We start from the raw sequence: 84,945 nt of genomic DNA, 5'->3' as shown, positions 1-84,945 counted from the left end.
CCTCCTGGGACGCCATACATAACAATTCAAAAAGGCAGTCTGTCACGTAATGGTGCGGGCTGCCTTTTTTCTGTTCTTTCCACAAATCCCATGCTACACTTCAATTATTACAAGATGAGCGGGTGACAAATGATGAAAAAGAAGAAGCGGATCAAACAGGGCAATGTGATTCAATTCCCGGGCACGGTGGATCATTTGGATAAAAAAGGCCAAAGAGCACTTGAAGAAAAACGGTTTGATGATGCGATCCTCCACTATACAGAAGCTCTGCGGTTTGAGACGGATCGTACAGAAGAACTGAAAATGGCCCTGCTCATTGCTTATCACGAAAGCGGCAGTTACGACGAAGGGATTGAACTTTCACGTGATATGCTCCATGCTGGTGAAGGTCACTATTTTGATGTGCTCGACATGCATGTGCTGATGCTTATTCAAAAAAAACGCTATAAAGAAGTGGCAGATACTTTATCGGCGTTGCTTGAAGAAGGGCTCCCGCCGGACCGGTACGAACACTTTGCCCATTTAAAAGCGCTTGCAGACCGGATGAGCGCAAAGCAGCAAGAGCCCGCTGCCGCTCTATTTTCTAAAGATGATACAATGCAAAATAAAATGATGAAGCTCGCTGAACTTGCCGCCCACGATGCAGCACCTTACGAAACAGAACTCATTCATCTGCTGGACGATGGATCCGAACATCCATTTATACAGTCAATGGCACTTGGTCTGCTGCGTGAGATAGGCACCGTTCAAAAAGTGACTGTCCGAAAATTTCATTTTGAAAAAGAGGTCATTCCGGTTATGATGGATGAAGCATTCAGCCGTCCTTTTTTCAAGGAAGCTGCTGATCACCTTGAAAAAACGGTTGGACAGGAGAACCCGGCCTTATTCGCGCAGGTTCTGGACCTTGTCAAGCAGCAGCTGTTTTTGCTGCATCCATTTGACCCGGAGCAGGAGCCGGCTGTCTGGGCGGAGGCTGCGGTTTTCCGCATTGAAACGCTTTATCGGTCTGTGAACGCTCTTTCCGACATGAATCCAGAGGTGGAAAAAGCTTTGCTTTTCATGAAGGAACTCGATGAAATTTCAGCCTTTTAGTTGAAAGAAAACGGCTGTATGGTATAATGTAAAAGTCGTATTGTGTCCTTTTTGTATCAGAAAGAATATACATAGGACGAACGTTCATATTTATTAATAGATTGTTGGAGGGAATTTTTTATGTCTGCAAAGTGGGAAAAATTAGAAGGTAACCAAGGCGTACTGACTGTTGAAGTAGACGCTGAAACAGTAAAACAGGGACTCGATACTGCCTTCAAAAAAGTCGTTAAAACCATTAATGTACCGGGCTTCCGTAAAGGAAAAATGCCTCGTCCATTGTTCGAGCAGCGTTTCGGCGTTGAAGCTCTTTATCAAGATGCGATCGATGCGATTCTTCCGGAAGCGTACAGCAATGCCATTGATGAAACCGGTATCGAACCGGTTGACCGTCCGGAAATCGATGTAGAGCAATTTGAAAAAGGCAAACCATTCATCTTCAAAGCTACTGTTACAGTGAAGCCTGAAGTAAAACTTGGCGAATATAAAGGTCTTGAAGTAGAAAAAGAAAGCATAGACGTAACAGATGAAGATGTTGAAAACGAACTGAAAGATCTACAAAAACGCCACGCTGAGCTTGTTGTGAAAGAAGACGGCGCTGTTGAGAATGACGATACTGTTGTCATCGATTTTGAAGGCTTCGTTAACGGTGAAGCATTTGAAGGCGGACAAGCTGAAAACTACTCAATCGTCATCGGTTCCGGCACATTCATTCCAGGTTTTGAAGAGCAGCTTATTGGCATGAAAACCGGCGAAGAAAAAGACGTTGAAGTGACTTTCCCTGAAGAATATCATGCGGAAGAGCTTGCAGGTCAACCGGCTGTATTCAAAGTGAAACTTCATGAAATTAAAGCGCAGGAACTTCCTGAGTTGAACGATGAGTTTGCACAGGAAACAGACGAAGAAGTGGAAACGCTGGATGCATTGAAAGCGAAAATTAAAGAGCGTCTTGCTGAGCAAAAGAAAAACGCTTCTGAACAAAAATTGCGTGACGATCTTGTCGATCAGGCCGTAGCGAACGCTGAAACGGATGTTCCTGATGTCATGATCGACAGTGAAGTTGACCGCATGCTCCAAGAGTTTACTCAAAACCTTTCGATGCAAGGAATGAACCTTGACCTTTACTACCAATTCTCAGGTCAATCGGAAGAAGACCTTCGCGGACAAATGAAAGAAAATGCAGAAACACGTGTGCGTACAAGCTTGACCCTTGAAGCGATCGCTGAAGCTGAAAACCTTGAGCCAACGGACGAAGATGTGGATGCGGAAGTAAGCAAAATGGCTGAGCAATTCGGTCTTTCAAAAGAAGATATTCAAAAAGCACTTGGCAGCCTTGACGGTATGAAAGCGGACTTGAAAATTCGCAAAGCAGTCGAATTTCTTGTCGAAAACAGTAAAACTAGTGCATAATAAAAGAACAAACTGACAAGGCGCGACTTGATCGTGCCTTGTTTTCTACCCTAAAATATGCGAAAAACGCTTTTTCGTTTTTGTTTTCCGGCAAATATGCTACAATGCGATACATAACTTACTTAAGGGGTAGTCAAAAAAGTCGGTCCACTGAATTTTTCCGGCTGCACCAACATAGCATAAGGGGTGAACCAGATGTTTAAATTCAATGAAGAAAAAGGACAGTTAAAATGCTCGTTTTGCGGAAAGTCGCAGGACCAGGTGCGTAAACTCGTAGCAGGGCCGGGCGTATATATTTGCGACGAATGTATTGAACTGTGCACAGAAATCGTGGAAGAAGAGCTGGGTACAGAAGAAGAAGTTGAGTTTAAAGATGTACCGAAGCCGGCACAAATCCGCGAAATTTTAGGTGAATATGTCATCGGGCAGGAACGGGCGAAAAAATCACTCGCGGTTGCCGTTTACAATCACTATAAACGCATCAATTCCAACAGCAAAGTGGATGATGTGGAATTATCCAAATCAAACATTTGCTTAATCGGGCCGACAGGAAGCGGTAAAACGCTTCTTGCTCAAACGCTTGCCCGTATTTTGAACGTGCCGTTTGCCATTGCGGATGCGACGTCATTGACAGAAGCCGGGTATGTTGGTGAGGACGTTGAAAATATATTATTAAAACTCATTCAGGCTGCTGATTACGATGTGGAAAAAGCGGAAAAAGGCATTATTTACATCGACGAAATCGATAAAGTGGCCCGTAAATCGGAAAACCCGTCCATTACACGTGATGTTTCCGGTGAAGGAGTGCAGCAGGCTCTTTTGAAAATTTTGGAGGGTACTGTTGCGAGCGTGCCGCCACAAGGTGGGCGGAAGCATCCTCACCAGGAGTTTATCCAAATTGATACAACCAACATCCTCTTTATTTGCGGCGGAGCGTTTGATGGGGTGGAGCAAATTATTAAACGCCGCCTCGGTCAAAAAGTGATCGGTTTCGGTTCAGAAACGAAAAAAGAAGAAGTGGAAGATAAATCCCTTCTTTCTCAGCTCGTTCCGGAAGATTTGCTTCGCTTCGGATTAATTCCGGAATTTATCGGCCGTCTGCCTGTTATTGCAAGCCTTGAGCAGCTTGATGAAGAAGCGCTTGTTGAAATATTGACGAAGCCGAAAAATGCCCTTGTGAAGCAATACCAAAAAATGCTTGAGCTGGATGATGTTGATCTTGAATTTGAGGATGCGGCTCTAAGCGAAATTGCCAAAAAAGCGATTGAACGTAAAACAGGTGCGCGCGGACTGCGTTCGATCATTGAAAGCATTATGCTTGAAGTGATGTATGAATTGCCGTCACGTGATGATATTCAAACTTGTGTCATTACGAGTGAAACCGTAACAAATCAGGCGCCGCCAAGGCTGCTTGATGAACATGGCAAGGAAGTCGGTTCAGCTGATAAAACGTCTGCATAATGATGTGGTGGAAAAAGGGGACAGCGCCTGGATGGGCGCTGTCCCCTCTTTTTCATCGACATCATCCGGCATTTTACGATAAGATAGGAGAAAAGAAAGAGAAGCGCCCGGTGAAACATACCGGGATGGTTTTTGCAGGGAGGGATTTGGATGAACGCAGAAACAATTTTTACTGTACCGCTTTTGCCATTGAGAGGTATGCATGTCTACCCAACGATGGTGCTGCACCTGGATGTCGGACGAGACCGCTCGATTGAAGCGCTTGAGAAAGCAATGATGAACGACCAGCTCGTATTTTTATCGGCACAAAAAGATCCGGAATTGGATGATCCGGCTGGCGACGATGTATATGAAGTGGGAACGCTGACGAAAGTGAAACAAATGCTGAAGCTTCCAAATGGAACAATCCGTGTCCTTGTCGAAGGGCTTGACCGGGCAAAACTAATTTCCGTTATTGACCAGGAAACTTATTATGAAGCGGTCGTGGAAGTACATGAAGAAGAAACAGGAAAAGACGCGGAAACAGAAGCGCTCATGAGAATGCTGTTCAAACAATTCGAACAATACGTAAAGCTGTCGAAAAAAGGTTCTTCTGATACATTGAGCTCCGTTTCCGATATTGAGGAACCGGGCCGCCTGGCGGATATTGCCGCATCGCATATTGCGCTGAAAGTAAAAGAAAAGCAGGAAATTCTCGCTACGTTTCCGGTGAAACAACGTCTTGAACGGTTAATTTCGCTTTTGCAAAATGAGCGGGAAGTATTAAATTTAGAGAAAAAGATCGGCCAGCGTGTCAAAACATCAATGGAAAAAACACAAAAAGAGTATTATTTGCGTGAACAAATGAAAGCGATCCAGCAGGAGCTCGGCGATAAAGAAGGCAAAACGGGGGAAGTAGAAGAGCTGACAGAGCGCATTTTATCCGCTGCCATGCCGGAACATGTTGAAAAAACAGCTTTAAAAGAATTGGATCGCTATGAAAAAATACCGCAAAGTGCCGCGGAAAGTTCGGTCATCCGCAATTATTTGGAATGGCTTGTCACATTGCCCTGGTCAAACGCGACAGAAGATGACCTTGATGTCTTGAAAGCAGAAGACGTGTTAAACCGTGATCATTATGGGCTTGAAAAAGTGAAAGAGCGTGTGCTAGAATTTTTGGCTGTCCGTCAATTGACACAGTCGCTGCGCGGACCGATTTTATGTCTTGGTGGACCTCCAGGCGTAGGGAAAACAAGTTTAGTCCGTTCCATTGCTGAGTCACTCGGACGTAACTTTGTCCGCATTTCACTTGGCGGCGTCCGGGATGAATCCGAAATTCGCGGTCATCGCCGTACGTATGTCGGCGCCATGCCGGGCCGGATTATTCAAGGGATGAAAAAAGCGGGAACAGTGAATCCGGTCTTTTTATTGGATGAAATTGATAAAATGTCAAGCGATTTCCGGGGTGATCCATCGTCTGCACTGCTTGAAGTGCTTGATCCGGAGCAAAATCATAATTTCAGCGATCATTATATTGAAGAAACGTACGATTTATCGAATGTCATGTTTATCGCCACGGCAAATGATTTAAGTGCCATTCCAGGACCTTTGCGCGACCGGATGGAAATTATTTCGATTGCCGGTTATACGGAAGTAGAGAAAATTCATATTGCGAAAGATCATTTATTTCCGAAGCAAGTAAAAGAAAATGGTTTGACACGCAATCAAATTCGTCTCAAGGAAGAAGCAATCCGCGATATCATCCGGTATTACACGCGTGAAGCGGGTGTGCGCAGCCTTGAGCGCCAGCTGGCAGCCATCTGCCGGAAAGCAGCGAAGAAAATTGTGTCCGGCGAGAAAAAACGCGTAACCGTGACTGATAAAAATTTGCAGGAATTTCTGGGCAAGCGCATTTTCCGCTACGGTCAGACAGATACAGAAGACCAGGTCGGTGTTGTGAACGGTCTTGCCTATACCGCAGCCGGCGGCGATACGTTACAAATTGAGGTATCACTTTCACCGGGAAAAGGCAAACTTCTTTTAACCGGTAAACTTGGCGATGTGATGAAAGAATCGGCACAGGCCGCGTTCAGCTATGTCCGTTCAAAAGCGAATGAACTTGGGATTGAAGCGAATTTCCATGAACATCACGACATTCACATTCATGTCCCGGAAGGCGCTGTGCCGAAAGACGGTCCTTCAGCAGGGATTACAATGGCGGTTGCGCTCATTTCTGCACTTACAGGACGTCCTGTGCGGCGGGATGTCGGGATGACCGGTGAAATTACACTGCGAGGACGTGTCTTGCCGATCGGCGGTGTGAAAGAGAAATCACTCGGTGCACATCGTGCTGGACTGAAAACGATCATTTTACCAAAAGATAACGAAAAAGATATCGATGATGTGCCGGAAAGCATCCGCGAAGGGCTGACATTTTTGCCAGTGTCAACGATGGATGAAGTGCTGGACATCGCGATCGGAGGAAGCAGTACATGAAAGTAAACAATGTAGAACTGGTCATCAGTGCAGCGAAGCCCCATCAATATCCGAATATCGGATTGCCGGAGTTTGCACTGGCGGGCCGTTCCAATGTCGGAAAATCATCGTTTATTAACAAGATGATCGGCCGTAAAAGTATGGCTCGCATTTCGTCGAAGCCGGGTAAAACACAGACCCTGAATTTTTATAAAATTGAAGACACCCTGTTTTTTGTGGACGTGCCTGGTTACGGCTACGCAAAAGTGTCCAAAACGGAGCGCGAGGCATGGGGACAAATGATTGAAACCTATATGACGGACCGGCCGCAGCTGTCGGCTTGTATTCATATTGTCGATTTGCGCCACGCCCCGTCTGCAGATGATGTGGCGATGTACGAGTTTTTAAAATACCATGAAATCCCAGCTATTGTGATTGCGACAAAAGCCGATAAAATTCCAAAAGGAAAATGGCAGAAATATTTAAAAGTCGTAAAAGAAACGCTTGATTTTGATCCTGTGGATGACATTATTATTTTTTCATCGGAAACAGGACTAGGAAAAGATGAAGTGTGGAAAGCTGTGAAAAAACGGATGTATGAAGATAAAATGTATAAAGCCGAGCTGGAGTTGGATGGAGAAGAATAAGAAAAACGGGGATGTCTCAAAAGTTCATTGAGACATCCCCTTCCTTATTTCTATAGCCGGATTTTCTGAGTTTGGGCCGGTTTGTCGATGAATTCGGCCTTGATATATTCCGGCTGTACGATCGAAAAATCGGCCTAAATGGTACGAAATCCGGCCGTCCCTCTGCACTTATTAGACAACTCCGTTTTTTGAAGCGGCGATTATCGCTTCCCGGGCTTTCCGCCATTTTTCTTGACAAACAGTAAATATCCGCCTGCCGCAATTAAAATGAGCGGCCAGAACTGCCAGATGGTTTCAAGAGAGCCGAACCAGCTTTTTACGGTACTGTAAAAGAGCGTCACGGCCGCAAGGATTAAAAATAAAATGCCGTGAACCAGTCCGCTTCCCGTTTTTTGGTGCTGGAGCAAAAAGCCGAGTGCAATAATTAAAATAAACACGCCGGTATCGTTTGCCCACCAGCCGAGGTAATCAATGACGTAAAAATGAATGCCGAATCCCGTCAGCACAACGCCAGGCAAAATGCCATTTCCGTCACTTTTGTATCCTTGTGCTAAAAAGGCAATACCGGTAATCAATAAAAGAGCGGGCCAGCCGAGATATGGCTTCACCCAAAGAAAAGCTGATTGCTGTAAAAAGAAATATAAGCCGAATCCAATCAAAATGATGCCAGGAAACACACGCTGTCCATTCATTTTTCAACGTCCCCGCTTTCCAATTCATTCTGTTGCAAAAATAATTTCTTTTTGATAATATTTATAAAATAGAGGCCCGCAGGACGTGGGTCACAAAGACGCTGCGAGGGCACGGACGGCCTAGTCGGGCGAGCGCCACAGGACGTGGCGGTTCCGAGCGTGGCCACAGGACGTCGCGCTTTTCGTCTTTGATCGTAAAAAAGTGCTGCCTTATATGTTAGCATATGTTCACAAATTGTGAATAATAAAAACTTCTCATTATGGTATAATGGGTAGCACAATGATTCGTTTTCGGGGGTGCAGCAACGTGCATATTATAACGGTTGGATTAAATTATAAAACAGCCCCGGTAGAAATTCGTGAGCGTCTTTCTTTTCAAGAGAATACGCTTGCAACAGCCATGACAGAGCTTCAAAAACAAAAAAGTGTGCTCGAAAATGTCATTATTTCGACATGTAACCGTACAGAGATATACGCGGTTGTCGATCAGCTGCATACCGGTCGATATTATATTAAAGAATTTTTATCAAAATGGTTCAATATTGCGCAGGAGGAATTCACGCCATTCTTGTTCATTTATGAACAGGAAGCGGCAGTGGAGCACCTTTTCCGCGTCGCATCCGGTTTAAATTCAATGGTGCTTGGCGAAACGCAAATTCTTGGACAGGTACGTCAAAGCTTTTTGCAATCGCAGGAGATGGGCACGACAGGCACTGTATTTAACCATTTATTTAAGCAGGCGATTACGCTTGCGAAAAGAGCGCATGCAGAAACGGATATTGGTGCGAATGCCGTATCGGTCAGCTATGCGGCAGTTGAACTCGCGAAGAAAATTTTTGGAAGCCTAAACGGGCGTCACGTGCTCGTTCTTGGTGCCGGAAAGATGGGCGAACTCGCGATTAAAAACCTGCACGGAAGCGGCGCAACGAAAGTGACCGTGATGAACCGGACATTTGAAAAGGCAGAAACGCTTGCAGGCCGTTTTGACGGACAGGCAAAGTCAATGGACGAGCTTCAATCTGCACTTGTTGAAGCGGATATTTTAATCAGCTCCACCGGTTCAAAAGAATATGTCATTACGAAGGGCTTAATGGCAAATGTGCAAAAAATGCGCAAAGGTCGTCCGCTGTTCATGGTTGATATTGCGGTTCCGCGTGATATTGAACCGGAAATTGCGAATCTCGACAGCGTCTTTTTATATGACATCGACGATCTGGAAGGGATTGTGCAGGCGAACCTGGCTGAACGTGAAAAAGCGGCAGCGAATATCGGTCTCATGATTGAAGAAGAGATTGTCGCATTTAATGAGTGGCTGAACCTGCTTGGCGTTGTGCCTGTCATTTCTGCGCTGCGGCAAAAAGCGCTGGCGATTCAGGCGGAAACGATGGAAAGCCTTGACCGGAAACTGCCTCATTTAAGCGAGCGCGACCGTAAAGTGTTAAGCAAGCATACAAAAAGCATCGTAAATCAAATGCTGAAGGACCCTGTTTTACAGGCAAAAGAACTGGCAGGAGATAAGCATGCTGAAGAAAAGCTGGATCTGTTCATGCGAATTTTCAATATTGAAGAAGAAGTAAAAGGATTGAAACAGGCGCAGGCGGAAGAAAAACGCGCACAGGCGGTTCAGGCAAAGCCTTTACTCCAGTTTTAAGCGAGGTTATGCGATGTTTGAACAGGGAATGACACGGCTTCATGAACTTATGATTATTTTATATGCAGTAAGCGTATTGCTCTATTTCCTTGATTTTGTACAGCGCAACCAGAGGGCGAACAAAATCGCCTTCTGGATTTTAACGATTGTTTGGGGTCTTCAAACAATTTTTTTATGTCTATACATGTATAACACTGGAAGGTTTCCGGTTCTCACCTTATTTGAGGGACTGTATTTTTACGCCTGGGTGCTATTGACACTCTCTCTCGTTTTGAATAAACTGCTGCGGATGGATTTCACGGTCTTTTTCACGAATGTAATCGGCTTTTTAATTATGACCGTTCATACATTTGCGCCGATACAGGTTGAATCGCAGGCTGCAGCGGAAAAGCTTGTGTCTGAACTCTTGCTCATCCATATTACAATGGCGATCTTATCCTATGGAGCCTTTTCCCTGTCTTTTATTTTCTCGGCTCTTTACTTGCTGCAATATCGGCTTTTGAAAATGAAGAAATGGAATGAGCGTCTCTGGCGGCTTGGCGATCTCGGACAGCTGGAAAAGATGTCCGTCGTTTTAAACGCGATGGGCGTGCCGCTGTTACTATTGAGCCTCATCCTCGGCCTCGTCTGGAAAACGATAAAATTGCCGGATGTCAGCTGGTTTGATTTGAAAATTATCGCATCATTTGTTTTACTATTCGTATACAGTGCGTTTTTATATGTGAAAGTACGAAAAGGATTGTCAGGAAAAACGCTTGCATTGATTAATACAGCGGCGTTTCTCATTATTTTAATTAACTTTTTCCTCGGAAGCCGGCTGTCCACATTCCATTTCTGGTATTCGTGACACCGGCTTTCGGTTTACATGGAGGGTACGATTGTGCGGAAAATTATTGTCGGGTCAAGAAGAAGCCGTCTGGCGTTAACACAGACGAATCAAGTCATCGATCAATTGAAAAAATTATCACCTGAAACAGAATTTGAAGTGAAAGAAATTGTCACAAAAGGAGATCGTATTTTAGATGTGACATTGTCGAAAGTCGGCGGGAAAGGCCTTTTCGTAAAAGAAATCGAACAGGCGATGTTTGATAATGAAATTGACATGGCAGTCCACAGCATGAAAGATATGCCGGCTGTCTTGCCGGAAGGGCTGGTCATTGGCGCGGTGCCGGAGCGGGAAGACCACCGCGATGCGTTTATCTCAAAAGGCCATGTAAAGTTTCTTGATTTACCAGCAGGGGCGATTATTGGCACAAGCAGTCTTCGCCGCGGCGCTCAGCTGCTGGCGGTTCGTCCTGATATCGAGATTAAGTGGATTCGGGGCAATATCGATACGCGTCTTCAAAAGCTTGAAAATGAAGAATTTGATGCAATTATTTTGGCGGCGGCGGGTCTTGCGCGTATGGGCTGGTCGTCAGACATTGTCACGGAATTTTTAGATGATGAGTTGTCCGTATCTGCCGTAGGACAGGGAGCACTTGCGATTGAATGCCGCGAAAATGATGCGGAATTGCTTGAGCTTCTCGCAAAATTCACCTGCGATCAGACGAAGCGTGCGACGACAGCGGAGCGTGCTTTCTTAAAAGCAGTGGATGGAGGATGCCAGGTGCCTGTGGCTGGTTTTGCGCAAGTAAAAGGCGAAGACGTTTCATTGACAGCTCTCGTTGCGTCACCGGATGGAAAAACAGTGTTAAAAGAAACGGTAACTGGCAGTGATGCGGAACAGGCAGGACTGGAAGCGGCTCGTTTACTAAAAGAACGCGGTGCTTTACAATTGATCGAAGCGGCGAGAGCGGAATCAGAGTGAACGCGGAACAGCCGTTAGCAGGAAAACACATTGTCGTAACACGTCCCGCGGGACAGGCGGCGCCGTTTATTGGTAAAATAGAAGAAGCGGGCGGCACAGCATACGCGGTGCCGCTTATCGCGTTTCGAATGTGTGAAGATATTCGGGATGAGGCTGTGTTGAATCAGCTGTTTACATATGATTGGGTCATTATTACAAGTAAAAATGGCGCGGATTTTTTTATGAAAAAAGTAGGGCAGGCGGGGGTCGATGTGAGGACGCTGCCGGCTAAATTTGCGGCGATCGGTTCGAAAACGGCAGCTGTCCTGGAGCAGTATGGCGTGGAGGTTTCGCATATTCCAAAACGGTTTTCCGCTGATGATCTCGTCAAGGAGATCAATAATGGACGATACATGCCGAAAAAAGCGCTCATTCCAAAGGGAAGCCTGGCCCGTGATATAATCGGTGAGACAATTCGCCGCTCTGGTGCTCAAGCCCACGACTGGATTGTGTACGAAACGTATTTTCCGGAAGATAAAAAAGCAGAACTGCTCGACCTGATCCGGCATAAAGCGATCGATATGTACACATTTACAAGCCCATCCGCTGTCAGACATTTTGTTCAAATCGTCAATGAAGGAAATGAACCGATTCCAGCGGCGGATTTTGCCTGCATTGGACCAGTGACAAAAAAAGAAGCTGAGAAATATGGACTGGCCGTTTCGGTCTGCCCGGAAGAGTACACAATGGAAGCGCTCGTTCAAGAAATGAGCGACTATTACAGGGAGTGAAGAAAAGTGACAAACCATTTTGCAAGGCACCGCCGTCTGCGCCAGAGCGCAAACATGCGCGCACTCGTGCGTGAAACAACATTAAGTGTAAACGATTTTATTTATCCGCTGTTTATTACAGAAGGAAACGGCGTTCGAAATGAAGTCTCTTCCATGCCGGGTGTATTCCAGTTATCGATGGACAATTTGAAAGAAGAACTCGATGAAATAGTTGGACTCGGCATCAAATCGGTTATTTTATTCGGTGTGCCGGATGAAAAAGATGCGGTTGGAACAGGTGCTTACCATAATCACGGTATCGTCCAGCAGGCGACCCGTTTTATTAAAGGGCAGTACCCGGACCTTTTGGTTATCGCTGATACTTGCCTGTGTGAATATACAGACCACGGCCACTGCGGCGTTGTGGAAGGCGGAAAAGTATTAAATGATCCCTCGCTTGATCTGCTGGCGAAAACGGCTGTGAGCCAGGCAGAAGCAGGTGCGGATATTATCGCGCCGTCGAATATGATGGACGGTTTTGTGGCAGCGATCCGCCAAGGTCTGGACGCTGCCGGCTATACAGAAGTGCCGATTATGTCTTACGCTGTCAAATACTCATCCGCCTTTTACGGGCCATTCCGCGATGCAGCGGATTCAACACCTCAGTTTGGTGACCGGAAAACGTATCAAATGGACCCGGCAAACCGGCGTGAAGCGATGAGGGAAGCGGCAGCTGATATTGAGCAGGGAGCGGACTTTCTAATTGTCAAGCCTGCGCTTTCCTATCTTGATATTATCCGAAAAGTGAGAAACGAATTTGACGCACCGGTTGTCGCGTACAACGTAAGCGGCGAATATTCAATGGTCAAAGCGGCGGCATTGAACGGATGGATCGATGAAAAAGCCATCGTGCTGGAAAAATTAATAAGTATGAAACGGGCAGGCGCTGACTTGATTATGACGTATCACGCCAAAGATGCGGCGCGCTGGTTAAGCGGACAATAATCGGAAGGGGATTTATTCATGCATTCATTTGAAAAATCAAAAGCAGCATTTCAAGAAGCGGTAAAAATGATGCCGGGCGGCGTAAACAGCCCGGTTCGTGCGTTTAAATCGGTCAGCATCGATCCGATCTTTATGGAGCGGGGCAAAGGCTCAAAAATTTATGATATTGACGGCAATGAATACATTGATTATGTTTTATCGTGGGGGCCTCTTATCTTAGGTCATTCCAATGATGACGTAGTGGAAGCACTGAAAAAGACGGCTGAAACGGGAACGAGCTTCGGTGCATCGACATTATTGGAAAATGAGATGGCCAAGCTTGTGATTGAACGTGTTCCATCGATTGAAGTGGTACGAATGGTATCAAGCGGCACGGAAGCGACAATGAGTGCGCTTCGTCTTGCGCGCGGTTATACGGGCCGAAATAAAATCCTGAAATTTGAAGGCTGCTACCATGGCCACGGTGATTCGCTGTTAATTAAAGCTGGTTCCGGTGTCGCCACACTTGGTCTGCCGGACAGCCCGGGCGTACCGGAAAGCGTCGCGAAAAACACCATTACGGTTCCTTACAATGATTTAGAGAGCGTTCGTTATGCGTTTGAACAATTCGGAGACGATATTGCCTGCATCATTGTGGAGCCGGTTGCTGGGAATATGGGGGTTGTACCGCCTCAGCCCGGTTTCTTAGAGGGATTGCGTGAGATTACGGAACAAAACGGATCACTTTTAATTTTCGATGAAGTCATGACCGGCTTCCGCGTCGGCTACAACTGTGCACAAGGTCATTTTGGCATTACACCGGATCTTACGTGCCTAGGAAAAGTGATCGGCGGCGGGCTTCCAGTCGGCGCATACGGCGGAAAAGCGGAAATTATGAACAACATCGCGCCGGCCGGTTCGATTTATCAAGCCGGTACGTTATCCGGCAACCCGATGGCGATGACAGCCGGGCTTGAAACACTTCGTCAGCTGACACCGTCATCATACGAAGAATTTACGCGAAAAGCGGATCTGCTTGAAGAAGGCTTGACGAAAGCAGCGGAGAAACACGGCATTCCGATTACATTTAACCGCGCCGGTTCGATGATCGGCTTTTTCTTCCATGAAGGACCGGTTCACAACTACGACGATGCAAAAAATTCGGACCTTGCCTTGTTTGCGGACTATTTCCGCGAAATGGCGCTGGAAGGTGTTTTCCTCCCGCCGTCTCAGTTTGAAGGACTTTTCTTGTCAACGGCGCATTCAGATGAAGATATTGCGAAAACAATTGAAGCCGCTGAAAAAGCATTCAGCCGCTTAAAAAAATAATACGGTTAAAAAGCGGCGGGTGTTCCTGCTGCTTTTTGCCGTTCGACTTGTGGTGTAAACAGTGAAAAAAAGAACAATAAAAACCATCGGGGTCGGTGCTGCAGCAGGCGGACTCTTTGACGCATTAGATATTATTTTACCGTGGATGCTCGGACCGCTGCTTGTCATTATGGTGTTAAATCAGTGGACGCCAGTCAAGCTGACACTGCCTTCCTTTTGGAGAAATGCCGGGCTCCTGTTCCTTGGAATCAGCCTTGGTACGTCATTTACGACAGAATCAATTGAACCGGCTGTCCGCTTTTTTCCATATTTAGCCGTTTTGACGATAGCTATTACAGCTCTGACTATCGGCATGGCGCACTTGTTCAGTCAAAAAACCGGTGTGGATACCGGTACCGCAGTGCTCGGCAGTCTGCCGGGCGGTCTGTCCCAAATGGTGCTGATTGCCGATGAACATCCAAATGTGGACGCATCCGTTGTAACGGTCATGCAAACATTACGGTTATTTATGGTCGTCACGACCGTCCCGTTTCTCGTTAGTGCGATTCATCGGGATCACGCGGCATCAGTCATTCCAGCCAATGCATTGCCGGCTCATCATCTCTCTTTCGGGGAATGGATCTTCATTGCCGGTATCGTTGCAGCAGGCATATTCTTGTTTAAACAAGGAAAACTGCCGACACCGTATTTACTCGGTCCCATGTGTGCCGTTATCGTTTGGAATTTAACGGGCGGCTCACCGTTTCATTTGCCGTATTGGATAATCGCCGCTTCACAGGTGGTACTCGGCGTATATATCGGCTTAAAAATGAACATAACAGGAAAAACCGTTCCACTACGGCAATTAGGCTTATTATTTGCGATGAATGGTATTCTTGTCGCCTTCTGTCTTGCTGCAGCTGTTGTCATCCATCATTGGACGGGCTTCCCGTATCTGGACTTATTTATCGGCCTCGCTCCGGGCGGTGTTGCCGAGATGGCGGTAACAGCCATGTCCACAGGAGCGGATATTGCGGCCGTGACAAGCTTTCATCTGTTCCGCGTCTTTTTTATCTTATTTATTGCCGCGCCTTTGACCGCGCGCTGGCTGAAAAAACGCCGGAATGATACCAATCTCGGGGTCAGTCCCCCATCCGGCTAAAGAGAAGAATGACAGGACAGAAAACCGGACTTAGAAGGGCTGTTGATGATCTAATATACACTTTTGTCAAAAGGGAATCTGTTACACATTTTCGTTTCATAGAGAAAAGGGCATAAAATTATGAAGAAAGACCGTCTGGCGAATCAGTCCCGGACTGTCTTTTGCAAATGCTGCAGTAAAGACGAATTGGACAACCCATACAGCTTGCTTTCCGAGCCTCCTTTTTAAAAACACTTCTTTTTCAACATATTGCTGCATACAATAGCGCGAAAAGGAGTGGTGTAGATGGAAGATTTATTTTTGGTGTCCATTCGTGAAGATGTTGTGTTTCCGGACGGGGAAGAAGTGGAGGAGCTATTGTCTATTTCACTCGATCCGCAGGTGGTGATCGAACCCAAAATGGAAGGGACTTCGCTTACCGGTACGATTGAAATAACAGGTGAATACAGCATCGCTGAAGAAGAGGAGGAAAACATCCGTCAATTTTTCCGGCACATTCCCGTTCAGGCTTTTATTCCACCGAATCGGCAAACAGCTGAAGATACGGATATTCAAATTCATTCTTTTGATTACGACGTACAAAAGCCCGGCCGTCTTATGCTTGCAGCCGAGCTTGCCGTAGCGCTTGTTGATCAAGAAGAAATGACTGATGAATTTGCGCAGGATTCACATATTGAGCTTCCTGTTATGGAAATGGAAGAAGAAGAGGAAGTGGTTGAGACAAATTTACATGAAGATTCCCCTGTCATGGAAGAAGAGGCATCTGTACAGGTTCAAAAAGGAAATGCAGATGCCCCTTCTATTTTCAGCTGGCTTGAGGAACAATCTGAAAAGCAGGCGCAATGGCGTTTTTCGATTGAAAAATCAGGTGATGTGGAGCTTATATCCACTCAAGGTGAAGCGCAGCCGCAAGAAGAATAAGGATCGACAGCAAAATGACGTCCATTGTTGTCGGGAAAAACAAGGTGCGGATGCCCTGGAAGCAGCAAAACGGAACAGCCAGCCCGTATGTAATACGGCGGCAATGACGGAGCCACGGCGGCCACCGGTCATAATGGCGCATCAATTTAACCACCTGCCTTTTTTTCATATTGTATGAAAACACATTTAAAAACGTGTACGCGAGGTTGACGGACTTTATCTTTTTCGGATAAGATAATGGTATTCAAAAGAAAAATGTGGACCTGGAAAAGGTGGTACCGCGAACAATCCTCTTCGTCCTTTTCAGACGACGGGGCTTTTTTTCGTTAAGGAGGAAATAAATAACATGTCACAAAATGAAACAACGATGCCGACAAAATATGATCCACAGACGATTGAAAAAGGACGCTATGACTGGTGGACAGCCGGCAAATTTTTCGAGGCGAAAAACGATGAAACAAAGGAACCATATACGATTGTCATCCCGCCGCCAAACGTGACGGGGAAACTTCATCTCGGACATGCATGGGATACAACGCTGCAGGATATTTTAACGCGTATGAAACGCATGCAGGGCTATGATGTACTCTGGCTGCCGGGCATGGACCACGCTGGTATTGCGACGCAGGCGAAAGTCGAGCAAAAGCTGAAAGAAGAAGGGACAACACGCTACGACCTCGGGCGTGAGAAATTTTTAGAAGAATCGTGGAAATGGAAAGAAGAATATGCCGGCCATATCCGCGCGCAGTGGGCTAAACTCGGTCTCGGTCTTGATTACAGCCGTGAGCGTTTTACCCTTGATGAAGGCCTGTCTAAAGCGGTGCGTGAAGTATTCGTTAAGCTGTATGAAAAAGATTTAATTTACCGCGGCGAATACATTATTAACTGGGACCCGTCCACAAAAACAGCGCTTTCTGATATTGAAGTTATTTATAAAGACGTACAGGGTGCGTTTTATCATATGAAATATCCGCTTGAAGACGGTTCAGGCCATATTGAAGTGGCGACAACCCGTCCAGAAACAATGCTTGGCGATACAGCGGTTGCGGTTCATCCGGAAGACGATCGCTATAAGCATTTGATCGGTAAAAATGTCGTGCTGCCGATTACAGGCCGCGTCATTCCGATTGTAGGCGATGATTATGTCGATCAGGAATTCGGAAGCGGTGCGGTAAAAATTACACCGGCGCACGACCCGAATGACTTTGAAATCGGCAACCGTCATGATTTGCCGCGCATTCTTGTCATGAATGAAGACGGTACAATGAATGAGGAAGCGGGCAAATATAACGGCATGGACCGTTTTGACTGCCGGAAGCAAATTGTAAAGGATCTACAGGAAGAAGGTGTGCTGTTTAAAATTGAGGAGCACCTCCATTCCGTTGGTCACTCAGAGAGAAGCGGCGCCGTTGTGGAACCGTATTTATCAACGCAATGGTTTGTGAAAATGGAGCCGCTTGCGAAAGCAGCGGTTGATTTGCAAAAATCGGATGAAAAAGTAAACTTTGTGCCGGATCGTTTTGAAAAAACGTATTTGCACTGGATGGACAACATCCGCGATTGGTGTATTTCACGTCAATTATGGTGGGGGCACCGTATTCCGGCCTGGTACCATAAAGAAACAGGAGAAGTGTATGTCGGCCATGAAGAACCGGCTGATGCGGAAAACTGGGAGCAGGATAACGACGTATTGGATACATGGTTCTCATCTGCCTTATGGCCGTTTTCAACGATGGGCTGGCCGGATGAAGCGTCTGCTGAATTTAAACGCTATTACCCGACTGCCGCACTCGTTACGGGGTACGATATCATTTTCTTCTGGGTATCCCGCATGATCTTCCAGGGGCTTGAATTTACAGGGAACCGTCCATTTGACGACGTCCTCATTCACGGACTCGTCCGCGATGCAGAAGGCCGTAAAATGTCAAAATCACTCGGCAACGGTGTCGATCCGATGGAAGTGATCGATCAGTACGGTGCGGATTCCCTTCGTTATTTCCTGGCAACAGGAAGCTCGCCGGGACAGGATTTGCGCTACTCAACAGAAAAAGTAGAGGCTGTTTGGAACTTTGCCAATAAAATCTGGAATGCCTCCCGTTTTGCCTTAATGAACATGGATGGCATGACGTATGACCAAATTGATTTGTCCGGCAAAAAATCGGTGGCAGACGAGTGGATTTTAACACGACTGAATGAAACGATTGAAAACGTAACGAACTTGTCCTCGAAATATGAATTCGGGGAAGTCGGCCGTACACTATACAACTTCATCTGGGATGATTTCTGCGACTGGTATATTGAAATGGCGAAATTGCCGTTGTACGGCGAAGACGAACAGGCGAAACAAATGACGCGTTCTGTACTCGCTTATGTTCTCGACAATACAATGCGTCTCTTGCATCCATTTATGCCATTTATTACTGAAGAAATCTGGCAAAACCTGCCGCATGAAGGCGAAACGATTGTGGAAGCAAAGTGGCCTGCTGCTGATGGATCACTCACAAATAAAGAAGCGGCGTCTGATATGAAGCTGCTTGTGGATATTATCCGTGCAGTCCGAAACATCCGGGCAGAAGTAAACACACCGATGAGTAAGAAAGTGCCTCTCGTTATTAAAGCAAAAGATGAGCAGGTCTTATCAACATTGACAGAAAACCGTTACTACATTGAGCGCTTCTGTAATCCGGAAGAGCTTATCATCGAATTGGCTCCGGAAACACCGGCAAAATCCATGACGGCGGTTGTAACTGGTGCGGAACTGTTTATGCCGCTTGCAGGTCTTTTAAATATAGACGAAGAAATTGCCCGTCTGGAAAAAGAAAAAGCAAAATGGCAGTCGGAAGTAGACCGTGTATTAAAGAAACTTTCGAATGAGCGGTTTATGGCGAAAGCGCCGCAAAAAGTGGTCGATGAAGAGCGTGCGAAGGAAACAGATTACCGCGCAAAACTCGCAGCGGTTGAAGCGCGCATTGAAGATTTAAAGAATTAATTCATTGAAAAAGGCGGATCGGCTCAAGCGGGCGGATTCGTCTTTTTCGTACATAAAAGGGGAAAATAAAAATGGAAACATATGAAGAAGCTTTATCATGGATACATGGCCGCCTCCGGACAGGCATGAAGCCGGGGCTTGCACGCATGGAGTGGATGATGGAAAAACTTAATCACCCGGAACGCCGTCTGAAAGCGGTGCATATTGGCGGGACGAATGGAAAAGGATCGACCACATCGATGCTGCGTTCGATTTTACAAGAAGCAGGCTATGAGGTGGGAACGTTCACTTCGCCATATATTGAACAATTCAACGAGCGGATCAGCGTAAACGGCCAGTCCATTTCAGATGATGACATTACAGTGCTGGCGAATAAAATCCGGATACTCGCCGATGAAATGGAAGACATGCCGTTCGGTGGACCGAGCGAATTTGAAATTATTACAGCGATGGCCTTTTATTATTTTGCTTTTGTGCGCCCGGTTGATATTGTGCTTTTTGAAGTCGGTCTTGGCGGCCGTTTGGACTCCACGAATATTGTTCACCCGGTTCTTTCAATTATAACGACCATCGGCATGGACCATATTCAATTTCTTGGTGACTCACTCGCTGACATTGCGTTCGAAAAAGCGGGTATTGTGAAAAGCGGCATACCAGTTATAACAGCCGTTCATCAGCCGGAAGCACTGGACGTCATTAAACGGACAGTGCAAGAAAAAAAGGCGGCTCTTTATTTAGAAGGCCGTGATTTTAACGGAACATGGACCGCTTCAACGACAGGAGGAGAACAGTTCCAGTTTGATTCTCCATTCAGCAAACATGATCGGCTTGAAACGGGGCTAGCCGGCCTTCATCAAGTAAAGAACGCAGCGCTCGCGGTCATGGCGGCGGATTATTTACGTGTTTTTTATTCGTTTTTAATAGAAAAAGAGCATGTGGAATTCGGCTTGAAGAACACACGATGGCCCGGCCGGTTTGAAACGCTTTCGGAAAATCCGCTTATCATCGCGGACGGTGCCCATAACGAAGAAGGCATCAAAGCCTTGACCGACACGATCAAGTCCCGTTTTCCGGACAAAAAGATCACGATTTTATTTGCGGCAATGAAAGACAAACCATTGGGAAACATGATCGATGAATTGAAAAGTGCGGCCGATTTATTATATTTTGCGCCGTTTTCATTTCCGCGCGCGGCTCAAAAAGAAGATTATGAGCCATTTGCTTCAGAGAAAGCGTCCGTCGTTGAATCGTATGCGGCATGGATTCGCAATTTTAAAGAAAGGGTATTAAAGGACGAGGTGCTTGTCATTACCGGTTCGCTTTATTTTATATCAGATGTAAAAAATCAGTTAATCTGAAATTTTTTCCAAATAAGGCAGAGTGTAGTATACTAGATAGAAAGAATTGTTTGATGAGTCAGGAGGAAGGAATCGATGTTACACAGGATAGAAGGCACTCCATCAGAAGTGAACATACTAAAGAGTGAAACAGCCTCAGCTGGAACTGGACCAGCCGTACAAATATGATGCATGTGCTTATGTTCCTGTATGGTCTCGTCTTGGGCTCATTTTATAATGTTGTAGGTCTCCGGGTTCCGTCCGGTCATTCGATTGTGAAGCCGCGCAGCGCATGCCCGCTGTGCGGCCGGCAATTGACAGCTCCGGATTTGATTCCGGTCGTTTCCTATTTGATGCTGAAAGGGAAATGCCGCAAATGCGGGGCTCCTATCCCTCCTATTTACCCGTTAATAGAGCTGTTGACGGGGCTGTTATTTATGTATGCGTTCCTTTCTTTCGGTTTCACGGTGGAATTGTTTATCGCTTTGATCCTGATTTCAATGCTTGTCATTATTGTCGTGTCCGATCTTGCGTATATGCTGATCCCGGATAAAATTTTATGTGTTTTTTTCGTTTTGTTTGTGATCGCTCGCTTCATACAGCCGCTCACACCGTGGTGGGATTCGCTTGCAGGCGCAGCGGCCGCATTTATGCTGCTTTTGCTTGTTGCTGTCCTATCAAAAGGCGGCATGGGCGGAGGAGATATTAAATTGTTTGCCGTTCTTGGATTTGCAATGGGGACAAAGCTTGTACTGCTGACATTCTTTTTGTCATGTCTTATTGGCGCTGCAGCGGGACTTGTTTTCATGATGTTTGGTATCGTCAAGCCGGGTAAACCAATGCCGTTCGGACCTTCAATTGCCTTGGCGGCGATGGCCGCTTATTTTCACGGCGTCGGAATCATCAACTGGTATCTCACATTTTTTTAACGGCGTCTATTTAGAGAAAGCAAAGACGCTTTTCCTCTATGGCTATGAACATCTTATTCGTACACAGATAATAAAACAGGACGCTCCGTTCTGTTCTTTTTTATGGACGAAAATCGTATACATAATAAAAAAACGGGAGGGATGAATATGGACGAGCCGGACTGGTCAAACCATAACAGCGATGTTCTTGTCTGGCAGCTGCCCGGTGAAGAAACGCCTGCTCCTTTGCCGAAAAAAAAATCGCTGATTCGGCCGGCTGCAGGAGCGGCTATTATCGTGTCGGCACTTATTACCGGGACAATATTTGGCGTGACGATGATCCGCGCTGTGAATGTTCCGGATGAAAAGCCGGCTGAGGCTGCTGTCAGCGAGGCACCTGTACAGGAAACGAAAAAGGCAGACGTGAGCGTGTCGGTCATACAAGGAGGTCTTTTCTCAACAGAGGAATCGGCGCTGAAAGGCATGGAAGCTGCAAAAGCAAAGCAGATGACAGCTTCCGTTATCCCGGTTGGCGGACAGTACATGCTTTTATATGGTGCTTTTGGTTCTAAAAGTGAAGCGGAGCAGGCGTCACAACGTATAGAGGAAAAAGGAACAAACGTATATGTGAAAGAAGTGACCGCTTCGATGACAGATAGTGACGAAAAGAAGTTTAAGGAAGAATCGGATCCGGAAAAGCGGCTCGATCAATTAAAAGAAGCGATGTCCCCATAACCTGCCTGCTTCCGGCAGGTTTTTATTGTTGCACTTTCTGAAATTTGGTATGATGGTTTCGTATTCTCCCTATCCCTATACAGAAAGGTGATCCTCTTTGACCAGCATTATACTTGCTTCATCATCACCCCGCAGAAAAGAATTGCTTTCTCAAGTGTTGATTCCGTTTACCGTACACGCTGCAGATGCAGACGAAACCATTTCACCGGGAACGGAGCCTTCTGATGCTGTTGAACAGCTTGCGCTCCGTAAAGCAGAAGCTGTTTTTGCCCATTATCCGGATGCTGCTGTCATCGGTGCAGACACCGTTGTCGTTCAGGACGGGCGCATTCTTGGCAAACCGGCTGATGCGTCAGAAGCAGCGGCGATGATTGCGTCGCTCTCCGGAACTGTTCACTCCGTTTACACAGGTGTTGCCATTATCACAGCGAACGAAACCGTGATGTTTCATGAAAAAACCGATGTTGAATTTTGGAAATTGACCGGGGAAGAAATCGCCGCCTACATCCAGACGGGAGAACCGTTTGATAAAGCGGGCGGCTACGGCATTCAATCCGCCGGCGCGCTGTTTGTAAAAGCGGTGCATGGCGACTATTTTACGGTTGTCGGTCTCCCGCTTTCCTCGCTGTACCGTCATCTAAAACGTCTCGGAATCCTAACAGGCGGCCTCTCTTCCCCTGCAAAATGAAAGGGGACTCCTATTTTGACAAATGATTCAATTTTACCCGCCCAGCCCATGATGATTCGAGATGTACCCCCGCATGACCGCCCGCGCGAGCGAATGATTGCTTCCGGGCCTCACAGTCTTTCAAATCATGAACTTCTAGCCATTTTACTCCGCACCGGAACGAAACAGGAATCGGTCCTTCAGCTATCCAACCGCATATTACATGAATTTGAAGGGCTGCGTTTGCTGAAAGATGCGTCCCTTGAAGAAATTACTTCTATTAAAGGAGTGGGCAGTGCAAAAGCGGTCCAGATCATGGCGGCCATTGAACTTGGCCGCCGTCTCGGCCGGCTGAAATATGAAGACCGCTTTATGATTCGTTCCCCGGAAGATGCCGCCAATTATATGATGGAAGAAATGCGGTTTCTCAGCCAGGAGCATTTCGTTTGTTTATACTTGAATACAAAAAACCAGGTGATGCATAAGCAGACGCTGTTTATTGGCAGTTTGAACGCCAGCATCGTGCATCCGCGTGAAGTTTTCAAAGAGGCATTCAGACGATCTGCCGCCTCCATCGTCTGCCTGCATAATCACCCGTCCGGCGATCCCGCCCCGAGCCGCGAAGACATCGATGTGACGAAACGGCTTGTCGAATGCGGAAAAATTCTTGGAATTGACGTGCTTGACCACCTTATTATTGGTGAGAAAAAATTTGTCAGTTTGAAAGAAAAAGGTTATTTATAACGCTATGATTTTTTTTTTCGTTCCGCTATAATATAAGTTATGGTTTTTGAGAAACGATTCACACTATTTTAACGACCATTAATAGGGAAATGATCACGATAAAAAGGATCGATTGAGGAAAGGGAGATACACTACATGTTTGGAATTGGGAGCCGTGATTTAGGCATTGACCTTGGAACAGCGAATACACTTGTTTATGCGAAAGGGAAAGGGATCATCGTTCGTGAACCTTCCGTTGTCGCATTACAGACCGATACAAAGCAGATTGTTGCAGTTGGAAACGATGCAAGAAACATGATCGGAAGAACACCAGGCAATATAATTGCGACGCGTCCGATGAAAGACGGCGTTATTGCCGACTACGAAACAACGGCCACAATGATTAAATATTATATTAAACAGGCAACAAAAGGCTCTACTGGCTTTCTATCAAGCAAGCCGTATGTTATGGTATGCGTACCATCCGGTATTACAGCTGTTGAAAGACGCGCCGTTATTGATGCGACACGTCAAGCCGGTGCCCGCGACGCCTATCCGATTGAAGAGCCGTTTGCAGCGGCAATTGGGGCAAATTTACCTGTCTGGGAACCGACAGGCAGCATGGTGGTGGATATCGGCGGCGGTACGACAGAAGTGGCGATTATTTCACTCGGCGGCATTGTGACAAGTGAATCACTCCGCGTCGCCGGTGATGAAATGGATGATGCGATTATCGCTTACATCCGCAAGCAGTATAATTTGTTAATCGGTGACCGTACCGCGGAAATGATTAAAATGGAAATTGGTTCAGCGGGTGAAGTGGAGGATATTCCGAACATGGAAATCCGCGGACGTGATTTGTTGACAGGCCTTCCGAAAACGATTGAAATTACAGCGCAGGAAATTGCCGATGCATTGAGAGATACAGTTTATGCAATTGTGGATACGGTGAAAGGCACGCTTGAAAAAACCCCGCCGGAACTTGCTGCGGATATTATGGATCGGGGCATTGTGTTAACAGGCGGCGGTGCACTCCTTCGCAACCTTGATAAAGTGATCAGCAAAGAAACGAATATGCCGGTTATTATTGCGGAAAACCCGCTTGACTGTGTGGCTGTCGGTACAGGCCTTGCACTGGATCACATTCATTTGTTTAAAAATAAATAAATTTCGTCAATGAGGCCGGTTCTCCGCGCTCTAATCGGCTGTGCCGGTGCGCACTGAACCTGCCTCACCGTTTTGAATGCTTAGAAAACTGAGGTGGATTTCATGCCGCAATTTTTTACAAACAAGCGATTAATCATTTTACTTGGCAGCATCATTATTCTTGTGGCATTGATTGGCTTTTCCCTTCGCGACCGCGCTAACATTACTTGGCCTGAAAAATTTGTAAAAGATGTGACCGGCTTTGGACAAAATATCGTATCAAAACCGGCCGGTGCAGTGGAACAGTTTTTTGATGATATCCGCCGGCTGCGGAATACATATGAAGAAAATGAAAAACTGCGAACCCATTTAGATGAACTGGCCCAGCTTGAAAGTGATGTCACCCGGCTGAAAAAAGACAATGCGGAGCTGCGGAAAGTGCTGGAAAAGGAAGAAAGTTTAGCAGATTACGAGCCGGTGCAGGCAACAGTTATTGCCCGAAATCCCGATCGCTGGTATGAATTAATTACGATCGATCAAGGGGAATCATCCGGCATCGAACCGGATATGGCCGTTATCACAGCCAGCGGACTCGTCGGCAAAGTGAAAAGCACCTCTAAATTTACCTCAACGGTACAGCTGCTGTCAGCGCATGATCCGCAAAACCGTGTGTCTGCGATTATTCAGGCGGATGCGGCTATTTATGGGCTGATTGAAGGATATGACGAAGAGAAAAAAATGCTGAAAATGACAAAAATTCCGTCTGATTCGAACGTAGCAAAAGGGCAGACCGTCACCACATCCGGACTCGGAGGTGTTTTTCCGAAAGGTCTTGTTATAGGAAAAGTAACAGAGCTTGTACCGGATGAATTCGGGTTGACCCAAACCGCACTTGTGGAACCGGCAGCCAGTTTTTATGATCTTGAACACGTGATGGTATCCAAACGGGCCATGACAAAAGTGCTTCCAGAAGAAGATCGCCAGCAAGTAGTCATTGAGGAGGAAGCGCTGTGAAAAAAGGACTTCTTCCTCTTTTAATGATTGCCCTTTTTTATAGTGACAGTGTCTTTATGGTTTTTTTTCCGGAAAATGCGTTTAACGGGATATACGTGCCGGTACCGCGTTTCTTTTTAATCGGACTGTTATTTATGTCCGTTTTCTTTGACCGGAACACAGCAATTAAGTATGGCTTCTTATTCGGATTTTTATTTGATATGTTCTATACAGGACTATTGGGTGCTTATATGTTCTTCCTGCCGCTGATTGTCTACATCACGTCGAAATTGACGAAATGGCTGCATAGCACGCTAGTCATTTTCTTCATCATCGTGCTGTTTGACATTGCGCTGCTTGAAATGATTATATACGGACTGAATGTGCTTGTTCAGCGGTCAGAAGCTTCATTTGAGCAGTTTGTCTTTATGCGGCTATGGCCGACACTTGCATTAAATGCGATTTTTTATATCCTGTTCGCCATTCCGCTCCGAAATGCTTTTCAAAAATTAAAAAACATATTCGGCTGATCCTTTAAAAAAGGAAATGGGCACCGTTCTGTCGAATAATGAGACGTACAGAGGTGGGATACTTGCTATGAAAACAGGGCAAAACGTAGTCATCAAAGGGACGAAAGATGGCCTGACTCTTCAATTGAATGATAAGTGTGCGTATAATGAATTAATAGAAGAATTGACAGAAAAGCTCGATGCCGTTACGAAAGACGGACAGGGGGCGCTTATTACCGTCTCCGTTCAGACAGGGAATCGCTATGTGACTGAAGACGAGAAAGAAGCATTAAAAAGTTTAATCCGCCAGCGGCGTCATCTCGTCGTTGAAGAGATAAAATCGAATGTGATGACCATTGAGGAAGCGGTACGCTGGAAAGAGGAAAATGAAATTGTGTCCTTTGTGGGCCGAATTCGTTCCGGACAGGTACTTGAAGTGCCGGGTGATCTGTTGTTGATCGGTGATGTAAATCCGGGCGGTACAGTGATGGCCGGCGGCAGCATTTTTGTGATGGGCGCATTAAAAGGTGTTGCACATGCCGGCTGCTACGGAAACAAACAGGCCGTCATTACGGCGGCGAAAATGATGCCGTCCCAGCTGCGCATCAGCAGTCATTTGACGAGGTCGCCTGACCGTTATGATGAAGAAGAAATAACAGAATCTGAATGCGCTTTTATTAACGAAGCGGATCAACTTGTCATTGACCGGCTGCAAGTATTGAAATATTTGCGGCCTGACATATCGACGTTTAAAGGGGGCTTTTGAAGTGGGTGAAGCAATCGTCATTACTTCCGGAAAAGGTGGTGTCGGCAAAACGACAACAACTGCCAATCTCGGAACAGCGCTCGCGCTGCAGGAAAAAAAAGTGTGCCTAGTAGATACCGACATCGGCCTTCGCAACCTCGATGTAGTTATGGGGCTTGAAAATCGGATTATTTATGATCTTGTCGACGTTGTCGAAGAGCGATGCAAAACACATCAGGCTCTCGTTAAAGACAAGCGTTTTAACGACCTGCTTTATTTGCTTCCGGCTGCACAAACAACGGATAAGTCAGCTGTGACACCGGAGCAGATGAAAAAATTAATTGATGAGCTGAAGCAAGATTACGATTATATTTTAATAGATTGTCCTGCAGGTATTGAGCAGGGATACAAAAACGCGGTTGCCGGAGCGGATCATGCCATTGTCGTCACCACGCCTGAAAAATCATCTGTGCGTGATGCGGATCGGGTCATCGGCTTACTTGAAAAGGAAGAGGGCATGGCGCCGCCGAAATTGATCGTGAACCGCATTCGCAATCACATGGTGAAAGAAGGCGATATGCTCGATGTGGATGAAGTGGCCGCTCATTTGTCCATTGAATTGATTGGCATTGTTGCTGACGATGATGAAGTCATTAAATCATCTCATAACGGCGAGCCGGTTGCACACAATCCAAACAATCGCGCTTCGATTGCTTACCGCAATATTGCACGCCGTATTTTAGGTGAATCCGTCCCGCTGCAGCAGCTGGATCAGGAAAAAGAAACATTCCTTACGAAATTCAAACGCTTTATCGGCATGGGCCGATCATAAAAAAAAACCGCTTATTGAAGCGGTTTTTTTTTCGTATTTGCTTGTGCCTGTGCATACAAATAAAAAAAAGCAGGAGTGGTGATCGTGAAACGAAAAATTGCCGGGGCAGCCCTTCTATATTTATTGGTTTATGTAAATCGGGATCAGCCGGCAGTTTATTATTTATTTACCGGTGATTTCACATTTGCCCGCACCGCTTATGTATATGAACGCCATCTCGGTGCGCTTTTGCCTTCATTGCATGGGCAGCCGGATGGAGCAATTACGCCAGTGAACGTGTCCCACACACTTAAAGCAGAAAGGGCGGGAATGGTTGTGCGGATTAACAAGGACGATCATTCAATTGTTCTGCAGCATAATGACGGAAGTGAAACGGAAATCGATGGGGTGTATGTTAACGATTTTGGATTGTTTGAAAAAGTGGACGAAGGAGCGGTGATCGGGGAGCCGGCAAAGGAATCCGTGCATATCACGAGGCGGAAAAATGGACAGGTCATCTCAAAGCAACGAATGGGAGCAGACGAGATTGATTAGAATTCATCCTCTTACATGGCTGATGGGTGCTTTGGCGGCTGCTGTCGGGATGTTTGCGGAAGCGCTCTGTTTATTAACTATCATTTTCGTTCACGAACTCGGCCATGCAGCGGCGGCCAAATTTTGCGGCTGGCGGATTGTTAAAATAGAGTTTCTGCCGTTTGGAGGGAAACTGGAAACAAATGAACATGCAGGACGGCCGCTTGCTGAAGAATGGCTCGTCGTCCTGTCCGGTCCTTTTATGCATATGCCGCTCGCGGCGGCGTTCTTTTGTTTATTGCACACCGGAGTGGTCGAACCGGACGTTTATTCATTGTTAATTCAGTTGAATGTCCTCATACTTCTCTTTAATTTACTCCCTGTGTTGCCGCTTGACGGTGGAAAAATGATCCTGCTGCTATTATCCGCTGTCCGTCCTTATTATGACGCTTACAGGATGGCCATTCACTGCTCTTTTTTCATGCTTGTCTGTCTTTTTGGAGCGGCGATTTATGTTCTTCCGTTTTACTTGCAGCTGCTGCTGACCGTATCGTATATTACCGTTCAGCTTTTGACCATGTGGAAAGAAAAGGAGTATATGTTTATCCGCTTTTTGACGGCGCGGTTTTACGAACCGGTGCAGCTTAGAATGCTTCATATTCACACAGGCAGCCGCCAGCTGTTAATGGAAACTGTTCGTCAATTACACCGGAACCGGACACATCTTTTCATGGTAGACCGGAGAGTGAACATCACTGAATATGAACTGTTAACGCATTTTTTTCAAGGAAAGAAAAGGGTGGATGAGATCATTGAAAATAACGATTGACACAGTGAATTGAAAGTGATAGAATTCATATGTTATTGTTTGTAGCACCCGTGCTACAACCGCACACAGCAGGTTCAAGTATCTCCGGATCACCTGGTACGTGGCGAGTCTGAGTAAACAGGGAGGTGCAGAAATGTACGCAATTATTGAAACAGGCGGCAAGCAGATCAAAGTTGAAGAAGGTCAAGCAATCTACATCGAAAAATTGAACGCTCAAGATGGTGATTCTGTCACTTTTGATAAAGTTCTTTTCGTTGGCGGCGACAACGTGAAAGTCGGCAGCCCGGTCGTAGAAGGCGCAACTGTAACGGCGAAGGTTGAAAAGCAAGGACGCGCGAAGAAAATCATCGTTTTCAAATTTAAAGCTAAGAAAAACTACCGCAGAAAGCAAGGACACCGTCAGCCTTACACAAAAGTAGTCATTGAAAAAATCAACGCGTAAGGCGATGATTGAATGATTTATGTTGATGTAAACAAAGACGAATCGGGCTTGATTCAGTCGTTTACGATGAAGGGCCATGCAGGCTACGATGAAAGCGGCAAAGACCTCGTCTGCGCTGGCGCTTCGGCTGTTTCATTTGGTGCGATTAACGCAGTGGAAGCACTGACCGGCATCACCCCTCATATTGAGCTTGGTGAAGACGGCGGGCTGCTTTATTGCGAGGTGCCGGATGAACTGCCGGAGGACAAGCGGAGCCAGATTCAGCTATTGCTCGAAGGCATGATCATTTCACTGAAGACAATTGAAGAAAGCCACGGAGAGTATATTCAAATAAACTTCCTATAGGAGGTGAAAAACATGTTGTTGAAATTGGATCTTCAATTTTTCGCATCCAAAAAAGGGGTAGGTTCTACAAAGAACGGACGTGACTCTGAGTCGAAACGCCTCGGCGCTAAACGTGCTGACGGCCAGTTCGTAACAGGTGGTTCTATCCTTTACCGTCAACGCGGTACGAAAATTCACCCGGGTGAAAACGTAGGACGCGGCGGCGATGATACATTGTTTGCGAAAGTAGACGGTATCGTTCGTTTCGAGCGCGTTGGACGCGATCGTAAAAAAGTAAGTGTATATCCTGCTGCTCAATAAGCGGATTACGGATGGAGGCGTTCTGAAAGTCAACCTTTCGGAACGCCTCCGTTTTTTTATGTATGGCCCGCCATCTTTCCGGTCCAAACTGTAAATTTTTCTGCTATACTAACAGAAAGGAATTTGTTGTCTGGACACGGGAGGTGCACATTTGCAGGTGAGAGAGAAAAAATGGACCGCCATAGAAGCACTCCGTCATGCGCGGCATGACTGGATGAATGATATACAGCTGATTAAAGGTTTTCTTGCTTTAAATAAAATAGATGAGGCTGCCCGTGCAGCTGATCATATTATTGTCAAAGCTGTGCAGGAGTCGAAACTGTGCAATCTTGGCATGCCAGGGATGGCGGAGATGTTTATCACGTTTAACTGGGAGAAGCATAAATTCCTGCTTGAATTTGAAATAGACGATGAGATGGTCATTGAGAAAGTGGACGATGAAATGGTGACCGGCTTTTTTCAATCATTGTTTTCACTGCTCGAACGGCACATCTCAGACTATAGCGGCCAAAATTTATATACCGGTTTTGCGGAAAAAGACGGCCGTCTGATGGTACGAATTGAATGGGACGGTGAGCTTTTCGACCGCTCTCTGTTAATGGAACGGATCAATCAATTGCTTCAGCCTGATGAAGTGTGCGGCAAGGTCATGAAATCAGATGATCAGGATATACTAATGGAAGTGAATTTTTAGGAGGAAAAGAACAATATGTTTGTAGATCAGGTCAAAATATATGTAAAAGGCGGCGACGGCGGGAACGGGATGGTTGCCTTCCGCCGTGAAAAATACGTGCCAAACGGCGGTCCAGCCGGCGGTGATGGCGGCAATGGAGCGAATGTTGTATTTGAAGTGGAAGAAGGACTGCGGACGCTGATGGATTTCCGCTATCAGCGGCATTTTAAAGCACCGCGCGGCGAACACGGAATGAGCAAAAACATGCATGGTAAAAATGCCAAAGATATGATTGTCAAAGTGCCGCCCGGAACAGTCGTGACAGACGATGATACAGGTGAAGTGATTGCCGACTTAGTAGAACACGGACAGCAGGCGGTTATTGCCCGCGGCGGACGCGGCGGACGCGGCAACAGCCGCTTTGCGACGCCGGCAAATCCGGCACCGGAGATTTCTGAAAACGGGGAACCTGGTATTGAACGCAATGTTACGCTTGAATTGAAATTGCTTGCCGACGTCGGGCTTGTCGGCTTTCCAAGTGTCGGGAAGTCCACACTTCTATCCGTCGTTACAGCAGCAAAACCAAAAATTGCGGCCTATCATTTTACGACACTTGTGCCAAATCTCGGTATGGTCGAGACGGAAGACGGCCGAAGCTTTGTTATGGCGGACCTTCCGGGGCTTATTGAGGGCGCCCACGAAGGAACAGGACTGGGGCACCAATTTTTACGCCATATTGAGCGTACGCGTGTCATCGTTCATGTGCTGGATATGTCCGGTATGGAGGGGCGCGATCCGTACGAAGATTATGTTACGATTAACAATGAATTGAAAGAATACAACCTCCGTTTAACGGAACGGCCGGAAATTATTGTTGCCAATAAAATGGACATGCCGGAAGCGGAAGAAAATCTGGTGGAGTTTAAGAAAAAAGTGGATGAAAATGCGGTTATTTTCCCAATTTCCGCTTTAACACGGAGCGGTTTGCGTGATTTGTTATTTGCCATTGCCGATAAGGTAGATGAAACGCCGGAATTCCCGCTTGACCATGAAGAAGAAGATCTCTCTGTAAACCGCGTCATGTACCGTCACGAAAAGCAGGCAGCAGAATTTGTTATTTCCCGCGGGCCTGACGGTGCGTTTGAATTAACGGGCAGCAAAATCGAGAAGCTGTTTAAAATGACGGACTTTACGCGTGAAGCATCGATTCACCGGTTTGCGCGTCAGCTTCGTTCGATGGGGGTTGATGAAGCACTTCGCGAACGCGGTGCAGAGAACGGTGATGTTGTACGTCTTTTAGATTATGAATTTGAATTTGTAGAATAACGGCTGACGCAGGCGGTTTGGAAAATGGGGGATGGACGTGGGAAAGAAAGAACAAAATGAAAAATTTTACCTTGTGCGCGAAGACGTGCTTCCGGAAGCAATGAAGAAAACGCTTGATGCAAAAGAATTAATTGAGCGTAAAAAAGCGGATTCAGTGTGGGAAGCGGTGCAAAAAGTTGATTTGAGCCGGAGTGCTTTTTACAAATATCGCGATACTGTATTTCCTTTTCATACAATTGTCAAAGAACGGATCATTACGCTGTTTTTTCATCTGGAAGACCGGTCCGGCACCCTGTCTGAACTGCTTGCTGTTGTGGCCGGCTGCGGAGGAAACGTACTGACGATCCATCAGACGATTCCGCTGCAGGGCCGCGCGAACGTAACGCTTTCTTTAAATGTAACGGATATGAAATTGGGGCTGGATGAACTGTTAGCCCGGCTGAAAAAGCTTGAATTTGTTGATACAGTGGAAGTGCTCGGATCGGGTGCTTAATTTGTTTCAATAGAGACTGGAGTGAATGGCTTGAGAAAAATTGCTTTTTTAGGACCTGCAGCGACGTTTACTGATATCGCTGTGTCGGATGCGTTTCCGGACGATGAACGTATTCCTTGTGTAACAATCCCGGAATGTATGGATTTTGTGCTGGATGGAAGGGCGGATCTAGCTGTTGTGCCTATTGAAAATGCGCTGGAAGGCACAGTCAATATGACGATCGATCACCTTTTCCATGAAGCCGATTTGACCATTGTCGGTGAACTAACCGCACCGATTCAACAGCATTTGCTCGTGCATCCGGATCATGCGGATCACTGGAAAGACGCAGGACGTGTGCTGTCGCATCCGCATGCGATTGCACAATGTCATAAATTTTTGAACCGCGAATTTTATGGTGTTCCGTACCAGCAAATGACTTCTACAGCTGCAGCAGCGAAATATGTAAGCGAGCATCCGGAACAGTGTATAGCAGCTATTGCGAATTCATTGTCTGCTGAAGAATACGGATTGTTCATGGCGCAGGCAGACATTCATGATTACAATTTCAATCATACACGTTTTCTTGTTCTGTCGAAAACGCACGAAGAATTAACATTTCCTTTACCAAAAACGGGCGGGAAAACGACGATTGTCGTTACGCTCCCAACGGATCGTCCAGGTACGCTTCATCAGGTGCTGGCGACGTTCGCCTGGCGTAATTTGAATCTCGCGAAAATTGAATCGCGTCCGTTAAAAACGGGTCTTGGCAACTACTTTTTCATTATTGATGTCGCACAGCGCATTGATGATGTGCTCGTGCCCGGTGCTTTTGCTGAAATGGAAGCACTCGGCTGTAAAGTACAGGTCCTTGGAAGCTATTATGGATATGAAGTGGGACAAGCAAAGAATAAAGTCTAAAAAAGACTGCCGAAATATAGGCAGTCTTTTCCTGTTTAGGTTACTCGAGCAGCAGTCCAGCTTCTTTTAATACCTGCTCTGCCTCATTGAGCGTTTCTTCATCTTTAGCAGAAATCGTATGCAAATGAACACCGCCTGTTAATTCGGATAAATAAGCGGCGTTTGTTTCATGAATACGTTCAAAAAAACGCAGCGCTTCTTTACGGTTTGATACCATAATGGAAGCGGTCAAATCACCGTAAACAGGATGTTCAATTTTAACGTCTTTCACGAGTACGCCAAGATCGACAAGCAGCAGGAGCTCTTCTTCTGTCTTTTCAGGTGGATGAACGCATGCAATAATTCGTTCACATGCTGTTTCAGTCTGTTTTTCTAAATAGATGTATCCCTGACTTGTCGCCATAATAGGGTTGCCCCGCGCTTTCAGTAATGTGATGTCGCCAACGATCACCTGCCGGCTTACACCGGCTTTTTCAGCAAGCTCGCTTCCGGTAAGCGGTCTTTTTTCATTTTGAAGCCAGTCTAAAAGCAATGTGCGCCGCTCTTCCCCGGTCCGTTTCTTTTTTTCTGTCATGCGTAATCCCTCCACTATGTATCATAGCATAACCGCATGCTCCGCGGCATGTGAGAGTGCAGCGGCCAGTGCGGCCACTTCGTCTTCAGTCGTCTCCATGCTGAGTGAAATGCGAAAAAATTGGCGTGCTTCCTCCATTGTCATCCCCATGGCCAGTGCGGCTTTCGTTCCGGCTGCGGCGGATGTATCACAGGCGCTTCCGGTCGAAATGTATATGTTTTTCGCATTTAATGTGAGCATAATAAGCTGTCCTTCGATACCGGGAATGCACATGCCGATCACGCCGGGAAACTGCTGCGCTTCATCTGCTTCAATCCATCTGCACATCGTTCCTTCCAATTCTTTTTTCAATAGATGACGCAAAAATGAAAGCCGTTCCAAATCAACAGACAATTGAGCGGCTTCTGCAAATGCTGCAACAGCGGGTGTATCAACTGTCCCCCCTCTTATTCCTTTTTCATGTGTCATGCCGGGAAAGACAGGTGTAACAGAGGTGTAGGGAGATAAATAAACCGCACCGCATCCTTTTGGTCCACCCATTTTATGCGCAGAGAATGTCATGGCGTCCGCTTTAATATTGGTGACATCCAGTTTTCCAAATGACTGGACACAGTCTGTATGAAAGAGCACCCCGTGATCCTTTGCCATGATGGCCACTTTTTCAACCGGCTGAATAGTGCCGATTTCAGGATTAACATGCTGAATGGAAATCAACACGGTATCCGGCCGGATTGATTTTTGAACATCCTCTGCGGACACAATGCCTTTTTCATTCAACGGCAGTCTTGTTATGTCAAACCCCTCCATCTCCAGCAGTGTCATGGCTGAATGGACCGATGTATGCTCGGCCATGGAAGTGATAATATGTTTCCCTTTTCGGTTGCGGGCCATCGATAAAATCGCCAGCACATTCCCTTCCGTTCCGCTGCCGGTAAAATAAATGCCGTCTGTACAGACACCGGCTTTTTGAGCGATTTTCCCGCGGCAGCGCTGTAAAAGAAAATTTGCTTTTGATCCCTCATCATGAGGACTTGAGGTATTTCCCGGGAAATGCTGTGCAGCTTCTAAATAAACGGCCAGTGCTTCTTTTCGCATTGGTGAGGTGGCAGCATAGTCAAAGTACATCCTTCACACTTCTTTCTATTGTAAATTTAGCTTGTCATATCGTTTATTTTATGTAAATATAAGTGTAAAGACAACTGTAAAGTGAGGGTAAACGATGAAATTTTCGTCGCAGGTCGTTATCATCGGATCGGGAATTGCCGCGCTGCAGGCTGCCAAACATTTAGGAGTGCAAGTGAATGTGATTGTTATCACAAAATCGGTTATTCGTGACAGCAATTCATATTATGCACAGGGTGGAATTGCGGCTGTTTTGTCCACAGACGATACGTATGATTCCCACATGCAGGACACATTCGAAGCGGGGGAATATCATCACTCTCTGTCAAACGTTCAGCAGCTCATCACAGAAGGTGCAAACGCTGTGAAAGAACTTTTACAAGAAGGGTTTCCGGCAGACTATCGATCGGATGGAACATTGTCACTTTGTTTAGAAGGAGCGCACAGCAGGCATCGGATCGTTCATTCAGGCGGTGATGCCACCGGGAAAATGATGATTGAGCATTTCATTCAATCATTGCCGGATAATGTTCGTATTATCGAACGAGAAATGGCCTTTGAGCTGATAGTGTCAAATGGAACATGTTTCGGTGTGAAGACGAAAAATGCAGACGGTGTGATTCATACATATGAAGCGCAGCACACCATTCTTGCAACCGGCGGGGCAGGAGCGCTGTATCCGTTCACCTCAAACAGAAAAACACTGACCGGTGACGGGATTGCTCTTGCTTACCGGGCAGGGGTAGAGGTAACCGATATGGAATTTGTGCAATTTCACCCGACTCTTTTATTTGTCAATGGTGAAACGAAAGGTCTCGTATCAGAAGCGGTTCGGGGAGCTGGTGCCGTTCTTGTCGATGAAAACGGGCGGCGGCTCATGAGAGGCGTTCATCCGATGGAAGATCTCGCTCCCCGGCACATAACCGCGTTTGAAATTTACAAAGCGCTCAAGAAGGGGCGTAACGTGTTTCTTGATGTATCGATGATTAATGATTTTCAGGAGAGGTTTCCGACGATTTCTGCTTTATGTTTAGAAAATGGGATTGACTTAAAAGAAGGATTGATTCCGGTTGCACCGGGAAGCCATTTTTTAATGGGAGGGGTGAAGGCGGATTCGTATGGACGAACCTCGATTGCACGATTGTATGCGGCCGGTGAAACAGCGTGTACAGGTGTGCATGGAGCGAATCGTCTTGCTAGCAATTCTCTTCTCGAGGGCATTGCATTTGGGAAAAGGATGGCAATACACATTTTAACTTATAAAAAAAAATCGATGAATTTCCAGCCGGCCGAACAAGCTCGTCCGGTTCAGCTGCCGCCGCTTTTTGAAATGGACGAACTGAAGAAGAGGATGATGGAGGATGCCGGAATCATTCGGACGAAACAAGGACTCGCCAGAATGACGGACTGCTTGCGGATAATGGAAGGAGCGAATGGTGACATAAGCGGACTGTCTATTGAAGACATGGAGAAGCTGTTCATGCATACGACAGCGTATTTAATTGCCAGGGCGGCATTAGAGAGAACCGAGACGCGGGGGGCTCATATCCGGGCGGATTTTCCGGAATCAGCACCATTATGGAGAAAAAAATGGGTGACGTTTGAAAAAGGAATGTTGTCGGTGAGGGGTGAAGAAAATGAATTTGATCAAGCTCGACCAAATGCTTACAGCTTTTTTTATTGAAGATATTGGGGACCGTGATTTGTCGGGGGATAGTATTTTTTCAGAAGAAGAAAGGGGGTCTTTTACATTTACCGCCAAAGAAGAAGGTGTTTTTTGCGGGCGCTCTGTTATTGAAAGGGGTTTTCGGCTGGTAGATGAGCAGGTTACGGTTGCGGTATTTAAAAAAGACGGTGAAAAAGTGGAAGCGGGCGAAATGATTGCCCGTATTCACGGCTCATTGCGCGGGCTGCTGGCCGGGGAACGGGTTATATTAAATGTCATTCAGCGAATGTCCGGGATTGCAACCGCAGCGGCGCAGGCGGTCAAAAAAGTGGAAGGAACGGGAGCACGTATTTGTGATACAAGAAAAACGGTACCGGGGCTGCGCATGCTTGAAAAATATGCTGTAAGAGCCGGCGGGGCGTTTAATCACAGGACGGGTCTTTATGATGCGGTCATGCTGAAAGACAACCATATTGCTTTTGCCGGAAGCATTACGCGCGGTGTGGAACAAGCGCGTAATGTTTGCGGATTGACGGTGAAAATTGAAGTGGAAATCGAAACGAAAGAGCAGCTGGAAGAAGCGGTGGCAGCAGGAGCGGATATGATTATGTTCGATAACTGCACGCCGGCTGACATAAAAGCATGGCTGCCGCTTGTTCCGGCGCACATTGCCACGGAAGCGTCAGGCGGCATTACACTGGAAAACTTGCGTGAATATGCGTTAACGGGCGTGGGCTGGATTTCACTTGGGGCACTCACTCATTCTGTGAAAGCGCTCGATATTAGTGCACGCGTGGAAATGAAAGGGGCTGGATTGAATGGGGCTGACTGAACTGTTGAAGACAAAAGAAGCCATACTTCCGGAAAAATATCGGAATATGGAGGAGGCTGCAATGGAGCAGCGAGTTCATGACATAAGAAAAGAACTTGGCACATCCCTTTTCATTCCGGGTCACCATTATCAAAAAGATGAAGTCATCCAGTTTGCAGATGCAATTGGAGATTCATTGCAATTGGCACAAGTATCAGCGGCGAACCGTGCGGCAAAACATATTGTATTTTGCGGTGTTCATTTTATGGCAGAAACAGCAGATATTTTGACGATGGACAGCCAGACCGTATATTTACCCGATATGCGCGCGGGCTGCTCAATGGCGGATATGGCTGATATTTACCAAACGGAACGCGCCTGGACAGCTCTGCAGGGTTTATTCGGTAACACGATCATCCCGCTCACCTATGTCAATTCAACAGCCGCCATTAAAGCGTTTACCGGAAGAAATGGCGGATCGTGTGTGACATCTTCAAACGCACGATCCATAGTAAAATGGGCATTTACACAGAAGGAACGCCTGTTATTTTTGCCGGATCAGCACCTCGGCCGCAATACGGCGTTTGATATGGGCGTTCCGCTTGATCAGATGGCGATCTGGAATCCAATGACGGACACGCTGGAGTACGATGGGGATCTGGATAACATCCAAGTGATTTTGTGGAAAGGACACTGCTCGGTTCACGAAAATTTTACCGTTTCAAATATTGAAGAGCTGCGACGGACAAGACCGGATGTGAACATTATCGTTCATCCCGAATGCCGCCGTGAAGTCGTTGCGTTGTCTCATGATAACGGTTCGACAAAGTACATTATCGAAGCAATCGAAAAGGCATCTCCAGGCTCCGCATGGGCCATTGGAACCGAAATGAATCTCGTCAAACGCATTATCGCGCAGCATCCGGATAAAGACATCATGTCATTGAACCCGAATATGTGTCCATGCCTGACGATGAACCGGATCGATTTGCCGCATCTTCTCTGGTCGCTGGAAACAATTATGGAAGGAGGAACGGGCAATATCATCACTGTAGATGAAGAAACAGCCGCACAGGCACGGCTTTCTCTTGAGAGAATGCTGGCACAGGCGGACTGAATTTTTCAGCACATGGACGATGTGGGCGCATACAATATGTTGAATGCTCATTGAGGAGGGAAACAATGAAAATCCATATTGTTCAGCGCGGTGATACGCTATGGTCAATTTCTGAAAAGTATGGGGTCAGTTTTGAAGAAGTGAAAAAGATGAATGCGCACCTCGCCAATCCAGAAATGATCGTTCCGGGTATGAAAATTAAAATACCTGAATCTGCCGGTCACAAAGGAAAGGAAAAAATAGTTCCGAAAAAAGAAAAAGAACACGCAGCTCCGGTTAAAGAGAAAGAAAAAATCTATCCCGAGAAGGAAAGGGTACATCCTTTTGCACATGAAAAACCGACGCCGTATCCACCTGTGATGGAGTTGGAAATGGAAGAAATCGAGGAGCCGATCAAGCCGGAAAATTGGATGACCCAGCCGGTTCCTGCTCCGTCACCTGAAGAACATGGAATGATGATGCCCTGTCCGCCGATGCCTTGCTATTTTTACCCTATCCCATTTCCGATGCCTTATCCAATGCCGCATATGATGCCATATATGCATGAAGTGGAGATGGAGCGTGAAGAGAAAATAGAAATGCAAGATTATTCATGGCCGCACATGATGCCGCATTGCCCATATTGCCATAGATAACTAGGTGAGGCGTGCTTCGTGCGCGTCTTTTCTTTCGTTTTCAGCGGATATACAAAGAAGCGAAACAAACAGCATTCAATAAGAAGCATAATCCTTCAAATATGATTTGATCTAAAGCAGGATGATCTCTTGGTCATCTTGTTTTTTTGATGAAATAAGCAAATTTGACTGATTTTTGATTGTTTTTGATAAAAAATGATTGAAAATGATTGTTTTTATATGAAAGCGGTTGTATAATGAAATCAACAAAAAAGAACAGGAGGGATGAAACCTGTGTTGACGGAAGAACGCCATGTGATGATTTTAAATTTTCTGAAAGAAAAAGAAGTGGTTAAAATTCATGAGCTGACTGAATCGACGGGCGCATCAGAATCAACGATCCGCAGGGACTTAACCGATTTGGAAGATGCGGGGCTGCTCAGACGTGTTCACGGCGGTGCGGCAAAAGTATCACGGAAACGCACAGAGCCGACGATGGATGAAAAAACGAACCGCTTTTTAGATGAAAAGCGTGCGGCCGGCCGGCTGGCTGCATCCCTCATCGAAGACAATGACTGCATCTTCATAGATGCGGGTACAACGACATTAGCGCTGATTCCTTATATTAAAGCAAAAAATATTGTCGCGGTAACAAACGGTTTTGATCATTTAAGGCTTCTGGTGGAATGCGGAATCGAAGCGTATGGAACCGGCGGCCGGCTTAAACAATCCACCAAAGCGTTAACTGGTACCGGCGCGGTTCATGGACTGCAGCAATACTGGTTTGATAAAGCCTTTCTTGGTGTAAATGGGATTCACATAGCGGCCGGCTACACGACTCCGGATCCTGAAGAAGCAGCGGTTAAAAGAGAAGCACTTAAACGCGCACAGCAGCCATACGTTGTAACAGATGCGTCAAAATTTCAGGAAAGCGCCTTTGTACACATTGCGGATTTGGAACAAGCGGTCATAGTAACTGGAAAAATAACAGAGAAAACGAGACGGATGTTCGAAGACAGAACGGACATCAAGGAGGCTTTAATATGATTTACACATGTACGTTAAATCCAGCTGTCGACTATGTTGTACGCGTTGAAGATTTTCAAGCGGGCGGCTTAAATCGATCAGAAAGTGCAGATCTATACGCAGGCGGTAAAGGCATCAATGTTTCACGATTGCTGAAACGTCTTGGCAGCGATACATGTGCGATCGGGTTTGCCGGGGGATTTACCGGTGATTTTATTAAGAGTGAGCTTGATCGTGAAGGTGTGTTTCACCGGTTTACTTCTGTTAATGGTACGACACGCATTAATGTAAAGCTAAAATCCGGCACGGAAACAGAGATTAATGGACCGGCCCCCGTTATTTCCGAGGAAGAGGCAAATCGTCTTGTGCAAGTGACAAGTGAGTTGACCGAGCGCGACTGGCTCCATATCGGCGGCAGCGTACCATCGTCACTTCCGGCGGATTATGCGGGCACATTGATTGATACAGCCCGAAAAAAAGGGGCCCGCGTTGTGGTTGATACGAGCGGTGCGGCACTAAAAGAACTGTTACCATACAATCCGTTTTTTATAAAACCTAATCATCATGAATTAAGTGAACTGCTTGGAACGGATGTCAATACGAAAGAAGAAGCAGCGCTTATTGCGAAAAAGCTCATTGATGGCGGAATAGAAAATGTCATTGTTTCAATGGGTGGGGAAGGTGCTGTTTTTGTGAATAAAGAATCCGTCTATTTTGCCTCGCCGCCAACAGGAACGGTGAAAAATACAGTTGGAGCCGGGGATTCAATGGTTGCCGCATTTATGGCGAAAATTGAAGCCGGACTTGAACCGCACAAAGCCTTTCATTGGGCAGTCGCAGCAGGCAGTGCAACGGCATTCTCGGATGATTTATGTACAAAAGCGGAAGTGGAACAGGTGTACAGCCGTGTGAAAATAATGAAATTAGAACAGGAGGGCACACAATGAAAATCACAGATTTATTGAAAAAAGACACGATTATTATGGATCTTTCGTCATCTGACAAAGCCTCTGTTATAGATGAACTTGCAGCAAAATTAGATCAAGCGGGCCGTTTAAACGACAATGCTGCTTTTAAAGAAGCCATTTTAGCACGTGAGGCACAAAGCACAACCGGTGTTGGCGAAGGGATTGCGATTCCTCATGCCAAAACAGCGGCAGTCAAGACAGCCGCTGTCGCTTTCGGACGCTCCAAAGAAGGAATTGATTATGAATCACTTGATGGACAGCCGGCAAACCTATTCTTCATGATTGCAGCTCCGGATGGCGCGAATGAAGCGCATCTTGAAACACTGTCAAGTTTGTCTTCATTTTTGATGGACTCTTCATTCCGCGAAGTATTGATGAATGCACAGACAGAAGAGGACATTGTCCAGGCATTTGAATCTCGTGAAGAGGCACCGGTTGAAGAAGAAACACCAGCTCCGGTAAATGACCGTGCACCGACTGTTCTTGCGGTGACAGCCTGCCCGACAGGTATTGCCCACACATACATGGCGGCAGATGCATTAAAAGCAAAAGCGAAAGAAAAAGGAATTAACTTTAAAGTCGAAACAAACGGTTCAAGCGGCGTGAAAAACGCATTGACGGCAGATGAAATTGCTAACGCATCAGCGATTATCGTGGCAGCGGACAAGCAGATTGAAATGGAGCGTTTCAAAGGCAAACACGTAATTCAAGTGCCGGTTGCGCAGGGAATTCGCAACCCGGATGGACTTTTGGACCGCGCGGTGAAGCAGGATGCCCCTGTTTACCAGGGAGGAAGCGGTTCAAGTAAAGAAGATGCCGCGGGATCAGCTGGTAACGCTTTTTACAAGCATTTAATGAGCGGTGTATCCGCTATGCTCCCATTCGTTGTGGGAGGCGGTATTTTAATTGCCATTTCATTTGCTTTTGGTATTGAGGCTTTCAAGCCGGATCATCCAACTTACAATGAATTTGCCAAAGCATTAATGGATATTGGGGGCGGCAGTGCGTTTGCCCTTATGATTCCGGTATTGGCCGGTTTCATTGCAATGAGTATTGCAGATCGTCCAGGTCTTGCTCCGGGGATGATTGGCGGTATTTTGGCAGCCAATGGCGGTTCTGGTTTCCTTGGAGGCTTGATTGCCGGTTTCCTTGCAGGGTATGCGGTTATTGGACTAAAGAAATTATTTAACGGTCTTCCGCAATCTCTTGAGGGTATTAAACCAGTCTTATTGTATCCTTTATTTGGTGTTTTTATTACCGGTATAGCTATGATATATGTCATTAATGGTCCGGTAAGTGCACTCAATACATGGTTAGTAGACGTCCTTGGCGGTATGGGTACAAGCAACCTTGTTCTTCTGGGTATTATTCTTGGCGGTATGATGGCTGTAGACATGGGCGGTCCTGTCAACAAAGCTGCCTTTACATTCGGCATTGCCATGATTGATGCAGGAAACTACGCGCCGCATGCTGCCGTTATGGCGGGAGGGATGGTTCCCCCGCTTGGTATCGCGCTTGCGACAACTTTCTTTAAATCGAGATTTACAGCACAGGAACGTGACGCCGGGAAAACAAACTATATTATGGGAATGTCTTTCATTACAGAAGGAGCCATTCCGTTCGCGGCGAAAGATCCGGCGCGTGTCCTGCCGGCTGCGATTATCGGATCCGCGGTTGCCGGTGCTTTGACCATGCTTTTTAAAATCGGACTACCAGCTCCGCATGGCGGAATTTTCGTTTTCCCGATTGTACAAGGAAATCCATTCCTTTACTTCGTGGCTGTTCTCATTGGAGCAGCAGTTACGGCTGTCCTTCTTGGAATCTTAAAAAAACCACTTAAGTAATGGCAGTCAGGACGGTTCAACCATTTGTTGAACCGTCTTTTTTTTTTTATGGAAAAACAGAAGTGAAAAAGATAGTATTAAAAGAAAAGAGAAATGGGGAGAAGTCATGGGGAATTTAACTAACAAGCGAATTGCCATTGCCGGTTCACGCAAAATGGCGGAAATGGGCACAATGATTGAAAAAAAAGGCGGTATCCCGCTGGAGCGTCCATTACAGGAAACGGTAAAATGTACGCCGGAAGAAATGAAAAAAGAAATTGAAACAGTTATAGATCAAGGAACAGACTGGAGTATTTTCACAACAGGAATCGGTACAAATACGGTATTTGAAGCGGCAGAATCACTTGGACTCCTAAATGAGTTTAAACAGGTAATTGGTCAATCCCACATTGCGAGCCGCGGATATAAAACGGTGCAGGCATTGAAAAAATACGGATTTGTACCGGAAGTGGTGGATGGTGACGGGACAAATGCCGGATTATTAAATGCCCTGCAAGAACAGGACTTACATGAAAAATCCGTTTTTTTGCAGCTGCACGGCGAACCTGTACCTGCGCTTGAAAATTGGCTTGAAGAAAAAGGAGCCGTCCTCTCATACGTGCTCCCGTACAAAACGACCGTCCCGCAGCCGGACGTTGTAGCACAGCTTGTGGATGAAGTAATCGCCGGCGATGTTGAAGCCGTGCTGTTTACGGCGTCTCCACAAGTCCGTGTTTTATTTCAAGAAGCGTCAAAACGCCATTTAGCAGCAGAATTGGCCAGTGCATTTAATGAAAAAGCCGTCGCCGGTTCAGTTGGAAAAGTCACTACGGGAACCTTGAATGAACATGGTGTTACACGTATAGTGGCACCGGAACATGAGCGGATGGGCGCCCTTGTCGTGGCTGTGGATGAGTATTTCAAAGGTGACTGAATATTAAGGGAACAAATGTTTCTTTTTTGATTTTCATATGGTATGATACAATGGACGAATCGTGTTAAAGGAGCGGACATTTTGTACGAGTACATAAAAGGCACTATTACTTTCATTGGCCCGGAATATATTGTGGTTGAAACGAATGGAATCGGGTATCTGCTGTTAACGCCAAACCCGTTTGCATTTTCGAAATATGAACAAACGAATGTGACGGTTTATGTGTATCATCATGTAAGGGAAGACACGCAGCTTTTATTCGGGTTTATGACATCGGAAGAAAAGCGGCTGTTTGAAAAATTGATCAGCGTATCGGGTATCGGCCCTAAAGGCGCGCTTGCCGTACTGGCATCCGGTGAGCCTTCACATGTCGTCGGTGCGATTGACCGCGAAGATGAAGCTTATTTAATCAAGTTTCCCGGCATCGGTAAAAAAACAGCAAGGCAGATGATTTTGGACTTAAAAGGGAAACTGGATGAAGTGATGCCGGATCATCTATCCGGATTATTCCAGCCGGAAAAGGTACAATCTGCTGCGCCAAGTAATGCAGAGTTGGAAGAAGCGCTGCTTGCTCTTGAAGCGCTTGGGTATTCAGCTAGAGAAATAAAGCGGATTTCGGGACGTCTTGAAAAAGAAGAAGCGATGTCAACCGATGAATACATTCGCAAAGGACTGCAATTATTGCTCGGATAAAAGGAGGGAGCTTTGTTGGAAGATCAGCGTGTTGTATCAGGCGGTGCCGGAGCAGATGAGCGGTTTGAAGAACAATCGCTCCGTCCGCAGACGTTAAATCAATATATTGGACAGGACAAGGTGAAACAAAACCTGTCTATTTTTATTGAAGCGGCTTTGAAGCGGGAAGAGACACTTGATCATGTGTTATTGTACGGACCGCCCGGGCTCGGGAAAACAACGATGGCGGCCGTTATTGCGAACGAAATGGGCGCAGGGTTCCGGACAACATCGGGACCGGCGATAGAACGTCCTGGTGATCTGGCGGCCGTGCTGACCGCACTGGCGCCGGGTGACGTTTTATTTATTGATGAAATTCATCGGCTGCCGCGGTCCATTGAAGAGGTTTTATATCCTGCCATGGAAGATTTTTGCCTGGATATTGTGATCGGGAAGGGGCCGGAGGCACGCTCTGTCCGGCTTGATTTGCCGCCCTTTACATTAATCGGCGCGACGACACGTGCGGGGGCCTTATCCGCACCGCTTCGTGACCGGTTCGGTGTTCACTCGCGTCTTGAATACTATTCTCCGGAGCAGCTGACAAATGTGATTTTGCGGACAGCGGATATTTTTGGTACGGAAATAGATGACGAAGGTGCTAAAGAGCTGGCGCGCCGATCCCGCGGAACACCACGGATCGCGAACCGTTTGTTAAAGCGGGTCCGTGACTATGCGGAAGTGCGTGGTGATGGGGACATCACGCTTGAAAAAGCGAATGAAGCTCTGGAACTTTTACAGGTGGATCGCCTCGGCCTTGATCATATCGATCATAAGCTTTTGACGACTATTCTTGGCCGTTTCAAGGGTGGGCCGGTCGGCCTTGATACACTTGCCGCAAGCATCGGGGAAGAGCCGGCGACGATTGAGGATGTCTATGAACCCTATTTATTGCAAATTGGCTTCTTGCAGCGGACGCCGCGCGGCCGGACGGCATTGCCGGCCGCATATGAACATTTTCATCTGGAGGTGCCTTCATCATGACCGTAATGGGCAGACTATTGATGATCATCGGGGCGGTGCTGCTCGTTATCGGCTTTTTAATGCAGTTTACAAAGCTTGGCCGGCTTCCTGGTGATATCGTCATTAAAAAAGAAAACGCGACTTTTTACTTTCCGATTGTGACATCTATTGTTGCAAGTATTGTACTGTCGCTTATTTTTTATGTGATTGGAAAATGGAAATAAATAAGAGGTGTGGAGATGAAGGTAGAAGATTTTGATTTTAATTTGCCGGAAGAGCTTATTGCACAGACTCCTTTAAAGGAACGTGCAGAAAGCCGGATGATGGTGCTTGATAAAAAAACAGGTGCTGTGCGCCACGAAGTGTTTAAACATATAGTGGATTACTTGCAGCCGGGTGATTTGCTTGTGTTGAACGATACGAAAGTGCTGCCGGCCCGTCTTCACGGTGTGAAAGAAGACACAGGCGCAAATATTGAAGTTCTTTTATTAAAGCAGAATGAACAGGATGTGTGGGAAACGCTTGTCAAACCGGCAAAGCGCATGAAAAAAGGAAGTGTCATTTCATTTGGCGATGGCAAACTTCGCGCCGTTTGTACAGCCGAAGAAGAGCATGGCGGACGTATGCTGCGCTTTGAGTATGAAGGTATTTTTTATGAAGTGCTTGATGAACTTGGCGAAATGCCGCTTCCTCCATATATAAAAGAACAGCTTGAAGAAAAAGACCGTTATCAAACGGTTTACGCAAAAGAACGTGGTTCCGCAGCAGCACCGACAGCCGGCCTTCATTTTACGGAACAGCTGCTTAGTGAATTGAAAGAGCGCGGGGTTGGTGTTGAATTTATTACGCTGCATGTCGGTCTTGGCACGTTCCGTCCTGTCTCCGTTGATTCGATTGAAGATCATGATATGCACGCTGAATACTACACCATTTCCGAACGGACAGCAGAAGCCATTCAGAAAACGAAAGCGGAAGGAGGCCGTGTCATTGCTGTCGGCACCACCTCAGTCCGCACGCTTGAAACAGCAGCCCGCGATCACGGGGTTGTGGAAGCATCCAGCGGCTGGACGGATATTTTTATTTATCCCGGTTTTCAGTTTGGCGCGATTGACGGCATGATTACAAATTTTCATCTGCCAAAATCAACACTCATTATGTTAATCAGTGCTCTTGCCGGAAAGGAAAATGTGCTTTCTGCCTATGCGGAAGCGGTAAAAGAAAAATATCGTTTCTTCAGCTTTGGCGATGCCATGCTTATTATCGATTTGGAAGGCGGTCTTGACAATGTCAGCCATTAAATATGAATTAATTAAAACGTGCAAGCAGACCGGCGCACGGCTCGGCCGTGTCCATACGCCGCATGGAAGCTTTGAAACACCGGTATTTATGCCGGTTGGAACACTGGCTACCGTAAAAACGATGTCACCGGAAGACATTAAGCAGATGGGCGCCAATATTTTATTAAGCAACACGTATCACTTATGGCTTCGTCCCGGCCATGACATTGTACAGGAAGCAGGCGGTCTGCATAAATTCATGAACTGGGATGGCGCAATTTTAACGGATTCCGGCGGTTTCCAGGTCTTTTCATTAAGTGAATTCCGGAAAATTGAAGAAGAAGGGGTTCATTTCCGCAACCACCTGAATGGTGACAAATTATTTTTATCTCCGGAAAAAGCAATGGAAATTCAAAATGCACTCGGGTCGGATATTATGATGGTATTCGATGAATGTCCTCCATATCCTGCTGAATATGACTATATGAAAAAATCGGTTGAACGGACATCACGCTGGGCCGAACGCTGTCTCACTGCGCATAAACGGCCGGAAGACCAAGGGTTGTTTGGCATTGTACAAGGCGGCGAGTATGAAGAACTGCGCCGTCAAAGTGCAAAAGATCTCGTATCGCTTGATTTTCCTGGATATGCTATAGGCGGTCTTTCCGTTGGTGAACCGAAAGATGTGATGAACCGTGTGCTGGATTTTACAACCCCGCACTTGCCTGCTGATAAGCCCCGCTATTTAATGGGCGTCGGTTCACCGGACTCTCTTATTGATGGTGCAATGCGCGGTGTGGACATGTTTGACTGTGTACTGCCGACACGCATTGCAAGAAATGGCACATTAATGACAAGTGAAGGACGACTCGTTGTGAAAAACGCAAAATATGCCCGTGATTTCGGTCCGCTTGATCCGAACTGTGACTGTTACACATGTAAAAATTATTCACGTGCCTACATTCGTCACTTGCTTCATTGTAATGAAACGTTTGGAATTCGACTTACGACTTATCATAATCTTCATTTTCTGATAAAATTAATGGAAAACGTACGTCAGGCGATCCGTGAGGACCGGCTTGGTGATTTCCGTGAGGAGTTCTTTGAGCAATACGGTTTTAACCGTCCGGATGCAAAAAACTTTTGACGTTGTTCTGTTTTTGGAAAGGAGTGAAAATCGAATATGAATCAATTAGCACAGTTTTTACCATTGATCGTGATGTTTGCGCTGTTTTATTTCCTGCTGATCCGTCCGCAGCGAAAGCGCCAGCGTCAGGTGATGGAAATGCAAAACAACCTGCAAAAAGGGGATAAAATCGTCACGATTGGCGGACTTCACGGTATGATCGAATCATCCGATGAAACGACAGTCACGATCATCGTAGGCGACGGCACGCGTTTAACGTTTGACCGTTCTGCTATACGCGATGTTGTCGATAAAGGAACCCTTTAATGAAAAAAGAGCCTCCAGAAGCAATCGCTTCTGGAGGCTCTTTTTGTCATGAACGCCAGAACAGGATCATCGTCACATCTCTTCTTTTGAAAATTCCAAGAGCAGCTGCCCCGAACATGTAGACAATGAAACAAACTGTAATGCCGCTGAGAAGATGAAGAACGGGTGAAACCATTAAAAGTGGTAAAACAGACTTTACAGCCAGGTACGTAAAAACAAGCAAAAGGGCCATTTTTAGATAAAGGCCGTATGGCAGTTTCATCGGAACGGCTTTTAACATAGAGGCTGTATGAAGAAGGGTAACGAGAACGATGCTCGCGGCAATGCCGATCGCTGCCCCCATAATGCCGAACTGAGGAAGCCGGGCGAATAAAAAAATGACACATAATTTTACTGCTGCGCCGAAAAGACTGTTCATCATGGCCGCTCTTGATAAATTCAGCGCCTGCAAAACCGCCTGGAGCGGACCTTGGCAGTAATATAAAAGAAAAAACGGCGCCATAAATTGAATCAGATCAGCCCCTTTTTTAGTATGATACATAAGCGACATAAGCGGCTCTGAAAATAAAAACAACACGATCACCGCAAAACCGCCTGTTGAGAAACAAAAACGGAGTGACTCATTAATGCGCCAGGAAATCGCATTGTACTGTTTCTTACTGTAAGATTCGCTTATATCCGGGACAAGAGAAGAAGAAAGGGCGACCGTTAAAAACGATGGCAAAAACATAAGCGGCAGTGCATAGCCGGTTAACACGCCATATTCTCTCATAGCTGCCCCGGCAGTCAATCCGGCAATGGCTAAACTTTTGACAACAACAATTGGCTCCAAAAACCAAGCTCCCGATCCAATCAGTCTGCTTCCGACCGCCGGCAGTGCCGTTTCAGCTAATTCACCGGCCAATTGACGGTTGACCCGCTTTCCAGGCCATTTCCGAATTTTTCGCCATTCAAAACGAAAGGATAAAAGTAAATAAAGCAGTGAAGCAAGCTCTCCGGCCGTTGCAGCGGCCATGGCGCCGGCTGCCGCATATTCAATACCAAATGGCAGCAGCATCCGGCCTGAGACGATAATAAGCCCGATTCTGACAATCTGTTCGATCAACTGCGACAATGCGGCCGGCTTCATATTCATCATCCCATGAAAATAACCGCGTAAAATGGATGAGATCGCAATGATGGGAATGGATGGCGCGATTGCATAAAGCGGATAAACAGCACGTTTGTCATGAAAAAGCATTTCTGCCAAATAAGGAGCCAGCACAATTAATAGCGGTGTGAACAGCGTTGCAAGCGACAGGGTGAAAAAAATCGAGCTGATGAAAATATGCTTTCGCTGCCGGTCATTTTTTGCCGCCGCAATGCTTCGCGTGACGGCAATCGGCAAGCCAAACTGCACGGCTGTTACCGTTAATATAAAGGCGGGAAACACGGCCATGTACAGCCCGACACCTTCTTCGCCAATTAAACGGGCAATAATCATTCTGTTGACGAACCCGAGTATTTTGACGAGGAAGATGGATCCCGCCAGCCACATGGTTCCTTTTATAAATGATGACAATGCGTCACCGCCTTTTCCAGAAAAGTAATTGTGAAGAAAATATTGTATAATGAGATATATGTACAAATAGGGACGAGCATGACAGGGGGCACAATTGATGGATAAACATGCGTATGACACATATTACCGCACGCTTTTGCCTGCATTAGTCAGTAAAGTGGAAGAGTTCAGATTGTTTCAGTATGAGAAAGCTGACATTCAAACGCTCTGGAGTTACTTAACAAAAAAGAAATGGAAAGCAGTTGAAGCAGAACCGCCGCTGTCAAAGCTTGTTGCGGATGTGTTATCCGTGAAACCGGGAGAGTATATGAATTTTACCCAGGTGAATGCGTACAAGTCTCCAGAGTGGGGAGCTCGTATTTCAGAGGATGAAATGAGCTTTTTATTTGAAAAGCCAGAAAATCGTGAGTAAATTGACAGTCTCTTTTTTCTCCTTCATAATGAATTGTGCTGAGGAATTCTGGTGTGCGCTGCCGGAATTTTTTTAATCAATGGGTTTTTTACGTATATTAAGGAGTGAAAGTTGAAATGGTAAAGCGGAGCCGGATCGTTGCCTTTTTTCTCGTTGTGCTCATGTTATTTGGGGCGATGGGCGGAACAGCAAACGATATCTTGAAAAATATTAAACTGGGCCTAGACTTGCAGGGCGGTTTTGAAGTGCTGTATGAAGTACAGCCGGCCAAAGAAGGTCAGAAAATAACCGAAAGTGTTGTAGCGGATACATCGAAAGCGCTTGACCGGCGGATTAATGTGCTTGGAGTCAGTGAACCAAGTATTCAAGTGGAAGAAGGCAACCGCATTCGTGTGCAGCTTGCTGGTGTAGAAGATCAGGAGCAGGCGCGCAGTATATTGTCTACACAGGCCAATTTAACGTTCCGTGATGTAAATGACAAGATTATGCTCGATGGAAGTGATCTTGTTGAAGGCGGAGCCAGCCAATCCTTTACACAAAACGGTCAGCCTAATATTGTTTTAAAGTTAAAGGATAGCAATAAATTTAAAGAAGTGACGGAAAAGATTGTGGCGATGGCGCCTAATAATCAACTGATTATCTGGCTTGATTTTGAAGAAGGCGTCGATTCTTACGCAGCTGAAATTCAAAAAGAAAATCCCAAGTTTTTATCCAATCCAAATGTAAGTGAAGTATTTGATACAAATGAAGTCACGATTGAAGGCAGCTATACCGTTGAGGAGGCGCAAAGCCTTGCGGACCTTTTAAATGCCGGTGCGCTTCCGGTGAAACTGAAAGAAGTGTATTCGACATCCGTCGGTGCTCAATTTGGAGAAAAGGCGCTTAATGAAACCATTTTTGCCGGTATTGTCGGTATTGGGCTGATTTTTGTGTTCATGATTTTCTATTACCGCCTGCCGGGTGCTGTTGCTGTTATTACATTGTCAGTCTTTCTCTATTTAACATTACTTCTTTTCGAACTGCTGAATGGTGTCATGACACTTCCGGGGATTGCAGCGCTGATTCTTGGGGTCGGGATGGCCGTGGATGCAAATATTATTACATTTGAGCGGATTCGTGAGGAAATAAAAATTGGCCGTTCTGTTCGAGCGGCGTTTCAAACGGGAAGCAAAAATGCATTTTTAACCGTTGTAGATGCCAACCTTACTACACTGTTGGCTGGAGCCGTTCTGTTTTATTTTGGGACAAGTTCGGTTAAAGGATTTGCGACAACACTTATTATCAGTATTTTAGTCAGCTTTATCACATCGATATGGGGTGCCCGTGTTTTACTTGGATTACTTGTAAACAGTAACTGGCTGAAAGATAAGCCCGGACTGTTTGGAGTGAAAAAATCAGATATCCATCCGATCAGTGAGGGTTATGACGCACTTGATTTACCGACGCGCTTCGATAAAATTGATTTCGTTAAACCTCATAAAAAACTGTTTGCCTTTTCTGCGGTGGCGATTATTGCGGGGATGATTGTGCTCGGTATCTTCCGTCTTAATCTGGGAATCGATTTTTCAAGTGGTTCACGCCTGGAATTTATGGCAAATGAACCCGTAACGGAACAGGCTGTCGAGGCTGAACTTGAAAAAACCGGATTCGAAGCGTCGGCTCCTTCGATTGCCGGTCAAGATAACACAATAGTGTCAGCACGCTTTAATGAGGCCTTAACTCAAACAGAAATTGCTGAAGTGAAAGGTCAGTTCAAGGATGCGTTTGGTGTGGAGCCTAATGTCAGTACCGTATCACCGGTTGTCGGAAAAGAACTCGCCAAAAATGCAGTGACGGCGCTCGTGATTGCAGCGCTTGGAATCATTTTATATGTGGCGTTCCGTTTTGAGCTATACATGGGTGTAGCTGCGGTTTTGGCGCTGCTGCATGATGTTTTCTTCATTATCGCGTTTTTCAGTTTAACACGTCTTGAAGTGGATATTACATTTATTGCTGCCGTTTTGACCATTGTCGGTTATTCGATCAATGATACAATTGTAACGTTCGACCGTATGCGTGAAAATATGGCGAAAAAACGAAAAATTACGGAGCCGAAAGAACTGGATGATATCGTCAATCAAAGTTTGCGTCAAACATTAACCAGATCATTAAACACGGTCTTAACCGTTGTCATCGCCGTAGTGGCGCTGATCATTTTCGGAAGTTCATCCATTTTGAATTTCTCAATCGCCTTGCTTGTCGGATTAATCGGCGGTGCGTATTCATCGATCTTTATCGCGGCGCAGCTATGGCTCATTTGGAAAAAGAAAGAATTGAAGAAAAAAGGAAAGCTTATTACGTATAAAGAGAAAAATACAAATAAAGACGAACTTCAAGTATAAGAAAAAGAGCTGTGGCAGGCTAATGCCCCGGCTCTTTTTTACATATGAACGAACAACTCATTGGAATCAATTTCACCCAAAATGCGCGTTACCGGCAGCCTCGCTCCCTCAAGCCATCGTTTAAAATCAAGTGGAATGGGACGGGCCTTTTCACCAATGCCAACGAGCACTTGCAGAGATTTCGGCTCATATACAGTTGTATGAAGTGTGCCGGACCAGCTGCCGTATTTTTTCTTGAAAATTCCGTATGAAGGATCATTGAAAAAAGTGTATGCATCAGCTGCTGTATGTGGAATACGTGCATAGTGCTGAAGCGTGCGAAGGCGATCTTTTGATTCAAGGGTATGGTACCGGTTTTCATCATGCAGCTTTTCTGATATAAAATGATTGGCACATGATACGGCATTATAGTGAACATGAACACAGCGCGGCGATGCTTCAACGACAGCACTTTGAAGAGAAGCATCGTACAAAGAATAGTTAAACGAATGGCGATGGGGCATCTCATTTAAAAGATCAATGGCTTCCTCGGTTGTGGCACACGTATCAAGAATGAGGCGTGCAATGATGCTGCACGTAAACCCGTCTTCTGCCCGCCGCCGGTTGACGAAATGAAAACCAATCACGAGCCCTTTTTCATTCATCCCGTCAATTCGTCCGGCCATGCGTCCGCTAATCCCGATGGAGGCGTATCCATGATCCGGCTGCCATAAGAGAAGCCGCCCTTCATACGTTTTTGGATGAAAGTCATAATTCCGGGCAAAAAAGCCGTTATTCATCATGGCTGAACAGCCGCTGTTTACATCATCGAGCTGAAAGCCGCTGTATTCATGAATGACGTCATACATAGTCCATTTCAGTGCGTCCGCCATCCCTTCAAACTCTTCCCACATGACGGGAGCATATTTGTGAAAGTATTGTTTGACTTGCGGAAAATGAATACTGTACGATCGCATCGACTTGCTTCGCCGTTTTTGATGAACGTGATAAAGAGGGGAAGCCGCCAGTTTTTCTCCCGCTAGATACCCGAGGTCATAATAGCTCCCTCTGCCTTGAATCACATCCACATAAAACCGCTGCATATTATTCCTGCTTTCTTTTTTCTTTCTATCGTGCCGGTTTCAACATGAAAATTCAAGGAGAAAGTATTTTTAAGATGTTTTAATGGAAGGAGAAAAAGGGAAAAGACGTATAGGAGAGGAGGGGGATAAAAGATGAAAACACAAACAACGCTTATTCTAGGATTTATTTTTGCTTTAATTATTGCTGTTTTTGCCGTTATTAATGTGGATCCTGTTTCGGTCAACTATTTATTCGGCAGCGCTCAGTGGCCGCTGATTCTTGTCATTTTATTTTCAGTGTTATTGGGCGGCCTGGCGATTTTTATGTTCAGCTTGTTCCGGACGCTCGTGTTGAAGCGTCAAAATAAAGAGCTGTTCCGCCAGAATGAACAGCTGAAAAAAGAAATACAGGAATTAAAGAGTGAACATCGTGAAACGGTCTTGCCGGAAGCAGACTCGACACGGCTGATTCCGGATGGTGAATAAAAAAAACCGGCTGCAAAAACGGATATCTATTCGTATTGCAGCCGGTTTTTTCTTGTTGTTGTCTTTTAGAAGTGTGAGACTTATAATGAGAAAGTTATGGGGTGAAATTTATGTTGAAATCGAAAATGCGCTGGGTGATCCGTGACATTGACCGGCAAAAAAGTGAAGAATTTGCGGCGAAAGTTGGAACGAGTCCCCTTGCCGCATCGTTACTTTTAGGCCGCGGCATTGACAACGAAGAAGAAGCACGTGCGTTTTTGTTTGAAGAAGGCGTTTCATTTCACGATCCATATCTTTTAAAAGATATGGATAAAGCAATTGAGCGGATCAGACAGGCGAAAGAACAGGGCGAACCTGTTCTCGTCTTTGGCGATTACGATGCTGATGGCGTGAGCAGCACGTCGGTATTGCTGACAGCACTCCGCGATCATGGTATACAGGCGGAGTATTACATACCGAACCGGTTTACTGAAGGATACGGGCCAAATGAACAGGCATTTCGTAACGCAAAAGAGATGGGATTCGGGTTAATTATCACCGTTGATACCGGTATTGCAGCTGTTCACGAAGCGCGGGTGGCGAAAGAAATCGGCATTGACCTCATCATTACGGACCATCATGAACCGGGGCCTGAACTGCCGGAAGCACTGGCGATTATTCATCCAAAGCATCCGGACGGGTCGTATCCGTTTGGTTATCTGGCAGGCGTTGGCGTAGCTTTTAAAGTAGCGCACGCTCTTTATGGATTTGTGCCGGAACATTTACTGGATCTGGCCGCGATTGGCACCATTGCCGACCTGGTGCCATTAAACGGTGAAAATAGATTGATAGCAAAAAATGGAATTTCAGCGCTTCGGAAGTCCGAACGTCCGGGAATCGTGGCGCTTTGCAGGCAGGCTGGTACAGAGCAGTCATCGATAAACGAAGAAACTGTGGGCTTTACGATTGGACCGCGTATTAATGCGGCCGGGCGGCTTGATGATGCGGGACCGGCGGCCGATTTGATGATGACCGAAGATATGGATGAAGCGCTCATGCTCGCCGAAGAAATTGATGCGATGAATAAAGAGCGGCAGTCCATTGTGAATGAGATGGCGAAAGAAGCGATTGACATCGTGAACCGCGATTTTCCACCGGATCAATATCCGGTCATTATCGTTGGAAAAGAAGGCTGGAATCCGGGTGTTGTCGGTATTGTCGCTTCTCGGTTGACCGATACCTTTTACCGGCCGTCGATCGTGCTTGGCTTTGACAGTGAAAAAGGCATTGCGAAAGGATCGGCCCGCAGCATAAAAGGATTTGATTTGTTTCAAAGTTTATCGGCATGCCGTGACATTTTGCCGCATTTTGGCGGTCACCCGATGGCGGCCGGTATGACATTGGCGATTGATGATGTGGACGAGCTGAGGACAAGAATGGTTAAAATCGCCAATGAAATGTTGACAGAGGAAGATTTTATACCGGTCATCAATATCGATGCAGAAGCGAATCTTACCGATGTGACGGTGCAGACCATTGAAGATTTGAACAAGCTTGCTCCATTCGGCATGAATAATCCGAAACCGCTCTTTTTCATTAAAGAGGCCAAAGTTTCCTCTATGAAGAAAATAGGGGCGAATCAAACCCATTTAAAAGTGGTGCTTGAACAGGATGGGCAAACGATTGATTGTGTCGGATTCGGCATGGGTGACTACGCGGATCACGTTGCGAAAACATCTGACGTGTCGGTCATAGGTGAACTGTCCATCAATGAGTGGAATAATATGAGGCGGCCCCAGCTAATGCTTCGGGATATGCGTGTCGATGAGGTTCAGTTGTTTGATATGCGTGGCGGACAGCCGGCATCAAAATGGTACAATGAAGTGCCGGACAAGCGGCTGGGCATTGCTTTTTCAGCAGAATCAGCAGATCCTTCCATTATTACGGTAAAAACATTGGAAGATGCTTCAGCGCTTGCTATTGATGAAAAAAATATTGTTTTTTTAGATCTCCCGGAAGAGGAATCCATGATGCGGAACATTCTCGCCGGAAAAAATCCGGCGCGTATTTATGCGCATTTTAACAGCCAGGAAAGCCACTTTTTCAGTACGATGCCCACGCGCGATCATTTCAAGCACTACTATGCCTTTTTATTGCAGAGAGGCTCATTTGATGTAAAAAATTATGGTGAACTGCTTGCCAAAAAGCAAGGCTGGTCCTATGATGCGGTCCGATTCATGTCAAAGGTGTTTTTTGAGCTTGGATTTGTTAAAATAAACGATGGAAAGATTGAAGTGCAAAAAGGGTCGGAAAAGCGGGATTTAAGTGAATCGCCTGCATACAACCGTAAGCAGAAGCAGTACGATCTTGAACAAAAGCTTTTATATTCATCTTATCGTGAATTGAAGGATACGATAGATGAATGGATGAAACAGCCGGCTGTACACAGGGAGGAACTGACGAAATGAACTTAAGAGACTATATTAAAATTGTACCGGACTGGCCAAAGCCCGGCATTCAATTTAAAGATATTACGCCTTTAATGGACAATGGCGACGCATTCCGATATGCGACGGATCAAATTGTAGCGTATGCACGTGAAAAAGAAGTTGATCTCGTTGTCGGTCCGGAAGCACGCGGCTTTATTGTCGGCTGTCCGGTTGCGTATTCACTCGGTGTAGGCTTTGCGCCGGTCCGTAAAGAAGGCAAACTGCCGCGTGAAACGATTAAAGTAGAATATGGCCTTGAATATGGAAAAGATGTATTGACGATTCATAAAGATGCTGTCAAACCGGGCCAGCGTGTATTAATTACAGACGATCTTCTGGCGACAGGCGGAACGATTGACGCCACGATCAAACTGGTCGAGCAGCTTGGCGGGGTCGTTGCCGGCATTGCTTTCTTAATTGAATTAAATTACTTAAACGGACGCGCGAATTTGGATGGATACGACATTTTAACCATTATTCCATATGATTGATTCGACAAATTCCGCCCGATGTATAAAAAAAGTGCAGGATAGCTTTACATCCTGCGCTTTTTTTTCGATAATAAGAACAATTAGTTTTTTTCGGAAAGGGCGAAGGTGAACAAAGCATATGGCGAAAGACCAGATATTGACCGCCGACCAGGTCATTGACCGGACCCGTGCCTATTTGAACGAGGAGCATGTCGAATTTGTCCGGAAAGCATATGAATACGCGAAAGAAGCGCATAAGCATCAATTCCGCAAATCCGGTGAGCCGTATATCATTCATCCCATTCAAGTAGCCGGTATTTTAGCTGATTTAGAAATGGATCCGGCGACGGTGGCAGCCGGCTTTTTACACGATGTAGTAGAGGATACAGACGTTACGCTGCAGGATTTAACGGATGTATTTAATGCGGAAGTCGCGATGCTTGTCGATGGTGTAACAAAGCTCGGGAAAATTAAATATAAGTCAAAAGAAGAGCAGCAGGCAGAAAATCATCGGAAAATGTTTGTGGCGATGGCGCAGGATATCCGGGTGATTTTAATTAAACTTGCGGATCGTCTCCACAATATGCGGACATTGAAACATTTGCCGCAGGAAAAGCAGCGTCGTATATCGAACGAAACGCTGGAAATTTTTGCGCCGCTTGCCCATCGTCTCGGAATGTCAAAAATTAAATGGGAACTCGAGGATACAGCACTTCGTTATTTAAATCCGCAGCAGTATTACCGGATTGTCAATTTAATGAAACGAAAGCGGGCTGAGCGTGAGCAATATTTGGACGATGTCATAGATGAAATGCGTATCCGCCTTGACCATATGGACATTCAAGCGGAGATTTCCGGCCGGCCAAAACACATTTACAGTATTTACCAGAAAATGACAAAGCAGCATAAGCAATTTAATGAAATTTATGATTTGCTGGCGGTCCGTATTGTGGTCGACAGTATAAAAGACTGCTACGCTGCCCTCGGGATTATCCACACGTGCTGGAAGCCGATGCCAGGCCGCTTTAAAGACTATATTGCCATGCCGAAAACGAATATGTACCAGTCGCTTCATACAACGGTGATCGGGCCAAAAGGTGATCCGCTTGAAGTACAGATCCGTACGCAGGACATGCACCGCATTGCCGAGTTCGGGGTCGCCGCGCATTGGGCGTATAAAGAAGGCCGTACGGTAGATGAAAATGCATCATTTGAAAAGAAAATGACGTGGTTTCGTGAAATTTTGGATTTCCAGAATGATTCGCAGGATGCCGAAGAATTTATGGAATCGCTGAAAATTGATTTGTTTTCCGATCTGGTATTTGTCTTTACACCAAAAGGGGATGTGCTGGAGCTGCCGGCCGGTTCTGTCCCGATTGATTTTGCGTACCGTATTCATTCAGAAATCGGCAATAAAACGATCGGTGCGAAAGTAAACGGTAAAATGGTCACGCTCGATTATAAACTGAAAACCGGCGATATTATGGAAGTGCTCACATCGAAGCATTCATACGGTCCGAGCAAAGACTGGATTAAAATGGCACAGACGTCGCAGGCGAAAAATAAAATCCGCCAGTTTTTCAAGAAGCAAAACCGGGAAGAAAACGTCGAAAAAGGCCGCGATATGATCGAGCGTGAAATAAAAAACATGGAATTTGACGTAAAAGACGTCATGACGCAGCAAAACTTAAAACGAGTTGCCGAAAAATTCAATTTTTTAAATGAAGAAGATATGTATGCGGCTGTCGGATACAACGGAGTGACCGCACTGCAAGTAGCAAACCGGCTGACGGAGAAATTGCGGAAGCAGCGTGATCAGGAAGCGGCCATTCAAGAGGTCGTCAAAGAAATTAAAGCACCGCCGAATCCATCTGCACAGAAGAAAAATGCGGGTGTGACAGTAAAAGGCATTGATAACTTATTAATCCGCCTGTCACGCTGCTGCAATCCGGTGCCGGGCGATGATATTGTCGGTTATATTACGAAAGGGCGCGGCGTTTCGGTCCACCGGGAAGACTGTCCGAACGTCTCGGCTGATGATGATGCGGAAAACCGACTTATCTCAGTTGAATGGGAATCCGGCGCGGCCAATCAAAAAGAATATCTTGTGGATATTGAAATTTCAGGCTATGACCGGCAAGGGCTTCTCAATGAAGTGCTGCAGGCAGTCAGCGAAACCAAAACCAATATTTCCGCGGTTTCAGGACGGTCTGACCGCAATAAAATGGCGAAAATCGATATGTCGATCTTCATCCGAAACGTGAATCATTTACAAAAAGTGGTGGAGCGTGTGAAACAGATACCGGATATTTATTCGGTCCGCCGTATTATGAATTGATTGAAGGTGTTTTCATTGAAAGTCGTGTTGCAGCGAAGTAAACAAGCATCCGTATCAGTGAATGGAGAAATCAAGGGTCAAATTGAATCAGGTCTCGTCCTGCTCGTCGGGGTCACGCATGACGATACAGAAAAAGATGCTGTCTGGCTTGCCGACAAAATTGTCAACTTACGCATATTTGAAGACGAAACCGGCAAATTGAATGAATCACTGCTTGACCGCGGAGGTTCCATTCTCTCGATTTCGCAGTTTACGTTGTATGGTGACTGCAAAAAAGGGCGCCGTCCGAATTTTATGCAGGCTGCCGGCGGTGAACAGGCAATTGTATTGTATGAACAGTTTAATGGTCTGCTCCGCGAAAAAGGAGTTTGCGTCGAAACCGGTGTATTCGGTGCGATGATGGATGTTTCGCTCGTAAATGACGGTCCGGTGACATTAATTCTCGACAGCAAACAATAAAACGCGCTTGAAAAACAGACAAAAGTTTTTTATAATTTTTTCATCAGGTCTGCAGGATGTCACGTATGCAGCTTTTGATTATGAATGAATATAAAGCCTAAGACGAAGAAAAGTAATGAAAAACCGGCCGGACAGAGAAAAATGCCTTGACTGAGAGCATTTACGGTACGCCTTCATGAACAGACACTTCCGAGGCGTTTTTCTGAAAGGCAGTAGGAAAAACCGCGTATTGCGTTATCAAAAAAGTGAAAGCTCCGGCTTTAACGAGGGTGGCACCGCGGAAAACTTCCGTCCCTGCAAATATTCGCAGGGATGGAAGTTTTTTTATGTGCCGGTACATAAGGAGGAATGAACATGTCAGTGAAAATTCCGCGCGGAACGCAGGACATTTTGCCCGGACAGTCGGAAAAATGGCAGTATATCGAATCAATTGCAAAAGAAGTATGCCGCCGTTACCATTACAAAGAAATCCGCACACCAATTTTTGAACATACAGAACTCTTTAAACGGAGCGTCGGTGACACGACCGATATCGTTCAAAAAGAAATGTATACGTTTGAAGACCGGGGGGAAAGAAGTTTAACTCTTCGCCCCGAAGGAACCGCAGCAGTTGTCCGTTCGTTTGTTGAAAACAAAATGTTCGGTATTCCCGATCAGCCGGTAAAATTGTTCTACACAGGTCCGATGTTCCGCTACGAGCGTCCGCAATCTGGCCGCTACCGCCAGTTTGTTCAGTTTGGCGTCGAAGCAATCGGAAGTGAAGACCCGGCAATCGATGCGGAAGTGATCGCGCTTGTCATGGATATTTACAAATCAGCGGGATTAAAAAAGCTGAACCTTGTGATCAATTCACTTGGCGATGCGGAAAGCCGAAATGCGCACCGCGCAGCGTTAATCGCTCATTTTGAACCGCGGATTGGCGAATTTTGTGCCGACTGCCAGACGCGTCTGGCGCAAAATCCGCTTCGTATTCTGGACTGCAAAAAAGACAGGGATCATGAGTTAATGGGAACAGCGCCGTCCATTCTCGATTATTTAAATGAAGAGTCCAAAACCTATTTCAGCAAAGTAACGGGTTATCTTGACGGACTCGGTATTTCCTATACAATTGATCCGAAGCTTGTTCGCGGACTTGATTATTACAATCATACAGCGTTTGAAGTGATGAGCGAAGCGGAAGGATTCGGTGCCATTACTACTTTATGCGGCGGGGGACGGTACAACGGTCTTGTGCAGGATCTTGGCGGACCGGATTCACCAGGAATCGGATTTGCTTTCAGCATTGAGCGCTTTATAGCCGCAATGGAAGCGGAAGGAATTAAATGGCCGCTAGATAACGGATTGGACTGCTACATCGTTGCACTCGGCGAGGAAGCAAAAGATCGATCGGTTGCGCTCGTCCACCAGCTTCGTACAGCTGGTTTATCTGCAGACCGTGACTATCAGGACCGGAAAATGAAAGCACAATTGAAAGCATCCGACCGTCAAAATGCCCGTTTCACGGCTATTCTTGGTGAAGATGAACTGGCAGAAAACCGGATTACGGTGAAAGACATGGCAGCAGGCTCACAGGAAAATGTTCCGTTAAACGAGCTTGCACAATACGTAAAAACAAAAATGGAGGCGAACTAAATGTTTGGACGCACGTTTTATAACGGTGAAATGACAGAAGAACATATTGGACAGGAAGTAACATTAAAAGGATGGGTGCAGCGCCGCCGTGACCTAGGAAGCGTGATTTTCATCGATTTGCGCGACCGCACGGGTATTATGCAAATCGTCTTCAATCCAGAAATTTCAGCAGAAGCCCTTGCGATAGCGGAAAAAGTGCGCAATGAGTATGTGCTGGATGTAAAAGGGACCATCGTTAAACGGGACCCTGAAACAGTAAACGAAAACATTTATACAGGTACAATTGAAGTGCATGTAACCGAAATTAACGTTTTGAGTGAAGCAAAGACTCCGCCGTTCATGGTGGAAGACGGAACAGAAGTAAACGAAGATGTCCGTTTGAAATACCGCTATATCGATCTTCGCCGTCCGGTGATGTTCGATACGCTGAAAATGCGCAGCGATGTGACAAAAACGATCCGCGACTATTTGGATGACAATGGGTTCCTTGATGTGGAAACGCCTATTTTAACGAAATCAACACCGGAAGGCGCGCGTGATTACTTAGTACCGAGCCGCGTTCATCCAGGCGAGTTTTATGCCTTGCCGCAGTCGCCGCAAATTTTCAAGCAGCTCTTAATGGTATCCGGTGTCGATCGTTATTACCAAATTGCCCGCTGCTTCCGCGATGAAGATTTGCGCGCGGACCGTCAGCCTGAGTTCACACAAGTCGATATTGAAACAAGCTTTATGAGCCAGGAAGACATTATGCAAATGACGGAAGAAATGCTGAAAAAAGTGGTTAAACGCGTGAAAAACGTTGACATTACGGATGCATTCCAACGCATGACTTATGATGAAGCGATGAACCGTTTTGGCTCCGATAAGCCGGATACCCGTTTTGGCCTTGAACTGATTGACATGGCGGATGTGGTCCGAGGTTCCGGTTTTAAAGTATTCGCACAGGTTGTTGAATCAGGCGGCCAGGTAAAAGCGTTGTGCGTACCAGGCGGAGGCGAGAAGTATTCACGTAAAGACATCGATCATCTCACTGAATTTGCGGCCATCTACGGTGCAAAAGGACTCGCATGGATTAAAGTTGAAGAAGACGGCATGAAGAGCCCGATTCTTAAATTCTTTACAGAAGAAGAGCAGGCGAAATTGCTTGAAACAGCCGGTGCGAAAACAGGCGATTTGATCTTGTTTGTAGCGGATAAAAAACAAGTGGTTGCAGATGCGCTTGGCGCGCTTCGCTTGAAACTCGGGAAAGAACTTGGCATGATCGATGAATCAAAATACAATTTCCTATGGGTGACAGATTGGCCGCTTCTTGAGTACGACGAAGAAGAAGGACGTTACTATGCGGCGCACCATCCATTCACCATGCCTGCGCGTGAAGATTTAGACAAACTGGAATCTGATCCGGGTGCTGTCCGTGCGCAAGCCTATGATATTGTCTTAAACGGCTATGAGCTTGGCGGCGGATCGATTCGTATTTTTGAGCGTGATATTCAAGAAAAAATGTTTAAATTGCTCGGTTTTACAGAAGAACAGGCAAAAGAGCAATTCGGCTTCCTGCTTGAAGCATTTGAATACGGAACACCTCCGCACGGCGGAATTGCCCTTGGTCTTGACCGCATGGTAATGCTGCTTGCCGGCCGCACAAACCTGCGTGATACGATTGCATTCCCGAAAACGGCGAGCGCGTCATGCGTGTTAACAAATGCGCCGGGTGAAGTGTCTGATGCCCAGCTGGAAGAGCTTCATTTACGCATTAGCCAGACGGCAAAATAAGACAAAAGATATATTTTTAATTTTCTGATTTATTTTGGGGATTGTAAGTTGACCCTGAAAAAAACGTATGATAAGATGTATTCAATAAGGTGAATCCTGATGTGTACGTTAGTTTTACTATCTGTTTTGACCGAACGCTGTATGTTTAGGGAGTCCGGGTTTTTTGGACAGCGCACATGCCCTTAGCGGGGACTTGCAACGCCTGAAGCAGGGCACCCACCTGCGATGAGCGGGTTCAAAACATATAATCTCACACGACGGCACGATTGGGATTCGCCGTCTTTTTTTATGCCCAAAAACAGGAGTGATTGTACATGCTTCATCAATTTTCACGAAATGAACTGGCTTTCGGAAAAGAAGGTCTTGAATTCCTAAAAAATACAACCGTTGCCGTGCTTGGCATCGGCGGTGTCGGCTCGTTTTCAGCTGAAGCGCTCGCCCGCTCCGGTGTCGGCCGTCTGATTCTTGTCGATAAAGATGTGATCGATATTACAAATGTTAACCGGCAGCTGCCCGCGCTCTTATCCACTGTCGGCCAGCCGAAAGCGGACTTAATGAAAGAACGGATTGCGGATATTAATCCGGAATGTGAAGTCATTGCCTTGAAGATGTTTTATACAGAAGAAACATATGAGCAGTTTTTCAGCTATGGCCTCGATTTTGTCGTGGATGCATCCGATACGATATCATATAAAATTCATTTAATGAAGGAATGCTTAAAACGGGGAATTCCGATTATTTCAAGCATGGGTGCAGCCAATAAACTGGACCCGACCCGTTTTACCATTGCGGATATTTCGAAAACGCACACCGATCCGATTGCGAAAGTCGTGCGGACACGTCTCCGGAAAGAAGGCATTAAAAAAGGCATTCCCGTTGTCTTTTCCGATGAAAGTCCGATCATCATCCGCGAAGATGTGCGCCAGGTTGTCGGGAACGATGAGGCGGAAATCCGCAAGGCGAAAATGCCGCCTGCCTCCAACGCTTTTGTTCCGTCTGTTGCCGGCTTAATTATGGCCAGTTATGTCGTTCGCGAAGTGATAAAAGACATTAAAATAGCACGCGTGAATGATTAATACCCATCCTTGTCACAAGGATGGTTTTTTTGTTCACGTTAAAGGATTATGGAAGTGAGCTCAAGGCAAAACATAAGCATGCAGGCAATGGCTCTGAGGTACGTTTTCATTGATTGATGCACGGTTGCAGCGGCCTGTGACCGAGATTTTAAAGCAATTGCCGCTATTATAAGCGGCTTTATCCGGTACTGAAACGAATTTACGCCGTATTTAGAGCCGGCAATCGCGATGGATCAGGTCGATTGGCAAATGAATAAACTTGGTCTCAATGAAAAATCGATCACTACATTTTATTCGGAAACTCGTCACTGGGCAAACAAATGAAGTGAACCGTCAACCGCGTAAAAAGGTTGGCGGTTTTTTATTTGAAAAAAATGGTTGACGTGTATCTGTGCATTAGTGTACTATACAAATAGTACACTAATGCACGGGGTGATGATTCATGTTTAAAGGGTTATTGAAAAAGGATTTTTTGCTGATGAAAACGTACATGTGGGTTTGGCTGGGCGCTGTTGCCGTCATTTATGCAGCAGGAGCCGCGTTTGCTTCCTATCATGATCAATTTCATCTTATTTTCCCATTTTTAATGATGCTGTATATGGGGCATGTCGTCATGCTGCCGACTGCCGCCTGGATTCTGCTTAAAGCGGAAGAAAAAGGACAGTATTGGCTTCACGGGACAGCAGGTGGAGAGAAATTGCTTTTATCCAAAATGCTGATCTCATTTTTAGTCATGATGACATCGCTTTTTGTAACCAATGTGTTAATGCTCATTAGTATGATGATTTCCATGCCGGCTGATTTTGCTCTATTTGAAAATGGGGAATTTCCGGTCTTTGAAGGAGTGCTGCTAAATGGCGGCATTACATTAGGAGGATGTTACTTTACGTTATGGGGCTTGTTTTTATGGGCATTCTTCCATTCATTAACGAAATATCCGGCTCTCAAAAAGATTCGCTGGGTAATCATTATAGCGCTCTATCTTATTATTCAAACGGTTATTGCGAGAATAACGGAATGGAAAATGGTGCAGTCATTCTTTAATCAGTGGACGATACAAGTCGGCTTGCCTGAATCAAACATATGGGAATATGATGCCATGCGTTTTACGATAACTGGTGGAGAAATTCAAGTATGGCCGATCGTGCTGGGGGCGATTTATTTGCTCGTCTTGTTTCTGGCAACCGGGTGGCTACTTGATCGAAAAGTTGAGGTGTGAAAAATGAGCGCGGAATTTAAAACTTCAAAGCCGATTTACAGTCAGATTGCAGAAAGAATTATACAGCAGTTTGTACGCGGCGACCTTGCACCTGGCGAAAAGCTGCCTTCTGTTCGGGAAATGGCGATTCAGGCGGGTGTGAATCCAAATACCATTCAACGGACATATGGCGAACTTGAACGTCTCGGTGTCGTTGAAACAAAGCGGGGGCAGGGAACATTTATGACGGAAGAGAACGATATGAAACGTAAGCTGCGGATGGATATTCAGCGGGAAATGATTGCTGCCTTTATCGAAAACATGCGGAGCATTGGGTTTGAAGACCGGGAAATTCATGAGTCAGTGAACCAATTTTTGAATGGGGGAGAGAACGGCCATGATTGAATTAAGTCATGTGACGAAAGAGTATGGAAAACGGAAATCATTGGATGATGTGACCTTCACATTTGAAAAAGGAAAAGTGTATGGCATTCTTGGTCCGAACGGGAGCGGGAAAACAGCAGATCGAAAAATTGCTTCCAGCCTGGCATTCTTGTCTAGTGAAGGGATGTTATACCCGAGTTTTAAAATTGATCAAATGATCGATTATTTCCATTCGCAATACAGTGATTTTTCGTTGGAAAAAGCGGAAGAGCTGCTGACATTTATGGAGCTCGACCGCCATCAAAAAGTAAGTCAGTTGTCAAAAGGGCAGCAGGGCCGGTTGAAATTGCTGCTCGTGCTGTCGCGGCAGACGGATGTGCTTCTGCTGGATGAGCCGTTTATCGGTCTCGATCCGATGGTGCGGATGGTGCGGGACACGATTGTGAAAGGGCTCGTATCATTTATTGACTTTGGTAAACAGACCGTGATTATCACAACGCACGAAATAACAGAAATTGAGCCGGTGTTAGAAGAAGCGATCATCCTTGAAAAAGGAACCATTACCGCTCATTGTAATGTGGAAGAACTTCGTGAGGAGCAGGGCATATCGATGCTGGAATGGCTCAAAAATAACTTTAAAAAGGAGGAATTAGCGTGACGGCTGTGGTCCAGCTTGAAAATGTCTCGAAAACGATTAAAGGGAAAAAATCATTGATTCGCTTAACTTTACGATCCATGAAGGCGAGGTATTCGGGTTTCTCGGTCCAAATGGGGCCGGAAAAACAACAACAATCCGGATGATTGTCGGGCTGATGAAATTGTCTGAAGGTGACATTACCATCAGCGGCCATAGTATTCAAAACGAGTTTGAAGAAGCGGTCCAACATATTGGCGCCATTGTGGAAAACCCGGAAATGTATAAATTTTTAAGCGGCTATGACAACTTAAAGCAATATGCCCGAATGCAAAAAACGTGAAGTCCGAACGAATCGATGAAGTTGTGAAGCTCGTCGGACTGGAAGAGCGTATTCATGACAAGGTGAAAACCTATTCGCTTGGCATGAGGCAGCGTCTCGGGATCGCCCAGTCGATGCTTCATCCTCCGAAAGTACTCATTCTTGATGAACCGACGAATGGACTTGATCCGGCAGGGACTAAAGAGATACGCCAGTATATTCGTGATCTTGCTGAAAAGGAAGGCATGGCCGTCATTGTGTCGAGTCATTTGCTCAGTGAAATGGAAATGATGTGCGATCGGATCGGTATTTTGCAAAAAGGGAAGCTCATTGATGTACAGTCTGTCCAGGGATGGATGGAGGATGAATGTGACACGTACAGCATCGAAGTAAATGAAGCGGCAGCGATATATATGACAGCTGCTTTTACTGGTATCCGACCGGAAGTTTCAGGAAACTGTCTTACATTTCAGGCAGATAAGGAACAAATCCCTCTAATGATCCAGTTTCTTGCCGGAAAAGGGCTGTCCATTTACGAAGTGAAAAAAATATCTAAATCACTCGAAGAACGATTCCTTGATATCACAGAAAAACGGGAGGTTGTGTAATGATCGGGCTCATTCAAAACGAATGGATCAAATTGTTTAAGCGTCCAGGGACGTATGTGATGGTCGGGCTGTTATTGTTATTGGTGGCGGCGTTTGCAGGATTTACGAAGTATGATGAAAGCCGGCAGGAGAATGAACCGAACTGGGAGCAGACTGTTCAAGGTGAAAATGCGGCCTATCAGCAGCAATTGCAGAACGATCCGGATATGAATGCGGATCAAAAAGAGCACATTGAAGGACAAATGGCGATTAATGAGTATCGACTGGCGGAAAATAAACCGGTCACCACATCAGTCTCTATGTGGTCTTTTGTAGAAGCATCCAGTGATTTTCTTCAGTTTGCCGGATTGTTTATGATCATTGTGGCCGGCGGGATTGTGGCAAGTGAATATACATGGGGAACGATCAAGCTCTTATTAATTAGACCAATTGGGCGTTCCAGTATTTTGCTTTCAAAATATGCTGCAGTTATTTTGTTTGGAATGTTTATGATCAGTGTGTTATTTTTGTTCGCCGTCATTGTTGGAGCAGCCCTGTTTGGCATATCCGGTGAATCGGTTCATCTGGCGTATGTAAATGGTCAAATTGTTGAGCAAAATATGCTGCTTTATTTAATCAAAATGTATGCGATGAAGTCGGTTGATGTGTTTATGCTGGCGACAATGGCCTTTATGATTTCCACGGTGTTCCGCAGCAGTTCGCTTGCCATTGGGATTTCACTATTCCTGCTTTTCATGGGACCGAATGTAACCTATTTGCTTTCGGCAAGATACGATTGGGCGAAGTATAGTTTATTTGCCAACACGAACCTGTTCCAATACGAAACGGGAAGTGCGATGGTAGAAGGGATGACGATGGGCTTTTCGTTGATGGTTCTTGCTGTATACTACATTGCTTTCCAGCTGCTGGCGTTTTCTATCTTCTCAAAACGTGATGTAGCGGCCTGATTTTTTGTTTTTTTGTTATCGATAGGAAATCTCCTTAAATAATGAATAAGAACGCTGGAACCGTAAATGTCCCCGGCGTTCTTCATTTTTTCCCCTTTTGAATTTTTTCGTACACGCCTGACAGCGCCTGCTCAAACTTTCCGGTTGCTTTCGGTTCGTAATATCGCTTGTTTTTCAATGGATCCGGTAAATATTGCTGGGCGATCCAGCCGTTATCATAATCATGGGGATACTTGTAATCGATACCACGGCCGAGTTTTGCTGCACTTTTATAATGAGCATCTTTCAGGTGAGCGGGCACTTCACCGGCCCGTCCGGCTCGAATATCAGAGAGGGCGGCATCAATGGCTTTATAAGCCGAGTTTGATTTTGGTGATAAGCAAAGCTCGACCACCGCATTGGCCAAGGGGATGCGGGCTTCCGGAAATCCGAGCCGCTCGGCCGCTTCAACAGCTGAAAGTGTCCTTGCGCCAGCCTGCGGACTTGCAAGACCAATATCTTCATAGGCAATGACCACCAGTCTCCGCGCAATGCTGACGAGGTCACCCGCTTCGATTAGTCTGGCTAAATAATGCAGGGCAGCATTCACATCGCTTCCGCGGATCGACTTTTGGAATGCGCTCAGTACATCGTAGTGCGCATCGCCGTCTTTATCATGGGCAAAACTCTTTTGCTGCAGACACTCCTCGGCCGCTTCCAGTGTTACATGGATAATGCCATTTTCATCCGCCGGTGTAGATATGACGGCCAGTTCAAGGGCATTTAAAGAACTTCGCACGTCACCGCCGGATGCTTCGGCAAAATATTGGAGCGCTTCTTCGGCCACATCTGTTTTGTACGTGCCGAGTCCACGCTCTTCGTCTTCAAGCGCCCGGATCAGCAATGTTTTCACAGCATCGGGCGAAAGCGGCTTTACTTCGAAAATTTGACAGCGGCTCCTGATGGCGGGATTGATGGCATGGTACGGATTACTGGTCGTTGCGCCAATCAGTGTAATCATACCATTTTCTAAAAATGGTAATAAATAGTCCTGTTTTGCTTTGTCCAGCCTGTGCACTTCATCCAGCAGCAAAATGACTTTGCCGGACATTTTTGCTTCAGCCGCGACAACTTCCATATCTTTTTTATTGCTTGTGACCGCATTCAGCATCCTGAACGCGTATTTCGTGCTGCCCGCAATGGCACCGGCAATGGACGTTTTCCCTGTCCCGGGGGGGCCGTATAAAATCATCGATGACAGCTGTTTGGCGTCTGTCATGCGGCGGATGATCTTTCCTTCTCCTGTTAAATGCTCCTGGCCTGCGACTTCATCAATCGTGCGCGGCCGCATTCTGAACGCAAGCGGCTTCATAAAAAAACCCCTTTATTTGTCTTTTGTCCAACTGTATCATAATTCATAGTATTCCGGCATGTTTTTTGCCCATATAAAATGATATACTATAATAAGATTGCGATTGGAGTTTGCTGCTTGTGAATAAAAAAGGAAACATCGGTATTCGGCTGTCCATTTTTACAGCCGGTTTGTTTATTATGTCTTTTGGAATTGTTTTGCTCATTGAAGCAAATGTCGGCGCAACACCGTGGGACGCACTGCATGTCGGGCTGTATCAATTATTCGGTTTGACAGTCGGTACGTGGACGATGATTGCCGGCTTTTTTATTTTAATGCTCGGATCGCTTTATATAAAAGAATGGCCGCAAATTGGCGCCTATTTAAATATGGTGATGGTCGGTTTGTTTGTGGACTTCTTTTTATGGACACCATTTATTCAGACGCCAGCCACTTTGTTTGGCCAATGGATGATGTTTTTAGCCGGGGTTGTCATTCACGCCTATGGAATGTCATTTTACATTTCCGCACGGCTTGGTGCCGGTCCCCGGGATCATTTTATGCTGGCGCTGGTCCGCAAAAAAGGATGGAAAGTATCGAACATCCGCCGTGGAATGGAAGTCATTGTCATGGCGCTGGCCTTTCTGATTGGCGGACCGGTCAGCATCGGTACATTTATTTTCAGTTTGCTCATTGGTACGATGGTCGGTATTTCTTTGCCGCAATGTGAACGACTTTCAGATATAATTATAAACCATAGATTGAATCGAAAAGAAGAGGTGTAATAGGATGAGGATCTCCACTAAAGGACGCTACGGATTAACGATTATGATTGAACTGGCAAAACGGCACGGTGAAGGACCGACATCACTTCGTGTCATTGCGGGAGCACATGATTTATCGGAACACTATTTAGAGCAGCTCATTGCGCCGCTGCGAAACGCGGGATTTGTGCGAAGCATCCGCGGAGCATATGGCGGCTATGTACTTGGCCATGAACCGGAAACGATCACGGCAGGGGATATTATTCGTGTACTTGAAGGGCCGATTACTCTTGTGGAAGGCATTGAAGAAGAAGAGCCTGCCAAAAGAGAACTCTGGATCCGAATCAGCGAAGCAATTAAAAATGTGCTTGAAAACACGACGCTTGATGACCTGGCGAATCATACAACGATTACGGAATCAGATGCTTATATGTTTTATATTTAACGAGGTGTTAAAATGGAAAGAATTTATTTAGATCACGCCGCCACGTCACCAGTTCACCCCGATGCGGCACAAGCGATGATGGACGTGTTAACCGGTACGTTCGGCAATCCATCAAGCATTCATTCATTTGGACGGGACGCCCGCCGGATTGTCGACGAAGCGCGTACCGCCATTGCCGGCACGATAAACGCCGGCTTTAATGATATTATTTTTACAGGAGGCGGTACGGAAGCAGACAATATGGCTATTTTCGGTACGGCCCGGTTACGGAAAAAGGGACATATCATCACTACGGCCATTGAACATCACGCTGTTTTGCATGCATGCGAAACGCTTGAAAAAGAAGGATTTGATGTGACGTATTTGCCTGTTGATGAAACAGGTGTCGTATCTGCTGCTGACGTAAAATCAGCAATTCGGGACGATACCATCCTTGTATCCATTATGTATGGCAACAACGAAACAGGAGCGATCCAGCCAATTAAAGAAATCGGCGGACTGCTCCGTGAGCATCCTGCGGCATTCCATGTGGATGCTGTTCAGGCGTATGGTATTTTACCAATAGATGTAAAAGTATTACAGGTCGATTTTCTTGCGGTTTCCGGACATAAAATTAACGGGCCGAAGGGGATCGGCATTTTGTACGCAAAAAATGGTGTACCGTTGTCTCCGCTTTTATTTGGCGGCGAGCAGGAGCGAAAACGTCGTGCAGGAACGGAAAATACCGCGGCGATCGCCGGCATGGCGGCTGCTGCTTCCATAGCGGTTCAATCGATTGACGAAAGAACGGCTTTTTATAAACGATTAAAGTCCATTTTTATGGAAACACTGCAGAAAAATGGGGCATCATTTTCTCAAAACAGCAAAGTTGAACACTCCCTTGCGCATGTGCTAAACTTGTCTTTTCCCGGAACAGATGTAGAAGCGTTCCTTGTGAATCTTGATATGGAAGGAATCGCCGCTTCAAGCGGATCTGCCTGCACAGCAGGGTCAATCGAACCGTCTCATGTATTGACGGCGATGTTCGGACCTGACTCTGACAAACTGCGCTCATCGATCCGGTTCAGCTTCGGGTTAAATAATACAGAAGAACAAATTGAACGGGCAGCAGTGAAGACGGCGGAAATCGTCAAGCGGCTGTCGTAGGAAAGAGAGAGGGAAGAAATGAAAGCACCGAAAGATACACGTGTTGTCGTTGGTATGTCAGGCGGCGTCGATTCTTCGGTTGCGGCTCTTTTGTTGAAAGAGCAAGGGTATGACGTCATCGGCATCTTTATGAAAAACTGGGATGATACAGATGAATTTGGCGTCTGCACGGCGACGGAAGATTATGATGATGTCATCCGCGTCTGCAATCAAATTGGCATTCCATATTACGCGGTCAATTTTGAAAAGCAGTACTGGGACAAAGTATTTACGTATTTTTTAGATGAATATAAAGCAGGACGCACTCCGAATCCGGACGTCATGTGCAATAAAGAAATTAAATTTAAAGCGTTTCTTGATCATGCGATGAAGCTTGGCGCTGATTATTTGGCAACGGGCCACTATGCGCGTATTGACCGGAGCGGCGATGAAGTGAAAATGCTGCGCGGTGTCGATAACAATAAAGATCAGACGTACTTTTTAAATCAGCTGTCACAGAGCCAGCTGGAAAAAGTGCTGTTCCCGATCGGTGAGCTTGAGAAAAAGCGCGTTCGGGAAATTGCGGCGGAAGCAGGTCTTGCGACGGCGGCGAAAAAAGATTCCACCGGTATTTGCTTTATCGGCGAACGTAACTTTAAAGAATTTTTAGGCCAGTACTTGCCTGCACAGCCCGGCGACATGGTCACGTTCACCGGTGAAAAACTGGGGCGTCATGACGGATTAATGTATTATACAATCGGGCAGCGTCATGGCCTTGGAATCGGCGGAAGCGGCGATCCATGGTTTGTCGGCGGCAAAGACCTTGAGAAAAATGAGCTGTACGTTGTGCAGGGATTTGATAACGAGAAACTGTACTCGGATTCATTAACGGCAGTGAACGTCAGCTTCACATCCGACCGTGCTATGCCGCACACTTTCCGCTGTACAGCGAAATTCCGCTATCGTCAGGCCGATACAGGCGTTACCGTCCGGTTAATTGGGAGCGGACAGGCACACGTGACATTTGATGAGCCCGTCCGTGCCATCACACCCGGTCAGGCAGTCGTTTTCTACGACGGCGACATCTGTCTCGGCGGAGGAACCATTGATGAAGTGTTTAAAGAAGGCAAACAGCTTGATTATGTCGGCTGAACCAGATCCGCTCCATTTCCACGTGGAGCGGTTTTCTTTGTTATAATGAATAAAAATAGATTATCGGAGGCTGCACATGGATAAAAACCAACAAGGTATCGAATTATTACAGGAAGGGAAATGGGAAGACGCATTAAAGCTTTTTACGGAACAGATTGAAGAAAAACCGAACGACCCGGCCGCATATATTAATTTCGGGCATGTGCTGGCGGAAATGAACGATGCGGAGCGGGCGCTGAAGTTTTATAAAAAAGCAGTGGAAGTGGACCATGAAGCGAGTGCCGCCCATTATGCGCTTGGTTCTTTTTACTTTGGCCGGGAGCGGTTTGAAGAAGCGGCTCAGTCTTTTGAAAAATCGATCCGCAATGGAATGGAAGAATCGGATTCCTATTTCATGCTGGGACTTTCTTTTTTATATCTCGATCAAACCGTTATGGCGCTGCCGTACTTAATGCGGGCGGTGGAACTGGACGGAAATGATACAGAAGCAAGGTTCCAGTTCGCGCTTGCGCTGGCGAAAACAGAACAGTATGAGGAAGCGGAAAAAAATCTTCATATCGTCATCAGCCAGGACCCTCATCACGCGGATGCTTACTACAATCTTGGCGTGCTGTATGCCGGCCATAATGAAAATGCGGAAAAAGCGCATGAATGCTTTGATAAAGCACTTGAGATTCAGCCGGACCATATGCTGGCGGGGTACGGGAAAAAATTGCTTGAAAAAGCCGAATAAGCAGGGGGAGCAGACGTGGCGCAGGAGAAAAGGGGCTTATTTATAGAAGACGAACAGTTTCTTAAAGGCCGGCACATTGTAACGATCTTCCGGAACGATGAAAATTTTTATACGGTTCTTCGCGTCCGCGTCACTGAAACGGACGGGAATTACGAAGAAAAAGAAGCGGTTGTGACGGGCTATTTTCCGGCTGTTCATGAACATGAAATGTACGTATTTTCCGGCGTTTTTAAAGACCATCCAAGGTTCGGCCGTCAATTTATTGCCCGGACAGCCCAAAAAGAAATGCCGCAGACGAAGCAGGGCGTCATCGCTTATTTGTCGGGGGACCTCTTTAAAGGAATCGGCAAAAAAACAGCGGAGAGCATAGTGGAAACGCTGGGCGAGCAGGCGATTTCGAAAATTATTGCGGACAAAAACTGCTTGAAAAAAGTGCCGAAGCTTTCCGGTGAAAAGGCGCAGTTTTTATATGAGACGTTAATGAAACATCAAGGTCTTGAACAAATCATGATCGCGCTGAACGACTTCGGCTTTGGGCCGCAGCTGGCCATGAAAATTTACCAGATGTACTATGATGAATCACTCAGTATCATTCAGGAAAACCCGTATCGGCTCGTTGAAGACATTGAAGGAATCGGTTTTATACGGGCGGATGAAATCGGTGCGAAAATTGGCATTAGCGGCGCGCATCCGGACCGGCTGAAAGCAGCCATTTTATATTCGCTCGAACTTCAATGCCTTCAGGATGGACACTGTTACGTTGAAGCAGACAGCCTCTTAAAGCATGTAAAAGAGCTGCTTGATAAAAGTGCAAACGGAACAGCTGAATTTGATATCATCGCGAAACGGCTGATCGAACTTGAAGAAGAAGGAAAAGTTTCCGGGGAAGAGAAGCGCATTTATATGCCATCTCTTTATTTCTCAGAAAAAGGACTGGTCACAAATATACAGCGTGTATTGGATCAGGAAGAACAATCATTTCCAGAGTCCGAATTTTTACTCGCACTCGGTGACCTCGAAGACCGGACCGGCATCGCATACGCTCCTTCACAAAAACAGGCCATTCAAACCGCGTTGTCCTCGCCTTTAATGATTCTAACTGGCGGACCGGGCACAGGGAAAACAACCGTTATAAAAGGAATTGTTGAGCTGTACGGTGAATTGCACGGCCTGTCCCTTGATCCAAAACAGTATGATAAAGAAGAACCGTTTCCGATTAAACTTTGTGCGCCGACAGGACGTGCCGCAAAGCGGATGATGGAGTCAACCGGTTTGCCCGCTGTGACCATTCACCGTCTGCTTGGGTTTAACGGGCAGGAAGAGCCGGATGAAGAAGGGAAAGAAATTACCGGACGGCTTCTTATTGTCGATGAAATGTCCATGGTGGACATCTGGCTTGCCCATCAATTATTTAAAGCGGTTCCGGACGATATGCAAATTGTGCTCGTCGGTGATGAAGACCAGCTGCCGTCTGTCGGTCCCGGGCAGGTATTAAAAGATATGCTGGCATCCGGCGTAATTCCGTCTGTCCGCCTGACCGATATTTACCGGCAGGAAGAAGGCTCGTCGATTATCAGTCTGGCGCACAGTATAAAAGATGGACATGTACCGGAAACGCTGACTCATCCGCAAAAAGACCGGTCATTTATCCGCTGCCGGACCGAGCAAATTCCGGAAGTGATTGAGAAAGTGGTGAAAAACGCGGCTGGAAAAGGGTATGAACCACGTGACATTCAAGTGCTTGCCCCGATGTATAAAGGACCGGCCGGTATTGATAAACTGAATGAAGTGCTGCAAACGGTGCTCAATCCAAACGAAGACGGCCGCCGGAAAGAACTGCAATTTGGAACAGTTAAATACCGGATTGGCGATAAGGTGCTGCAGCTTGTCAACCAGCCGGAGCAACAAGTATTCAACGGTGACATCGGCGAAATTATTTCGATTTTTTTTGCGAAAGAAAATACGGAAAAAGAAGACATGGTCATCGTCTCTTATGAAGGAAATGAAGTGACGTATACACGAAATGATTTGAATCAAATCACACACGCCTTTTGCTGCTCCATCCATAAATCGCAAGGGAGCGAGTTTCCAATTGTCATTTTGCCGGTCGTCAAAAGTTACTACAGGATGCTGCGGCGCAATTTGCTTTATACAGCAATTACGCGCAGCAAGCAGTTTCTCATTTTATGCGGCGAAGAAGAGGCTTTTCACATCGGCATCGCGCGAAACGATGATCTTATCCGGAAAACAGCACTCGCACAAAGGCTCGCTGTGTATGATGAGAAGGAAGCTGAACATCGGGAGGCAGAGAAGCTGACAGAAGATTCATGGATGAACATTGATCCGATGATCGGCATGGAAGGCATCACTCCGTATGATTTTATGCGGGCATAAACCTCACCCGATTTGGACATACTGCTTTTAAAAAAGGCAGGAGTGAACAAGATGCAATCATGTCCGAACTGCGGCAGTAATGAAGTGGGGAAAATCGGGACCGGCCAGTATTTTTGCCGCGACTGCTGTGTGGAAATGTCGGAACTCGAAGGCGGACTCGTCATCCATCAGGTTGAAGAAGACGGATCGCTCAGCCCGATTGATGAATGGTCGTGAGTTTCATTGACAAACGCCCGAATCCTTTTTATAATTCGGGTATCAATTTTTTTTTGACAAATCGGAGAAGGACAAAAGTACATCATAGCCCATTCGACTAGAGAGGAATTCCCTTAGGCTGAAAGGAATTCGGGATGAAGAATGATGGAAAGCTAGGTCCCGAGTGCAGCAATTACTGCCGTTTGCCGCGTTAAGGCGTTTGAGAGGCGGATGATAACGATGATCCGCAATCAGGGTGGTACCGCGAACAAGCTTCGTCCCTGTTAGGGGATGGGGCTTTTTTTGCTGTCTTTTCGTTCTTTTCCGGACGTATACATACATGTAATTGAGGAGGAATTGTTGATGAAAGCATTATCCGGCGCTGATATCCGCCGTCTGTATTTAGAATTTTTCCAGGAAAAAGGGCATCGCGTAGAACCGAGTGCACCGCTTGTTCCTATTGATGATCCGAGCCTGCTCTGGATTAACAGCGGCGTCGCGACATTGAAAAAATATTTTGATGGCCGCATTATTCCCGACAACCCGCGCATTACCAACGCACAGAAATCCATTCGGACAAATGATATTGAAAACGTGGGGAAAACAGCGCGCCATCATACATTTTTCGAAATGCTCGGAAACTTTTCAATCGGTGAATATTTCAAAAAAGAAGCGATTCACTGGGCATGGGAATTTTTAACCGACGAAAAATGGATCGGGTTTGATCCGGAAAAATTATCGGTGACCATTCACCCGGAAGATGAAGAAGCATATTTAATCTGGAAAAATGAAGTCGGCGTTCCGGACGAGCGAATTATCCGTCTTGAGGGGAATTTCTGGGATATCGGCGAAGGTCCATCCGGCCCGAATACGGAAATTTTCTATGACCGCGGAGCCGAATACGGCGATGACGAACATGACCCGGAATTGTTCCCGGGCGGCGAAAATGATCGTTATCTTGAAGTATGGAATCTTGTATTCTCTGAATTCAACCATAATCCGGACGGCACGTACACGCCGCTTCCTAAGAAAAATATTGATACAGGGATGGGTCTTGAGCGGATGGCATCAGTCGTTCAAAATGTACCGACAAACTTCGACACGGATTTATTTATGCCGATCATTCGTGAAACAGAGCACATTTCTGGTGAAAAATACCGCGTCGATGCGGAAAAGGATACCGCGTTTAAAGTGATCGCCGACCATATCCGCACCGTTGCCTTTGCGATCGGAGACGGGGCGCTGCCGTCAAATGAAGGACGGGGCTATGTGCTGCGCCGTTTGCTGCGCCGTGCGGTCCGCTATGCGAAACAAATCGGCATTAACCGTCCATTTATGTATGAACTTGTGCCGGTTGTCGGTGATGTTATGAAAGACTACTATCCGGAAGTAAGTGAAAAAGCGGCATTTATTCAAAAGGTCATTAAGAATGAAGAAGAACGATTCCATGAGACGTTGAATGAAGGACTGGCTATTTTGTCATCGGTTATTGAAAAAGCGAAAGCATCCGGATCGGATACGATCGCGGGCGCTGATATTTTCCGTTTGTACGATACATACGGCTTCCCGGTTGAATTGACGGAAGAATATGCGGAAGAAGAAGGCATGAAAGCGGACCATGCAGGCTTTGAAGCGGAAATGAAGCAGCAGCGTGACCGCGCCCGTGCAGCCCGCCAGGATACCGATTCAATGCAAGTACAGGGCGGTGTATTGTCGTCTGTTACCGCAGAGAGTACATTCACATATGATCGTCTTACAGTTGAAACAACGGTCGCTGTGATCATTAAAGATGGCGTATTGGCTGATGAAGCGCATGAAGGCGATGAAATTCAATTTATTTTAACGGAGACCCCGTTTTATGCGGAAAGCGGCGGACAGATTGCCGATAAAGGCGTTCTTGAATCTGATAAAGTACGAGTTTTTGTGAAAGACGTACAAAAAGCGCCGAACGGACAAAATGTTCACAGTGCTGTGGTCGAAAGCGGTACATTGAAAGCAAACAGCAGCGTGACAGCAAAGGTAGATGTCGTGTCACGCGGGAAAATCGTTAAAAACCATACCGCAACGCATTTGATGCACCAAGCATTAAAAGATGTGCTCGGTACACATGTCAACCAGGCGGGCTCACTTGTAGAACCGGATCGCCTTCGCTTCGATTTCTCACATTTCGGTCAGGTTACTGCAGAGGAAATCGCTCAGGTTGAAACGATCGTAAATGAGAAAATTTGGCAGGGTATTGCAGTAGAAACGGCCCTTAAACCGATTGCGGAAGCGAAAGCAATGGGGGCAATGGCGCTGTTCGGCGAAAAATACGGCGATATTGTCCGCGTTGTCTCAATCGGGGATTACAGCTTAGAGCTTTGCGGTGGATGCCATGTCGTTAATACAGCTGAAATCGGATTGTTTAAAGTGCTGTCCGAGAGCGGTATTGGTGCGGGTACTCGTCGTATTGAAGCCGTGACGGGTGAAGGTGCGTACCATTATTTGAACGGCCAGGCACAAGTGCTGAAAGAAGCCGCGGCTAAATTAAAAACAAACCCGAAAGATATTTTAGTGAAAGCGGATAGCCTGCAGGCGGAATTAAAAGATTTACAGCGTGAAAATGAATCACTTTCAAAAAAATTGTCCAATATAGAAGCAGGCAGTTTAACAGATCAGGTTCAAATGATTAACGGCATTCAGCTTCTTGCGGCAAGTGTTCAAGCAGCGGATATGAACGCACTGCGTACAATGGCAGATGAACTGAAGCAAAAAGTAACACCAGGCATCATCGTGCTGATCGCGCCGGCGGACGGCAAAGTAAATGTCGTCACAGCCGTAACGGGTGATTTGACCGAGAAAGGCTATCATGCTGGAAAACTCGTCAAAGAAGTGGCAGGCCGGCTTGGCGGCGGCGGCGGTGGACGTGCGGATATGGCACAGGCAGGCGGAAAAGATCCATCTAAAATAGAGGAAGCATTACAAAGTGCTGAAGAATGGGTCAAATCCATTTGAATATGTCGCCATTTGTTGTACAATGAACATACGTACAGGAGCGGGCAACATTCTCCCCGCATGAAGTGAGGTGCTGACAGTGAGTTCTTTTGACAAGACGATGCGGTTTAACTTCCCGGAAGAACCGTATGAAGAAAATGTAAAAGAAGTATTGTTTAAAGTGCACGGAGCGCTTGAAGAAAAAGGCTACAATCCGATCAATCAAATCGTCGGCTATTTGCTTTCAGGCGATCCTGCGTACATTCCGCGTCATAACGATGCACGCAATTTAATTCGCCGCCTCGAACGGGATGAAATCATTGAAGAACTTGTCAAAACGTACTTGGATAAGCAGCAGGAGGATCGGACATCATGAGAACGATGGGCCTTGACGCCGGCACGAAAACAGTAGGCATTGCCATCAGCGATGCATTTGGCTGGACAGCGCAGGGCATTGAAACGATAAAGATTGACGAAGAAGCGGGCATTTTCGGCATGGAACGGATCGGCGAACTGTGCCGCGAGCATGAGGTAAGCAAATTCGTCGTCGGGTTTCCAAAAAACATGAACAATACAGTCGGTCCCCGAGGGGAAGCGGCACAGCGTTTTGCTGCGCTTCTCGAGGAAACGTTCGGCTTCCCAGTTGTACTTTGGGATGAGCGGCTGACAACAATGGCAGCAGAGCGAGTATTGCTCGAAGCGGATGTCAGCCGGAAAAAACGAAAAAAAGTGATCGATAAAATGGCTGCGGTGATGATCCTGCAAGGATATCTGGACAGTCAAAAATAATGAGGTGACCAATAATGGAACATGGCGAAAAACAAATTACAGTAATCGATGAAAATGGAAATGAGCAGCTTTGTGAAGTGCTTTTTACATTTGATTCAGATGAATTCGAAAAATCATACGTTCTTTATTTTCCGGTAGGGGCTGAGGAAGACGATAATGAAGAAATCGAAATTCATGCTTCTTCTTTCCTTCCAGGTGATGACGGGGAAGATGGTGAACTTCAGCCGATCGAATCGGATGAAGAATGGGAAATGATTGAGGAAATGCTCAATACATTCCTTGACGACGAAGAACAGGAATAATTTTGACGGACAGGTGTCTCTTTGACACCTGTTCTTTTTCTTTTGCCATCATTCTTGTATAATAAAGAAAAATGCAGGATGTTGTCGAAAGGAGATTTTTATGTCGAATGAACTATATCCGCCGGCTGCCCGTAAAAAAAGGCGGCTGAAACGGGCTGTTTTATTTATGCTTGTTTTCTTCCTCCTTATTGCAGCTGGGGGAGCAGCGGGTGTGTATTATATCTGGCAAAGTGCTGCGAAACCGGCGGATGCAAATAATGAAGAATCAGTGGGGGTATCCATTCCACTTGGATCAAGCTTATCATCCATTGCCCAAACACTTGAAGAAAATGGGATTGTCAAAGATGCGACACTCTTTAAATATTATGTGAAATATAAAGGAGAAGGCGATTTTCAGGCGGGTCAATATGCGCTGTCTCCTTCCATGACGCCGGATGAAATTATCGTCTCATTAAGAGAAGGAAAAGTAACAGAGGCGGTGGACGGCAGGCTGGTGATTCCAGAAGGTTTTCAATTGACACAAATTGCGGAAGTCATTGCGGCAGAAACCGATCATGATGCTGACGACGTCCTTAAAGCGCTCAATAACGATGCATTTGTTAAAAAAATGATGACAAATCATCCTGGACTTATCACAGAAGAGGTACTCAATGAACAGATTCGGTATCCGCTTGAAGGGTATTTATATCCGGCAACGTATGAACTATCCGATCCATCGCGGCCTGTTGAAGATATTGCGGAAGAAATGATCGCGAAAACGGATGAAGTGGTAAAAATGTATACTGATCGCATTCGGGCGTCCGGGATGACCGTTCATGAATTTTTAACGTTCTCTTCCCTTGTAGAAGAAGAAGCAACCGGCAAAACAGACCGGAAAAAGATTGCCAGCGTATTTTATAATCGCCTGAAGGTCGATATGCCGCTCCAAACGGATCCGACCGTTTTGTATGCGCAGGGCGAACATAAAGACCGCGTACTGTATGAAGATCTAGAGTTTGATTCACCGTATAACACCTATCAGGTAAAAGGATTGACTCCAGGACCGATTGGCAACAGCGGAACGGACTCGATGGAAGCGGTTCTTGAACCGGAACAAACTGATTTCTTCTATTTCCTTGCTTCACCGGCAGGAGATGTGTATTATGCCAAAACATTAGATGAGCATAATGCATTGAAGAGAAAATACATTACGAACAATCAATAAGAAGCCTGCATAGATTTTCTTTCTTTTCTATGATAGAATAATCCGGGCACAGAAGACGCGGGAAAGCTATTGCAGCTTTCTCTTTTTCTTAGAAAAGAGGTTATTTTTTTCATGAAAGACGATATACACCGCTACCTCGAATCGCTTCTGCCGGAGCGGGACGAATTATTTGCGGAAATGGAGCGGTATGCGCATGAACACCGCGTGCCGATTATGGAGCCGGTCGGAATGGAGACGCTTCTCACGATGCTGAGGCTGCAAAAGCCATCACGTATATTGGAAATCGGGACCGCGATTGGCTACTCAGCGCTCCGGATGGCGGATGCTGTTCCAGGCGTTCATATTACAACGCTGGAGCGGGACGCTGAAAGGTACGAGCAGGCCCTCCATTACTTGAATCGATCAACTGATCAAGACCGTGTGCAAATATTATTTGGAGATGCGCTTGAACTGGGGAAAGAAGTGGAAAAGAACGGGCCGTTCGATGCGATTTTTATTGATGCGGCAAAAGGACAGTACAGGCGTTTTTTTGATTTATATGCGCCGATGCTTACAACAAAGGGCGTTATTTATTCTGATAACGTGCTGTTTAAAGGATATGCAGCAGGGATAGAGGCACCATCGAAACGAATCGGGAAAATGGTTCAGAAGATTACGGATTACAATGAATGGCTGATGACACATTCTGATTTTCAGACAATGATTTTGCCGTCTGGTGATGGAATTGCCGTCAGCATAAAACGGAGTGGTGAAAAATGAAAAAACCGGAATTATTAGTGACGCCGGGCAGCGTCAATGAAATCGAACGACAAATTGAAGCGGGCGCCGATGCATTTATAATAGGTGAACAGCGTTACGGTCTGCGTCTTGCCGGCGAATTCAGCCGCGAGGAAATAAAAGAAGCCGTGACCCTGGCTCATGAACACGGAAAGAAAGTGTATGTGGCGGTGAACGCTATTTTTCATAATAAAATTGCGGATGAATTGGACGAATATGTGCAGTTTGTAAAAGAAGCAGGGGCTGATGCCATTGTCTTTGGCGATCCGGCTGTATTAATGGCTGTCCGCGCAGCAGCACCAGGATTTTCGCTTCACTGGAGTCCGGAAACGATTGCGACAAACTGGTATACGGCGAATTACTGGGGCAAACGCGGAGCGGTCCGCGCGGTGCTTGCCAGAGAGCTGAGCATGGATGCTGTCATTGAAACGAAAGAAAATGCAGAAGTGGCGATTGAGGTGCAGGTGCACGGTATGACATGCATGTTCCAATCGAAACGGCCGCTTCTTGGGCATTACTTTGAATACATGGGAAAGAACATGGAAATCGAAAAGCGCCAGGGTGCGCAAAATATGCTGCTTCATGATGAAGAGCGCAATAATAAATACCCGATTTATGAAGATCAAAACGGTACGCACATTATGAGTCCGAACGATATGTGCATCATTGATGAACTGCAGGATATGATCGAAGCAGAGATTGATTCATTTAAAATTGACGGTGTCCTGCAAACGGAAGATTACCGCGTTGCCGTTACGAAATTATATCGAAAAGCAATCGATTTATGTGTGGAAAATCCGGATCAGTATGAAGAAGAAAAGGAAGCATTGCTGGAAGCGGCAGAAGCACTTCAGCAGGACCACCGGCCGCTTGATTCGGGCTTCTTCTTTAAAGAAACAGTTTATTAAAAAGGGAGGAAACAAAGATGGAAGCATTGAAAAATGACAGCATCTCAACCATTGTCGACGGGAAACGGGTCATTGTGAAAAAGCCGGAACTGCTTGCTCCTGCCGGCACGCTTGAAAAATTAAAGATCGCTGTCCGTTACGGAGCAGATGCCGTATACATTGGGGGACAGGAATACGGACTTCGGTCAAATGCGGGAAATTTCACGTTTGATGAAATGAAAGAGGGCGTTGAATTTGCCCGTCAATACGGAGCAAAAGTGTATGTGACGACGAATATTTTTGCCCATAATGAAAACATAGACGGGCTTGAAGATTACTTGCGCGGTCTGGGAGAGGTCGGCGTGAATGGCATTATTGTGGCAGATCCGCTTATTATTGAAACGTGCCGCCGTGTTGCGCCGAATGTGGAAGTGCATTTAAGCACGCAGCAGTCCCTCTCTAACTGGCGCGCGGTGCAATACTGGAAAGAAGAAGGGCTTGACCGAGTTGTGCTTGCCCGTGAAACGACAGGCGAAGAAATGCGCCTCATGAAAGAAAAGGTGGATATTGAAATTGAAACCTTCATCCACGGAGCGATGTGCATTGCTTATTCCGGCCGCTGTGTGCTGAGTAACCATATGACTGCGCGTGATTCCAACCGCGGCGGGTGCTGCCAGTCGTGCCGCTGGGACTATAACCTTGTGGAAATGGAAGATGGCATTGAGTCAGCGATCACGCAGGAAGGCGATTCACCTTTTGCGATGAGTCCAAAGGATTTGCGGCTTGTCCAGTCGATTCCAGGTATGATTGAGCTTGGCATTGATAGTTTGAAAATTGAAGGCCGGATG

83 protein-coding genes, 1 other RNA gene, 1 pseudogene and 3 other annotated features (1 of these 88 cut by a window edge) are annotated in these 84,945 nt (G+C 46.1%); of the genes and pseudogenes, 78 read left to right on the top strand and 7 right to left on the bottom strand.

Annotated elements, in window-relative coordinates; translation table 11 throughout:
• The first annotated feature begins 129 nt into the window (after window positions 1-129).
• The 5 genes from BTO30_RS06010 to yihA all read left to right on the top strand — a co-directional run bounded on the left by BTO30_RS06010 (window position 130) and on the right by yihA (window position 7,061).
• Entirely contained in the window at window positions 130-1,092 is a 963-nt protein-coding gene (locus BTO30_RS06010) for a hypothetical protein (RefSeq protein ID WP_075397802.1), read from the top strand.
• 120 nt (window positions 1,093-1,212) lie between these two features.
• A complete protein-coding gene (tig, locus tag BTO30_RS06005) occupies window positions 1,213-2,499 on the top strand; it encodes a trigger factor (protein WP_075397801.1) in 1,287 nt (428 codons plus the stop codon).
• A gap of 195 nt (window positions 2,500-2,694) precedes the next feature.
• Window positions 2,695-3,960 carry an ATP-dependent protease ATP-binding subunit ClpX gene (gene clpX / locus BTO30_RS06000; protein WP_075397800.1) on the top strand — a complete coding sequence of 422 codons (1,266 nt, stop codon included), beginning with the start codon at window positions 2,695-2,697 and terminating at the stop codon, window positions 3,958-3,960.
• A gap of 150 nt (window positions 3,961-4,110) precedes the next feature.
• Window positions 4,111-6,435 (top strand): endopeptidase La, encoded by a 2,325-nt coding sequence (lon, locus tag BTO30_RS05995; protein WP_075397799.1) that lies wholly within the window; start codon window positions 4,111-4,113, stop codon window positions 6,433-6,435.
• Window positions 6,432-7,061 (top strand): ribosome biogenesis GTP-binding protein YihA/YsxC, encoded by a 630-nt coding sequence (gene yihA, locus BTO30_RS05990; protein ID WP_075397798.1) that lies wholly within the window; start codon window positions 6,432-6,434, stop codon window positions 7,059-7,061. Before lon ends, yihA begins: the two co-directional genes overlap by 4 nt.
• 200 nt (window positions 7,062-7,261) lie before the next feature.
• On the opposite strand, the gene BTO30_RS05985 is transcribed toward yihA, so the two are convergent.
• Window positions 7,262-7,753, bottom strand: coding sequence for a hypothetical protein (locus BTO30_RS05985; RefSeq protein WP_075397797.1), 492 nt, complete (start codon window positions 7,751-7,753; stop codon window positions 7,262-7,264).
• Window positions 7,754-8,060: 307 nt separating this feature from the next.
• Between BTO30_RS05985 and hemA the strand changes: the two genes are divergently transcribed.
• The 8 genes from hemA to BTO30_RS05945 all read left to right on the top strand — a co-directional run bounded on the left by hemA (window position 8,061) and on the right by BTO30_RS05945 (window position 16,335).
• Window positions 8,061-9,404 carry a glutamyl-tRNA reductase gene (hemA, locus tag BTO30_RS05980; protein ID WP_075397796.1) on the top strand — a complete coding sequence of 448 codons (1,344 nt, stop codon included), beginning with the start codon at window positions 8,061-8,063 and terminating at the stop codon, window positions 9,402-9,404.
• Window positions 9,405-9,417: 13 nt separating this feature from the next.
• Window positions 9,418-10,251, top strand: coding sequence for a cytochrome C assembly family protein (locus BTO30_RS05975; RefSeq protein WP_075397795.1), 834 nt, complete (start codon window positions 9,418-9,420; stop codon window positions 10,249-10,251).
• A gap of 33 nt (window positions 10,252-10,284) precedes the next feature.
• The gene (gene hemC, locus BTO30_RS05970; RefSeq protein WP_143331917.1) at window positions 10,285-11,211 is read left to right on the top strand and encodes a hydroxymethylbilane synthase; all 927 of its coding nucleotides are present in this window, start codon (window positions 10,285-10,287) and stop codon (window positions 11,209-11,211) included.
• Window positions 11,208-11,981 carry a uroporphyrinogen-III synthase gene (locus BTO30_RS05965; RefSeq protein ID WP_075397793.1) on the top strand — a complete coding sequence of 258 codons (774 nt, stop codon included), beginning with the start codon at window positions 11,208-11,210 and terminating at the stop codon, window positions 11,979-11,981. The genes hemC and BTO30_RS05965 overlap by 4 nt, the downstream gene beginning before the upstream one ends.
• Window positions 11,982-11,987: 6 nt before the next feature.
• A complete protein-coding gene (gene hemB, locus BTO30_RS05960) occupies window positions 11,988-12,965 on the top strand; it encodes a porphobilinogen synthase (RefSeq protein WP_075397792.1) in 978 nt (325 codons plus the stop codon).
• An 18-nt stretch (window positions 12,966-12,983) separates the two neighbouring features.
• On the top strand, window positions 12,984-14,273 hold the full coding sequence (gene hemL / locus BTO30_RS05955) for a glutamate-1-semialdehyde 2,1-aminomutase (RefSeq protein WP_075397791.1): 1,290 nt from the start codon (window positions 12,984-12,986) through the stop codon (window positions 14,271-14,273).
• Between the two features lie 61 nt (window positions 14,274-14,334).
• A complete protein-coding gene (locus tag BTO30_RS05950; RefSeq protein WP_075397790.1) occupies window positions 14,335-15,414 on the top strand; it encodes an AbrB family transcriptional regulator in 1,080 nt (359 codons plus the stop codon).
• A gap of 285 nt (window positions 15,415-15,699) precedes the next feature.
• Complete coding sequence (locus tag BTO30_RS05945; protein WP_075397789.1) at window positions 15,700-16,335, top strand: hypothetical protein; 636 nt, start codon at window positions 15,700-15,702, stop codon at window positions 16,333-16,335.
• Here the strand turns inward: BTO30_RS05945 and BTO30_RS05940 are convergent.
• Window positions 16,295-16,477, bottom strand: coding sequence for a hypothetical protein (locus tag BTO30_RS05940; RefSeq protein ID WP_075397788.1), 183 nt, complete (start codon window positions 16,475-16,477; stop codon window positions 16,295-16,297). The two genes, BTO30_RS05945 and BTO30_RS05940, sit on opposite strands and share 41 nt — an antisense overlap.
• Before the next feature lie 204 nt (window positions 16,478-16,681).
• On the opposite strand from BTO30_RS05940, the gene BTO30_RS05935 reads away from it, so the two are divergent.
• From BTO30_RS05935 to pheA, 20 genes are all read left to right on the top strand, one after another.
• Window positions 16,682-19,324, top strand: a complete 2,643-nt coding sequence (locus tag BTO30_RS05935) for a valine--tRNA ligase (RefSeq protein WP_075397787.1) — start codon at window positions 16,682-16,684, stop codon at window positions 19,322-19,324.
• Between the two features lie 71 nt (window positions 19,325-19,395).
• The gene (locus BTO30_RS05930) at window positions 19,396-20,682 is read left to right on the top strand and encodes a bifunctional folylpolyglutamate synthase/dihydrofolate synthase (RefSeq protein ID WP_075397786.1); all 1,287 of its coding nucleotides are present in this window, start codon (window positions 19,396-19,398) and stop codon (window positions 20,680-20,682) included.
• A 167-nt stretch (window positions 20,683-20,849) separates the two neighbouring features.
• Complete coding sequence (locus BTO30_RS05925; RefSeq protein WP_075397825.1) at window positions 20,850-21,590, top strand: prepilin peptidase; 741 nt, start codon at window positions 20,850-20,852, stop codon at window positions 21,588-21,590.
• Window positions 21,591-21,737: 147 nt separating this feature from the next.
• Entirely contained in the window at window positions 21,738-22,304 is a 567-nt protein-coding gene (locus BTO30_RS05920; RefSeq protein ID WP_075397785.1) for an SPOR domain-containing protein, read from the top strand.
• A gap of 97 nt (window positions 22,305-22,401) precedes the next feature.
• Window positions 22,402-22,992, top strand: coding sequence for a Maf family protein (locus BTO30_RS05915; protein WP_075397784.1), 591 nt, complete (start codon window positions 22,402-22,404; stop codon window positions 22,990-22,992).
• A 51-nt stretch (window positions 22,993-23,043) separates the two neighbouring features.
• Window positions 23,044-23,715: a RadC family protein gene (gene radC / locus BTO30_RS05910; RefSeq protein ID WP_211272824.1), complete on the top strand. Its 672-nt coding sequence runs from the start codon at window positions 23,044-23,046 to the stop codon at window positions 23,713-23,715.
• Window positions 23,716-23,850: 135 nt separating this feature from the next.
• Complete coding sequence (locus BTO30_RS05905; RefSeq protein ID WP_075397783.1) at window positions 23,851-24,861, top strand: rod shape-determining protein; 1,011 nt, start codon at window positions 23,851-23,853, stop codon at window positions 24,859-24,861.
• A 102-nt stretch (window positions 24,862-24,963) separates the two neighbouring features.
• The gene (gene mreC, locus BTO30_RS05900) at window positions 24,964-25,854 is read left to right on the top strand and encodes a rod shape-determining protein MreC (RefSeq protein WP_075397782.1); all 891 of its coding nucleotides are present in this window, start codon (window positions 24,964-24,966) and stop codon (window positions 25,852-25,854) included.
• A complete protein-coding gene (gene mreD / locus BTO30_RS05895) occupies window positions 25,851-26,363 on the top strand; it encodes a rod shape-determining protein MreD (RefSeq protein WP_075397781.1) in 513 nt (170 codons plus the stop codon). Before mreC ends, mreD begins: the two co-directional genes overlap by 4 nt.
• Before the next feature lie 67 nt (window positions 26,364-26,430).
• On the top strand, window positions 26,431-27,108 hold the full coding sequence (minC, locus tag BTO30_RS05890; protein ID WP_075397780.1) for a septum site-determining protein MinC: 678 nt from the start codon (window positions 26,431-26,433) through the stop codon (window positions 27,106-27,108).
• A gap of 1 nt (window position 27,109) precedes the next feature.
• Window positions 27,110-27,919 carry a septum site-determining protein MinD gene (minD, locus tag BTO30_RS05885; protein WP_075397779.1) on the top strand — a complete coding sequence of 270 codons (810 nt, stop codon included), beginning with the start codon at window positions 27,110-27,112 and terminating at the stop codon, window positions 27,917-27,919.
• A gap of 84 nt (window positions 27,920-28,003) precedes the next feature.
• The gene (locus tag BTO30_RS05880) at window positions 28,004-28,453 is read left to right on the top strand and encodes a hypothetical protein (protein ID WP_075397778.1); all 450 of its coding nucleotides are present in this window, start codon (window positions 28,004-28,006) and stop codon (window positions 28,451-28,453) included.
• A complete protein-coding gene (locus BTO30_RS05875; protein WP_143331916.1) occupies window positions 28,404-29,261 on the top strand; it encodes a site-2 protease family protein in 858 nt (285 codons plus the stop codon). The genes BTO30_RS05880 and BTO30_RS05875 overlap by 50 nt, the downstream gene beginning before the upstream one ends.
• A 47-nt stretch (window positions 29,262-29,308) precedes the next feature.
• Window positions 29,309-29,382 (top strand) — a sequence feature (ribosomal protein L21 leader region).
• Window positions 29,383-29,394: 12 nt separating this feature from the next.
• Window positions 29,395-29,703 (top strand): 50S ribosomal protein L21, encoded by a 309-nt coding sequence (rplU, locus tag BTO30_RS05870; RefSeq protein WP_075397776.1) that lies wholly within the window; start codon window positions 29,395-29,397, stop codon window positions 29,701-29,703.
• Window positions 29,704-29,715: 12 nt separating this feature from the next.
• Window positions 29,716-30,048: a ribosomal-processing cysteine protease Prp gene (locus tag BTO30_RS05865; protein WP_075397775.1), complete on the top strand. Its 333-nt coding sequence runs from the start codon at window positions 29,716-29,718 to the stop codon at window positions 30,046-30,048.
• 15 nt (window positions 30,049-30,063) lie between these two features.
• Window positions 30,064-30,348 (top strand): 50S ribosomal protein L27, encoded by a 285-nt coding sequence (gene rpmA / locus BTO30_RS05860; protein WP_143331919.1) that lies wholly within the window; start codon window positions 30,064-30,066, stop codon window positions 30,346-30,348.
• 157 nt (window positions 30,349-30,505) lie between these two features.
• Window positions 30,506-31,042, top strand: coding sequence for a Spo0B domain-containing protein (locus BTO30_RS05855; protein WP_245796352.1), 537 nt, complete (start codon window positions 30,506-30,508; stop codon window positions 31,040-31,042).
• 15 nt (window positions 31,043-31,057) lie between these two features.
• Window positions 31,058-32,347, top strand: a complete 1,290-nt coding sequence (obgE, locus tag BTO30_RS05850) for a GTPase ObgE (protein ID WP_075397772.1) — start codon at window positions 31,058-31,060, stop codon at window positions 32,345-32,347.
• 31 nt (window positions 32,348-32,378) lie between these two features.
• On the top strand, window positions 32,379-32,840 hold the full coding sequence (locus BTO30_RS05845) for an ACT domain-containing protein (protein WP_075397771.1): 462 nt from the start codon (window positions 32,379-32,381) through the stop codon (window positions 32,838-32,840).
• 30 nt (window positions 32,841-32,870) lie between these two features.
• Window positions 32,871-33,740, top strand: a complete 870-nt coding sequence (gene pheA / locus BTO30_RS05840; protein ID WP_075397770.1) for a prephenate dehydratase — start codon at window positions 32,871-32,873, stop codon at window positions 33,738-33,740.
• A gap of 40 nt (window positions 33,741-33,780) precedes the next feature.
• Here the strand turns inward: pheA and BTO30_RS05835 are convergent, their stop codons facing one another.
• Window positions 33,781-34,314 (bottom strand): transcription repressor NadR, encoded by a 534-nt coding sequence (locus BTO30_RS05835; protein ID WP_075397769.1) that lies wholly within the window; start codon window positions 34,312-34,314, stop codon window positions 33,781-33,783.
• Window positions 34,315-34,335: 21 nt separating this feature from the next.
• Entirely contained in the window at window positions 34,336-35,439 is a 1,104-nt protein-coding gene (locus BTO30_RS05830) for a cysteine desulfurase family protein (protein ID WP_075397768.1), read from the bottom strand.
• Window positions 35,440-35,533: 94 nt separating this feature from the next.
• On the opposite strand from BTO30_RS05830, the gene nadB reads away from it, so the two are divergent.
• The 14 genes from nadB (at window position 35,534) to yajC (ending at window position 48,817) form a co-directional block, all read left to right on the top strand.
• A complete protein-coding gene (gene nadB / locus BTO30_RS05825; protein WP_075397767.1) occupies window positions 35,534-37,120 on the top strand; it encodes an L-aspartate oxidase in 1,587 nt (528 codons plus the stop codon).
• A complete protein-coding gene (nadC, locus tag BTO30_RS05820) occupies window positions 37,074-37,934 on the top strand; it encodes a carboxylating nicotinate-nucleotide diphosphorylase (protein ID WP_075397766.1) in 861 nt (286 codons plus the stop codon). Before nadB ends, nadC begins: the two co-directional genes overlap by 47 nt.
• The gene (nadA, locus tag BTO30_RS05815) at window positions 37,921-39,030 is read left to right on the top strand and encodes a quinolinate synthase NadA (protein WP_075397765.1); all 1,110 of its coding nucleotides are present in this window, start codon (window positions 37,921-37,923) and stop codon (window positions 39,028-39,030) included. The genes nadC and nadA overlap by 14 nt, the downstream gene beginning before the upstream one ends.
• A gap of 65 nt (window positions 39,031-39,095) precedes the next feature.
• Window positions 39,096-39,665: a SafA/ExsA family spore coat assembly protein gene (gene safA / locus BTO30_RS17850; protein WP_075397764.1), complete on the top strand. Its 570-nt coding sequence runs from the start codon at window positions 39,096-39,098 to the stop codon at window positions 39,663-39,665.
• 273 nt (window positions 39,666-39,938) lie between these two features.
• A complete protein-coding gene (locus BTO30_RS05805; protein WP_075397763.1) occupies window positions 39,939-40,691 on the top strand; it encodes a DeoR/GlpR family DNA-binding transcription regulator in 753 nt (250 codons plus the stop codon).
• A complete protein-coding gene (gene pfkB / locus BTO30_RS05800; RefSeq protein ID WP_075397762.1) occupies window positions 40,688-41,617 on the top strand; it encodes a 1-phosphofructokinase in 930 nt (309 codons plus the stop codon). The genes BTO30_RS05805 and pfkB overlap by 4 nt, the downstream gene beginning before the upstream one ends.
• Entirely contained in the window at window positions 41,614-43,482 is a 1,869-nt protein-coding gene (locus BTO30_RS05795) for a PTS fructose transporter subunit IIABC (protein WP_075397761.1), read from the top strand. The genes pfkB and BTO30_RS05795 overlap by 4 nt, the downstream gene beginning before the upstream one ends.
• Window positions 43,483-43,588: 106 nt before the next feature.
• The gene (locus BTO30_RS05790; protein WP_075397760.1) at window positions 43,589-44,395 is read left to right on the top strand and encodes a uroporphyrinogen-III synthase; all 807 of its coding nucleotides are present in this window, start codon (window positions 43,589-43,591) and stop codon (window positions 44,393-44,395) included.
• Window positions 44,396-44,476: 81 nt separating this feature from the next.
• Complete coding sequence (ruvA, locus tag BTO30_RS05785) at window positions 44,477-45,088, top strand: Holliday junction branch migration protein RuvA (protein ID WP_075397759.1); 612 nt, start codon at window positions 44,477-44,479, stop codon at window positions 45,086-45,088.
• 12 nt (window positions 45,089-45,100) lie between these two features.
• A complete protein-coding gene (ruvB, locus tag BTO30_RS05780; protein WP_425429443.1) occupies window positions 45,101-46,108 on the top strand; it encodes a Holliday junction branch migration DNA helicase RuvB in 1,008 nt (335 codons plus the stop codon).
• The gene (locus BTO30_RS05775) at window positions 46,105-46,311 is read left to right on the top strand and encodes a DUF2905 domain-containing protein (protein WP_075397757.1); all 207 of its coding nucleotides are present in this window, start codon (window positions 46,105-46,107) and stop codon (window positions 46,309-46,311) included. The genes ruvB and BTO30_RS05775 overlap by 4 nt, the downstream gene beginning before the upstream one ends.
• Window positions 46,312-46,326: 15 nt before the next feature.
• Window positions 46,327-47,385: a tRNA preQ1(34) S-adenosylmethionine ribosyltransferase-isomerase QueA gene (queA, locus tag BTO30_RS05770; protein ID WP_075397756.1), complete on the top strand. Its 1,059-nt coding sequence runs from the start codon at window positions 46,327-46,329 to the stop codon at window positions 47,383-47,385.
• Complete coding sequence (gene tgt / locus BTO30_RS05765) at window positions 47,372-48,511, top strand: tRNA guanosine(34) transglycosylase Tgt (RefSeq protein WP_075397755.1); 1,140 nt, start codon at window positions 47,372-47,374, stop codon at window positions 48,509-48,511. The genes queA and tgt overlap by 14 nt, the downstream gene beginning before the upstream one ends.
• A gap of 36 nt (window positions 48,512-48,547) precedes the next feature.
• Window positions 48,548-48,817: a preprotein translocase subunit YajC gene (gene yajC / locus BTO30_RS05760; RefSeq protein ID WP_075397754.1), complete on the top strand. Its 270-nt coding sequence runs from the start codon at window positions 48,548-48,550 to the stop codon at window positions 48,815-48,817.
• A gap of 46 nt (window positions 48,818-48,863) precedes the next feature.
• Here yajC and spoVB read toward each other — a convergent pair whose 3' ends face one another.
• Entirely contained in the window at window positions 48,864-50,378 is a 1,515-nt protein-coding gene (gene spoVB / locus BTO30_RS05755) for a stage V sporulation protein B (protein WP_075397753.1), read from the bottom strand.
• Window positions 50,379-50,475: 97 nt separating this feature from the next.
• Between spoVB and BTO30_RS05750 the strand changes: the two genes are divergently transcribed.
• The gene (locus BTO30_RS05750; protein WP_083632315.1) at window positions 50,476-50,790 is read left to right on the top strand and encodes a post-transcriptional regulator; all 315 of its coding nucleotides are present in this window, start codon (window positions 50,476-50,478) and stop codon (window positions 50,788-50,790) included.
• Window positions 50,791-50,906: 116 nt separating this feature from the next.
• Window positions 50,907-53,171: a protein translocase subunit SecDF gene (gene secDF / locus BTO30_RS05745; protein ID WP_075397751.1), complete on the top strand. Its 2,265-nt coding sequence runs from the start codon at window positions 50,907-50,909 to the stop codon at window positions 53,169-53,171.
• 38 nt (window positions 53,172-53,209) lie between these two features.
• Here secDF and BTO30_RS05740 read toward each other — a convergent pair whose 3' ends face one another.
• Complete coding sequence (locus tag BTO30_RS05740; RefSeq protein WP_075397750.1) at window positions 53,210-54,253, bottom strand: C45 family autoproteolytic acyltransferase/hydrolase; 1,044 nt, start codon at window positions 54,251-54,253, stop codon at window positions 53,210-53,212.
• A gap of 132 nt (window positions 54,254-54,385) precedes the next feature.
• Between BTO30_RS05740 and BTO30_RS05735 the strand changes: the two genes are divergently transcribed.
• The 14 genes and pseudogenes from BTO30_RS05735 (at window position 54,386) to BTO30_RS05670 (ending at window position 69,027) form a co-directional block, all read left to right on the top strand.
• Window positions 54,386-54,718: a LapA family protein gene (locus BTO30_RS05735; RefSeq protein WP_075397749.1), complete on the top strand. Its 333-nt coding sequence runs from the start codon at window positions 54,386-54,388 to the stop codon at window positions 54,716-54,718.
• Between the two features lie 110 nt (window positions 54,719-54,828).
• Window positions 54,829-57,165 carry a single-stranded-DNA-specific exonuclease RecJ gene (gene recJ, locus BTO30_RS05730; RefSeq protein WP_075397748.1) on the top strand — a complete coding sequence of 779 codons (2,337 nt, stop codon included), beginning with the start codon at window positions 54,829-54,831 and terminating at the stop codon, window positions 57,163-57,165.
• On the top strand, window positions 57,162-57,677 hold the full coding sequence (locus BTO30_RS05725; protein WP_075397747.1) for an adenine phosphoribosyltransferase: 516 nt from the start codon (window positions 57,162-57,164) through the stop codon (window positions 57,675-57,677). Before recJ ends, BTO30_RS05725 begins: the two co-directional genes overlap by 4 nt.
• Window positions 57,678-57,795: 118 nt before the next feature.
• Complete coding sequence (locus BTO30_RS05720) at window positions 57,796-59,994, top strand: RelA/SpoT family protein (protein WP_075397746.1); 2,199 nt, start codon at window positions 57,796-57,798, stop codon at window positions 59,992-59,994.
• Between the two features lie 15 nt (window positions 59,995-60,009).
• Window positions 60,010-60,453 carry a D-aminoacyl-tRNA deacylase gene (dtd, locus tag BTO30_RS05715; RefSeq protein ID WP_075397745.1) on the top strand — a complete coding sequence of 148 codons (444 nt, stop codon included), beginning with the start codon at window positions 60,010-60,012 and terminating at the stop codon, window positions 60,451-60,453.
• A 90-nt stretch (window positions 60,454-60,543) separates the two neighbouring features.
• Window positions 60,544-60,752, top strand: a binding site (T-box leader).
• Window positions 60,753-60,807: 55 nt separating this feature from the next.
• Window positions 60,808-62,085 (top strand): histidine--tRNA ligase, encoded by a 1,278-nt coding sequence (hisS, locus tag BTO30_RS05710; RefSeq protein WP_075397744.1) that lies wholly within the window; start codon window positions 60,808-60,810, stop codon window positions 62,083-62,085.
• Window positions 62,086-63,858, top strand: a complete 1,773-nt coding sequence (gene aspS / locus BTO30_RS05705; RefSeq protein WP_075397743.1) for an aspartate--tRNA ligase — start codon at window positions 62,086-62,088, stop codon at window positions 63,856-63,858.
• Window positions 63,859-63,948: 90 nt separating this feature from the next.
• A non-coding RNA gene (gene ssrS, locus BTO30_RS05700) (6S RNA) lies at window positions 63,949-64,135 on the top strand.
• Between the two features lie 37 nt (window positions 64,136-64,172).
• Window positions 64,173-64,934 carry a tRNA threonylcarbamoyladenosine dehydratase gene (locus BTO30_RS05695; protein WP_075397742.1) on the top strand — a complete coding sequence of 254 codons (762 nt, stop codon included), beginning with the start codon at window positions 64,173-64,175 and terminating at the stop codon, window positions 64,932-64,934.
• A 442-nt stretch (window positions 64,935-65,376) separates the two neighbouring features.
• Window positions 65,377-66,153, top strand: coding sequence for a hypothetical protein (locus BTO30_RS05690; RefSeq protein WP_075397741.1), 777 nt, complete (start codon window positions 65,377-65,379; stop codon window positions 66,151-66,153).
• Window positions 66,154-66,156: 3 nt separating this feature from the next.
• Window positions 66,157-66,537 (top strand): GntR family transcriptional regulator, encoded by a 381-nt coding sequence (locus BTO30_RS05685; protein WP_075397740.1) that lies wholly within the window; start codon window positions 66,157-66,159, stop codon window positions 66,535-66,537.
• The gene (locus BTO30_RS05680) at window positions 66,530-67,174 is read left to right on the top strand and encodes an ATP-binding cassette domain-containing protein (protein WP_075397739.1); all 645 of its coding nucleotides are present in this window, start codon (window positions 66,530-66,532) and stop codon (window positions 67,172-67,174) included. The genes BTO30_RS05685 and BTO30_RS05680 overlap by 8 nt, the downstream gene beginning before the upstream one ends.
• A pseudogene (locus BTO30_RS05675) lies at window positions 67,171-68,080 on the top strand (ABC transporter ATP-binding protein). The gene BTO30_RS05680 and the pseudogene BTO30_RS05675 overlap by 4 nt, the downstream one beginning before the upstream one ends.
• Window positions 68,080-69,027, top strand: a complete 948-nt coding sequence (locus BTO30_RS05670; protein WP_075397738.1) for an ABC transporter permease — start codon at window positions 68,080-68,082, stop codon at window positions 69,025-69,027. The pseudogene BTO30_RS05675 and the gene BTO30_RS05670 overlap by 1 nt, the downstream one beginning before the upstream one ends.
• Before the next feature lie 82 nt (window positions 69,028-69,109).
• On the opposite strand, the gene BTO30_RS05665 is transcribed toward BTO30_RS05670, so the two are convergent.
• Complete coding sequence (locus BTO30_RS05665; protein ID WP_075397737.1) at window positions 69,110-70,378, bottom strand: replication-associated recombination protein A; 1,269 nt, start codon at window positions 70,376-70,378, stop codon at window positions 69,110-69,112.
• A gap of 119 nt (window positions 70,379-70,497) precedes the next feature.
• Here BTO30_RS05665 and BTO30_RS05660 point away from each other — a divergent pair, with 119 nt between their 5' ends.
• The 15 genes from BTO30_RS05660 to BTO30_RS05595 form a co-directional block, all read left to right on the top strand.
• Window positions 70,498-71,142: a YczE/YyaS/YitT family protein gene (locus BTO30_RS05660; protein WP_245796344.1), complete on the top strand. Its 645-nt coding sequence runs from the start codon at window positions 70,498-70,500 to the stop codon at window positions 71,140-71,142.
• Window positions 71,143-71,146: 4 nt separating this feature from the next.
• Window positions 71,147-71,566, top strand: coding sequence for a cysteine metabolism transcriptional regulator CymR (cymR, locus tag BTO30_RS05655; RefSeq protein ID WP_075397736.1), 420 nt, complete (start codon window positions 71,147-71,149; stop codon window positions 71,564-71,566).
• A gap of 12 nt (window positions 71,567-71,578) precedes the next feature.
• A complete protein-coding gene (locus tag BTO30_RS05650; protein WP_075397735.1) occupies window positions 71,579-72,712 on the top strand; it encodes a cysteine desulfurase family protein in 1,134 nt (377 codons plus the stop codon).
• 18 nt (window positions 72,713-72,730) lie between these two features.
• Window positions 72,731-73,843: a tRNA 2-thiouridine(34) synthase MnmA gene (gene mnmA / locus BTO30_RS05645; protein ID WP_075397734.1), complete on the top strand. Its 1,113-nt coding sequence runs from the start codon at window positions 72,731-72,733 to the stop codon at window positions 73,841-73,843.
• A 76-nt stretch (window positions 73,844-73,919) separates the two neighbouring features.
• Entirely contained in the window at window positions 73,920-74,576 is a 657-nt protein-coding gene (locus BTO30_RS05640) for a tetratricopeptide repeat protein (protein WP_075397733.1), read from the top strand.
• Window positions 74,577-74,591: 15 nt separating this feature from the next.
• Window positions 74,592-76,970, top strand: coding sequence for an SF1B family DNA helicase RecD2 (gene recD2, locus BTO30_RS05635; protein ID WP_075397732.1), 2,379 nt, complete (start codon window positions 74,592-74,594; stop codon window positions 76,968-76,970).
• A 51-nt stretch (window positions 76,971-77,021) separates the two neighbouring features.
• Window positions 77,022-77,186 (top strand): transcription initiation factor IIB family protein, encoded by a 165-nt coding sequence (locus BTO30_RS17355; RefSeq protein WP_169829348.1) that lies wholly within the window; start codon window positions 77,022-77,024, stop codon window positions 77,184-77,186.
• A gap of 55 nt (window positions 77,187-77,241) precedes the next feature.
• Window positions 77,242-77,451: a binding site (T-box leader), on the top strand.
• A 77-nt stretch (window positions 77,452-77,528) separates the two neighbouring features.
• Window positions 77,529-80,159 carry an alanine--tRNA ligase gene (alaS, locus tag BTO30_RS05630; protein ID WP_075397731.1) on the top strand — a complete coding sequence of 877 codons (2,631 nt, stop codon included), beginning with the start codon at window positions 77,529-77,531 and terminating at the stop codon, window positions 80,157-80,159.
• A 79-nt stretch (window positions 80,160-80,238) separates the two neighbouring features.
• A complete protein-coding gene (locus tag BTO30_RS05625) occupies window positions 80,239-80,514 on the top strand; it encodes an IreB family regulatory phosphoprotein (RefSeq protein ID WP_075397822.1) in 276 nt (91 codons plus the stop codon).
• Window positions 80,511-80,927: a Holliday junction resolvase RuvX gene (ruvX, locus tag BTO30_RS05620; RefSeq protein ID WP_075397730.1), complete on the top strand. Its 417-nt coding sequence runs from the start codon at window positions 80,511-80,513 to the stop codon at window positions 80,925-80,927. Before BTO30_RS05625 ends, ruvX begins: the two co-directional genes overlap by 4 nt.
• Before the next feature lie 14 nt (window positions 80,928-80,941).
• Complete coding sequence (locus BTO30_RS05615) at window positions 80,942-81,229, top strand: DUF1292 domain-containing protein (RefSeq protein WP_075397729.1); 288 nt, start codon at window positions 80,942-80,944, stop codon at window positions 81,227-81,229.
• A gap of 100 nt (window positions 81,230-81,329) precedes the next feature.
• Window positions 81,330-82,433, top strand: a complete 1,104-nt coding sequence (mltG, locus tag BTO30_RS05610) for an endolytic transglycosylase MltG (RefSeq protein ID WP_075397728.1) — start codon at window positions 81,330-81,332, stop codon at window positions 82,431-82,433.
• A 111-nt stretch (window positions 82,434-82,544) separates the two neighbouring features.
• A complete protein-coding gene (locus tag BTO30_RS05605) occupies window positions 82,545-83,192 on the top strand; it encodes an O-methyltransferase (protein WP_075397727.1) in 648 nt (215 codons plus the stop codon).
• Window positions 83,189-84,118 (top strand): peptidase U32 family protein, encoded by a 930-nt coding sequence (locus tag BTO30_RS05600; RefSeq protein WP_075397726.1) that lies wholly within the window; start codon window positions 83,189-83,191, stop codon window positions 84,116-84,118. Before BTO30_RS05605 ends, BTO30_RS05600 begins: the two co-directional genes overlap by 4 nt.
• Before the next feature lie 17 nt (window positions 84,119-84,135).
• Window positions 84,136-84,945 carry the 5' portion of a peptidase U32 family protein gene (locus BTO30_RS05595; protein ID WP_075397725.1) on the top strand. Its footprint extends 462 nt past the window's final position, so the window shows 810 of its 1,272 coding nt (coding positions 1-810); it begins with the start codon at window positions 84,136-84,138; its stop codon lies off the right edge, out of view.

The sequence above is a fragment of the Domibacillus antri genome, from assembly GCF_001936625.1.
GTDB classification, from domain to species: domain Bacteria; phylum Bacillota; class Bacilli; order Bacillales; family Domibacillaceae; genus Domibacillus; species Domibacillus antri.
Note: the sequence above shows the minus strand (reverse complement) of the source record. Positions and strands in the feature narration are given on the sequence as shown.

What these genes read in the sequence shown, in the direction of transcription:
- BTO30_RS06010 (WP_075397802.1), top strand. Translation starts at nt 130, where the DNA reads ATGATGAAAAAGAAGAAGCGGATCAAACAGGGCAATGTGATTCAATTC.
- tig (WP_075397801.1), top strand. Translation starts at nt 1,213, where the DNA reads ATGTCTGCAAAGTGGGAAAAATTAGAAGGTAACCAAGGCGTACTGACT.
- clpX (WP_075397800.1), top strand. Translation starts at nt 2,695, where the DNA reads ATGTTTAAATTCAATGAAGAAAAAGGACAGTTAAAATGCTCGTTTTGC.
- lon (WP_075397799.1), top strand. Translation starts at nt 4,111, where the DNA reads ATGAACGCAGAAACAATTTTTACTGTACCGCTTTTGCCATTGAGAGGT.
- yihA (WP_075397798.1), top strand. Translation starts at nt 6,432, where the DNA reads ATGAAAGTAAACAATGTAGAACTGGTCATCAGTGCAGCGAAGCCCCAT.
- BTO30_RS05985 (WP_075397797.1), bottom strand. Translation starts at nt 7,753, where the DNA reads ATGAATGGACAGCGTGTGTTTCCTGGCATCATTTTGATTGGATTCGGC.
- BTO30_RS05975 (WP_075397795.1), top strand. Translation starts at nt 9,418, where the DNA reads ATGTTTGAACAGGGAATGACACGGCTTCATGAACTTATGATTATTTTA.
- hemL (WP_075397791.1), top strand. Translation starts at nt 12,984, where the DNA reads ATGCATTCATTTGAAAAATCAAAAGCAGCATTTCAAGAAGCGGTAAAA.
- BTO30_RS05945 (WP_075397789.1), top strand. Translation starts at nt 15,700, where the DNA reads ATGGAAGATTTATTTTTGGTGTCCATTCGTGAAGATGTTGTGTTTCCG.
- BTO30_RS05940 (WP_075397788.1), bottom strand. Translation starts at nt 16,477, where the DNA reads ATGCGCCATTATGACCGGTGGCCGCCGTGGCTCCGTCATTGCCGCCGT.
- BTO30_RS05935 (WP_075397787.1), top strand. Translation starts at nt 16,682, where the DNA reads ATGTCACAAAATGAAACAACGATGCCGACAAAATATGATCCACAGACG.
- BTO30_RS05930 (WP_075397786.1), top strand. Translation starts at nt 19,396, where the DNA reads ATGGAAACATATGAAGAAGCTTTATCATGGATACATGGCCGCCTCCGG.
- BTO30_RS05925 (WP_075397825.1), top strand. Translation starts at nt 20,850, where the DNA reads ATGCATGTGCTTATGTTCCTGTATGGTCTCGTCTTGGGCTCATTTTAT.
- BTO30_RS05920 (WP_075397785.1), top strand. Translation starts at nt 21,738, where the DNA reads ATGGACGAGCCGGACTGGTCAAACCATAACAGCGATGTTCTTGTCTGG.
- radC (WP_211272824.1), top strand. Translation starts at nt 23,044, where the DNA reads ATGATTCGAGATGTACCCCCGCATGACCGCCCGCGCGAGCGAATGATT.
- BTO30_RS05905 (WP_075397783.1), top strand. Translation starts at nt 23,851, where the DNA reads ATGTTTGGAATTGGGAGCCGTGATTTAGGCATTGACCTTGGAACAGCG.
- mreC (WP_075397782.1), top strand. Translation starts at nt 24,964, where the DNA reads ATGCCGCAATTTTTTACAAACAAGCGATTAATCATTTTACTTGGCAGC.
- minC (WP_075397780.1), top strand. Translation starts at nt 26,431, where the DNA reads ATGAAAACAGGGCAAAACGTAGTCATCAAAGGGACGAAAGATGGCCTG.
- BTO30_RS05875 (WP_143331916.1), top strand. Translation starts at nt 28,404, where the DNA reads ATGGACAGGTCATCTCAAAGCAACGAATGGGAGCAGACGAGATTGATT.
- rplU (WP_075397776.1), top strand. Translation starts at nt 29,395, where the DNA reads ATGTACGCAATTATTGAAACAGGCGGCAAGCAGATCAAAGTTGAAGAA.
- BTO30_RS05865 (WP_075397775.1), top strand. Translation starts at nt 29,716, where the DNA reads ATGATTTATGTTGATGTAAACAAAGACGAATCGGGCTTGATTCAGTCG.
- obgE (WP_075397772.1), top strand. Translation starts at nt 31,058, where the DNA reads ATGTTTGTAGATCAGGTCAAAATATATGTAAAAGGCGGCGACGGCGGG.
- BTO30_RS05845 (WP_075397771.1), top strand. Translation starts at nt 32,379, where the DNA reads ATGGACGTGGGAAAGAAAGAACAAAATGAAAAATTTTACCTTGTGCGC.
- BTO30_RS05835 (WP_075397769.1), bottom strand. Translation starts at nt 34,314, where the DNA reads ATGACAGAAAAAAAGAAACGGACCGGGGAAGAGCGGCGCACATTGCTT.
- BTO30_RS05830 (WP_075397768.1), bottom strand. Translation starts at nt 35,439, where the DNA reads ATGTACTTTGACTATGCTGCCACCTCACCAATGCGAAAAGAAGCACTG.
- nadB (WP_075397767.1), top strand. Translation starts at nt 35,534, where the DNA reads ATGAAATTTTCGTCGCAGGTCGTTATCATCGGATCGGGAATTGCCGCG.
- nadC (WP_075397766.1), top strand. Translation starts at nt 37,074, where the DNA reads ATGAATTTGATCAAGCTCGACCAAATGCTTACAGCTTTTTTTATTGAA.
- nadA (WP_075397765.1), top strand. Translation starts at nt 37,921, where the DNA reads ATGGGGCTGACTGAACTGTTGAAGACAAAAGAAGCCATACTTCCGGAA.
- safA (WP_075397764.1), top strand. Translation starts at nt 39,096, where the DNA reads ATGAAAATCCATATTGTTCAGCGCGGTGATACGCTATGGTCAATTTCT.
- pfkB (WP_075397762.1), top strand. Translation starts at nt 40,688, where the DNA reads ATGATTTACACATGTACGTTAAATCCAGCTGTCGACTATGTTGTACGC.
- BTO30_RS05795 (WP_075397761.1), top strand. Translation starts at nt 41,614, where the DNA reads ATGAAAATCACAGATTTATTGAAAAAAGACACGATTATTATGGATCTT.
- BTO30_RS05790 (WP_075397760.1), top strand. Translation starts at nt 43,589, where the DNA reads ATGGGGAATTTAACTAACAAGCGAATTGCCATTGCCGGTTCACGCAAA.
- BTO30_RS05775 (WP_075397757.1), top strand. Translation starts at nt 46,105, where the DNA reads ATGACCGTAATGGGCAGACTATTGATGATCATCGGGGCGGTGCTGCTC.
- queA (WP_075397756.1), top strand. Translation starts at nt 46,327, where the DNA reads ATGAAGGTAGAAGATTTTGATTTTAATTTGCCGGAAGAGCTTATTGCA.
- tgt (WP_075397755.1), top strand. Translation starts at nt 47,372, where the DNA reads ATGTCAGCCATTAAATATGAATTAATTAAAACGTGCAAGCAGACCGGC.
- yajC (WP_075397754.1), top strand. Translation starts at nt 48,548, where the DNA reads ATGAATCAATTAGCACAGTTTTTACCATTGATCGTGATGTTTGCGCTG.
- BTO30_RS05750 (WP_083632315.1), top strand. Translation starts at nt 50,476, where the DNA reads ATGGATAAACATGCGTATGACACATATTACCGCACGCTTTTGCCTGCA.
- secDF (WP_075397751.1), top strand. Translation starts at nt 50,907, where the DNA reads ATGGTAAAGCGGAGCCGGATCGTTGCCTTTTTTCTCGTTGTGCTCATG.
- BTO30_RS05740 (WP_075397750.1), bottom strand. Translation starts at nt 54,253, where the DNA reads ATGCAGCGGTTTTATGTGGATGTGATTCAAGGCAGAGGGAGCTATTAT.
- BTO30_RS05735 (WP_075397749.1), top strand. Translation starts at nt 54,386, where the DNA reads ATGAAAACACAAACAACGCTTATTCTAGGATTTATTTTTGCTTTAATT.
- recJ (WP_075397748.1), top strand. Translation starts at nt 54,829, where the DNA reads ATGTTGAAATCGAAAATGCGCTGGGTGATCCGTGACATTGACCGGCAA.
- BTO30_RS05725 (WP_075397747.1), top strand. Translation starts at nt 57,162, where the DNA reads ATGAACTTAAGAGACTATATTAAAATTGTACCGGACTGGCCAAAGCCC.
- BTO30_RS05720 (WP_075397746.1), top strand. Translation starts at nt 57,796, where the DNA reads ATGGCGAAAGACCAGATATTGACCGCCGACCAGGTCATTGACCGGACC.
- hisS (WP_075397744.1), top strand. Translation starts at nt 60,808, where the DNA reads ATGTCAGTGAAAATTCCGCGCGGAACGCAGGACATTTTGCCCGGACAG.
- aspS (WP_075397743.1), top strand. Translation starts at nt 62,086, where the DNA reads ATGTTTGGACGCACGTTTTATAACGGTGAAATGACAGAAGAACATATT.
- BTO30_RS05695 (WP_075397742.1), top strand. Translation starts at nt 64,173, where the DNA reads ATGCTTCATCAATTTTCACGAAATGAACTGGCTTTCGGAAAAGAAGGT.
- BTO30_RS05690 (WP_075397741.1), top strand. Translation starts at nt 65,377, where the DNA reads ATGTTTAAAGGGTTATTGAAAAAGGATTTTTTGCTGATGAAAACGTAC.
- BTO30_RS05685 (WP_075397740.1), top strand. Translation starts at nt 66,157, where the DNA reads ATGAGCGCGGAATTTAAAACTTCAAAGCCGATTTACAGTCAGATTGCA.
- BTO30_RS05680 (WP_075397739.1), top strand. Translation starts at nt 66,530, where the DNA reads ATGATTGAATTAAGTCATGTGACGAAAGAGTATGGAAAACGGAAATCA.
- BTO30_RS05670 (WP_075397738.1), top strand. Translation starts at nt 68,080, where the DNA reads ATGATCGGGCTCATTCAAAACGAATGGATCAAATTGTTTAAGCGTCCA.
- BTO30_RS05665 (WP_075397737.1), bottom strand. Translation starts at nt 70,378, where the DNA reads ATGAAGCCGCTTGCGTTCAGAATGCGGCCGCGCACGATTGATGAAGTC.
- cymR (WP_075397736.1), top strand. Translation starts at nt 71,147, where the DNA reads ATGAGGATCTCCACTAAAGGACGCTACGGATTAACGATTATGATTGAA.
- BTO30_RS05650 (WP_075397735.1), top strand. Translation starts at nt 71,579, where the DNA reads ATGGAAAGAATTTATTTAGATCACGCCGCCACGTCACCAGTTCACCCC.
- mnmA (WP_075397734.1), top strand. Translation starts at nt 72,731, where the DNA reads ATGAAAGCACCGAAAGATACACGTGTTGTCGTTGGTATGTCAGGCGGC.
- BTO30_RS05640 (WP_075397733.1), top strand. Translation starts at nt 73,920, where the DNA reads ATGGATAAAAACCAACAAGGTATCGAATTATTACAGGAAGGGAAATGG.
- BTO30_RS17355 (WP_169829348.1), top strand. Translation starts at nt 77,022, where the DNA reads ATGCAATCATGTCCGAACTGCGGCAGTAATGAAGTGGGGAAAATCGGG.
- alaS (WP_075397731.1), top strand. Translation starts at nt 77,529, where the DNA reads ATGAAAGCATTATCCGGCGCTGATATCCGCCGTCTGTATTTAGAATTT.
- ruvX (WP_075397730.1), top strand. Translation starts at nt 80,511, where the DNA reads ATGAGAACGATGGGCCTTGACGCCGGCACGAAAACAGTAGGCATTGCC.
- BTO30_RS05615 (WP_075397729.1), top strand. Translation starts at nt 80,942, where the DNA reads ATGGAACATGGCGAAAAACAAATTACAGTAATCGATGAAAATGGAAAT.
- mltG (WP_075397728.1), top strand. Translation starts at nt 81,330, where the DNA reads ATGTCGAATGAACTATATCCGCCGGCTGCCCGTAAAAAAAGGCGGCTG.
- BTO30_RS05605 (WP_075397727.1), top strand. Translation starts at nt 82,545, where the DNA reads ATGAAAGACGATATACACCGCTACCTCGAATCGCTTCTGCCGGAGCGG.
- BTO30_RS05600 (WP_075397726.1), top strand. Translation starts at nt 83,189, where the DNA reads ATGAAAAAACCGGAATTATTAGTGACGCCGGGCAGCGTCAATGAAATC.